A 113,671-nucleotide genomic window follows, 5' to 3' on the forward strand; every position below is an offset into this window, starting at 1 on the left:
AGCGCCGGATAACGCTCAATAACGCCATGTCTATCACTCCAAAGACCCCCGCTGACGCCAGCCGGGAGAAGTTCAAACATGGGTCAAATCTCAGTGGAAATGCCCGCCCAAAGCGGGTCAGTTCTCAGTGGCAATCAACAAACGGACTGTTCCTGCAACGAACCCGCCGATTCTAATGCCAAGACTGCTTGCGTTCGTAATTGCTCTATTCTCGCTCTCGCTGGCGGCCACGCGAGGTTTTGCAGAGGCGCCGCCGCTACCACCCGAGTATCCAGACCAAGGATTCATTGAGTTGCACGGCCAGATGGCCGTGAACTTCATCATCGGCAATTCCATCGGGATTAGATACGACGACTACCTGTCTATGGATGAATTCGACTTTTACATCAGCGCCAAGTTCATCAGTCACCTGCCCGACTTCAGCTGCCCAACCATCCCGCACCGTCTCACGGCCGCCGAAAACTGCTTTCTCCGCGAAGATCGCGGGGCGGCCCCACGTTGCGAAAAATACCGGGTGTTCCGCAAGACGACGGGATCAGTCGACGATACCAGCATTGGCGGGGCCATGGGCTTTTACGTCCCCGACGACCTGTCTGACTTGAAAAATACGTGGAAGCAGCGGCGGGTGATCACCAAGGGTGGGGCCTTTTTTTGCCATCCCGATCCGGAACGGTCGACGCGCCTGAACGATCCGCCGGCCGGCTATGTGGAATTGCGTGGAGCGGACGCCCTGCGGTTCGTCGTCGGCAATACACTGGCGACGATCGGCGAGGCGCCTGTCTATTACCCCAGCGCCCACGCCGCCTGTAAACGCGACGGCGACCATGCCTCGCTCGAGCCGATCGACTTGACGGAAAAGCAAAACTGCGGACTTCATCGCCACTGCGCGCCCTTTCGCGTGTTCAAAAAACAATCCGTCAATGTGCAGCGGGCGGCAAAGGGCGCGACGCCTCTGTAACGAAGCAATATTTCCTCCGCGCCGCACGGCAATCAAATTTCGGTGAGACGGGGCTCTCACACGACGCACGCGCCCTATTGGCCGCGAATCTCGCTATGGTCGTACTGCCGCATTTTTCTTTAGAGGAGCGGTGGGCTGTGAAGAAGATCGTTGCGATCATCAAACCGTTCAAATTCGACGAGGTGCATCAAGCTTTGCAAGAGCTGGGCGCGCGAGGGGTTACCGTGACCGAGGTTCAGGGCATCGGTCGCCAACTGGGTCACACCGAGCTATACCATGGCAACCCTTACGTGGCCGACTTCCTTCCCAAGGTGATGATCGAGGTCGTCGTGCATGACGACCAATTGGACGAAGCGATTCTGGCGATCCAAAAAAGCGCGCAGACCGGCCGTATAGGCGACGGAAAGATTTTTGTCGCAGCCGTCGAACAGGCAGTTCGCATCCGAACCGGTGATATAGGCGTCAACGCGGTCTAACCTCAAAAAAATGCTAAATGGGCGTCGCTGCCGGATTGGAGGGGTATAGGGGCCTCCGTAATGGGAAGGATGTGAAGGCGGCGTCACTGAAATGGTATCCGGCGAGGCACGTGTCGCAATCGGGCACGCAGGAGACTTATGGATCAACAATATGGCGGGCACCACAAGCCGGGCCGTGTGTCCAGATAACAAAAATCCCACGTCGTTCGATAAAACCATTCGCCGGGCCCCGCCCGCTGCGCAGCTAATTCTGCAGGCGTCGCCGGCCGGCACTCCCGGCGGACCCAGGCCGGCACACCCCTGCCAGCAGTCGGCCTGTCGGATTTCGACGGATTACTGCCGGCATTGGCGCTCGTGGACAGCGCGATCGCAAGCAGTATTGCGAGTGTGCTTGAGGGGCGGCGGCACGACACATGCCGCGACTGGGTTACGCGTGTCATCGGCTTTTCCTGCATTTTCAGGAGACGACAGTCTTCGGATGTTTCCGGTCAAGTAGTCCCTCTCAAAATTGGAAATACTGGATACGCGGGGTGAAGGGACCTCCGCTGCGGATTTCACCGCGGATCGCGGGTATGCTGCGGCCCTTGAAAAAGGGCAGGCTGCGAAGCTCGCGCACGACCGGGCGGCAATGGCCGAATGGGGCCAGGAGTTCATAGAAAAAGGGCAGGTCGCCGCAGTTGAACTCGTGGGCTTCGAGGTCGCGCCCGGTGGCGAGCGTATCGCTTAAAACTTGCGGGCTGAGCCACGTCCAATTGCAAAACGCCCGGGGGACGCCGAGCGCGTCGGTGTAATAGTGAAACTGTCCCAGTGGCAGCGATGGCAGGATGCGGCGGTTCAACTTTGCCGGTGGATAGCCTGCGTGGAGGCGGGAGTATCCAGCGAGAAACTGGACTCCGCTCATAATTCGTAGCGCCGCTGCCTGCGAAGGCGGCCCGTCGGAAACGCGCTCCAGGGGCTCTGCGCCCTTTGCGCTCAGCTTATGCCAATTGATTTCCGTCAGATGCATCCCCGCCGCGCTTTCGCACGTCGCAGCCCCTGTCGGAGCGCCCCAAACCGACGCCTATCCATTGGTCGGTTCAGTAATAAAATTCGCTCTTCCCCGGCGTCTGAACGAGGACCCGCAGTCCGTTGATTATGATGCCGCCGTTCTTAAGAACGAGGACTTCCGATGCGCCGGATTTGATCCGCAGCCCTTCCGGGATCACCTGCACGATCTGTTCGAGGCGCTCGGCCTCTTTCCAAAGGATATGGACCAGCTTGGTCAGATGATCGACTTTCGCCGCGAGCGCAGTCTCCAGCGCAATGCCCGTGAGGCCCACAGCCAGAGCCGCGTCACCGGTGTTCGGGCCGATGGCGTTCCCAATGCCTCCCATGACGTTCCTCCTTTGGCTTCAAACGAGCGCCTTAGGCGCGAGCCAGGTGATGTGGGCAGGGTGTCTTGACGATGGCGACAGGGCGATCGAGGGCGACCCTGGATCGCGGCGCTCGATCGATTTGCGATCCATGCCAAATGCCGCGAGAACGACGGGCAGTCTGACACCGGCCGGCTGGATTGGCAAGATTGGGGCCGCCGCGACTGTCGCCCGTGTGACCTGAAATTGCTGGCGCTTGAGCGTTGCAAGACGACTCCCCATGCGCCGCGTCGCGAGCAAAAGCGACCGTGACATTGAGCGCGGTCGCGGACATACTCGCGGCGAGGCAGTAATCGATCAACATTGGTTTCGGTGGAATCCGATGACGACGCTCTACGACAGCGTTCGCTACCCGAACTGGCCCAATACGCGGACGCATCCCGCGACGATTGGAGCGCTGGCGCAATTGCTTGGGCGGCCCGGCGCGCCGTTCGGCCGGTGCCGCGTTCTGGAAGTCGCGTGCAGCGAAGGCGTCAATATTGCGAATATGGCGGTCGGCGCGCCGAACTCGGAATTTTTCGGAATTGATATCGCGGAATCGTCGATCGCGCGCGGCGAGGAAACGATTGGCTGGGCTGGTCTCGGCAATGTGCGATTGCGTCTGGCCGATATCAGGGACGAACAGGCCGTTCAGGGCGAATTCGATTACATCATCGCCCATGGCGTTTATTCCTGGGTCTCGGCCGACGTCCGCGCGGCCTTGATGGCGATGATCGGCAAGAAGCTGTCCGCCGACGGCGTCGCTTTCATCAGCTACAACGCCTTTCCCGGCTGCAGGGTGCGGGAAACCATTCGCGACTATCTCGTCTATGTCCTGCGGGACGCCCACGACCCGCAGCAGCGCATGGAGGCGGCGCGGGCCGCGCTCGAATATCAGATGTCGGGCTGGTCGGCCGAGAAGCCATTCCAGAAGGCCCTGCTCGAAGCCGCGCAGGACAATCTGAATCGGCCGATCGAAGTGCTGTTTCATGATGAAATGGGGGAGGTTTGGGAACCGCAATTCCTGAGCGACGTCGCGGACGCTGCGCGAGCGCAGGGGCTCGATTATCTCGCCGACGCGCATCCCTCCGTTCTCAATGACGGGCTGTTTCCTTCGGTTCGTTTCGACGCCGCGAAGAAGCATACCGGCGGCGATTGGGTGAAGTTCGAACAATTGCTCGATTTCACCGACATGCGCCCCTTTCGCTGGTCCTTGTTCTGTCGCGCGGGGGAGAAAATTGAGCGGATCGCGACGCCGGACCGGGTGGTCGGGCTCTATGCCTCCGCCGACCTCACGCCGGCGTCGGGACCGGGCAAGAAGGCTTTTGCGTTCCGGGCCAGGACGGGCGTGGAATTCGAGACCGACGATCCGGCGCTTGGCGGCCTGCTCGGACGACTGGCGTCGGAGCCGGCGGTTCTTCTGGACGAATATGCGGGCTCCCCAGATGTTGTCGAAGCCATCCTGCGGCTTTTCGTCAACACGGCGGTCACCCTCGCTACGGCTCCGCCAATCTTTACGCGGAGCCCCGGCAAAAGGCCGCTGGCAAGTCCTTTGGCGCGGGCGCAGGCGCGACGCGGCGAAGAGGTGCTGGCGGCGCTGCATCACAAGCCCGTGCGGATGATCGATCCGTTCTGGAATTCATTTTTGCAGCAGCTCGATGGAACGCATGACCATGAGGAACTGGCGCAATTCGTCGCCGCATCGACGGGAAAGACCATCGACGAGTCGCGGCGCTTGATTCCGGCGGCGCTGGAAGAAGTGGCGGGCAACAGGCTCTTGATGGACGCCGTCAAGGCGCAAAATGCGTAGCCGGGACCGAGGCGGACCAGCCGCCGCTCGCCTGAATATTCGGGGAATTCGACAGGCTCATCAGGACAGCGCCGAAGGTCGCGGTCTCAAGAGCGTTATAGGTTTGAGCCGGATCCATCGGCGGGTTGACGATCATTTTCTCCGCCGCGCTGTTGGGCGTTCCCGTCAGATAATCATCTGACGTGAAATAGGATGTGATCAATTCGGCGGGCTGGGCTTCAGGCGCGCCATCTGAGTTGATCCGCCATCGGATCTTGGCCACGAGCCGGCTTTTCCAGTTGATGAAGCCAATCGGCTTGATGACGCCCGTGTTCAGGTCTTTGACGACGAATGTGTTGAAGAAGAACAGCGACCGCTCGACCTGATAGAGATAGTTCTTCTTGTCGTCGCCGCCGCGGGCGGATCGCGTGGCGAAATTGGGAAGAGCCAGCGGGCGATCCGTGAAGGGATGATCGTGGAATTCGAGCGACGCCACCCAGGCGCCGGGTTTTCCGCCGCCGCGAATTGCGACGCCGCCAGCTTCGACGAATGGAAACGGAGGCGCGCCATTCTCGTCGGCGTCGAGCAGAAACGAGCTGCTCCCCGGAAACAGCGGCGGCGCCGCGAAATCAAGTTTCATGCTGCCGTCAGAGGGCGTCATCCCGGCATACAAGGCGTAATCGATCGGCTTCCAGGCCAGCTGAAGAAGGTGGAATTCATATTGTTGCTGAATGTCGGCGATGCTGTCCGCCAGGACGTTCATGCTGGCGGTGAGCTTGATCGCGCTGGCCCGCGCCGCGCTCTGGATTCTGCCGGAAACGATGGGGCCGCTGGAGCGGCCCTGGTGCAGAACGGCCATGGCGACGGAGCCGCGTCTTGCATAGCTTATGGCCGGCCGGGCGCCGGCGTAATGGGCCGTCATGGTCGCCGTGGTTTCCTGAAGGGCAACCGGCATCGTCCTCTCCCAGCTTCCGGCGTCGCGGCGCCTCGCGTGAAAAATTCAGTCGCGATACAGCTCGCCCCACTCCTTCTGCCAAATATTGTCCGGATCGATCACGACGATCGCCAGCTTGAGATCATTGGCGAGTTTGATCGCGCCGCGAAAGGCGTCGCGTGCGGGAATGTCGCCGCTGTCGACGCCGCCGGGCAATTTGCCCTCGATGGCGGAGACGGGAACGCGCACGCGGCCGGTCTGACCCTCATGCGTCTGCGCCAGCGACAGGTTCAGCGCGTCATCCTGCAATTCGTCAACCTGTTCGAAGCGATTGGCGGTCATAGCCACCTCCCTTAATTACGGACTCGCGTCTTCCGTCGCCTCCGGCGCGGCGGGACTCTGTTCGCGCTCGCCGACTCCGCCGCCCCAGTGATAGCGAAAGACGCCGTCCTCGATTCCCACTCGCGCCTCCGTCAGTTCGACCTTCGCCAGCGACCGCTTGAGGAACTCGCGCGAAAGCGCGGGAAGCAGCGTGTTGGTGATGATGTTGTCGATGATGCGGCCGCCGGAATCGGGATCGTTGCAGAGCGAGACGATGTGATCGACGACCGCGTCCTCGTAGGAAAACGCCGCTCCGTGGTTGTCGTGGATGCGCTTGCCGATGCGGTCGAGCTGCAAACGCACGATGCCCGCCAGCATGTCCGGCGACAGCGGAAAATAGGGAATGGCGACAATGCGCCCGAGCAGCGCCGCGGGGAAAACCTTGAGCAGTTCCGGGCGCATGGCGGCGGCGAGCGATTCCGGATTTTCGACGAAGGCCTTGTCGTGGCTCAGCTCCATGATGAGGTCGGTGCCGACATTCGACGTGAGAATGATCAGCGTGTTCTTGAAATCGATGCGCCGACCCGTGCCGTCCTCCATGACGCCCTTGTCGAAGACCTGGAAGAAGATTTCATGGACGTCGGGATGAGCCTTTTCCACCTCGTCGAGCAGGATGACGCTGTAAGGCTTGCGCCGTACCGCTTCGGTGAGGCGGCCGCCCTCGCCATAGCCGACATAGCCGGGAGGCGCGCCCTTCAGTGTCGAGACCGTATGCGCCTCCTGAAACTCGGACATGTTGATGGTGATCATGTTGGTCTCGCCGCCATAGAGCGCCTCGGCCAGGGCGAGGGCGGTTTCGGTCTTGCCGACGCCCGAAGGTCCGCACAGCATGAACACGCCGATCGGCTTGTTCGGATTGTCCAGCTTGGCGCGATTGGTCTCGATCCTCTTGGCGATCATCGCGAGGCCGTGGCTTTGTCCGATCACGCGACGGTTCAGTATTTCCGGAAGGCGCAGGACGTTCTCGATCTCGTCCTTGACCATTCGCCCCACCGGAACGCCGGTCCAGTCGGCGACTACGCTGGCGACCGCCTGCGCATCGACGTGGGCGTAGATCATCCGCTTTTCCGGTTCGATGCCTTCGAGCGCTTGGAAGTTTTCGTCGAGCTTCGAACGGGCGTCGTCGAGATCGGCGCCGTCCTCCGGCGTGGCGAGGATTGCGCGCAGGGAACGGATTTCATCGACGATTTTCTGTTCGCCTTCCCAGGCCGCCTCAAGCGCGGCGAGCTTCTCGCCGATGATCTTGGACTGTTCGTCAATTTCCGCGATGCGCGCGTCATTGGTCGGCCCGAGGTCGCGGTCTGCGACCAGCGCCGTCTTCTCCTGTTCCAGCGCAGCCTGCTCGACGCGGGCGTCGGCGATGGCCGCCGGGGTCGCGCTCTGGCTGATGGCGACGCGGGCGCAGGCGGTGTCGAGCAAGCTGACCGCCTTGTCGGGCAATTGCCGCGCTGGAATGTAGCGGCTGGAAAGCCCGACGGCTGCGACGATGGCGGGGTCGGAGATACGCACCTTGTGGTGCTTTTCCATCGGCCCCAGAATGCCGCGCAACATCCGGCAACAGCGGTCGATGTCTGGCTCGTCGATCTGCACCGGCTGAAACCGGCGGGTCAGGGCAGGGTCCTTTTCGATATATTGCCGATATTCGGACCAAGTCGTCGCGGCGATGGTTCGCAGGGTTCCGCGCGCCAGCGCCGGCTTGAGCAGATTGGCCGCGTCGCCCGTGCCCGCTTGCCCGCCCGCGCCGATCAGCGTGTGCGCCTCGTCGATGAAAAGAATGATGGCCTGCGGCGAGTTCTGGACCTCGTCGATCACGGAACGCAGCCGCTGCTCGAATTCGCCTTTCATCGAGGCTCCGGCTTGCATCAGGCCGACGTCAAGAACGCAAAGGCGGACGCCGCGCAAGGGCGGCGGCACGTCATTGGCGGCGATCCTCTGGGCGAAACCCTCGACCACCGCCGTCTTGCCGACGCCCGCCTCGCCAGTCAGGATAGGATTGTTTTGGCGCCGTCGCATCAGCACGTCGATGAGCTGCCGAATTTCCTCGTCGCGGCCAAGCACCGGGTCCATGTCGCCGGCGGCGGCTTTGGCGGTCAAATCCTGTGAAAAGCGGTCGAGCGCGGTCTGGCCCTTCTGGCCCGCAGCCGCTGCTCCCGGCGTTCCCTCGCCGCGCAGGCCGGATCCATCAAGCGGGCGCAGATTTTCTTCCTCGGACCCGCTCCATATCTTGGGATATTCGGCGGCGAGCTGATCGACGGGGATCTTGGAAAATTCCGGGGAGATCGCGACAAAGGCGCGGCGCAGCTCCAGCGATTTCAACGCGCCGACCAGCACATAGCCGGTGCGGATCTGCGTCTCTCCGAACAACAGGGTCGCATAGTGCCAGCCGCGATCGAGCAGATCCGTGATCGTGTTGGACACGCCCGGCATTTCCGTCTCGTTTTTCCTGAGGCCCTCGATGGCGCGGGACGTATCCGCCGCAAGCCGGGCGCGATCCAGTTTGAAATGATCGCAGGTCAGCGCCAGATCGGTGCGATCATTCTGCAGAATCTGGAAAAGCCAATGCGCCAGTTCGACATGGCGATTGCCGAGACTCTTGGCCTGCCTCAACGCCTTGATGAAGGCGTCGTAGCCGATCCTGTTCAGCTTGCCCGTGACGGCTTCCAGACTGATGTCGGTCATTTTCGTCCCCGCCGGATTCCGGTGAATTCAGGCTGAAGCCGCCTCGCTCCGTTTTCGCCGCAGTCGCTCCGCCGGATGAAACAAGGCGTCGGAGCGGTGGCCCGCGGAGGAAAGATCCGGCGACAGCCACGTGGTCCATCCGAGTTCGCCGGCCTCGCCGAGGCGCATGGGTTGCGCCTTGGGCGCAGGGATCGCCAATTCGACGTCCCAGTCGAACTCGTCGCCCAGATAGAAAAAAATGAAGTCTACCAAGGGCTCGCAACGGTCGCCCTGCGGCAGGAACCTGCGGTATTCGACCATATCCGACGCGTAGATTCGAATGCGGATTTTGTCCTGAACGCTGAAGAACACGCCGCCGAGCATAGTGTCGACGCCAAGCCCGCAAAAGGCCGCGCCGAGCCGGGTGCAGTCGTCTGCCGTCAGCTCCAGACGCGAACCGACGAATTGTTCGATGTCGATTTCGACAGCGAACAAGCCGCGCAGCCCGCCGCGCAGACGCGCCGCCGATTTCGCCTTGGCGCCAAGCAGGCCGGCATAGCCGAGCTTGCCGCAGTCTGGCACGCTGTCCCGTTCGCGGAAGGGCGGCGATCCGATCCCGATCGTCGACCCGATATAGGCGATGAAATGGTCGTCATCGGGGCGGTCGTGTTGAGCGGCAGGCCGGGAATCCGCCCAGGCGCGATAGAATAGCTGCAGGAAGCGGTGGTTGATAAGGTCGAGAAAGCGCGGAAAGGCGTCGTCGCGCGCCAGACTCCAGTGAAAGGCTTCCTCGGTCGTCGCGAGCGGCAAGGCGCCCTGCGGGCCGAGCAGTCCCAGAAATTTGACCAGGATCTGCACACGGCCGTCCGAACGCTTGTGAAATTTGCTCAGATTGGAGGCGGGAAAGTCAAAATAGGGGTCCTGGCCCAGCAAGACATATTCTTCGCGGCGCGAACTGGCGTCGCCGATCCGCGGCAGCGGGCCAGTCCCGGGCAAGGCGCCCCGGCGTTCGATGCGCCGCAAAGTGTCGAAAAAGTCGAACCGCCACGGCTCTTTTTCCATCTCCTTCGGATCGGTCATAGCAGCCTCCTCGCCCCCGCGCGCACGGGCCAGCGCGCGATCTCGCCGCGATCAAGGCTGCGAACGACGGTCTGGGTGAAATGATTGAGACTGGAATATTCGCTGTAGAAACGATCGAGCACGGCGCCCAGCAGGAAGGCGCCGCTGCCTTCGAAGGCTTTCTCGTCGATTGTCACCGCGATCTCGACACCGCGCGCCGCGCCAACGCCGCCTGCTTGCCGCATGCGACGCACGATCGGCCGTGAATCCACGCTGCTGACGCCGCGAATGCGACGCTCGATGGCGTTGTCGGAAATATCGGCGAACATCGACAGGAGTTCGCGCAAGGCATGGGCGTTCTGCTTGGCGCCGCGTTCGACCAGTCCGAGGTGATTGAGCCCGAGCATATTGATGAGGCGCCACGTCACCGCGCCGGCGCCCGCCGTTTCGCTGCGGCTCCGCAATTGCTTGACGACCGGCTCGCGCGGCGGCGTCGGCCCTGAAACGCAGGTCAGGATCAATTCCGACTGATCGAGCAGCCTGAAATCGGCGCCGCCCTGGCCAACCGGCAAATGTTCGGTGAGATGGCGGTTCGAACAGAGCGCCTTGAGGCTCAGTTCAACCACGGTTCGCTCGTCTGCGAGACCGGCGCGCTCCACCAGCGAGATGAACATATCGGTGCCGGTATAATTCGAGGCACCGCCGTGCCGCCGCTCTTCTTGCGAGCGCCGGCGCGGCAGCCGCCTGACCGTATAGGCCAGTTCCGGCTCGGCGAAGCTGTCCACCGCCGCGGAATAGAGCGGGTAAACCTTCACCTTGTCGCGCCCGGCCCGGAAGTGGCCATAGACCTCCAGCACGCGATGCGGCTCGAAATCGAGATAGCGGCCACGGTCCGGCACGACATGATATTCATGCTGGTTGCGGCGCACGGGGATGCGATCGAGCGTCTTTTCGAACAGATTGATCGCAGGCGCGGAATAGAGCGCGAACATGCCCGGCGCCACTGCCGCAGCGAGACGCGCATTGATCTCGTCGAAGGTGATCAAAAGATCGACCGAACGCGAGGGGATATTGGCGAAGACCTTGCGCAGGCCGCTCAGGCGAAAGCCGAGAAACTTGCGCGGAAAGGCGAAATATTCGCGCAGGAATTCGAAGCCTGTGAAGATGCGGTTGTCGTTTGGAAAAAGGGCGTCGTCCGGGTCGAAGCCGATCTGCGAGAGGCAGTCCGGCGGCGCGGCGACGAAGACCGGATCCCCGAACGCGTCGAGATAGCGAAAATGCACGCTGACGCGGTGTGCGAATATTTGTTCGTAAATCGCGACGGCGTCCGCTTCGCCGCCGATCAGATGGAAGGTCAGGTCATCAGTCTTGCAGCCGGCGAACCAGAACTCGGGCTTTTTGGCTGTCTCCGCGTCCCATTTTTCGTCCTCGGACTTGGCCGAACTGCGATGGGCCAAAGTCAGACGCATGCCGGATAGCACTCTTGGACCAGTCGAAAGCCCGAGCGCCTGAAGCGGGCCGGGCGTCGGAAAATATTGCGCTTCCGTCAGTTCGAACGGCCAAAGAATGATTTCGTTGGCGAGGCGAAAGCGGCAGGCGACCTGTCGGTCGAGCTCACGATAATTTGCTTCCAGATAGGAGTTGTGCGCTATTTTGCGGCCTTCGCGAAGGGCGGCGTCGCCGAAGGGCGGCGATACGCGCGCCAGAATGAAGGACGGCGTCGGCGCAAGGTAATTCGGGACAAGCTGCTCGATCAGATTGTTGCAGAACTCGGGAAACTCATGCTTCAGCTTTAATTGTACGCGAGCCGCGAGAAAGGCTGCGCCTTCGAGAAGGCCCGATATCATCGGGTCTGTTCGCTCTGAGACGAGGCCGCCGAGGCGGTCGGCTATGCCGGGATATTCCTCGGCAAATTCCTTGGCCTGCTCGTGTAATAACTGCAGTTCGCGATTGTAATGTTCGAGGAACTCGCGGTCCATGCGCGTTAAAATCGACTGAGCGTGACTTTGCCGCTGTCATATTCGACGTCGGCAATGAATTCGACGGGCACATTGACAGGACGGCAGAACAGGTCCGCCTGTACGACGAACCGAAGTCGAAGTGCGACCTTGTCCGCCTTTTCGTCCCGATAGACCTTGATCGTGCTTCGGACGAGGCGGGGCTCATAGCGCGCCAGAGCGTCTTCGATTTCGTGCGCAACATCCGACAGGTTCGCTTCATCGAGCGAGCGATGGGCCATGTCCGGAAAGCCGTAGTTGAGAATGGATTTCCTGACCTCGGGGCAGGACGTGAGATCCTGCGTGGACTCGAGCGCGATCGAATTCATCAATTGCTCGAGATCATGCGCGACTTCCTTGCGCAGAACGGGTTCTGTTACGGCCAGCCGGAGGGAGCTGCGCCGGGCGGCGATGACGCGCTCGCCGCTCTGGTCGCGCAAATCAAGTACGCGCCTGGCGTCCTTTTGCTCATGCGCGCTTCTGAAGGCGAACATGAACGGCGGACCAAGCCGGTTTTTCTGCGCGACGCTCGCCATTTCGAAGCCTCGGAAAGTTCGGCGGACGGCGCCACGCCTTCCGCCCGAAACTGATCGCGTCAAACGGACTTCGCGTGTTTGATATCATACCCCGACTTGACCGAGCCGCCGAGCGATCCGTCCGGCTTCTGCTCTTTATAATCAAATTCTATCTTCGAAAAATTGAGCGAAACTTGCTCTGTTCCCAGATCATGCCCGCTGCTATCGGACTGCTGGAAAGAGGATACCAGCAAATCGCTAAGAGTGATCTTGTAATATTCCAGCTGCCCTGCTTTTTGTCCCGCTTTGCGGAAGGTCAATTCAGCCTTTTTGATCGTATCGCCTGTAGCGCAGGCCAAAAAGAGCTTGGGTGATGATTTGTCCACGAATTTCGTGAAATGGACATCCCCGATATGCGAATGTTTGCTGCCGCCGCCGCCGCCGGCGGCGTGAGAACCCGTATTGGTCACCCCGAACGAAAAACTCTGTACTTCGATCTCGTTCTTGTGCTTGTCGTCTTGCGACTCGCCCTCAATGCCGTCGAGCTTGATGAAAATGTCAGCCTTTAGTACAGCCATCGCACCCTCCCATGAAACAGAACAGGTACTGGAAACAATTCGGCGGCATCAAATCTTGGCGCCGGGCAAACGCGACACGAGGCTCAATCCGATGTCCATCGCTTCCAGCTGATAATGGGGCCGCAAGTAGAACCGAGCGCTATAATAGCCAGGATTTGTCTCGTCTTCGAATACTTCGACACGCGCGTCGGCCAGCGGCAATTTGGCCTTCGTGCTCTCGCTGGAATGCAATGGATCGCCATCGACATATTGCATGATCCATTCCTGCAGCCAGATCCGTAAACCTTCTTTTTCTTTCGTGGCGCCCACCTTGTCGCGCACCATGCATTTCAGATAATGGGCGAAACGCGATACGGCGAACATATAGGGCAGGCGGGCCGACAGATTGTCGGAAGCGGTCGCCTCCACCCCGTTCTTGCCTTCATAAACCTTGGGCTTGTAGACCGATTGCGCTCCGATGAAGGCCGCTTTGTCGGTGTTCTTGCGATGGATCATCGGGATGAGGCCCGATTTGGCGAGTTCGTGTTCGCGGCGGTCGCTGATGGCGATTTCCGTCGGGCATTTCAGGTCGACGCCGCCATCGTCGGTTGGGAAGGTATGGGTCGGCAAATTCAGCACTTCGCCGCCGGACTGGACGCCGCGGATGCGCGTGCACCAGCCATATTCCTTGAAGGCGCGATTGACGTTCACCGCCATCGCATAGGCCGCGTTCATCCAGGCGTATTTCTCGCCCTTGTGTCCATCGGTGTCTTCCTCGAACGCGAATTCCTCGACCGGCTCGGTCTTGGCCCCATAGGGCACGCGCGCCAACACGCGCGGCATGCAGAGGCCGAGGTAGCGCGAATCCGCCTGATCGCGAACGCCCTTCCAGGCGGCATATTCCGGCGTGTCGAACAGCTTCGACAAATCGCGCGGGTTCATCAGCTCGTTCCAGCTGTCCATGCCCATTAAGACGGGGTCTGCCGCCGCGAAAAGCGGGGCGTGGGCCGCCGCCGCGATCTTCGAGAGGTCGCGCATGAGCTGCACGTCCGGCGCCTGATGGCTGAAGGCGTAGTCGCAAACGATCGCGCCATAAGGCTCGCCGCCCAACTGGCCGAATTCCGCCTCATAGACCCGTTTGAAGAGGGGGCTTTGATCCCATCGGGCGCCGGGATAGAGGCGAAGGTTCTTGTAGATCTCCGTCTTGGAGACGTTCATCACCTTGATCTTGAGCTGTGCGTCCGTCTCGGAATTGAAGACGAGATAGTTCAGCCCGCGCCAGGCGCTTTCGACCTTCTGAAATTCAGGCGCGTGAATGATCTCGTTGACCTGCGCCGTCAGCATGGCGTCCAGCTTGGCGATCATGCTCTCGATCGTATCGAGCACGTCCTCCTTGACGACAGACTCGTCGGCCAGTGCTTCCTTGACGAGCGTCGCCACGGCGTTCTCGACCTCCGTCGCCGCGCGCTCGGTGCGCGGCCGGAAGCTCTGTTTCAGCAGGGCTGAAAATTCATCTATTTCGCGCGTCTCGACTTGCGCGCCTTGAGGGACCGGGTTGACTTCTGTCGACATTTCGCAGTCCTTCCGGTTTACTGTTCCGCGCCGCCTTCAGATGGATTTTTCGCGAGTTTTTCACCAACGGCGGCCATGAGCGCTGGATCTTTCAACAGTTTCTTCAATTGCTCTTCGGCTCCAGCTTTGCCGTCCATGTAACGCATGAGGTTGGCGAGTTGTTCGCGCGCCTCCAGCAATTTTGCGAGCGAGGGAACCTGCCTCGCCACCGCTGCGGGCGAAAAATCTTCCATCTTCTGAAATTTCAGTTTCACCGCGAGCTTTTCGTCGGCTTCGCCCAGTTTGTTGGCGACGCGAAAACTCGTGCCGGGCTCGATCGCCGCCATGCGCTGTTCGAAATTGTCCATGTCGATATCGAGGAACGTTCGATCGCCTACTTCCGGCTTGGCGATATCGGAGGAATCCCCCGAAAGATCCGCTAGGACGGCCATGACGAAAGGCAGCTCGATTTTCCGCTCGGCGTCGTAGGGATCGTCGTAGCTGATATGAACGCGAGGGACGCGATTTCGACGGATGAATTTTTGGCCGCTGTCCGAACTCATGGCGAACGGTCCTTCTAAAAGCTGACCATGGGCGATTATGCTCGGCATCGGTCAGAACCCAAAGCATTACTGCAATTTTGGCTAACGTCAATGCTCAACACGTCGCGCTAATAGCTTGAGCCTGGCTGTTTCAATGCATCGGATGGAAGTATTTCCTTCAATATTGTCAGAAAATCTGCGGATGAAAATTTGCGCGCCCGCTCGCACAGGAATGGAACCGGGCTGGATGGTTCCTTGCGGGCGTAATAGGCCTCGATCTGAAGCAATGCGGCGACGGCGGCGGACTTGTCGGCGATATTCACCGTGCTGGCGACGGGCGAGGGCGGCTCCGTGACTTCTGTTCCAAACAGTTCCGACAGCCGATGGAGCGGGAGGTCCAAAGTCTCGTTCCTGCCCACCCCGATCCGCGCCTGATCGAAATAATCGGGCGCGAGAATGCGGATCACTTCGAGAAAGTTTTTTCCGACCAGGCTTGCCGCCTGCTGGATCAGAAGAAGCGCCGGACTCGAAGGTTCCGATTTCGCAAAATAGGCGGCTATTCCCGCCAGGGTCGCGGAGACGTCGTCAAGCGTCGCAATTGGGCCGGCGAGCGTCGCGGGGCCTTGGGCGGCGTCCCCGTTCGTCGCCTCGGGCTCAGCCTGCGCGGCGAGGGCCGGCTCCCTGCGGCGGACAAAATCGTCGAGGAAGGCGAGGATCTTTTTGCTCAAGCCTTCCAGCAAATCGAGGCGAACGGCCGCTTGATGGCCGAGGCGACCGGCGGTTGTCGCGCCAATCGCCGCGGCCGCCGCCGCCAGACGCGCGAAACGGTCGCGTTGCGCGATCAGATCCTCGGTCGGAATTTCCATGAAGGCGCGGTCGATGACCGTTGCGTCGGGGACCTCCTCGCCTTCGCGCGGGGAGAGGCCATCGGCGACGAGCTTGTGGCGAAAAGTAATGGCGCCCGCGCGCGGATGTCGAATAAGCGGCGTGAATTGCAGGGGAAGGACGATGTGGGTCATGTCGTCGAGCGCCTGCAGCGACGCCAGGCGCAAGGCGAAATCGTCTCCTTCCGCGCCAGGATTGACTTCCTCCCACCGCGCCTCGAGCAGGTTGGCGATTGTCTCCACAAGATCGACGAAATCCGGCAGCTTGCGATCGAGGGCGGCGAACTTGGCAAGGGCCACGAGGAGACGAATGTCGCGGGTGCGGAGCAGCAGTTCTTCCGCCGTCGCGACCTCGCCCTGAAAACTCAGGGAGCCGCGTTCAAACGGCTTTTCATTTCCGCTCTCCTGATCGCGCGTGAAAAATTGGCCGGGCAGGGTTCCCTCGACCCGGGCAAGGAAATTCATGAAATCGGGATCGAATTGCAGATCCAGATCGGGGCCACAAGCGCTGTCGTCCGAAACGGGTTTGATCAACTGATCTAGCGGCAAGATGGCCATGTTGCTCCTCGCGCGCTCCTTCTTCCGTCGCCATCGGACGGAACGAAATGGGCCAAGATTGTGTTTAGCCGGTTGTGACGCTCGAAAAGTCTAAACGATTTCAAATTCGATCTCAGGCGCCAAGGCGCGCCGCCCGACTATGGGGGACATGTTTTATATCGTCAAGTTTTTGCAGAATGGCGCAAGTATAGGTGGACGAATGTCTCAGCTTTTACAGGAAGGCCGCCCGAGCGCGTTTACAAGCCCTTTGGGGAAGGACGTTCTGGCTCTGGCGCGCTTCGACGCTACGGAAGGCGTCAGCGAGCTTTTCGAATTTCGCATCGAGGTTCTAAGTGCTTCGGATCACATCGATTTTGACCAGGCGCTCGGCCACAATTGCTGCGTGACCTTCAGCTCGCCCGACGGTCCCGATCGCCATTTCAACGGCGTGATGGTGGAGGCCGAGGCGGTCGGGGCCTTTCGCGAACTCTTCTTGTATCGGATCGTTCTGCGCCCTTGGCTCTGGCTACTTTCGCGCACATCGGATTGCCGGATCTGGCATGACAAGACAGTTATCCAGATCATCGACGAGGTGTTCCGCGATCGCGGTTTCAGCGACTTCAAGGCCGTGACGACAAAACCTTATTGCAAGATCGAATATTGTGTTCAGTATCGTGAAACAGATCTGAATTTTGTCTGCCGATTGATGGAAAGGTTCGGGATATATTATTTTTTCGAACATACTGCCGGGACGCATATGCTTAAATTGGCCGATTCCAAGTCGTCCCATGATGCCGTTCCCGGCCACGCGACAATTTCGTATTTTGACGATCTCCAGGCGCGACATGACGTCGAATACTTCCGGAGCTGGAGCAGCGAGCGGCAATTCCGATCCGGTAAATATAAATTGAACGATTACGATTTTAAGCAGCCCACAAAAAAGCTGCAAACGGAAAAGGAATCTGCTTCAAAATATAGCAAGGGTCAGATGGAGATATATGACTATCCTGGGCTGTATACGGAAATGAAGGATGGCGAGGAAGGCGCCAAAGTGCGTCTGGACGCCGATCAGGCTCAAGATAAACGCCGCTATGCGATTGGAAACGCCATCAGTCTGTTTCCGGGGGGCTTCACGACACTGGATCGCCATCCGGTTCCGGCGGAAAAGATCGAATATTTGATCCTGCGGGCGAAGCATTCCTTTGTCGCGCAGAGCTATCGTTCGGGCGGCTCCGGCGAGGCCGATTATTCGGGAAATTACGAACTCCATGACGCCTCAATTCCCTATCGGCCGCCGCTGCTGACGCCGAAGGCGCTGATCCATGGGCCGCAGACGGCCCGCGTCGTCGGCGAGGAGGGCCAGGAAATCGACGTCGACAAATATGGCCGCGTCCTCTTGCTGTTCCATTGGGACCGCAAGGAAATGAAATCCTGCCGCGTTCGCGTCGCCCAGGTTTGGGCCGGCAAGCAATGGGGCGGCCAGTTCATTCCGCGCATCGGAATGGAGGCGGTCGTCGAATTTCTCGAAGGCGATCCCGATCGCCCGCTGGTCGTCGGCGCCGTCTATAATGGCGACAATGAATTTCCGTACGCGCTTCCAAAGCAGAAAACCCAGTCGGGGATAAAGTCGGACAGCACGCTCGGGCATGGCGGATATAACGAGCTGATGTTCGACGACGCCAAGGATTCCGAATTGATCCGGATGCACGCACAGAAGGATCATCAAGTCACGGTGCTGAATACGGAGACGAACGAGATCGGCGAAAAATTTCAGGGCGGAACCGACGCCTCGCGCACGACGACGCTCGACAAGGGCAGCGACCATCTGACGATCCAGGCGGGCGACCAGATCATAAAAATTTCGGGCAATCAGGCGGTCACGGCCGACCAGAGCATCAAACTGACCTGCGGCGCGAGCGTCATCGAAATCACGCCGACGGAGATCAAGGTGACGTCCGGCCATATCGCTTTCTCGGCGCCGAAGATCGACTGGAATTGAGTCCATGAACAGGATTCGATTTGCGACATTGAAGGATCTTTTTGCATCCTTTTCGACGGCCGCCATCGAGACGGGGGAGGAGGCGAGCGCCGAGGAATCCGTCGCCTTTATTCGTCGATGTCTGGCCGAGAAGCGTCCTGACGCCGCCATCTCCTATTGCGCTTATCTGTTGCCGCGTCGCGAAGCGGTCTGGTGGGCATGTCACGCCATGCGCGACATGAAGGACCTGACGGCGAGCGAGCGGGCATGCGTGGCGGCGGCCCGGCAATGGGCGCTGCGTCCGGAAGAGGCGGCGCGCCGGAAGGCGCTCGATCTCGGCCTTGAAACGAGCGCCAAACTTTCGGGAGGATGGATCGCGCTGGCGGCGGCGTGGTCAGGCGGCAGTATTGCGCCGGCCGGGGGCGCGCCAATGTCGCCTTCGCCCGCCGCGACCGCGCAAGCGGTCCGCGTGGCCCTGCTTTCCGCTTCAACAAGACTGGCTAACGACAGGAGACCGGCTATTATGACTGCTTGGGTCGAATTTGCTCTGCGATCTCTGGACGAGGGCATGGATTTCGCCTGAGGCGCCGAATTGAGGAACCCCGCAATGGCGCTGACGCTGAAGATCGAGAACCATTCCAGCCTGCCGGACGGCGGGCCGCTTTCCTTCACGCTCAACGGTCAACGAAGCGCCGATATCGGGCGCGACCAGCATCTGGATTGGAGCCTGCCAGACCCGCAGCGTTTCATTTCCGGCAAGCATTGCGAAATCAAATATCAGTCCGGCGAATACATGCTCATCGACGTCTCGACCAACGGGACTTTCGTGAATGGCGCGCTGACGCGGGTTCAATCTCCCTATCGCCTGAAACATGGCGATCGGCTTCAGATTGGCGACTATCTGATTTGCGTTTCGATCACGGGCGAGGCGCGCCGCGCCTCCGACGCCGAGCCCGGCGCCGCGCGGCCGACCATCGACCGTCCTCACTCGAATGAATCGCTCTGGGACGTCGGCGGCGAAGTGGCGCCGCCCATCGATCCGAAGGAATTGCGGCCACAGGGGAGACCTAGTCCCGTCTTCGGCGATTTCCTGTCCCATGCGGTCGACGCCCCGCGCATCGGGGAAACGGCGCAATTCATTCCGGCGGAACAATCGATGGATTGGGCGCCGCTGTCGCCAAGGCCCGTCCCGCGAGAGGAGGCGCCGCGCGCGCCGGAGCCGCGCCGGCGCGCAAGTTTCGACGATGACGCCTGGGGCGCGGCGCCGGACATCGCCACGCCCGCGCAGCCCAAGGCACAAGCCGCAGCCGCATCCGCTGTCCCGCCGCCGGATCGCGCGGACCCGCCATTCGCGGCCGTCCGGGGCGATCAAGGCGCTGTTCGGGGGGCCTCGGACGCCTTCATGCAAGCCTTCGCTTCGGCGGCGGGGATTCCGCAGGATTTGCTTTCCGGCAAAAGCCCTGAGGAACTGGGCGCCCTAATGGGAAAGTTCGCGCTGATTGTCGCGGGTGAATTGCAGCAATTGCTGCAGGCGCGGGTCGAAGCCAAGCGCATCGCGCGCAGCGGCGAATATACGTTGATCCAGCCGCAGGACAACAATCCGCTCAAATTCACGCCGACGCCGCAGGATGCGCTGCGCATCATGTTCGGCCCGCCAACGCGCAGCTATCTCGACGCGCTCGATGCGCTCGAGGCCAGCTTCGCGGACTTGAAGCGGCATCAGCTTCGGACCTATGCGGCCATGCAGCAGGCGGTGAAGAGCCTGTTCGACGCTCTCGATCCGGAGCAGCTCGACAAGAACGCGCCCAAACTGCATGGGGCCGAATCCCTGTTCAAGGCGCGCAAGGCGCAACTCTGGGACGCTTTCCTGGCGGCCTGGAAAGCCCAGACGAAAGGCCAGTCCGACGGCGTCATCAACCAGTTCATGTTGCTTTTCGGGAATTTCTACGATCGGGCAGGCGACGGCTGAGAAAGCGGACCGCCTCCTCGCGGAGGCGCGCTTTCCCGTCGGCACATCGCGTCGCTTTTCGGCGGCGGGCGCTAGGGGGAATGATGTCCTGGTACAGCAAGGTCATCTGGCGGGAAGGGTTGTTCCTTCGTCCGCATCATTTTCAGCAGAGCGATCGCTATCACGAGCGGCGCGTCGATAGCCGCACGCGTCATATCTCTCCCTACCCCTGGGGCTTTTCCGAACTCGAGATCGACAGGGATGTCGCGCAGCAAAGCAAGTTCGCGGTGCGTCGCGCGGCCGGGATCATGCCGGATGGAACGCCTTTTAATTTTCCCGGCGACAGCCCGGCGCCGCTGCCGATCGACATCCCCGACGATGCCGCCAATCAGATCGTCTGGCTCTGCATTCCCGCGCCGGCGCCCAATACCCGAGAGGTCGATCACCGCGTCAGCGACAGCGCGTCGCGCTTTCTCGAAGGCGCGGAAACCTTCATCGATTCCACGTCAGAACTGCGCGTCGAGCAGGAGCTCGATATCGCCTATCCGCGTCTGACCTATGAATTGCGGCGCACGCCCAAGCCCGGCTATTTCAATCTCGGCATCGCGCGCGTTCTCGAAGTCCAGGACAAATCGCTGGTTTTCGATGAAAAATATGCGCCGCCGGTGCTTGTCTGCAGCGCCCATAATGTCGTCTCCGGCTGGATCGACCGGATCTCCGGTTGGGTGGAGCACAAGCTGGAGGAATTGTCGCGCTATGCTGCCGATCCGACCTCGGGCGGCGGTTTGCAGAGCGTCGACTATTTCGTGCTTCAACTGCTCAACCGCACGATCCCGGTGCTGCGGCATTTGCGCTCTTCGGGCTATGTCCATCCCGAGCGCCTGTTCGTGACGCTTGTCGCGCTCGCTGGCGAGCTTGCGACCTTCGGCGCGACGGATCGCCGGGCGCGCCGCTATCCGGCTTATGATCACGACGATCTCGAAGGGACATTCGAGCCCGTTTTGCGCGACCTGCAGGATTTTCTCAGCGCACGCCTCGGGCGGCGCGCCATTCGCCTCGAATTGATCGAGCGCGCTGACAACGCCTTCGTTTCGCCGATCCGCGACCGCGCCTTGTTCCGCAACGCCAGTTTCGTTCTCGAAGTCGCGGCGCGGCGGCCCCTGACGGAAATTCAGATGCAATTTCCGAAGCTGTTCAAGATCGGTCCGAACACCAAGATGAACGAGATCGTACACGCGCATTTGCCGGGCGTGCCGCTGGTGCATCTGCCCACGCCGCCTCCGCAGATTCGCGCGATTACCGATCACGTCTATTTCTTTCTCGATCGGCAATCGCCGCTCTGGCCGGAATTCAGCTCCGCCGCTTCGATCGGCATGCATTTTTCCGGAGACTGGCCTGAACTGGAGCTCGAACTCTGGGCCGTTCTGGAGGACTCCAGATGAGCGACAAGAAGGATCCCGGGCCAGAGGACAATGAGCGCACCGTGTTCCGGCCCAATCCGGGGCGCAGGCTCCCCAAGGGGCCGCCGGCCAATTCCGGGCCGCCGGCCAATTCCGGGCCGCCGGCCGGGTCCGAGCCGCCTGTGGTCCCGCCGCCCGCGACGCCTTTCAGTTACGCCAACGCGCCCGCCTATGGCGATCCGTCCCCGCCCTTGTCCTCGCCCGCGTCGGCGGGCGGGGGCGACGACTGGATCGCGGCGCGGCCGCCCGCCGCTTCAAGCGGCGCCGGGTCGCCCGGTTTGCCGCAGGCGCGGGGCTTGCGCTTCGACGATCTGGCGGCGCCCAATCCGAACCCGATCATGCGCTCGGCCGGGCCTTTGCTGCTGCTGCTCGGACGTCTGCGCGTGGCCGCCCTGCGGGCCTCTTTCGCCAGCCTGATGGAGCAGGTCGCGGAAGCCGTGAAATTCTTCGAAATCGATATACGCGCGGCGGGCGTGGCGCCCGAAACGGTCAATGTCGCGAAATATCTGATCTGCGCGACGGCCGACGACATCGTCCAGAATATTCCGACCGAAGATCGCCATGTCTGGACGCAATATTCGATGCTGAGCCGGTTCTTCGGCGAAAGGATTGGCGGCGTTCGCTTCTTCGACGAACTCGATCGGCTGTCGGCAGACCCGGCCAAGAATTTCGACGTCCTCGAATTGCAGCACGCCTGCCTCGCGCTCGGCTTTCAGGGCATGTATCGCGCCAGCGCGGCGGGTGCGGCGACCGTGCAGAATCGTCAACGCAGCCTCTATGAAACGCTCCGCCGCATTCGTCCGCGCGGCGCCAGCGCCTTGTCTCCGCATTGGCAGGGCCAGAATCTCGCTCTGACGACCAGCAAATTTCGCGCGCCGACCTGGGCGCTTGTCGCGCTGATCCTGATTCTGACGTTCGGCTTCTTCATTTTCCTGCGAACCCAGCTGACGCAGACCGCCGAAGCGACGGCGCTGGAGACCAATGCGCTGCACCCCAACACCAAGATCGCCTTGCAGCGGCGCCTGCCATCGCCGCCGCCCCGGGTCGAGGCTTCGCCGGCGCAACTGGGCCAGCTGGAGCGGATCAAGAACGCAATGGCGACGGAGATTCAATCTGGAGCCGTGACGGTCGAGCCGATTGGCAAATGGATCGCGATACGCGTCGGCAGCCTGATCCTCTTCAAATCGGGCGACGCGAAGATCCTGCCGCAATTTCAGCCCTTGGCCAGCCGCATCGGCCAGGTCGTCGAGAAGGAGGTCGGGCCGGTCCGGGTCGTTGGACATACCGACAATGTCGCGCTGAACGCCGCCAACAGGTTCCAGTCCAATTTTCAATTGTCGATCGAGCGCGCCAAAGCCGTGGCCGCCTTGCTGCAGCCTGCCTTGACGCAGCCTGACCGCCTGATGGTCGAAGGGAAGGGGGCCGACGATCCGATCGCCTCCAATTCGACCGCCGAGGGACGCGCCAGGAATCGAAGGGTCGATATTCTCGTCACGCGCACCGACTAGAGCCTTTTCAACCGCAGGAGCAATGAGGAGAAATGTTCAACAAATCGGCGGTCGGCGGCGATGTCTTCCGGATCCTGCTTTACGGCGCGGGATTGGGCTCGATTTCGGCTTTCGTCTGGCTGGCCGGTCCTTATATTGCCTTTGGCGAATTCAGGCCGCTGGAAAACGCGCTGGCGCGCGAGATCGTCATTGTTCTGCTGGTCGCGGCCTTCGCCGGGATGAGCGGCTTCACCTTCTGGCGCCGCCGCAGGAGCGCCGAGGCGCTGGCCTCCGGCATCGCCGGAGACGAAGCGCCTGACGATTCCGAAGCGCTGCATGAGCGTATGAAGGATGCGCTGGCGACGCTTAGGGCCGCGAGCGGCGGCAAGGTCGATTTTCTCTATGATCTGCCCTGGTATGTGATGATCGGCCCGCCCGGCGCCGGCAAGACGACGGCCCTCGTCAATTCCGGCCTGCGCTTTCCGCTGGCGCAGTGCGCGACGCCTCAGGCGGTGGCGGGAGCGGGCGGCACGCGCTATTGCGATTGGTGGTTTACCGAGGACGCCGTGCTGATCGACACGGCCGGCCGTTACACGACGCAGGATTCAGACGCGCGAGCGGATCGAAAAAGCTGGCTGTCCTTCCTTCAGCTGTTGAAGAAAAGCCGGCCGAAGCAGCCGGTCAACGGCGTCATCATCGCCATTAGCCTGCATGATCTTCTCACCTTGCCGCAGGAGGAAATCGCGGCTCATGCGCGGGCCATACGCACCCGTCTTGTCGAAATTTACGACGAGTTGAAAGTGGCATTTCCGGTCTACGCCCTCTTCACCAAGGCGGATCTGGTCGCGGGCTTTCTCGAATTCTTCGCCAATCTCGACGAGGGCGAACGCCGACAGGTCTGGGGAGCGACCTTCCAGACCAAGGACAAGACTCGGAATTTCGTTGGTCAGGTTCCGGAAGAATTCGATCTCCTGGTCACGCGGTTGAATGAAAAAATGCTCGACCGGCTGCAGGAAGAGCCGGCCCCGGGACCGCGCGTGGCGCTTTATGGACTGCCGGCCCAGATGGCGACGCTGAAGAAGCCGATCCATAATTTTCTGACCGCGATCTTCGAGCCGACCCGCTACCACGCCAATGCGACCCTGCGCGGTTTCTACTTCGCCTCCGGCACGCAGGAAGGCACGCCCATCGACCAGCTCATTGTCGCCCTGAGCCGCAATTTCGGCGCGCAGGAAGTGCGCGGCGCGATGCTCTCGGGCTTCGGGAAAAGCTTTTTTCTTACCGACCTGCTGCAGAAGGTTATTGTCGGCGAAGCCGCCTGGGTCTCGACCGACGCCAGGGCCGTATTCAGGCGCCTGCTGCTGAAAGCGTCGATCATCGGTCTCGCGCTCTGTCTTGGCCTCGGGGCCTGCGCGGCGTGGTGGGTATCCTATTCACGCAACAAGGCGCTGGCGCAATCGCTGGCCGACACGGACAAGGAATATAGCGTCGCGGCCGGGGGGCTGCGCAACGAAGATCAGGTGGCCGATCGCGACTTCCAGAAAATCGAGCCGCTGCTGCGCAAATTGCGATTCATGCCGGCGGGATATGCGCAGAAGGACGCCGCGATTCCAGCCGCCGAGACCTTCGGGTTGAGCCAGCGGGAGCGCCTGTCGTCGAGCGCCGTCGAAGCCTATCGCATGGGTCTGGAGCGCCTGTACCGGCCTCGGCTGTTGTATCGCCTTGAGGAAGCTCTCGACGCCAGGCGCGACGACCCGGATTACGTCTATGAGGCGTTGAAGGTCTACATGATGCTGGGCGGCCTTCACACGCCGGACAAGGAATTCATCGTTTCGTGGATGCGTCAGGATTGGGAGGACAATCTCTATCCGGGCGCGGGTCAGGCTTCGGGCCGCATGGCGCTGGAAGAGCAGCTTCGCGCCATGCTGGATCTCGATGACGGCCGCCCGCCGCTGGTCGATCTCTCAAGCTCGGTGCTGGAAAACAGCCAGCGCCTGCTGGCGCGCATGAGCATCGCCCAGCGCGCCTATCAGCTGCTCAAATCGGACGCGCGCTCGCTCAAGATCCCCGACTGGAACGTCAAGACCGCCGCCGGCTTCGACTCGGAAGCCGTGTTCGAGGCGAAAAATGGCGACGATCTTTCCGCGATCCGCGTGCCCGGCTTTTTCACCTATGTCGGATTTCAGAAAGCGCTCCTTCAGCCGCTGGGAAACATCGCCGATCAGGTTCGGGCGGAAAAATGGGTTCTCGGCAAGGATGGCGAACAATCGGCCGTCGCCGCGCAATATGACACTTTGAGCGTCGACATTTATCAGCTCTATTCCGCGGAATTCATCAAAAGCTGGCAGGGCGCGCTGGCGAAGATTCAGCTTCGGCGCTTGACCGCCGACAAGCCGCGCTATGCGACTCTTTCCACTCTCGCTGGCCCCTCTTCGCCTTTGCGCGCCTTGTTTGAATCGATCCGCGACGAGACCGCGCTGACGCGCGAGCGCCCCGGCCTGAAGAAAAAGGAGGGCGAGCCCGCGCCGGGCGCCGTGCTGTTGAATCAACCGCAAATCGGCGCGCCGGGTTCGCAGATCGAAGCGACATTCCGGCCCTATCATGAATGGCTTGAAGGCGGCGCGACGGCGCGGCCGATCGATCAGCTGATCGGCCGTCTCAACGAGATCAAGGACAATCTGGTCGTTTCGGCGAGCGTGCCGAGCCAGGCCGCTCAGGCCAACGCCAGTCTGCAGGCGCAGGTGCAGGCCTTGCGCGCGCAATCGGCCCGGCTGCCGGCGCCGTTTGACGCGATGATGACGCGCGCGGCGGCCTCCTTCGAGGCGGACGTGAACAATTCCGAGCTTTCGCAACTCAATCGCGCCCTGAGCGATCAGGTGACGGGCGTATGCCAGCAGATCGTGACCGGGCGCTACCCGTTCGACCGGACGGCGCGCAGCGAAATCGCACTGGCGGATTTTGGCCGCATGTTCGGCCCCAATGGCGTCGCGGACCGCTTCTTTCAGCAACGCCTTGCGAAATATGCGGATGTTTCGAAGAAAAACTGGCAATGGCGCGCCGACAGCGCCCTGAGCAACGCGCTTTCGGCGACGACCTTGATCCAGTTTCAGCGGGCGGCGCAAATCAGGGACGCCTTCTTCGCCACGGGCGGCAATATGCCAGCGATCAACATGCAAGTCTTCCCGCCCGTGCTCAGCGGAGCCGGCGTTTCGGCGCGGTTCGAGGTCAATGGCGCGGCCGTCGTGACGCAGGCGGGCGCCTCGGTCCTGCCGGGCGCCATTCAATGGCCCGGCGCGGCTGCCGGCGGACGCGCCGCCGTCACCTTGAGCACGGAGCCGCAAGTCGCCCAAACGCCGACCTTGGGACAGCCGGCGACCCCAACGGCGAGCCTGGCCCCCGCTGTGCTGGAGAAGACCGGCGCCTGGGCGCTGTTCCGGTTGCTGGATGTCGGCGGCGCCGCCCAGCGGGGAGATCGTCTGGTCGCCAGCTTCATCGTCGGCGGCCGGGAGCTGCAATATCAGTTCGCGGTCGGAACGAACCTCAATCCCTTCACCTTGCCCGCTTTGCGGGAGTTCCGCTGCCCGACGGGATTATGACATGCCGCTAAGCCGCGCCCTCTTTGGCAAAGTGCAGACGCGCCGCGACTTCATTGCGGTGGAGACGCCGCGCGCCTTTCTGTCCGTCTGGGAGCAATGGCTGCAAAATGGCGTCGCGGCGAGCCGGGAGGCCCTGTCGCGCGGCTGGAACGAAGCCTTCCTGACCGCACCGATCTGGCGGTTCTGGCTTGGCGAGAATATTTGCGGCGCGACGGCCATGGGCGCAATCATGCCGTCGATGGATGGAGTCGGCAGGTATTTTCCTTTGACCTATGCGGCCTTCGCCGAAGGGGAGGCGAGTTTGGCGCCGCCGGAAGCGGACGCGCAGCCGCTCTGGTTCGACGAGGTCGAGACATTCCTCCTGTCCACGCTGGAAAGCCGCGATCACGACGCGCTGCTTCGGTCGTTCAGAGATGTTGCGCCGCCCAGGATCGTGGCCACGGACGCCCCGCGAGAGCGGCTGGTCCGGCTTGGCCGCGCCGCGAGCATGGTCGCGGTGGACGACGCCCTGGACGACTTGGCCTTCGAGCGCAGTTTCGCCTCATGCCGCGAGGCGGACGCGGCGCGCGCCGCCGCCTCCTCGACATTCTGGTGGACGGCGGGCGGGGAGGGTTACGAGCCCTGCGCGCTCGCCTGCCTGAACATGCCGTCGCCTCATCTTTTCGCTGCGATGCTCACGGGTCGTTTCCAGCAGGGAGCGCCGCGCGTTGAAGCCGGACTCTGACCTTGCGTCCATGTTCGAAACGGGCGGCGCCACCCATCGCGGCCGTGTGCGCGACAGGAACGAGGATGATTTCATTGCGCGTCCCGACGTCGGCCTTTGGGCGGTGGCGGATGGCATGGGCGGTCATATGGCGGGCGCCTTCGCCAGCAGGGCGGTCACGCGCGCCTTGAGCGAGGTCGAGCGACCGGCGAACGCTTCGGCTCTGTTGCAGTCCTGCGACGCAAAGATCAGTCTCGCCAATGGCGAAATCCGAAGCTTCGCACAGCGCAATGGCGGGGCGATCGTCGGAACCACCGTCGCGGTCCTGCTGGCTTTCCCTGAGCATTTCGCCTGCATCTGGTGTGGCGATAGCCGCATCTATCTGGTCCGACGAGGCGTCCTTGAACAGATCTCGCGGGATCACACGGAATTCCAGGAACTGATGGATCGCGGCGCGCTGGCGCCCGGCGAGGCCGAAAACTGGCCCAATCGCAATGTCCTGACGCGCGCCATCGGCGTATTCGAAAAGCCCGAGACCGAAATGAAGGATGGCGCATTGCAATCCGGCGACGTTTTCGTGCTTTGCAGCGACGGCCTCACGGCCCATGTCGAAGACGAGGAAATCCTGAAGATCGCGGGGCGGCGGCCCCCGGAATCGGCCTGCCACGAATTAATCGATCTGGCCCTGTCGCGCGGCGGCAAGGATAATGTGACGGTCATTGTCATGAAATATAATCCGGACGGCACGCGCAGAATGTCCGCGCAATTGGGCGCCGCGCAGGCAAGGGCGGAGTGAGTATGGCATTCGGGTCGTCCTCGGCGCTACCGAGGGGCACGCAGCTCAATGGGATTTATGAGATCGACGAGCCGTTGGCGACCGGCGGCATGGGCGAGATCTATAGCGGCCACGCCATCCAGACCGGCGACAAGGTCGCGATCAAGCTGATCCGCGCCGAGCTCGCCGAGGATGAAGCCGCCCTGGCTCTGTTTCGCCGCGAAGCGTCGGCCTTGCACAGCATCCATCACGAAGCGATCGTGCGCTATTTCGTCTTTTCGATCGATCCAACCTTGCAGCGACCCTATCTGGCGATGGAGTTCGTCGAGGGCGAGCCGCTTTCCGATATTCTGCGCGACGGCCGCCTTGCCTTGGCCGATGTTCTAGCTCTGAAGACGCGGGTCGCGTCCGGGCTTCATGCGGCGCATCTGGCGGGAATTGTTCATCGCGATATCGCGCCCGATAATATTCTCGTGAAAAATCACGATTTTTCATCCGCGCGGATCATTGATTTCGGCATTGCCCGCTCGACCAAGCCGGGCGAGGCCACGGTCATCGGCAGCGGCTTCGCCGGCAAGTTCAATTACGTCTCGCCCGAACAGCTTGGTCTATACAATGGCGAGGTCACCGCCCGTTCCGACATTTATTCTTTTGGCCTCGTCCTGGCTTACGCCTGTCTTGGCAAGCGCATCGACATGGGCGGGTCGCAGGTCGAAGTGATCGAGAAACGTCGCGCCGTTCCCGATCTCCACGGCGTTTATCCAGAGATGCGGCCGCTGCTGGCGCGCATGCTCAGTCCAGATCCAGCCCTTCGTCCGCAGACCATGCTCGAGGTCGCGACTTGGACGCCCCGCGCCAAGGCGCCGGCCGAAGAGCGGACCATGATCAAGCTGCCGCCCACGGCGCAAGCGGCGGGCAAACTCGTATCGTCATCGGCGCCTCAGCTGGCGATCGCCGTCGGCGGCGACAGTCTTTGGCCGAACAGGGGACGCCTCCTCGGTGGCGGCGCTCTGCTGCTCGCGATTGCGGCCGCCGGTCTTGTCTACCATTTCGCCAGCACCGGACCAGCGCCAAAGCCCATTCCTGCGACGGTTCCGGAAACGGAAAGAAAGGACGAGGCCGCTGCGCCGACGTCACCTCCGCCGCCGCCGGGACAGCAATTTGCCGGGGCCGCGTCGGCCGATGAGATCCGGGACTTCATCGCGCATTACCCTTCCGGCGACTGCACCTTTCTTGCGCCGGTGAAGGTGACGGGCGCCGGCGCTCAGGTCGATGGCGTCGGCGTCGACGACAAGGCCTTCGTCGCCTTCGACAAGGCCTTCAAGACCGTCACGCGGGTGGAGGCGGATATAGCTGTCCGGGCGATCGCGCCCGCGCAATGCCCTGCGGTTGATTTCCTGACGCGCAGCGGCGGCAGCGCCATGGATGGGCCGAAGCTCTCGTTGCGCAAGGCGTCGATACGGAGCGGCGACGTGCTGACGGGCGATATCGCGAGCGACCAGCCTCATCTCGAACTTGTCATCGTCGATGATGACGGACGGGTCTATAATGTCACGTCGCGAATGCGCGGGGAGGGGGCCAACCGCGTTTTCGCGATGCGATTGCAAAAGGCGGCGGCGGCGGCGCGTGCCCATCCGATGCTGCTCCTTGCAATCGCGAGTCCGACGCCGCTGACATCGCTCGCCATCAAGGAGCCGATGGAGGCCAAGGCTTTCTTTGCATCGGCGGCCTCAGAACTCGAAGGTTTGACCGGCGTTAAGACGTCGATGGCTTATTTTCAGATCGAATAGCCCGCCCGACCGGCGAGCCGAGAGATGGACGGATCGACCAGGATGAAACCAGGACCGGGCCATGAAGCCGCTCGTTGATCTTGCCCTTAGCGCCGGAGGCCTGGCGACGCGCGCACGCGGATCGGCGATGGTCTGTTGTCTGGCGCTCGCCTGTCTTTTTGCGGACGCCGAAGCCAGGGCCGCGACGCGCGCGCTCCTTATCGGCGTCGACGCTTACCAGCATGTCCAGCCCCTGCGTGGCGCGGTCGCTGACGCGCGCGATGTGAAAAAGGCCTTGCGTGGAATCGGCGTCGAGGATCTTCGCCTCCTGCTGGATGACCAGGCCAGCCGTGCAAACACGCTCGCGGCTTTCGAGGCGCTCGCCACGGCGACCCGTCCGGGCGACACGATCTTCATCACTCTGGCCGGTCATGGCGCGCAGGAGCCTGAGCGCATCAAGGGATCGGAACCCGATGGAATGGACGCGGTCTTCCTGCTGCCATCCTTCGATCCAAAAGATCCCGATGGCGCGTCGGAAAAAATTCTGGCGACGGAATTTAATCATTACATCAGGAAAATCGAAGCGGCTGGCGGCCGGGTTGTTTTTGTCGCCGATAGCTGCTCGGGTGGCGGACTGGCGCGGGAGGTCGATCCGCGCGGGGCCGAGATGGTCTATCGAACGGTCAGATATGAGCCGATCAAGGACCATCTTGTCAGCGTAGCCGACCGCGAGGACGCGTTCGCGTCCATGAATGATTTTCGCCACTCGATCTTTCTTGCCGCCGTCGACAAGAAGTCGCGCGTCGCCGAGTTGAAGATCGCGGGCGCCGGCTATCGCGGCGCGCTTTCCTATGCTTTTTCGCGCGCGCTCGAGGGCGCCGCCGATGTCGATGGCGACGGCAGGATCACCGCAGACGAGATCTTCGCCTATGTGCGTCAGGTCGCGCATCAGCTCAGCAATCAGCGTCAGGTCGTCGTGCTGGAGCGCCCGGCCCAGCAGGACCCCCGTCAATATGTGGTGGCCGAACTGACGCGCGGCATTGCGGTTCGCCCGTTCGCGGCTGCGGTGTCTCCCGGTGAAGGCCTTGTGATTTCGTCTGCGGATCCTGATCAGGACGACATTTCGCCATCGCCCGGCGCCGGCGCGCCGGTCACGGCCGCCGCCCCGGCGTCCGGCCCGCCGGCGGTCGCTCTGGTCGCGACGCGGCCCGGTCCGAACCGCGCGCCGCCCGGCGCCATGGTCCGACTGGCCTCGCTGGACGGCCAGAACGCCGCGCTGGTCGCTGTGGCGCAGCAGGGGCAGGTCGCGCTCGTCGCGCCAAACGCCAATCCGGATCTGGTCTGGGACCCGCGCACGCATGATGTTCTTGCGGGGGCCGATGTTATCGCGCGAAATATTGATATTTCGGACCTTTCAGGCGTTGTCGAGCGCACGATGGTTCTCGAATGGCTGAAACAGCGGGCCGCCAGCGGAGCGCAGACCGTCAGGCTGCTGCCGGGCGATAATCTGCATGCGAAGGGCACGCATGTTGAAATTGAAGTTAGTGATTTAACAGGGCGTTATCTGGTGTTGTTCAACCTTTCTGGCAACGGAAATGTGCAGCTGCTCTATCCGCTCGGATCGGATCCGCCCCAGCGCATAGACCCGAAATATTCCGTCGCGTTACAGGTGCGGGAGCCTTTCGGCGCCGATCTGATCGTGGCCGCCACCGCCAATCAACGGCTAAGCGAGCTCGAGCGCCTGTTGCGCCAGTCATCGCGCAGGATCAGTCCGCAGAAACTCGCCGATGTTCTTTCAAGGGACGAATCGCAAGGCCTTCGACTTGGATTTGTCGGTCTCTTCACCTCACCCTGAAGCCGCGCCATGTGGAAATGCTCATCCTTGCTCGTCTTGTGGTTCGGTCTGGCGCCGGCGCTGTCGGTCGCGGCGGAGCAGTCGGAGGGCCTCACGCGCGCCGTCCGCGTGATCGCGCCGGAGCCCAAGGCGCTCGATGAAGGGACGCCGGAAGGGCCAGTGCCTACGCCGCCGGAACAGCCGCGACTGGCCAATAGCGCCGGCTTGACGCTCGAGATCTTGCCCGGAGCGGCAACGTCCATCGGGACTCGTCTGAGTTTTCGGGTCGGCGCGAGAAAGAAGGGCTATGTGATCCTTGTCGATGTCGCGGCGGATGGGAAATTGACGCAGATCTTTCCCAATGTTCTGTCGCTGGCCAAGACCGACGGGCGCAGTCCCGAAACGAACGAAATACCCGCTGGGCGGCAGATCAACATTCCCGCGCAAGGATCGAAAACCTATGAATTTGTCGCCTCGCCGCCGAGAGGCGTCGGATTGGCGATGGCGATCTTCAGCGAGACGCCGCTCGAACTGGTCGACCTTCCCGACGTGCCTGCCGATCTCGCCGGCAAAACCGGCGAGGCCGAATTTGTCCGCGACGCCGCCAATGGGCTCAAGATCCTCGCCGCCGATCAGACCGCAGGCTTCCAGGATCCGAAATTCTCTTTCGAAGCCCGCTATTATGTCATTCGCTAGTTCTGGCTAATCGACGTCGAACTAATCGACGTCAACCTGGACCTGCCCGGCGAATTGAATCATGATGACGCCGCCGACCGCACAAGGCAGCACGTCGCAATCGCGCAAATTTGGAAAGCCCTGAATGGTGTTGGTGGGCGATCCGGGCGACCATGGCCCTATCGTGGCCGGGACGCATGGGGTCGGGACGCCCAGCGCGGCTGCGGTGAGCGTCGCGCATACGCCGAAGGGCGTGATATTGGCGATCGGCGCGAAATCCATGATGGTCGCGGCGAGCTGGCTGGAGCAGAAAACCGTCTGATTGCTGGTGCCAAGGATCGGCGTCGGCATGGCTCCCATGCTGCAGTAACACATGCCGAGTTGGTTGATGACCTGAAGCGGCATATCAGATCCGATCTGATTGCTTTGCGCGTGGGCCTATCATAGCCTCGAATTCCGGCGATCGGTAGTGCCGCTTGCTTCCCGAATTCGTGAGGCTGCGACATGTTTGGCCGTCGTCGAAAGCGCGGGAGAGACGATGCGGTATTTGACTGCGGCCGGACTGCTCCTGCTTGCCGGGCCGTTTGCCTTGCTGACGGCGCCCGGCGCATCGGGCTCGGAATCGCTGATCGAATTGCCCACGGGAGGCATCGCGTTTTCGAAATTGTCCGACCGGGCGTCATTCGCCCTGGAATCGGAAAATATCGTCATTACGCCGACCAATGTCGCCATCAGCTACGCCGTCGCCAACAAGGGCGCCGCGCCGCTCGAAATGGTGCTGGAGTTTCATTTCCCCGATCTCGACTTTTCCGATCCTGACGCCCAATACGCAATCCCGGGGTCGGATCCGGTCAATTTCCTTGGGGCTTCGCTCCAGATCGACGGCAAGCTTGCGAGTTTCTCCTTTACCCAGAAGGCGCTGCTCGACGGCAAGGATGTGACAGCTGTTTTGCGTCAGTCCAAAATCGCGCTCGCGCCGGTCGGCGCCTTCCAGAACCAACTTGCCGCTACGCCGCAAGCTTTGCGCGAAAAGCTTTCCAGCCAGGGTCTGATCGTGGAGTCCGGAGCGTCCGTCGATGGCCAGCCGTTGTTTTTCCCGTCCTGGACAGTGACGACCAACGCCACGCGAAAGGCGGTTGTGCCGCCGATGGGCGTGGCGAGGATCGATCTGAACTATCTGACCAGCCTTGGCGCGAGTCCCGATACAGCGCTCAGGAAGGCCCTGCGCGAGCAGAAAGGCCTTGAGGCCGAGGTCAAGGCGAAACGCGCGACCTATTGCGTCGACGACGGATTTTTGGGAGGTCTCGACAAATTGGCCGGCGCTGACGAAGCGAATGCAGGCGGCGTGTCGGAAATGCGCATTTGGCTGCAAATGAATCCGGCCGCCGCGCCGGCTGCTCATTTCAAACTTGTTGTCGACAAGGCGAAGGACCGGCGCATCGTCTCCTTCTGTCAGAACAATCTGAAAAAGGCCTCGGCGACGTCCTTTGAAATGCGAAGTGACAATTACACTCCGGCGCCCGAGCTCAGGGTGCTGTTGATCGAAAGACGCGCCAATCGTCCTGTCGAGCCCGGCGTGGCGGGGCCGCCGCCCAAATAGCTCTCCCCCTTACCGGCGCAATCCGCCGCCGGTCGCCTGGAGCTTGACGACCTGTTCGGCCGCGCTCTTGCGCGCGGATGCGCAGGTCGCTTTCAAGGCGAAGTCTTTCAGAGCCGCGAGGTCGTTCTTGTCGATCTTGTTCAGGGTCTGGCCTTCGTCGGCGCAGATCTTCGCCTCTGTGGGCGCCAGCTCCGCCAGGATCTTGTCGATCGATTGGGCGAGACCGGGGCAGGTAACCTGCGCCTTGAGTTTTTCGAGGCCATCCTTCTGCTTCCTGGCCGAAAGGCGATTGAAATCAGCTGTCTCGCGGGCGCAGTTTTCGTCTTGCTTCTCCCGCGCCGCATCCTGTTCGATCTGCTGCCGCTTTTCCTGTTCGAGCGCGGCGAGCCTCGTCCGAACCTTTTCAAGGCTATCCGCTTCGGGTTTTTGACTGGAAAGGCGCTCGGCGGCCAAGGCTTCCGCCGCGCGCTTCTCGGCGGCAAGGCGCTCCTGTTCGCGTTTCTCGGCCGCCAGGCGTTCCACCTCCTGACGAATGCGTTCGCGTTCGGCCGTGGCGAGCCGTTCGGCGTCGATCCGCTTCCGCTCCTGCGCCTCGGCGGCGAGGCGCTCGGCTTCCTTTTTGTCTTCCTCAAGCTTCAGTGCGGCCAGACGCTGCTTGACCAGCTGTTCGGCGGCCAGTCTTTCGACTTCTTTCCGCTCGTTCTCGAGGATTTGCGCGGCCTGACGCGCTTTTTCGAGCTCTTCCTGTTCGCGCTTTTTGGCTTGGAGCGCCTCGGCCTGCCGCCGTTCCGCTTCCAGGCGCTCCTGTCCCTGCCGGGCTATCGCCAGGCGGTCGATTTCGGCCTGTTCCTGATCGCGCTTTTCTGCCGCCTGCCTTTTCGCTTCGACTTCCTGGAAGCGCCGGCGCTCGGCTTCGAGAGCGGCGATCTGCCGGTTCATCTCTTCGCGTTCGCGCCGCACGCCTTCGAGCACATAGATACGGTTCTGAGCGTCGTTCACAAAAGGCGATGACGGAAACTTCGTAATGAAGTCATGGAGCTCGGATTCGCTCGCATTGGCGCCGATGCGACGCCAAAATCGCGCATCGTCGTCGCGCGTGTTGAGGTAAAAATCCTGCAGCAGCGAGATCGACAGTTCCGGCCTTTGCTTGCCGCCGGTCTGTTCATAAACGTCTTGGGCGACCCGGCGGAAGAGCGTCGCGATTTCAAGGTTTGGCTCCTTGAGGCGGCGAATGAGCGCTGACGAGAAGGGACTGTTGCGGCCGGATCCATCCTGCGCGACCTGATCGGCCTGGGTGGCGTAGGCGACGACCATTCCCTCGGTGCGGTCCAGCCGCGCCAGACCCCGGGTCAGCTCGACGGCTCTGGTCAAGCCGGCGGAGCGAACGATCAGTTTGTCGGACAGAGGATTGTTGCGGCAGGCGTCGAGGATCATGATCTTCACGCCGCTTGCCGCGCCGAGCGCGTCACGCACTTTCTCGATCGACAAGGTATTATATCTCAGACTGACTTCGTCTTCGAGATTGGCGTCGATCGGCAGAAGATAGTTCTGTCCCTTGAATTGCAGACCGTGGCCGGCGAAAAAGAACAACGCCACATCCGCGCCCTGGGACTTCCGCTCGAATTCCTCCAGCGCGGAGTCCAGAGCGCGCATGTCGGCGTTGGTCGCGGAAATGACGTCGAAATTCAGCCCGCGCAGCGTCTCCGCGAGATCGTGGGCGTCATTGGCCGGGTTGGAGAGTTTGGTGACGTGGGCATAGGCGGAATTGCCGAGAACGAGCGCGACGCGCTTGTCGGCGAATGCCGAAAGGCTGAAAAGCGACCAAAGCAGGACGCTCCAGGCAGCCAGCGCGATTTTGAATCCCGCGTTCATGTCCCCAAATGTCCCGTTTCAGCCTCGAATTCTGGTGAATTGGAAACGTTTCAGAATACTACCAAAGCCGATCGCGGCATAGTCGCCATGAATTCGCGCGGCGCAAGCTTTGTTGGGAAGGTTACCGGGCCGGATCGCCAGTCGCGGCGATGCTATTTCTCGCGCACCACGCGAAATCCATTGGTGTAATAACGCACGTCAAAATCATATTTGAAACGCGATGCGGATCGCAGATAGCGCGGATCATTGTTGAATGAGCCGCCGCGCAGCACACGCTCCTGGCATTGCGGCCTGGTCCAGGCGGAACCGTCCGTCGGCGCGGATTTATAGGAATCGTTCCAGCAATCCTCGACCCATTCGGCCGCGTTTCCCGACATGTCGTAAAGATTGAAGCCATTCGCGGGGAATGAGCCGGTGGGAATGACGCCATTGTTCTTCGGGTCGTTGCAGCCGGAGCAATTGGCTCGGTTCGGCTCCATTTTGTCGCCCCAGGGATAGGTCGTTCGCGTTCCCGCGCGCGCGGCATATTCCCATTCGCTTTCACTCGGCAAGCGATAGGCCTTGCCCGTTTTCTGTTTCAGCCATGCGACATATTTCTGGGCGTCGCTCCAGTCGAGATTGGTCACCGGAAGCGAACCGGACGTCCCGCCCTGACGCGGCGGCGTATAGGCGCAGCCGCCCTCCGCGACGCACGCGCCCCATTCATCGACGGTGACCTCGCGCTGACCAATATAAAACGCATTGCGAATCGTCACCTGATGGACCGGGCCCTCGAAGGGGAACATCTCCGTCGATCCCATATTGAAGACGCCGGGCGGGACGAGCACGAGCGGCGGGCATTGCGGGCAGTCGCTGACGGTGGCGGAGGGGGAGGACTTGTCGGCTTGCTGCGCGGCGGCTTCCGGCTCCTGTTTGGCGGGGGGAGTCTGAGCCGGCGGGCGACGGCCCTTCTTCTGGAGCTCCTGCAGACGGGCCCGGGCTTGCGCCGCAAAGAGACCGTCGGGATAGGCGTCGAGATAGATCCGGAAATCATCGGGGGATTCGCTGCCCTTGATGTTTTTCCAGAAACGAACCTCCAGAGAATCTTCCGGCTTTGCCTGCGCCAATAAAATGGCGGAGCGCAGGGCCTTGCCAGCCGCGACGGAAAGCGGCGCGGCTGCGCAAGACGGCGACGCAAGAGCGGTGGAAATCACGATGTAAGCAAGGAGCGCCATGATGACGTTCCTGATGAACGCCGACGAACTAACGCACATAGATTGTGATCTTCTTCGACATGACGGGCGGCTTATGCGGGATGTGATTTTGATCCGCCAACAGCAGTTGCAGTGTGTGTGGCCCCGGAGGCAACGTCAACACAACTTCCGTTTGTCCATTGCCAAGGTGAATGTGATTGTAATCCGATGGAATGGGCTTGGTGAGGTCGACCATATCCGTATCGACCAGCAGATGATGATGTCCCGTGTTGGGCTTGTCGACGCCCGCTGGCGCTACGCCCATTTCCTTCAGGCCGATGCGGACGGTGAAACGCTGCGGCACATGAATGCCGTCGAGCGGATAATGGAAATAGGCGATCGCTCCCGGTGGGGACGGCGTTTCCGCGACGGCGTTCAGGGCCGGGCAGGCGTAAAAAGCTGCGACGCCCATCGCGACTGCTGCAATTCTTGGCAAGTTCATGAAATTGGCTCCTGAACCGGGGCGGCGGCCAGAAATTATCTCCGCCGATATTTTTTGTGCTTTGGCCCCATGACAATCACTTCGATCCGTTCCGACACGACCGGCGGGTCATGCGGGACATGCCGATAGTCGCCGAGGACCAGTTGGAGCGCATGTTTGCCTGGCTTCAGTGTGATCTTCTTCTCGGTTTGGCCGGCCCCGAAGTGCAAATGATTGAGGTCGCTGGGGATCGCCTGGTCGAGCGCAGGCGGCGGCGCGTCAATCAAAAGGTGATGATGGCCGGTGTTCGCCTTGTTCACGCCCGCGGGCGCAACGCCCATGTTGCGCAATCCGAAACGGATGGTCGATGACGGGTAAATTGTTTCGCCATTCCTCGGATAGATGAAATAGACGGCGGCGTCCGGGGGCGAGGGCGTCCGCCCTGCGTCCGTTGGCGATGCGCCCGCGGCATGGCCTTCGTCGGCGGCAATGACGTGAATGACCTTGGACATGACCGGCGGGTCATGAGGCACATGCTGGTAGTCGCCCAGCAGCAATTGCAGCGTATGGGGCCCAGGCGCGAGGGTCAGCGTCGTTTCAGTCTGCGCACGGCCAAAATGCATGTAATTAAGATCGCTCGGGATCTCGCGATCGAGCGGCGGCAGCGGCGCATCGATGATGAGATGATGGTGGCCGGTTCCCGGCGCATCCGTTCCCGCCGGCGCCAAGCCGATGCCGGCGATGCCGAATTTCACGACGGATTTGGTCGGAATTTTCGCGCCATCTTCGAGCCCGACGAAAAAGACGCTGGCGTTGGGCGGCGAGGGCGTGCGCGCTTTCTCGACGGAGGCGGCGTCGACATGCACATGCAGAACTTCCGACGCCACGGGCGGATCATGCGGGAAATGGGCCCCATCGCCGAGCAGGAGCTGCAAGGTATGATCGCCGGCTGGAAGGATGATTTCGCCTTCCGATTGCCCCCGGCCGAAATGCAGGTGGTTCGGATCGCTCGGGATCGGCGCGTCCAGCGACGGCAGGGGGCTGTCGATCAGCACATGGTGGTGGCCGGAGTTGGGCTTGTCTGTTCCAGCGGGTGAAATCTCGATGTTTTCCGCGCCAAAATGAACTGTGAAATGCGACGGAACTGTCGCTCCGTCGGCAATGCCGGTGAAGAATACTTTGGCGTTCGGAGGAGCGTGTTCGCGCTTGTGCTGCTGTTCTTGCGCGAGCGCAAGAAAACCCGGAAAAAACAGGCAAATGACGCAAATGAAACTACGCATTAAATGAGGTCTGAGCATATCATTCCCTCATTGAAAAGTAAGTCCGAGTACAAGCAAAATGATAATCAAACCGAGCGAAAACACAATGAAAAACGATGTTGTTAGCGCGGCTTGAAGCCCCTGCGCCACTATTCGCGATCACGAATTCGTCATTTACCGTCCCTTTGTCTTGCCCTGTGGCGTCATGGCGTCGAGTTTCGAGGCGTCGGTCGCAGCGGATGTATCGGCCATCAGCCCGCGATAGCGCACCGGCGCATAGCCGCGGGCGAGAAGCGACCCCAATGGATAGACATTGCGGCAGACCTTGCCATTGCAGCCGCCGGTCGATGATTCCAGCACCTCAGCCTTCTTGTCGGGCGTGAAGCGCACGAACAGCATGACATGCGAGCCCGGCTTGTTCAGCGCATCGCCGGGCAGCATGTCCCAGCCGCTGGGCAATTGCCGGGTGATCGCCGGAATGGCGATGGTGGTGAAATGCGTCGATAGCCCCCAGGCCGCGCTGACGAAGGCCGAACAATCCACGCCCGCGACGTCGGGGCGCGGATCGTTGCGCGTGCAGACGTTTCCGGCCAGCTTCCCTCGCCCGATCGACGACGCGAAACTGGCCAGGCTGCCGTGGCACCCCCAGCAATAGGGCACGCCGACGACCTGCTGATTGACCTTCCCATGCAAATAGCCCGGGCGGCGGATGCGATTGAAGCCGGAACAGGACGTATCGGGGTCGTTCCCATAAGAGGATGGATTGACGCGCCAGCGCACATTGGCGAACTCCATGCCGGTCTGAATAACCTGCTCGCGCGACAGCGGCCTGACGCCCGCATGGGCCGCCTTGAGCTTCGGAACGTCGGTAAGGTCGAAGCCGGCGCTTCCTCCGCCGCCCAGATCGATGATCTTGCCTTTGGAAATCTGCCGAAACCCGACGCCGAGCACGTCGCTCGCGCCTTTTCTGTTGCGGAGAAAATAGACGTCGCCGTCCGGCGAGATCGCCACGAAACGGCGGGACAGGCCGACATTTTGCGTCAGCGGCAATTCATAGACGCCCTCGATCCGGCCGGTGGGCGAAAATCGTGCGACGAAAACATTCGGCGCATCCGATCCAACGGCCGGAATATTTTCCGCAAAGACGAAAAACCGTCCCTGTCGGTCTATGTCGAGCAATTCAACCGCGCCGAGACGGTCGCGCACTTGAAGCTCCAACCGTCCCAGAGACTCGGCCGCCTTGCGCGGAGCGACTTCGATCCTCACGCCGGAATCGCCGCCCAGCGCCGAGAAACTGGCGACGACGGGGCCGCGTCCATGTGAGGCGATGACCTGCTTGTTGCGATCGGTCGATTGCAGGCTGCGCGGCGCGCCCGACGTGGGGTCGGGCGCGTCGGCCAGATCCGTCGAGCCCATTTGCGCGAAGGTGGATGTGATCGCTTCATCCGGCGGTTCGGCGGAGCGGGTGATCGACAGCCCTCGAACAGGCGCATCCTCGCGGCCCGTCGCCTGCAAGGTGACGACCTTCCCGTCCCAGACATGAATATCGCCGTCGGACACGATGAGATCCGTCGGCGCAACGCCTTCGGGAAGCTCCAGAGACTGCGGCTTGTCTTCCGGTCGGGCCGGGTCGAATTTCAGCACCCGGCCGTTCAACTGGTCGAGAAGGTAGATCTCCCCGCTGTCGCCGGCATAAATCGCCTGCGGCCCTTCCAGTTCGGCGTCATCGCCGGCATCGGCGGACAAGCCGACGCTCCCCTGGTCGGCGCCGCTGCCGAAACTCTTGGCGACGCTCACCTGACAATGGCCCGGCGATGCGATCGCCGCCATAGCCAAGGTCGCCATCGGCAAGAGCGAAAGGCAAATGTCTCGCGGAGAAAACGGCATGGCGACCTACCCGGGCTACCGACCGAACGCCGATAAGCTTGATCCTTCAGAAGCGGCGTTGCAAGAGCGCAGGTTCAAGGAGAGCTGGCTCGGCGCGCGTTGATCAGGCTGATCGAAGCTGGCGCGCTGCGCCGCCTGAGCCCGAAGAAGCGCCATAAATGCAATTGTAGCGATTTCGTTCCGCATTTCACGAAATTGCGTTGATTTTCGGGAACAAGACTCGCCATCCTACGGTTATTAAATACGGCAGAGCTTCCCCGGGGGATGGGATGATTGGCAAATCGGGCATGTGGGGACCCGTGACCACATCGGGAGGCGCATTGATTTGCGCCGCGGTCCTGGCCGGGTGGTGGTTTGCCCGGACGCCGCACTCCATTTCGGTCGCGCCCCCGCAACGGACTGAAAGTTTGGCGAGCCAGCCAGTTTCGGATCGGCCGCCAACGCCCCCGTCTGTGCCTGGCGCGGGAACCAGCGCGCCAGCAGAAAAATTGCCGGCGCTTCGTATCGACATCTTCCAGATTGCGCCGAATGGGGATGTTGTGGTGGCTGGTGCAGCTGCGCCTGGCGCGAAGGTCGCTCTGCTTGATGCCGGCGAAATTTTGCTGGAGACGCAGGCCGACCCGGCGACCGGCGAATTCGTCCTCCTGCCGCCGCGTCTCGGCGCCGGCGCGCATCGGTTGTCGCTGCGTGGCTCAACCTCCTCCAATAAAGCCGATATTCAGGAACGCGCCATGCAGGCGTTTTCGGTCGCGCCGCAAGTCAAGGTCTCGAACGCCCCTGGCTTGCCGCCTTCGGGCGCAGCCGCCGTCAAGACTGAACCGCGCGCGGCAGAAGCGGCGGCCGCGCCACGCGGGCAAGCGACAATCACGCGAGGCGATACGCTTTGGCGCCTCAGTCGCGACCGTCTCGGGCGGGGAGCGCTCTATCCGACAATCTATCAGGCCAATTCGGGGAAAATCCGGGATCCGAACCGAATTTATCCCGACCAAATCCTGACGATTCCATAAGCGCCAGATCATATTCGAGGTCTTAGCCTCCCTCGTCGTCGACGCCGTCCTCCAGTGGCTCAACCTTCAGATCGTCATCGCCGCGCCCCAGTGGAAGCGGTCGGCGGCATTGTTGACCCAAAAGGGAGCCTGCCTGCCGCGATCCTTGCGCCAATCCGAATTGATATAAATCAATTACAGGGTCAGAGATCCGTTCAAACTAGAGCGAGTTGATGGACTCAAGAACGTGGATGATCAAATAAAAAAACAATAATATCAATGATTCATGTTTGGCCCGTAGATGTGAAAGAGGATTCATCAGCACGAACCCTAATTGAGCGAGAGATACTCCATGTTGAAGATTGTGCAGTCTGATGATCGTAATAACAAGGTTGGCGATGAAGTTCTGATTCACGTTCGTCATTTGGCAGGCGGGCAAGTCATGACGATCGATAAATGCCCTCCTCAACTGACCGCACAGGAATGGCGCACTCTGCTCCTCAATGAGGCGGGCGCTTATTATCAGACCTTTGCCGGCGCTCGCGGCTTTTTCCGTCTGCCGCGCAATGTCTATGACGCCCTTGTCGCCAATCTGATGCCGGTGGCCGCCGAAGCGGCTGAATAAGACAGCGCAAATTTCGTATCAAGAACGCCCGCCACATTGCTGTGGCGGGCGTTTCCTTTCGGATGAACAGACGAAATTCGCCGCCGCGCCTTTACGAATGGGGCAGGGGCTTGACCGGCATCCCGGGGCCGATCTTCTGCAGATTGCCGACAATGACCTGATCGCCCTCGACGACGCCCTTTTCGATCGACACGAGGCCCTCATGAGCCGCGCCGAGCGAAACGATCCGCTGTTCGACGGTATTGTCCTTGCTGACGACATAGAGAAATTTGCCAAGCTGGCTCGATCCGAGCGCAGCTTGCGGAACCATCAGCGCGTCAGGATCGTCGCGCAAATACAGCCTGATGCGGACATATTGGCCCGGAAGCAGCGAGAAGTCGTGATTGTCGATCATGGCCCTGGCGGTGATCGTGCCCGTTGACTGATCGACGATATTGTTCAGGAAGCTCAGCTTGCCCGGATGGCTCGATTGCGCCTGGCCCGCAACGAAGATCTCCGCCTTGACTGGCCCCGCCTTGCGCGCCTCTTCAATGGCGACGAGATCGGTCTCGCTCGGATTGAATGTCACGTAAATGGGATCGAGCTGCACCAGGGTGTTGAGCACCGTGCCGCCAACGCTGACCATCGTGCCGATGGCCGCCTGATTGCGGCCGATGCGACCCGAAAAGGGCGCGCGGATTTCGGTATATTCCAGATTGAGCTGCGCGGCCCGGACAGCGGCCTTGCTCGCGGAGAGCGCTGCCGTGGCTTGCTGGAGCGAGCTCTGGCGCTGATCGAGCGAATCCTTGGCCAGGAAGCCGGTTTGCGCCAGCTTGCCGCCGCGATCGAGATTGGCGCGCGCGTAATCAAGCGCCGCGCTCTCGCGCTGGGCTTGCGCCTGCGCCTGATCGAGCGCCGCCTGATAGTCGCGCGGGTCGATCTTGTAGAGCAGGTCTCCCGCTTTCACATCGGCGCCGTCGGCGGCGACCTGCTGCATCAGATAGCCCGCGACCCTGGTCTGCAAGGTGACGTTCTGGAGGGACTCCGTGCGCGCCGAATAATCGAGCGTGACTGGAATCGCCTTTCTCACGACCGGCGAAACCGGGACGGGCATAGCCGGCATGGGCGCCGCCGCATGGGCTTCGCCCTCGCCCAGTTTTCCGCCCGGATGAATGACCAGGACCGAAAGACCGGCGCCGGCCGCGATGAGCGCCAATGCGCCCGGAATGAGCTTTTGAGCCTTCACGTTGACCTCCAGATTATTCTGCGGCGCTGGGCCGGGGATGATGTTCGCCCTGGTGTTGTTCGCCTTCTTGGGCGGAGCTTTGGGCGCCGCGCTCGCGCAGGCGCTCGATCATGTAGTAAAAGACCGGCACGAAGAGCAGCGTCAGGATCGTTGCCGCCAGCATGCCGCCGAAGACCGTCGTGCCGATCGACTGCCGGCTCGCCGCGCCCGCGCCCGTCGCGACCATCAGCGGCGTGACGCCGAGGATGAAGGCGAAGGCGGTCATCAGGATCGGACGCAGGCGCAGCCGTCCCGCCTCCATCGCCGCATCGATGATTTCGAGACCCTCCTCGCGGCGCCGCCGCGCGAATTCGACGATCAGAATGGCGTTCTTCGCCGCGAGGCCGATCAGCATGACGAAGCCGATCTGCGAATAGACGTCGATCTGCAATTGTCGCGTCCAGATCGCCAGCACCGCGCCGAGCAGCGCCAGAGGCACCGCCATCAGGACGATGAACGGCATGGTCCAGCTTTCATATTGCGCGGCGAGAATCAGGAACACGAAGACGATCGCCAGCCCGAAAATTAGCGAGGCCATCGAGCCGGCCTTCAGTTCCTGCAGCGTCACGCCCGTCCATTCATAGGAATAGTCGCGCGGCAGAACCGCCGCCGCCACGCGTTGCATCGCCGCGACGGCTTGGCCGGAGCTGTAGCCCGGCGCGGCGCCGCCATTGATGAGCGCCGAGCCGTAATTGTTGTAATGGGTCACGGTCTCCGGGCCGACAATGTTTTGCAGCGAGCCAAGCGTGGACAGCGGGACCATGCCGCCGGCGGCGTTACGCACATAGAAGCGAGAAATGTCAGTCGGATTGGCGCGAGCGTCCTTGTCGGCCTGCATGGTCACGCGGAAAGTGCGGCCAAACAGGTTGATGTCGTTCACATAGAGCGAGCCGAGATAAATTTGCAGGGTGTTGAACACGTCAGGCAGGTTCAGCCCCAGCAGTTTCGCCTTGGTGCGGTCGAGGTCGTAATTATATTGCGGCGTCGACGTGCTGAAGGCCGAGAAAAGCTGCTGCGGATTGAGTTCGGGCTGCTTGCGCGCCTCCGCGAGAAGGGCTTGCGTCACATCGTTCAGCGCCTGCGCGCCGTGGCCCGTCAGATCCTCGACCTGGAATTCGAATCCGCCCGTCGCGCCGAGACCGGGAATCGATGGAGGATCGAAGCTCAGCGCGATGGCGTCCGGAATCGAAAGCAGTTTCGGCCGCAGTTCGGCGACGAGCCGCGATGCGTTCTGTTCGGGCGGGCGCTCATCCCACGGCTTGAGAATGGCGAATTCGACCGCCGAATTGCTTTGCGCCGCATTGGTCAGGAAGTTGAGGCCGCTGATCGCGCCGACGATCTCGACGCCGGGCGTGGCCTGCAATATGTCGCGGACCTGCCGGGCCACGGCGTCGGTGCGCTCCAGCGAGGCGCCGTCGGGCAACTGGACCACGACGAAGAAATAGCCTTGATCCTCCACCGGCAGGAAGGTGGACGGAATGGTCCGCCAGACCACGAAGGTTCCGGCGATCGAGGCCGCGAAAAGCGCGAGCATGGCCCAGCGCCACCGGATCAGCCGGCGCACCAGCTGGGCATAGGCGTTTTGCAGGCGCTCGAAACCGGCGTTGAACCAGCGGAACAGGATGAACTCGCCCGCCGGCCGGTGCTTCAGGAACACAGCGGCCAGCGCCGGGCTCAGCGTCAGCGAGTTAAATGCGGAAATTCCGACCGAAATCGCGACGGTGAGGGCGAACTGGTTATAAAGCCGCCCGGCGACGCCGGGGATGAACGCCACCGGAATGAAGACCGCCATCAGCACGGCGGTGGTGGCGATGATCGGTCCCGTAACCTCAGCCATGGCCTTGCGGACGGCCTGTAGGGGCGGGAGCCCGGCCTCGAGCTGACGCTCGACATTTTCCACCACCACGATGGCGTCGTCCACGACGAGGCCGATGGCCAGAACCATGCCGAGCAGGCTCAGCATGTTCAGCGAGAAGCCCAGCATCTGCATCACCACGAGCGTGGCGATCAACGAGACGGGAATGGCGATGGTCGGGATGAGCGTCGCGCGCCAGCTTTGCAGGAAGACGAAGACGACCGCGACGACAAGGACCAGCGCTTCGCCCAGAGTGATCAGCACGTCATGCATGGCCGCCGCGACAAAGCGCGTCGTATCGTAATGCATGGCGTAGGCGATCCCCTTCGGGAAACGCTTCGACAATTGCTGCATCTCGTCCTGCACGCTTTTTTGCAGGTCGAGGGCGTTGGTGCCCGGCATCTGGTACACGCCGAGCACGACGGTCGGCTCCCCGCCGAAAAAGGCGGTGGAGGAATATTGCAAGGCGCCAAGCTCGATGCGCGCGACGTCGCGCAGCCGCACGACCTTGCCCGCCGAAGGTTCAGCGCGCAGGACGATGTCGCCGAATTGTTCGGTATTGCCAAGGCGGCCGAGGGCGTTGACCTGCATTTCGAAAGCCGTGCCGGCGGGCGCGGGCGACTGGCCGATCTTGCCCGCCGCGACTTGCACGTTCTGTTCGGCCAGGGCGCTCTGGACGTCGACGGCCGTGACGCCGAGATTGGCGAGCCGATCCGGATCGAGCCAAATGCGCATCGAATAGCGGCGTTCGCCGAAGATCTGGACGTCGCCCACGCCGGTCAGGCGCTTCAACGGATCGACGATTTGCAGTGAAGCGTAATTGCTCAAGGCGATCGGATCGACCGAGCCATCGGGCGATGTCAGGTTGACGATGAGAACGAAGTTCGGATTCTGCTTCTTGATCGTCACGCCGGCCTGGTTGACGATCGCCGGCAGCGACGAGGACGCCTGCGAGACGCGGTTCTGCACATCGACCGCGGCGATCGCGAGCGAATAGCCGACCTTGAAGGTGATGGTAATGGTCGAGGAGCCGTCGTTCGAACTGGTCGACGACATATAATCCATGCCCGCGACGCCGTTGATCTGTTGTTCGAGCGGCGTCGTCACCGTGTCGGCCACGACCTGGGCGCTCGCGCCGGGATACATCGCCTGAACGACGACCTGGGGAGGCGTGATGTCGGGAAATTGCGAGACCGGCAGCAGGAAATAGCAAATCGCGCCCGCCATCACCATAATGATGGCGACGGCGGAGGCGAAGACCGGACGGAGGGTGAAGAAGCCGATCACAGGGCGCCGCCCGTGCTAGCTTCGTCACGGACCTGCCGCTCATCAACGGAGCGGCCGAGCCGGCGCATCTGGCAGGCCAGCATGGCGCGATCAACACTATCGGCCCGGATCATCAGGGAAACCAGGGGATCGTTAAGCAATGTGTCAATGCGGTGGTCCAGCGTCTGCGTATCCATGATCGGGTCCTTTCCGCTTGAAGCCGGCTGCGCTTTGGATCAGCGTGTGGCGGTTCAAGGCTCGTTTTCTTGACCGGCTGCCATTTTCGTGACTGGCGACCAATTTCTTGACCGGCGGCTGTTGTAGTGTTACCGGTAAGTACCATTTGAATGTTACAGACCGGTCACAGCCTGTCAAGTGGCTGGTTAACGATTTCGAAGGAAGGCGAAAATGTCCAAAGAAGACGCAATGTCCCGGACTCCGCCGCGGGACCGCATCATCGAGACGGCCCGTGAGCTTTTTCGCAAACATGGTTTGCGCGGCGTGGGCGTCGACGCCATCGCCGAGGCGGCGGGCAGCAACAAGATGACGCTTTATCGCCACTTCGGCTCCAAGGACGACCTGATCGCCGCCTGTTTGACGGAAGCGGGCAAGGAGGCGGCGCAGGAATGGGATGAGTGGGACGCGGAATTTCCCGACGATCCCATGAACCAGCTGCACGAATGGATCGGTTGCGCGGTGTCCTGCGCGATAGAGGATCCGCGCGGCTGCGACATCGCCAACGCCGCCATCGAGATCACCGAACCCGATCATCCGGCGCGCAAGGTTATCGCCCAGGTCAAGTCGGCGCACCGCGACCGTCTGGCCAGGATCTGCCGTGACGCCGGCTTCCCGGATGCGGAACTGCTTGCGGACGCCCTGACCTTGCTGGTCGAAGGCGCGCGCGTCAGCTGGCAAACGGTCGGCCCGCAGGGTTCGGGCAGCCGCTTCGTCAGTGTCGCCGAGGCGGTGGTCGCGGCTTTCGCGGAGCGCGGCAAGCGGGCCGTCTGAACGGGCGCGGCGAAAACCCTAACCATCAGCGCTCGATCAGTCGCGCCAGATGACTTCGCAGGTCCTCGGCGTCCACCGGTTTGTGAAGGACGGGGAACCCGCTGGATTCGATTTCGGCGATGCGGGCGCCGTCGGTATCGCCGGTAAGCACCATTGTGGGAATGGCGCGCGCAGCGCGGACATGGATTTCCTTTGCGGTCTCGATGCCGGTCAGGCCTTCGCCAAGGCGCTGGTCGGTGACGATGGCGTCGAAGCACGATTTTTCCTTCGCGGCCAGTTCGAGCGCCTGTTCGCTCGAATTGGCGAGGAAGGTCTCATATCCAAATTGGTTGAGCAGGATTTCAAGACCATGTCGCACGATGGCGTTGTCTTCGATAACGAGGACGCGGCCGCCGGGATCGTCGACACCCGTCTTGCTTGCGGCGACGGGGGCCGCCTGCTGATACAGTGGGAGGGTCAGCGAGAAGCGAGACCCTCGGCCGACCCTCGACGCCACCTCGACCTCGGCACCCAGCAGGTCCGCAAGGCGACGGACGATGGCCAGGCCCAGGCCAAGCCCCTGCTCGAGATTGCGCCCGGGATTGTGCAATTGATGAAATTCTTCAAATATCTCCGAGAGCTTGTCCTCAGGGATGCCAATGCCGCTGTCGATGACGTCAATCCGGGCAAAAGCGCCCCGACGCCTGACGGTCAAAAGCACGCCGCCCATCAGCGTATAGCGCAGGGCGTTTTCGATCAGATTGCGCAAGGCGCGACCCAATAGCGCGGGATCGGTGCGCGCTTGCAAATTCCTCGGGACGCAACGCAATTCGAGCGCCATGCTCACGGCTTTCGGTGCGTATTCGGCCGTGAGTTTGCTGACCATCTCGCCGAGGTCCACGCATTCGGCGAGCGGCGCCACCACGCCGGCGTCAAGGCGGGAGATGTCGAGAACGCTGTTGAGGAGACCATGCAGGCCATCGACCGCCATCCGCATCATTCGCGCGACCTCGATGATTTTCGGCTGGTCGGCGACTTGCCGCTCGATGACGGCCAGCAGCAGCAACAGCGACTGCACCGGCTGGCGTAGGTCATGGCTGGCGGCCGCGAGAAATTTGGACTTGGACATGTTGGCCCGCTCCGCCTCGGCCTTCGCCGTGGCGAGCGCCCGGTTGCCTTCGACCAGCGCCGTGATGTCGCGGAAGGTGGCGGCGGCATAACGCTCGAAGGGTACGACCAGATTGCGGAAATGACCATTGACGCCGTCAGCGTCATATTCGAGGTCATATTCCTGCGTCCTCCCGCTCTCGATGATGCGCCCGTGCTTTTCGATGAGGCCGCCGGGAAGTTTGGCGCCCGGCAATGTCTCGCTCAGCAGCCGCCCTTCCATCTGTTCCGGCGTGCTGAGACAATATTGCGCCGCCACCGGATTGACATAGACCACCATGAGATCGGCGATCCGCCCTTCGTCGTCCCGGACGGGATCGAAAATCAGGAATCCGTCGAGGGAGGCCTCCTGCGCGGCGCGGAATCGCGTTTCGCTCTCGGTGAGTTTCTGCTCCGCCTGCTTCTGCCCGGTGACGTCCAGATCAATGCCGTACATTTGCAAGGGCGCCCCGTCGGCGGCGTAATCGAACTTGGCCATCGACGCGAGCCAGCGAATTTCGCCCGATGGCAGCACAACACGATATTCGGCCCTGTAGTCCGGCGCGCCTTGCCGAATCAGGTCGCGGATCAGGCGCTCGGTCCGTTCCAGATCATCGGGATGGAGGCAATCGCGCCAGTTTTCATATCGCGCCAGTTCGCGCTGGGGATCGCGCCCGTAAATTTGAGAGCGTTCGGGCGTCCAGACGATTTCGTTGGTCGGAATGTTCCACTGCCACGCCGTCGCTTTCGCTCCGCTGAGCGCGAGCCGCAGGCGCTTGTCGCTTTCCAGGAGCGCCTCTTCGGCGCGCTTGCGATCGGTGACGTCGAGGTTTGTTCCGACAACCCATTCCACCTCTCCCGTACTATCGGCGCGGACCGTCTCGACGGCCTGGATGATCCGGATTTCGTGATTGTCGCGACGCCGAATTCGAAATTCACGACGATTGATCCCGCCTTCGCGCGCATGCCGTTGAAGGAGCTCCGCCTGTTCGGCCAGGTCATCCGGGAAGACCGACGCGGCCCAGATGTCATAGTTCACGAACCCGTCCGAAGTCGTTGGAATTCCGTAAAGGGCGAACATCTGGCGATCCCACCGGATGACATTGGTTTTGACGTTCCACTCCCATATTCCGACGCCGGTCGCTTCGGTCGCCAACCGGCTGCGCTGCTCGCTTTCGCGCAGCGAATCCTCCGTGAGGCGCAGCCTGAGCTTTTGCCCGTCCTTATCGCCGTCCCGGCCCCGCATTATGGGCGCTCCCTGGATATTCGCGGATTGAGCTCCACTTATAACACGCACCATTTGTAAAAAAATCGCGGGTCGCTCGATACGACGCATGGCGGACGCGATCAAAAATTTATGCCGCCTGCCCACGATCCGGGGAACTACGTATAGCTTTCGGAGGTTAGAAAAGCAGATTGATTGCTCGCATCCGTGGACGCGTGGTCGCGGTTTAGGCGAGATGACGATAACATTGCCGCAGCCCCGCGCGGGATAATGAAGACGCGCGGAAAACTTAAGGACAGCTTGCAATTTGCAAGTCAGAATTTAAAGTTCGGACCATGTCTCAAATAGTACATATTATCGACGACGATCCTGTTGTCTGCACTTCGATCCGTCTACTTATTGAGTCCGAGGGAATCGAAGCCAAGACCTATTTTTCGGCGGCTGAATTCCTCAGCGCGATCGGGCCAAACGACTGCGGATGCGTGGTCGCCGATGTACGACTGCCCGGGATGAGCGGCGTCGATCTTTTGACCCATATTGCGGCGCAGGGTCTGAATTTTCCAGTCATCGTCATCACCGGCGAGGCCGACGTTCCGCTTGCCGTTCATGCGATGCGAGAAGGCGCAGTCGATTTTCTGGAGAAGCCCTTCAGGAATGACATGCTGATCGCGGCCGTTCGCAAGGCGTTGCAGCGAAATTCCATTCCCGAAGGCGCCGCTACGCAGGAAATTCGGGCGCGACTGGCCAGCCTGACCTCGCGCGAGCGCGACGTGCTGGAAGGGTTGGTCGATGGAAAGTCGAACAAAGCCATCGCCAATGAACTGGGCATCAGCTTCCGTACGGTCGAGATTTATCGCGCCAATCTCATGAAGAAAAGCCAGGCCCGCAGCCTGCCCGAACTGGTGCGCATGGCGATCTCCGTCCAGGACCGCGTTTCATGACCGGATTTTGGCTGGTCGATGGACCGCCGGGGTGAGCGCCTTTTGAGGATATACTTTAAAGGCGACCCCTGAAATTGGACCAGCGCCAATATTCGCCATGGCAACCGACCGTGTAAATTCGCTCCCCTGTATGAACAAGGATTGGAGCAGCAGGCGAATTTTCAATATATTCGAACGGTGTTTCCACTTCAACACTATCGACCGGGCGCTTGCATTTCTCGCAGGACGGATATCCATCTCCCCATGGCGGGACAAGAGCCTCCGGCAAATGTCCGGGTTTTCCCATTTTCGACCTCCCGAGAGTTCGTCCGCGCGCCACGCTTGGCAAGCGAAAGAAGACGCCCGTCTTGCGAGGGCTATTGGCCCACAAGTTCTCGCCTGTGAGACTTGGCGCTATATGGTTCGACGCTCACGCCCTTGCGCAAACAGGCAACCCCTTGCCAGGCTTGAATTGTCGGGCGTCGGGGAATGGGCGGGCGTCGCCGGGCCTTTCGCGCCTTTCCTTTCGACGGGAAATGAACGGGCGGTAGCGGCGCCGACAAGAATGACGATCTCGCCCGACTGATTTGTAACGACAATTCGCCCGCCATTCATGTCCGGGCGGCGGGCGAAACCCGTAATCTGCGCCCATACGGCGCTCAGTTCGCGATGCGCGGCTGAATGAACGGCTAAAATGGCGCCATCGTCTTTAAGCAATTTGAAAAAGTAATTTTCCAAGCGCTGACCTGTGCTCGTTCGAATTCTCTAGTTTTTCTTGAAGTCGATGCCGGAAGCGGGACCCTGGCTCCGCTTCGGGTATCGGCGCCGGTTGAAGGACCATCCTCCGAATGAGGCGCGCCCCAAACGGACGCTCGCGCGCAAAGCCGCGTCCCAGTTTCAGTACCAGCAGCGCCCGCGTTCGGTAAGATCGCACTCACCCTTAAGGGGTTGCCCATAGTCGAAAAGTCGGATCGATCTCGATCATTGGAGGCCCGACGCGGGAGGCGAGCGGCTCGAAAAAATTCCGCGGGGGCGCAGAACTTTCATCGGCGTGGCGCATTGTCAGATCAGTAGCGCAACGGCGTTCGAAAGAACGCCAGCCGATCCTGAAAAGGACGGGCGCTGCCGGGAGCGGCCTGTTCCGAGTCACATCGGACAGGCCGTACCTGTTTCATCCCCCGCTCGATTTCGCCTTGTCGCCCTTGTGATCGGGCGCTCCGGTCTCGCTTGGCTGTGTCAAGGAGGGCGGATCGCTTGCCGGGAAGGAGTCTTCCAGCTCCCGTTCAAGCTCGTCGTCTTTCTCGTCATGCTTCTGTTTTTCGGCGGTCGTCTTCGATTTGTCTTTCCCGGCCATTTCAGCCTCCTCGCCAGCCCACTTGTCAGGAATAACAAGAGCGGGGGCGACCTGTTCCCTTGGCGAAAAAGGAAACGCGAAGGCGGAAGAGCGCGCCACGCGATGGATTGGCTCCGTTTAACTTTGTCGCCGCCCCGCGCCTTGTCAAAAAAACGTAATCGAGCCGTCGTTTAACGGCGTTTGTCTTTTTCCAATTTTCCGATGGCTTCCATGTCCACCGATCGTCTCAAGGCCGCGTTCGAAAGCGGCGTACCGGGTTGCAACTGGATCCTGCGTTTCGACGCCGACGGCCACGCCGAGGTGGGCTCCGCCGCCGACATCGAGCTCATCGACAATCCGGGGCCCGGCTATGTCTGGCTGCATCTCGATTGCATCGACCGCCGCTTCATCGACGTCCTGCGTCATCTGAAGACGCTGACGGCGGAAGCGCGCGAGGCGCTTGCCGGAGACGCCAATCACCAATTCGTCGAACACGCGGACCACACGATCTGCGGCGCCATCGCCGATCATCAGCACTCTATCGACGGGCCGAAGGAAGAGACGGATTTCCTTCGTTTCGCTTGCGGGCCGGGGTTCCTCATCACCGCACGGCGAATCCCGCTCTATTCGGCCCAGACGACGCGGCGCGCCCTTGCGGATGGCGTGAAGGCCGCCAGTCCGATCGCGCTGTTTGAATTGATCGTCGCGAATCTGTGCAAATGTTCCGCTGGCATGATGCGGGACATCGCCATATCGCTCGACAGGATCGAGGATAATGTCGTGATCGAAGGACGAGGACGCGACCAGCGCGCGGGCCTGGGCCATGCGCGGCGCAGCGCCGTACGGCTGGCGCGGCAGGTCAATGGGCTTCAGTCCACGCTGGAGCGCCTCGAAGAGGCGAGCGAGTCATTCGATCACAAGGATTTCGCCGAGGTCGCGGCCAGTCTCGGCCAGATGGCGGATTCGCTCGCGCGCGACGCCGCCAACCTGCAGGACCGCGCGCGGATGCTCCATGACGAGATCAACGCGATCCTGACGACCGAGACCAATGACCGCCTTTATACGCTGACCGTCATCACCGCCATCATCCTGCCCGCGACTTTCGTCACCGGCTATTTCGGCATGAACACGAAGAATCTGATCTTCGCGGAAAGCGAAAGCGGCACAGTCTATGCGTCGTTCATCTGCCTGGCGGCCTCGCTGGGCGCGCTGGCGATCCTGTGGCGCTTGGGATTGGCGGGGACGGATGCGGAAGGGCGCGCCAAGCCCGCTACGAAAGCGGTGAAAAGATTGGGCTGACGCCTGCCGGATGGGCTCGCGCTAATGGCGCGGGAGGCCCAGACGCAAGGCGACGCCCGCCCCGTCGCCGGGTGCGGGCGTCGCCTTGCCGCTGATCTTTGAGTGTTAGTTCAATGCGTTCGAGACGGCGGTGAATTTCAGATTCATCTTAGCGCCGAGCAAAGTGGGCACCGTCAAGCAAAAAACGGAAATGACAGTCGCGATCACCGCATATTCAATTGCAGTGGTGCCGGACTCATCTCGAATCAGGCGCGCGAAAATCGACTTCATCGCAGACTCCATATGGAAAGTCATTGCTCCAAGCCGGGTTTGCGCCTGGGTGCGTTCGGAACAATCTAGCGCGCGAAGCTGGCTGACTCCTTAAAGTCTTTGCTAAAGAATTTGCGACGCTTCGGCCGGCTGCGGTCGGGGTTAACCCAGGGTAAAGCGCCGTGGAGGGCGTCTTCCGCCGGTCGCGGCCGTTACAAGGCGCAGACTCTCGGCTGCATCAAGGGGCCGGACTTGGTCCAGAGCCGAACGCCCGCCGGGCCGGAACGCGCCCGCAGCGGCTGCCCGGGCGGCAGCCGTAGCCAGGACAGGGGATTGAACGTCTCGCCGCCCTGTTTGAACGAACCGGACAGAACCAGCAGTTCCAATCCCTCTCGATTAGGCGGCGCGATATCGGCATGCGGCGGCCAGCTCTGGATTTGCACCCGTTCGGAAGGGCTTTCGAACAGAATGACCGAGGCGGTCCGGCCCGCCTCAGGCGCAAGGGCCGTTTCGCCGGGCCGGCGGATGATGCTGGCGTCATCATCGGCGTTGAACTGCCACAATTTGACGAAAAGGACGCAGCCCGGTTCGGAGGATGGCGCATGCGCCGTGCCGGGAGGATTGCGCAGATAGGAGCCTGCCCCGTAATCGCCCGTCTCGTCCGAGAAAACGCCTTCCAGAACCAGGATTTCCTCGCCGCCGCCATGGGGGTGAAGCGGGAATCGGCTGTTCGGCGCGAAGCGGACCAGAGAGGTCGCCCGCGCCACTTCATCGCCGACACGGTAGAGCATGCGCCGGTCGACCCCCTTGGCGGGGCTCGGCGTCCATTCCATCCGCGCGGCGTGAATGGCCGTCCGGATGTTCAGATCATCATTGAGACGCATGCTGGAGTTTCCTGTCGAGGGTCTCCCAAGCAGATGGGATTTCGGCCTGTCGCGGGCGAGCGGCGGTTTGGGCAAGCGGCGGCTTTGGACAAGTCGCGGCATGGACACGTCCCGGCTTGGACACGTCCCGGCTTGGGCGCTGGCGCGGCGACGCTTTCTTGCGGCGCAAAATGACGCTAGCATGATGGCCGGGGCAAACGAAGGGCGATCATTCATTGAGCCGCAGCATTTTCACGCGCAAGACCATCGAAGACCTCCGCCTTTCCCAGGTCTCCGCCGACGGTGAACCGACCTTGCGCCGCGCGCTCGGACCCTTCTCTCTCATGGCTCTCGGCGTCGGGGCGATCATCGGCGCCGGCATTTTCGTCCTTACCGGCGCGGCGGCGGCGCGTTACGCCGGTCCCGCGGTGGTGCTGTCCTTCGCGCTGGCGGGCTGCGCCTGCGCCATTGTCGCCTTGTGCTATGCGGAACTGGCGGCGCTGATTCCGGTTTCCGGCAGCACCTATAGCTATGTCTATGCGACGCTGGGCGAGGTTTTCGCCTGGATCATCGGTTGGGACCTTGTGCTCGAATATGCCATGGGCGCGGCGACGGTCGCCGTCGGCTGGTCGGGCTATCTCGTCTCGATGCTGGCGAGCTTCGGCCTGACCCTGCCGCCGCAGTTCACCGCCTCTTACGGCGGGCCAACGGCTGCGCCTGGCGTGGTCGGGTCGTTCAATGTCCCGGCGGCGGCCATTGTTCTCGCCGTCACGGGCTTGCTGGTGATGGGCACGCGGGAATCGGCGCGGGTCAATAATCTCATGGTCGGCTTCAAGCTCGCCGTGGTCGCGGTCGTGATCGTGGTCGGCGGCCTCCATGTCGCGCCAGCGAACTGGACGCCTTTCGTGCCGCCGAACGCCGGCGAATTCGGCCATTACGGCTATAGTGGCGTATTGCGCGCGGCGGCTGTGGTGTTCTTCGCCTATATCGGTTTCGACGCCGTCTCGACCGCCGCGCAGGAAGCGCGCGATCCGCAGCGCGACTTGCCAATCGGGCTCATCGGCTCGTTGACGATCTGCACCATTCTTTACATCGCGGTCGCGGCGGTGCTCACCGGCGTCGTGCCCTTCGCCGCGCTTGACCGCCCCGATCCCATTTCGGCGGTGATCGACGCCGTCGGCATGCCGGCGCTGGCGGTCGCGGTCAAGATCGCCGCTCTGGCGGGGCTGACGACGGTCATTCTCGTCCTGCTGTTCGGTCAGGCGCGCATCCTGTTCGCCATGGCGCGCGACGGCCTGCTGCCAGACGTTTTCGCCCGGCTGCACCCGCGTTTCCACACGCCAGCGGCCAGCCAGGCCGTCATCGGCCTCGCCGTTGCCGCGACCGCCGGCCTGCTGCCCATCAACCTGCTCGGCGAAATGGTCAGCATCGGGACGCTGGCCGCTTTCGCGCTCGTATGCGTGGCGGTGATGCATCTGCGCCGCCGTCATCCCGAATTGCCGAGGCCGTTTCGCGTCCCGCTGGCGCCGGCATTGCCCATTCTCGGCGTATTGGCCTGCCTGATCCTGATGGCGGGGCTGCCATGGCAGACCTGGGTCCGCCTGCTGGTCTGGCTGGCCATAGGCATGGCGATCTATCTGACCACAGGCCGGAATGGAGCCAGGCGCCACGCCAAGGCGGCCGCGAAAGGCGGATTAATTTAAGGGAATTGGACCCGCTCAACCCGGCGCGAGGGGCGTCAGACGTCTTCTGTCGCGGCGTCCGGCGCGGGGAGCGCCGAAAGCGCCTCGACGAGGATCATCCCCGCGGCCATGGCCACGACGAAGAGCAGGGCGCCCGGGCTCAGGAATCCGAGGCCGACGAGGGCGGGGCCGGGGCAAAAGCCGGCCAGCCCCCAGCCGATCCCGAACAGGGCGGCGCCGCCGAGAAGCCGTGCATCGATCGCGCGCGCCTGGGGCAGGGCGAGCGGCGCGCCGTTCAGGCTGCGTTCGCGCCCGGCCAGAACGCGGAACGCGACAAAGGCGATCGAGACCGCGCCGCCCATGACGAAAGCCAGCGAAGGATCCCAGGCGCCGGCAAGATCCAGAAAGCCGAGCACTTTTTGCGGTTGGGACATGCCGCCGAGGCACAGTCCGAGACCGAACAAAAGGCCGACAATAAAGGGCGCCAGGATCTTCATCTTGCGTCTATCCCAGCACGTGGCGGGCGACGAAAACGGTGAGGAAACCAGTCGCCATGAAGGTCGCGGTCGCGGCGGCGGAGCGCGGCGAGAGGCGCGCGAGACCGCAGACGCCATGGCCGCTGGTGCAGCCATTAGCCAAACGCGATCCGGCGCCGACGAGAAGCCCCGCGACGACGAGAAGCGCGGCGGAGGAGTTAATGGCCGGGCCCTGTGCGCCGAACAGCAGGATCGCGAGCGGGGCCGATGCGAACAGGCCGGCGATCAGCGCCAGACGCCAGAGCCATTTTCCCGGCTTGGGATTGACCAGCCCGGCCAGGATGCCGGCCACGCCTAGGATGCGGCCTTCCGAAAGCAAAAGTCCCGCGGCGGCGAGGCCGATCAGCGCGCCGCCGGCGAGGGCGGGCAGGGGGGCGAAATGGAGCCAGTCGATCTGCAAGGGAAACCATTGTGGAAACGGAGGGCGCGGCGCGCCTATTTATACATAGTCTATAAAATAAATTATGTTGCAGCGCCAGATGTTCTCTTCCGGGGGACGCGGTACATCCGGCAAACTCATTCTGGTTCTTCGCCGCGTTGCCGGCGGCGCAGTTGACGCGCGACGACGAAATTGGCCGTGCGGATGGCGCGGCCTTCGTCGGCGGTCTCGGCCAGAACCTTGTTGGCCACTTCCGCCCAGAGCCGGCAAAGCTCGTCGGTTTGCGCCTTGTGGGTGTGGCGCGGCGCGTCCTCGGGCCGCCAGGGCATTTGTGTTTCCAAAGCGACGGGCGCCGTTCGGACCCGCCTCGCGCCACCAGACTAGCGCCGGCGCGCGACCTGCGCCAGGGCTAGCGAAATTACCGAGCAATTCGACCTCCTTTCGCTTGAGCGCGGCATTTGCCCGCAGGTGATTGTCCATGCGAGAAAGCGGGTGACAGCCGCCTGCCGCCTGCTAGTGTCGGGCGGCAAAACGCGACAACAATGACACTTGTCGAGGGGGAACGAAAATGAAGCGTAGCGTCGAAAAAAGCCTTTTCGTGATTTTGGTCGCCGGCTTCGCGCTGGGCGCCGGACTGACCGGCGCCTCGGCGCTCGAATGCCCCAAGCTGCAGTCGCCGGGCGGCGCCGGAGCGGCCAGTCCCGACCTGACGGCGCAGCTGTCGTCGAAAGACGCGCTGGCCCAGATCCCCGGCATTTTCGCGTCGCTGCAGCAGCAATTTCCGGGCGTGTCCAAGCCGATTCTGGTGGACTACCTGATCGCGTCCTATTGCCCGGTCGTGAAAGCCAATACGAGCCTGAGCGACGAGGAGAAAATGGCGCGGGTCAAGGAATTCGCCGACCGGGTGGTTTCGAAGGCCTTTTGACGCCTCGTGGGGCGGCGAGGCTCAACCGCTGGCGACGAGCCTCGCCCGCAGTGCTTCCGGCGCGAGAACGCCGATCTGGCCATAGCGAATTTCGACATGGCCTTCGGCTTCCAGCCTGTGCAGGAATGTCCCGGCGGTGGTGCGGGCGAGATTGGACATGGCGGCGAGTTCGCTCTGGCTGAGGTCCAGTCAGAGCGCCGCCTTTTCGCCGCCATCGCCGTGGCGGAAGCCTCCGGCCCGCAGCAGGACCGCGATCATGCGGCGGAATTCGTCGCGGATCATCAGATCGTCCATCGCGCCGAGGGTGATTTTCAGGTCACTCAAAACGAGGCCCGCGATATAGCGCCACGTCAGCGGATCGCGCGCGGCGATCTCGTTGATCGCATGGAGCGGCAGGAAAAGCGCGTAGCAATTCCTGCCTGCCGACAGGCCCGCGATGCGGCGGCATCCGGTCACGGCGGGTCCATAGCCGCTCCAGGAGCCTGGGGTCATGATGTGCGCGAGGACGGGGACGTCGTCGCCGGGCGCGACGGAGATTTTCACGCTGCCTGAGACAAGCCCATACATGCCGCCCGGCGGATCGTCGATGGAATAGATCGATTGCCCGGACTTGAAGGATTGCAGCGCGACGCGACCAAGGACCGCGCGGCGGAATTCCTCCGGCGTCTGGCTGAGCCAGCCCCGCGTCCCAACGATCTCCTTGGCCTCATCGAGCGTCAGCATAAGATCTCCCAGGAAAAAATTTTGGACATTAAACGTAAATTTCGGGTTTGAATTGCCCGGCGACGGACAATTATCCTCGCCGCGACTCGCTAGCTTCCGGTGCTTCGTATTGGGAGGGGCAAATGTCATTGTTGAGAAAATTTACTTATAGCGTGGCCCTGTCATTGGGCTTCGCTGGCGCGCTGGCGCCGGTCTGCGCTCTGGCGCAGGAGCAAAAAAGCGCGAAAAAGCCGAATATCGTCATCATCTGGGGCGACGACATCGGCCAGTCCAATCTCAGCGCCTATACCAATGGCCTGATGGGCTATCGCACGCCCAATATCGATTCCATCGCCCGCGACGGCGTGATTTTCACTGACTATTACGGCGAACAGAGTTGCACCGCAGGCCGCTCGGCCTTCCTCACCGGGCAAAGCGTGTACCGCACCGGTCTCAGCAAGGTGGGCCTGCCCGGCGCCGATCTCGGCCTCAAGAAGGAAGACCCGACCATCGCCGAAATGCTCAGGACGCAGGGCTATGTCACGGGCCAGTTCGGCAAGAATCATCTCGGCGACAAGGACGAGATGCTGCCGACCAATCACGGCTTCGACGAATTTTATGGCAATCTCTATCACCTCAACGCGGAGGAAGAGCCGGAACTGCCGGATTATCCGAAGCCGAACGATCCCGAATTCCCGAATTTCCGCAAGAATTTCGGCCCGCGCGGCGTGATCCACAGCTGGGCTCTGCCCGACGGCACGCAGAAGATCGAGGACACCGGCCCGCTCACCAAGAAGCGCATGGAGACGATTGACGACGACATCGCGGCGCGCTCGGCGGAGTTCCTGGACAAGCAGGTCAAGACAGGCAAACCGGTGTTCCTGTGGGTCAATTTTACCCACATGCATTTCCGCACCCATGTGAAGCCGGAGAGCCTCGGCCAGGCAGGCCGATTCATGGGGCCCTATCCCGACGCCATGATGGATCATGACAAAAACGTCGGCACGGTGCTCGACAAGATCAAGGCGCTCGGCATCGACGACAACACCATCGTCATGTATTCGACCGACAATGGCCCGCACATGAATTCCTGGCCGGACGCGGCCATGACGCCTTTCCGCAACGAGAAGAACTCGAACTGGGAAGGCGCCTATCGCGTGCCGGCCATGGTCCGCTGGCCAGGCAAGATCAAGCCGGGATCGGTCGCCAATGGCATCGTCTCGCATCTCGACTGGATGCCGACCCTGCTCGCCGCCGCCGGCGCGCCGGACGTCAAGGAAAAGCTGCTGACGGGCTTCAAGGCTGGCGACATGACCTACAAGGTCCATCTCGACGGCTTTAACCAGCTGCCCTATCTCACCGGCGCCGAACCGAACAGCGCGCGCAAGGCCTTCTTCTATTTCTCGGACGACGGCGACCTGACCGGTCTGCGCTATGACAACTGGAAATTCGTCTTCCTGGAGCAGCGCGCGCGCGGCACCTTGCAGGTCTGGGCCGAGCCATTCACGCCGCTGCGCGTGCCGAAAATCTTCAATTTGCGGCTCGACCCCTATGAACGCGCCAGCGACACCTCGAACACCTATTACGACTGGCTGATGGACCACGCCTTCATGCTGGTCCCGGCCCAGAAATATGTCGCGGACTTCGTCGGCACCTTCAAGGAATACCCCCCGCGCCAGAAGGCCGCCAGCTTCACTGTTGGCGAGGCGCTCGAAAAGCTCTCGAAGCCTTCCGGCGACTGAGCCTTTCCTTTTTCAACGCATTGCGCGGCCGCCTCAGGGCGGTCGCGTTTTTTCAGGCGCCGCCTTGCGCCGGCGGCTCGGGTGCGCCAGTTTGCAGGCCCCCGCCCAGAGGTCCCATGCGCTCCGGTTTTCTTCTCTCTTTTTTCGTCCTGCTGGTCTTTTTGGGGCTCGCCCCCGCGCGCGCGGAGACGCAGGCGCAATTCGTCGGATCGGAAAGCTGTTCCGCTTGCCACAAGAGCGAATATAAAGCCTGGGGCAAATCGCATCACGCAGGCGCGATGCAGGTCGCGGATGACAAGACTGTTCTCGGCGATTTCAAGGACGCGCATTTCCGCAAGGGCGAAGTCGAATCCATTTTTTTCCGCCGCGACGGCAAGTTTTTCGTCCACACGGATGGGCCGGATGGCGGCTTGGCCGATTTCGAGATCAAATACACTTTCGGGCTCACGCCGCTGCAGCAATATCTGATCGAACTGCCGGGCGGACGGCTTCAGGCCTTCGGGATCGCCTGGGACTCGCGCCCCGCCGATCAGGGCGGCCAGCGCTGGTTCGATCTTTACCCTGACCGCAAGCTGGCGGCGGGCGATCCGCTGCATTGGACCGGCATTGACCAGAACTGGAATTTCCAGTGCGCCTGGTGCCATTCGACCGATCTGAAAAAGAACTACGACCCGGCCAAGGCGACATTCGCGACCCATTGGTCGGAGATCAGCGTCGGCTGCGAGGCTTGTCACGGCCCGGCCTCGCGCCATCTCGATTGGGCGAAGCAGCGCGGCGGCCTCAGCGACGCGGAGAAGAAAAGTCGCGGCTTCGCCCTGCGCTTCGACCAGCGCGCCGGCGTGACCTGGGCGGCCAATCCCGAGGGGACGGCCGCGCGCTCGCGGCCGCCGGGCGAGCGCAAGGAAGAGCTGGTCTGCGCCGGCTGTCATGCGCGCCGCAGCCAGTTCTCGGACGCGCCGAAGGATGCGCAGCATTTCTACGACGCCTTCCACCCCTCGACGCTCGCGCCGGGCCTCTATTATCCGGACGGCCAGCAGCGCGACGAGGTCTATAATTTCGGCTCCTTCGCGCAGAGCCGCATGCATGGGGCGGGAGTGACCTGCTCGGATTGCCACGATCCGCATTCCGGCAAGTTGCGGCTGGCGGGCAATGAGGTCTGCGGCCAATGCCACGCGGCAAAAGTTTTCGACGCGCCAACCCATCATCATCACCCGCAGGGCTCGCCCGGCGCGCAATGCGCGACCTGCCACATGCCGACAACCACCTATATGGGCGTCCATGCGCGGCAGGATCATTCCATGCGCATTCCGCGCCCGGACCGCACGCTGAGCATGGGAACGCCCAACGCCTGCAACAAATGCCACACGGACAAGGACGCCAGCTGGGCCGTTGCGGCGCTGAAGGGCTGGGGCATGGGCGCCAAGCCCGGCGCGCAGGGTTTTGCAGAGGCGCTGGCCCTCGCGGACGCCGACGGCGCGGGAGCGGGCGCGGCTCTGGCCCGCGTGGCGAAGGACGAAAGCCAGCCCGCCATCGCCCGCGCCAGCGCCTTGCAGCGCCTGACCGGGACGCCGGCGCCCGAAGTGCTCGCCATGGCCGAGCAACTGACCAGGGCGGACGATCCGATGATCCGCGAGGCGGCGGTCGAGGTTCTCGCGAGCGCCGATCCGGCGACGAAAAAGCGCGCGCTGACGCCGCTGCTGCGCGACGAAACGGCTCTGGTGCGGATGCAGGCGGCGCGCGCGCTTGCCGGTCCGGCGGAGGCGAACCTGACCCCGGCGGATCTCGCGCCCTTCGAGAAAGCCCTGGACGAATATGTCGCGGGCCAGATGTTCACGGCCGAGCGGCCGGAATCGCGTTCCAATCTCGGCGGTTTGAACCTCGCGCGTGGCCGGCTCGACGCCGCCCAGGCCGAATTCGCCAAATCGCTGGAGCTGGACAAGACATTCGCGCCCGCCGCTATCCAGCTCGCGGAAATCGCGCGGGCGCGCGGCGACGAAAAGGGCGCTGAGGCGATCCTGACCAAGTCTCTCGCGGATAATCCGCAATCGGGGCCGCTCAATTACGCCCTGGCCATGAGCCTGATCCGCCAGAAGCGCGTTCCCGACGCTCTCGTCCGGCTGGAGGAGGCGACGCGGCGTGCGCCCGACGACACGCACACCGCCTATGTCTATGCCGTGGCGCTGCATGACACGGGCGCGCCGGCCAAGGCCATCGAGGTCTTGCGCGCCGCGCTGACGCGGCGACCGAACGACCGCGAGACGCTTTCCGCGCTCGCCTCCTATGAGGCGCAGTCGGGCGACTACGCCTCCGCGCTAGGCCATGTTCAGGCCTTGATGAAACTGGAGCCGGACAATCCGCAATTGAGCCGGTTTGAACAGGCCCTGCGGGCGAAACTGGTCAGGCCGGACAAATAGTGGGGCTATTGACACTCCGCCGCACAAAAGCCAGAGCGAAGCGGCTAGGGTGGCGACCTGGATTTTCGATTGGCGGCGGAGGAAAGCGCAACATGGCTTCGGCACATCAAGCACAGAACGGCTGGAAAAATCTGGTTCCACCCGTCGCCGCGCTGATCCTGGTCGGGCTGGAGCATGCGCATATCCTGCATGCCGACAATACAGGGCTCTTTCTCGTCGCCTCCATCCTGTTGCTCGGTTCGGTCTTCGCGGCGGTTCATCATGCGGAAATGGTCGCGCTGAAGGTCGGCGAGCCGATGGGCTCGATCCTGCTGGCGTTGGCGGTGACGGCGATCGAAACCTCGCTGATCGTCGCGGCCATGCTGGGATCGGAGACGGGCGACAATTCGCTGGCGCGCGACACGGTGTTCTCGGCGGTGTCGATCGTGCTCAATGGCGTCATCGGCCTGTGCCTGCTGGTCGGCGGCGCGCGCTATCGCGAGCAGGGCTTCCGGGTCCATGGCACCGGCTCGGCGCTCAGCGTGCTTGCGACGCTGGCGATCCTCACGCTGGTCCTGCCGAATTTCACCATCGCCCGTCTTGGGCCGCAATATTCGCCGACGCAGCTGATGTTTGTCGGGGGCCTGTCGATTCTGCTCTATGGCGTTTTCGTCTTCGTGCAGTCGGTGCGCCACCGCGATTATTTCCTGGTGGATCCCGATGGCGACGAAGGCGAGGCTCATGCGCCGCCTTCCACTGGCGCCACCGCCTTCAGCGGCGTGATGCTGGTGGTTTCGCTGGCGAGCGTCGTGCTGTTGGCGGAAACGCTGTCGCCGGCGTTGGAGCGCGCGATCCATTCCGCCGGCCTGCCGGTTTCGTTCCTCGGCGTGATCATCGCATTGCTGGTCCTGCTGCCGGAGAGCCTCGCGGCGCTGGCCGCCGCCCGGGCCAACAAGCTGCAAACCAGCCTGAACCTCTCGCTGGGCTCGGCCATCGCCAGCATCGGCCTGACCATTCCAGCTGTCGGCGCCGTGTCGCTCTATCTCGGCAAGGAGCTGACGCTCGGCCTCAATGAAGAAAACATGGTCATTCTGATGCTGACCCTGTTTGTCGCGACGCTCACTCTGGCGACGGGCCGCGCCACGATCCTGCAGGGCGCTGTCCATCTGGTGATCTTCGGCGTCTTTTTGCTGTTTTCCGCGGTGCCATGAGTCAGGGCGGGGCAGGGCAGAAGGTCTCGGCGAGAACAGCCACGAATTTTCCGATTCTTGCGTCGCTGAGCGAATAGTGCATCGTCTGGCGCGCACGCCGCGCCTTGACGATCCGGTCCTTCCGCAACAAAGCCAGGTGGCGCGAAATGGCTGAGACCGGCACGCCCGCAATTTCAGCCAAATCCGTGACGGAACATTCCCGCCCCGAGAGCGCACAGACGATGCGCAGCCTGGCAGGATGGGCCAGGGCCTTGATGAGGTCGCTGGCCTGAGCCGCCGCCAAATCGAACTGCTTGACATCCATATCTCATTATCTGCATATATCCGAATATATGTAAATAATGATCGCCATGGATATGAGCCGCGTCATGCGCAAGCCGAGCCACTTTTCTCTTTCTGCTCGCGGCCTCGCCGCCGCTCTGGGCGTCTTGCTCGCGGGCGCGGCGCAGGCCGGAGACTTCACCGTTGAAAAGCGCATGACGCCGGACATGAAGGCCATGTTCGGACAGGTCGAGAGCCGCGACGTCACCCCGGCGCGCACGCGCATCGGCGGCACTCTCGTGAGCCGCTCGGTCGACGAAGGCGCGCAGGTCAAGGCTGGCGACGTCATCGCGATCGTGACGGACGAAAAGCTGGCGCTTCAGGCGCAGTCGCTGGATGGCCAGCTCAGCGCGCTCGAGTCTCAGCTCGCCAACGCCAGCGACGCGTTGAAACGCGCTGAGGATCTGCTGCCGCGCGGCTTCGTCACCAAGGCGGCCTATGATCAGGCCCGGACCAATGTGGATGTCCTGAAACATCAGGTCGACGCGATGCGCTCGCAGCGGGCGGTTGTCGCGCAGCAGATGACCGAGGGCAGCGTCCTCGCGCCGAAGGACGGGCGGGTGCTCACGCTTTCCGCCATTCCCGGCGCGGTGGTCATGCCTGGCGAGGCCATCGCCCGCATCGCTGCCGGCGCGCTGTTTCTGCGCCTCAGCCTGCCCGAACGGCATGCCGCCTTGCTGCAAATGGGGGCGCCGGTCCTGCTTGCGCCACGCGGCCAGGATGCGGGCGCCGCGGCGGCCGAGATGCGCAAGGGCCGCATCGTCAAAATCTATCCGGAAATCGACAATGGCCGGGTGATCGCCGACGCCGAGGTCGAAAATCTGGGCGATCTTTTCGTCGGCGAGCGCGTGAAGATCTATGCCCCCGTCGGCGCCCGCGAAGTGATGCTCATTCCGCGCGCGGCGGTGACGACCCGCTCCGGCGTCGATTATGTCCGCGTTTCGCGCGCCGAGGGGCCGCTGGACGTCGCGATCGTTTACGCCGATTCCGCCGAGCCCGGCATGATCGAAGTTCTCACCGGCCTCGCGGCGGGCGACAAGGTGCTGCTCCCATGAACGAGACGCCTGTCGCCGCAAGCCAGGGCCGCAGCCCTGAAAGGCCTCTCGGCCTCGCCGGCTTTCTCACCCGCGCCTTCATCGCCTCGCCGCTGACCCCGCTGCTGCTGATCGCGGCTTTGGCGCTCGGACTGCTGGCGCTCGTCACCTTGCCGCGTGAAGAGGAGCCGCAGATTTCCGTGCCGATGGTGGACATCGTCGTGCAGGCCAATGGCCTGAAGGCGGAGGACGCCGTCAAGCTCGTCACCGATCCACTGGAGACCATCGTCAAGGGCATCAATGGCGTGGAGCACGTCTATTCCAAGACCTATGACGATCAGGTCGTGGTCACGGTGCGCTTTCTCGTCGGTTCCTCGACGGACGCCGCCATCCTGCGCGTGCACGACAAGGTGCGCGCCAATATGGACAAGATCCCCGCCGGGGTTGCGGAGCCTTTGATCGTCGGGCGCGGCATAGACGACGTCGCCATTGTCGTGCTGACCCTGTCGCCCAAGCCTGAAGCCGCGTCGCGCTGGAGCGCCGACGGCCTCACGGCGGTCGCGCGGGAATTGCGTAACGAACTGGCCAAGCTCGAAGACATCGGCCAGAGCTATCTCGTCGGCGAACAGGCCGATGAAATCCGCGTCGAGCCGGACCCGGAGGCGCTGGCCAAATATGGCGTGACCTTGCAACAGCTCGCGGCAAAGGTGCAGGGCGCCAATATCGCGTTCAAGGCAGGGCTGATCCGCGACAAGGGCCTCCAGATCGAGACCATCGCGGGCCGCACTCTGAAGACAATGCCTGAGATCGGCAATCTGCTCGTCACCACGCGCGACAATCGCCCGGTCTATCTGCGCGACGTCGCCAAGGTGAGCGTCGTCGGCGAACCGAACGAGACCCGCGTCGTCCATTTCGTCAAGGGCGAGAATGGCGCGCTTCAAGGCGCCCCGGCGGTTTCGGTCGCCATAGCCAAGCGCGCGGGCGCCAACGCCGTCGTGATTTCCGAGCGGATCGTCGAGCAATTGCAAAGCCTCAAGGGCGTTACCGTGCCTGCCGACATCGATGTGCAGGTGTCGCGCAATTACGGCGAAACGGCCAATGAGAAGGCCAATGAGCTGCTGTTCCACCTTGCGCTGGCGACCATTTCCATCGTTGCGCTGGTGGCCTTCGCCATCGGCTGGCGCGAGGGGCTGGTGGTTGCCATCGTCATTCCCACCACCATCCTGCTGACGCTCTTCGCGGCGCGGCTGATGGGCTACACGCTCAATCGCGTCAGCCTGTTCGCCTTGATTTTCTCCATCGGCATTCTGGTCGATGACGCCATCGTTGTGATCGAGAATATTGCGCGGCATTGGGCGATGCGGGATGGCCGAACACGCGTCCAGGCCGCGATTGACGGCGTGGCGGAGGTGGGCAATCCTACCATCGTGGCGACCCTCACCGTGGTCGCAGCCCTGCTGCCCATGCTGTTCGTCTCGGGTCTCATGGGGCCCTATATGAGCCCGATTCCGGCCAATGCCTCCGCTGCGATGGTGTTCTCCTTCTTTGTCGCGGTGATCCTGACGCCCTGGCTGATGATGAAGATCGCCAGCAATGCTCCGGCCGATCATCACGAAGCCAGCGACGGCGGCAAACTCGGCGCGCTTTACCGCCGTGTGGCGACGCCCGTTTTGCGCACAAAGCGCTCGGCCTGGATATTCCTGCTCGCCGTTGGCGTCACAACCCTCGCTTCGCTCAGCCTGTTCTATTTCAAGGCCGTGACGGTGAAGCTGCTACCCTTCGACAACAAGGCGGAGGTCGCCATCGTCGCGGATTTTCCGCGCGGTACGTCTATCGAGGAGACCAACCGCATCTTGCGCGCGGCGCTCGACAGGGTGAAGGACATTCCCGAAATCCTGTCCTTCGAGACCTATGCGGGGACGGCGGCGCCATTCAATTTCAATGGCCTCGTGCGCCATTATTACATGCGCAACATGCCCGAGATGGGCGACGTACAGATCAACCTCAAATCCAAGAACGAGCGCTCGCGCACCAGCCATGACATCGCGCTGGAAGTCCGCCAGCGTCTGGCCGGGCTGGACATGCCGGCGCGTAGCTCGCTGAAAGTGGTCGAGCCGCCGCCGGGGCCGCCGGTGCTGGCCACCTTGCTCGCGGAAATCTACGGGCCGGACCAGCAGACCCGCCGCGCCGTCGCCGCGCAAGTGCGCAAGGCCTTTGAAAGCGCGTCCTTCATTGTCGATATCGATGATTCCTATGGCGTGCAGGCGCCGCGCAAGCGCATCGAGATCGACCAGGATTCGCTGGAGTTCTTCGGCGTCCAGCAGGGCGACGTGTTCGAGACGCTGCGCCGGCTCTATGGCCAGGAAGTGGTCGGCTATTCGCATCGGGGCGAAGGGCGGCAACCGCTGCCGATCCGGCTGGCGCTGGCCAAGAACGCTCGCCAATTGAACGAGGCGGCGCTGACCACGCCCGTTCCCGCCAACGCCCTGCCGGGCAATCGCGCTATCGTCGAACTCGGCGATGTGGTGCGGGTCTCGGACGAGTTGTCGTCTTTCCCGATCTTCCGCCACAATGGCCGCGCCGCCGAAATGGTGCAGGCCGAGCTGGCGGGCGCCTATGAGGCGCCGCTCTATGGCATGCAGGCGGTGAACGCCGCGCTCGAGAAAATGGATTGGCCCGCGGGCCTTCCCAGGCCGCAGGTTCTGCTACACGGCCAGCCGCTCGACGAGAGCAAGGCCTCGCTGTTGTGGGATGGCGAATGGGAAGTCACCTGGGTGACTTTCCGGGACATGGGCGCGGCCTTCATGGCGGCGCTGGTTGGCATCTATATTCTGGTCGTGGCGCAGTTCCGCTCGTTCAAGCTGCCGCTGGTGATCCTGACGCCAATTCCGCTGACTCTCATCGGCATCATGCTGGGCCATTGGCTGTTCCACGCCGCCTTTACCGCGACCTCAATGATCGGCTTCATCGCGCTTGCCGGCATCATCGTGCGCAATTCGATCTTGCTGGTGGATTTCGTCCGCCACGCCGATCCTTCAAAGGGGCTGCGTGCGGTCCTGATCGAGGCCGGGGCGATCCGCTTCAAGCCGATCCTGCTCACCGCGCTCGCGGCGATGATTGGCGCTGCGGTCATTTTGTCCGACCCGATCTTCCAGGGTCTGGCGCTGTCGCTGCTGTTCGGCCTCGCCTCGTCCACGGCGCTGACCGTGCTGGTGATTCCGGCGATCTATGTCGTTCTGCGCGGCGGCCCGAATTTCGACGCGAGCTGAGAGAGGGCGCTTACGCGTCCTTCGCTCTTTCATGGGCGAGGCCGCCGGCGAAGACGCGGCTCGCCTTGATATCCTCGGCGCGGATGGTGGATAGCGCCTCGACATCCACCAGCGCGCCGGTCTCGAACAGGCGGTTGGCCTGGCGAAGGCGCGCGCGGTCGAGGGCGTTGCGAATCGATCGCGCGTTGGCGAAATGGGGCAGGCCTCGGCGCACGGCGATGTAATCCACCATGGCGGCGCGGCCTTCCGCGTCGAAGCGATAATCCTGCTGTGCCAGCATGCTCTCGGCGATGCGCAGCAATTCCTCGTCGGCATAGTCTGGGAATTCGATGTGATGGGCGATGCGCGAGCGGAAGCCCGGATTGCTGGCGAAGAAGTTTTCCATGCGGTCGGCGTAGCCGGCGAGGATCACGACCAGATCGTCGCGATGGTTCTCCATCACCTGCAACAGGATCTCGATGGCCTCCTGGCCATAGTCGCGCTCGTTGTCAGGCTTGTAGAGATAATAGGCCTCGTCGATGAACAGCACGCCGCCCATGGCTTTCTTGAGCACTTCACGGGTCTTGGGCGCGGTATGGCCAATATATTGGCCGACGAGATCGTCGCGCGTCACCGAGACGAGATGGCCCTTGCGGACATAGCCCAGCCGGTGCAGCAGATTGGCCATTTTGAGCGCGACAGTGGTCTTGCCGACGCCGGGATTGCCGGTGAAGCTCATGTGCAGGGTCGGCGTCTCATGCGCCAGCCCAAGCTTGCGCCGGGCGCGATCGACCAGCAGCAGCGCGGCGGTTTCCCGGATGCGGTTCTTGACGGGCGCGAGGCCGATCAATTCGCGGTCGAGTTCGCCGAGAACGTCGGCGACGCCGGAGGAGCGATAATCCTCGGCGAGATCTATCCGGCCATCGGGCCGCGCTTCGGGCGCCGCCGCGACTTCACCTTCGGACGCGGGAACAAGCTCGTTCATGGTGCGCTCTTTCGGCTCGATTTTTTGGCTCGTTTTTTCCGGGATGGGGGCGGGGCCAAATGGGAGGAAATCCGGCCCCGCCCGCGCGTCAGGCCCGCTCCGACATCGTGATGTTGACGGTGCGGCCGCGCACCTCGGTGCGGGTCATCGTGAAGTGCGGCTCGACTTTCGGTCGCTGCACGATGAAGGACATGCGCACCGTTTCGAAACCGCGCAAGGAATCGAAGGCGATGAGCTTGATATAGACGTCCGGATGGGCCTTGCGGCAGGCGTTCAGCTCCATCATCACGCCTGCGGCGTCCTTCAGGTCGAACATGGGATGGCCCCACATTTCCCAATAGGTGTTACGCGGGTGCGGGTCGTCGGTATATTCGACGCCGATGGCCCAGTCGTTGCGCAGGCAATATTCGACCTGCGCCTTGATCTGATCCTCGTCGAGATCGGGGAGATAAGAGAAGCATCCCTGTGTGATGCGCATGTTTGGTCTCCATAAATGTTTGCCGAAATATTCCCTTCTCCCGCAAGGGGAGAAGGGAGCGCCGGGCCGTTGTTACTGAGCCGCGACCGGCGTCGGCACGAAGTCCGAGGTGTCGGTCGAGGTATAGTTGAAGGAAATATTGCCCCAGGTGTCGAGCGCGGCTTCGAGCGGCTTGCACCATTTGGCGGCGGCGCGCAGGATTTCCGGGCCTTCCGCGTCGATGTCGCGGCCTTCGTTGCGCGCCAGCACCATGGCTTCCAGCGCCACGCGATTGGCGGTTGCGCCGGCCTGGATGCCCATCGGATGGCCGATGGTGCCGCCGCCGAACTGCAACACGACATCGTCGCCGAACAGGCTGAGCAGCTGGTGCATCTGGCCGGCGTGAATGCCGCCCGAGGCGACCGGCATGACCTTGCGGATGTCGCACCAGTCCTGGTCGAAATAGACTCCGCGCTGCAGGTCCAATTTCGTCGTGGCCTCGCGGCAGACGTTGTAATAGCCCTGCACGGTCATCGGATCGCCTTCCAGCTTGCCGACGGCGGTGCCCGCGTGAATGTGGTCCACGCCGGCAAGGCGCATCCATTTGGCGATGACGCGGAACGACACTCCGTGGTTTTTCTGCCGGGTATAGGTGCCGTGGCCGGCGCGGTGCAGATGCAGGATCATGTCATTCTGGCGGCACCATTCGGAAATGGACTGGATCGCGGTATAGCCGATGATCAGGTCGATCATGACGATGACCGAGCCAAGCTCCTTGGCGAATTCGGCGCGGCGGTACATTTCCTCCATCGTGCCGGCGGTGATGTTGAGGTAATGGCCCTTGATCTCGCCTGTGGCCGCTGTAGCCTTGTTCACGGCCTCCATGCAGTAGAGGAAGCGGTCGCGCCAATGCATGAAGGGCTGAGAATTGATGTTCTCATCGTCCTTCATGAAGTCCAGGCCGCCCTTGAGGCCCTCATAGACCACGCGGCCGTAATTCTTGGCCGAGAGGCCGAGCTTCGGCTTGGTCGTCGCGCCGAGCAGCGGGCGGCCGAACTTGTCGAGGCGTTCGCGCTCGACCACGATGCCGGTCGGCGGACCCTTGAAGGTCTTCACATAGGCCGGCGGGAAATACATGTCCTCGAGACGCGCGGCCTTGAGCGGCTTGAACGAGAAGACATTGCCGATGATCGAAGCCGTGAGGTTGGCGATGGAGCCTTCCTCGAACAGGATGTAATCATAGGCGACATAAACGAAATACTGGCCGGGATTGCCGGGCACCGGATCGACGCGATAGGCCTTGGCGCGATAGGAATCGCAGGCGGTCAGGCGGTCGGTCCACACCACCGTCCAGGTCGCGGTGGAGGATTCGCCGGCCACGGCGGCGGCGGCTTCGATCGGGTCCACGCCTTCTTGCGGCGTGATGCGGAAAAGGGCGATGATGTCGGTGGCTTTGGGCTCATATTCGCCGTTCCAATAGCCCATCTGGGCATATTTCAGCACGCCGGACTTGTAGCGCTCCTTGCCCTTGATTTCCTTGACCTTGGTTTCCATCGCGCTCTCCCTTCGAGCTTGGTTTTTGCGCCATTGCGATTGCGATGAAGCGTTTTACGCCGGACCAATATTTGAGTTAAGTTCATTGTTTCAAACGTTATATGTTACTGGAGTATGATGATGCTGCGGAGGGTGACGCTCCATCAATTGCGCCTCATGGCGGCTCTCGCGCGTCATATGAACATGACGAGGGCGGCCGAAGAGATGCACATGACTGCCTCGGCTTTTTCGATCCAGATCAAGCAGTTGTCAGAAAGTCTTGGACTGCCGCTGCATGAACAGGCGGGTAAGAGGATCTTCCTGACCGAGGCGGGCCGAGCCGCGGCGGCGGCGAGCCGGGACATGGTGGACCGGCTGGACCTGCTGGGCATGGAGCTGGCCGAATTGCAGGGCTTTGAGCGCGGCTGTCTGAGGCTGGCGATGATCACCACGGCGCGCTATTTCGCCACCCGTTTGATCGGCGATTTCTGTCGCGACCATCCCAAGATCGAGCTTGTGCTCGAAGTCGTCAATCGTGACCAGATTCTGGAGCGCATCCGCCAGAATCTTGACGATCTTTACATCATGGGCCGGCCGCCCGAAGAGCCGGACGTCGTGGCCATTCCCTTCATCGAAAATCCGCTGGTCGTGCTGGCGCCCGCCGGACACCCACTCTGCGCCGAGAAGCGGATCGAACCGGCGCGCCTTGACAGCGAGGCCTTCATCCTGCGCGAGCCCGGCTCGGGAACGCGCCAGGTGACGGAGCGCTATTTTGTGGAACATGGCATCAGCCCGGCGACGCGCATGACGCTGGGCAGCGACGAGACCATCAAGCAGGCGGTCGCCGCCGGGCTCGGCCTTGCCGTCCTGTCGCGTCACGTCCTCGCGCTCGACGCCCCCTCAGGCGCCTTGCGGGAACTCGATGTGCAGGGCTTTCCCCTCATGCGGCAATGGTATGCGGTGCATCTGGCCGCGAAAAAGCTGTCGCCACTGGCGACAGCTTTTTTGACCTTGCTGAAGGAGTCTCGGGAGCGCGGCTAGTCTAGCAATTAGCAATTAGTGCAGCAACGCCGCCATGATTTAGTTTACTTCGAGCGTACGGTCGCCTTGCGAACTATACACGAGCATCCGCATCTACAAATCGATCAAGCCCAAGTGGAGCGCTTTCGCCACTGCGTGGGTCTTATTGCCAGCCGCGATCTTATTCATGGCGGCTTTCATATGTGTGATCACGGTTTCGTTCGAGATGCCGATAATGTCGGCGGTGTCCTGGGTGGTCTTGCCGCGCGCCGCCCAGGAGAGGACATCCCTTTCACGATCGGTCAACTTAAAATTCAGAGCCGTGCGCCGACGAATCATGATGTCGGATGGCAAAGCCTTATTGGCAGCTTCGACATCGATGACGCGCTGAAGCCAGTAAGTCAAAATAAAATGCAGGGTTTTGCCGTGTTCTTCTCGCATACGGCGGAACTCTTCTTCGCCGCTCATCCAGGTCATGGAGCATAGCGCTGAATGATACCTGCCCAATTCGTCGACGAAGTGCAGAGGAATCACCAAGCCATTATGAAAATGATAATCTCGAGAGGCTTCGAAAACCTTCAGCGCGCCGGATCGCTTCTTGCCTAGTCGCTCCGGCAATGGAACATCCGACCATATGAACGGCCTATTGGTGCGGCGTCCAACCTTGATCACCTCGTCCACTTCAAAAAACGAATGGGTCAGGTACTCGCTTTCCCACCTTTGCCCCGTCGTCCCAAAATAAAGGAAGTCGTTCTTATAGGCGTCGCTGATGTCGAGGAAACAAAATCCTCCAAAGCCGAAATCGCCAATCAGATTATGCAGAACGTCCCGCAAAGCTTCCCGGCTATTGAGCGTCTCAATCGATGCGATGAGGCGATCGCGATTCATTTCCAAAACTCCCCCGTCCTGGGAATGGCGGCAGAGCCGTTCCTTAGTCTTTGATCTCAAAGGCATAAGAACGAGGTGACGCCATGAGGGACGATGTTTCCGCCCAGCGAATGCGCACAATCTATTGCCATGAATGGCAGCGGCCGGAAACCGTGCTGCAGATCATGCGATTTCGCAAGCGAATTTTGGTCGATCGCTACGGTTGGAATCTGCGCGTTGCGGGCGACCTCGAACGCGATGAATTCGACACGGACGAGGCCTTACATTGCGCGATATTCGAAGGTTCGGAAATCAAAGCCTGCTTTCGGCTGTCGCGCACCGATTTTCCTTATTTAGCCCGCGAACAATTCGGTCATCTCGCGACCAACAAGCCCTATCCGCAAAGTTCGGCGGTCTGGGAGATCAGCCGTCTTGCCGTCGCCGAAGACAGGCGCCCGTTCGAAACGGTCCTCTACACATATTCGGCCATTTTTCACTTCGCGCGCAGCCGCGGAGCGGCCTCGCTCGTCGCCTTTGCCGATCTCGCCAAAGAGCGTCTCGTCACCCGTATCGGAATCGTCACTGACCTTCTCGGGCCTCCGACGGAGATCGGCAAAGACCGCTATGGCCGCCCAATTATCGTGGTCGCCGGAGAATTGCCGCTGAGGCTTCAAGGCGGTCCCCGGTTCGAAAAGCTTCTTACTTATATTGACAGAACGGAGATCGACGATGCCGCTGCCATTTTCGGACGTGCCCGCATTCCGGCGTGATCCGCTCGCTTTGCTGCTGCATCGCGCGGCTTCCAGCAATTCCTCTTTTGCGCCGCTTTATCTCGGCCTGCGGCCCTTGTGGCTCGTGACCGATCCGAAAATCGCGCGCGCCGTTTTGAAATGGTCAACGGCCGAGATTGACAAGGGAAGTCTGGTTCAGACCATCCGGCCGCTGGTCGGAAAGAGCCTGCTGACCAATACGGGCGCGGACCACAGCAATGTGAAGGAAGCGGTGCATCGCCATGTGCATCGCAATTCAGCCGTCGCAAATCTCGATCGAATGATTGGCATTATCAATCAATTCGTGGCGAGAAGCCTCGTCGATCGCATTTTGGATACCGACAGGGATCTGCCTCTCTTGGCGTTCCAGCTGGCCTGTGTGGTTGTCTTTGGCCACGAAGCCACGTCAGCGGCCGACAGAACGCTTCTGGTGGAGGCGGTCCGCACCGTCGAAGCCTCAGTTGCCGCCAGCATGTTTCGGCTGCCCTTCGTTCCACGGTGGCCCGGTCAAATGCGGCGCGAAACGCAAAAGCTTGACGCAGCGCGCGAGACGATCGAATTCGTCATTCGCCGCGTGCGTGCAAGCGAGCACAAGTCCGACGTGATCAAAGGCCTTGAGGCGGCGGGTCTCGACGATGAAGCGCTTGCCGCCGAAGTGCTCGGCTTGCTGATCGCCGGCCATCATACGACCGGCGCGACAATGGGATGGCTAATCCATCATTTGGCCGACGACCCCGAACTGGCGGAGATGATCGCCATCGAGGCCGACGAGGTGCTCGAGAGCCTGGAAGAAAATGACGACGCGCGCCTCAAGCAGGCGCAGCTCAGCCATGCTTTCGTCAGCGAGATTCTGCGGCTTTATCCCGCCGGATGGTGGACGTCGCGCGAAGTCTTCAAACCTGTTGAGATTGCGGGCAAAAAATTCGCCGTCGGCGACACGATCATGGTCGCGCCGTGGCAATTGCATCGTGACGCCCGTCTGTGGTTTCAGCCCAACGAGCTGCGGCTGGATCGCAGTTACAATGAAGCCGCCTATCTGCCGTTTGGCGTCGGCGCGCGCGCCTGCATTGGCATGAGCATCGCCTGGTTTGAGCTGCAATTATTTGTTTTGCAGGTCACGAGCGCGCTCCGTTTCAAAAGGCTAACCGTCGGCGCGCCGCAGCCAAAACCTTCGATAACCCTGCTGTTTCCGTCCAGTCGGTACGAGGTCTCGACGCGCGAGCCAGCGGAACACGGCCAAAGCGCCGCCTATCAAAATTGAACGGTAAGGGCGCCGCGCGCGGCCCCGAGCCAGTCCAGCGACTGGATGACAACGCATGAAAAACCAACAAGAAGAACTATCCGCTCATCGGCCAGGCCACGATGGGTCGAACTTAAATAAGAATGGCGACTGGGCGGTCGGCGATCTGATTGCGCAAGCCAGGGAGCTTGTCGCTGAATTGGAAAAGCTGACGCCGCGAAGTGATTCAGGCGACGTGGGCGACAAGACTTTCGAGACGAGCGCCCGCCCCAGCCAAGCGGAGCAGCTTCTGTTGAGCGACTACAATGATGTCGCGATGCGGATCATCAGCCAGACGCCCAAGACGCCCGGCGAAATGCGCGCCATCCTCACGTTTTTCCTCGAGGACGAAGAATTTCGGGCTGTGGCTGATGAGCGCGTTTCAATCTTGATTCGAAGCTTATTGCAAAGTTCTGTGTTGGCCGGCGCAGATCAATCCGAGACTGAATCCGATATAAAGATCAACTCAGACGGTTTGCTTCAAGACAGCGGAGTCCCCCGAGAGGAAGCGATGAACGAAAAGCGCTATGTAGTGTGTTCCGATGGTCGTCCCATTACTGAAGTGCTGAATTTTGTCGAATCCACTCGCGTCGCGCGTGACATTTTGGTCGAACTACCTGAGGCGAACTTGTCTATTTACGACACTGTTACCGCGATCCATTACTTGTAGCGTCGACCGGCTAACCTCGCCGCCTTCCCCTCTCCGCCGTTAGGGGTCATGCAGAGCCGGCGCAATTCACGCCGCGCGTTTCTGCCGCGCCGCTTCAGCCGCTGCGCGGATGGCGGCGATGTTGCGGCCGTAGATCTCGGGCGTTTCAACCGACCCGCCCTTGAACACGGCGGAGCCGGCGACCAGCACGTCAGCGCCCGCCTGAGCCACCAGCGGCGCGGTTTCCGGCGTAATGCCGCCGTCGATTTCGATATGGATCGGACGCTCGCCAATCATAGCGCGCAATTGCCTCACCTTCTCGACCTGGCTGTCGATGAAACTTTGGCCGCCGAAGCCGGGGTTGACCGTCATGACCAGCACAAGATCGATGCGGTCGAGCACGAATTCGAGCGCGCTGGCCGGGGTCGAGGGATTGAGCGAGACGCCGGCCTTGGCGCCGAAGGAGCGCACCAATTGCAGTGAGCGGTCGAGATGCGCCCCGGCCTCGGCATGGACCGTGACGATATCGGCGCCGGATTTGACGAAGGCCTCGATATAGGGATCGACCGGGGCGATCATCAGATGCACGTCCATCACGCCCTTGATATGCTTGCGGATCGCCGCGCAGGTCGAAGGACCGAAAGTGATGTTGGGGACGAAATGGCCGTCCATGACATCGACATGGACCCAATCGGCGCCCTGCGCCTCGATGGCGCGGCATTCGGCGCCGAAATTGGCGAAATCGGCGGACAGGATCGACGGCGCGATCTTGATCGAACGATCGAAGGGTTTCATCTCAGGCGATCCTTTTTGCTTGAACCGCTCGCGGCCGGGAGAGCCGGCCGCGAGCCTTGACGAGTGCGCTCACGCGGCCTTGGTGCCGAGCTTCGCGCGCCAGTGCGGGAAGAGGGCGTCCGCGTCATGCGGAAAGCTCTCGAAGGCGCGGGCGAATTCGTGATGGTCCTTGGCGAATTCCACCGGATCGGCGCCGGATTTCCAGCATTGCTCGGCCTGCCGCAGCGACCTTGCGCCCGCCGCGCCGCCGTCAATATGGCCGAAGGCGCCGCCGCCCGCCGTCATGATCAGGTTGGAATGGCCGAGATTAGTGAAGAAGCCCGGCATGCGCAGGGCGTTCATGCCGCCGGAGATGATCGGCGTGGTCGGGTTCATGCCCAGCCATTCCTGGTGGTAGAACGGGCCGTCGGCGCTGTCCTCGGTGATCATGTAAGCCATGGCCTTGTCGGCGGCTTCGCCCTCCATCTTGCCATAGCCCATCGTGCCGGTGTGGATGCCGGAGGCGCCTTGGAGGCGAGCCATTTTCGACAGCACGAAGGCCGAATAGCCGCGCTTGGAGTTCGGCGAGGTCACGGCGCCATGGCCGGCGCGGTGGTAATGCAGATATTGCTTCGGGAAGCGGCGCCGCGCCGTGGTGATGGCGGCGGGGCCGGCGACATAGCCGTCGACCAGGAAAGCGATGTGGTCGGCGTTTTCGCCAAAGGTTTCGAGGATATATTCGCCGCGCGCGACCATTTCATAATGATCGTCGGCGGTGATGTTGAACGAGAACAGCTTCGCCTCGCCGGTCTTGTCCTGGGCGCGGATCATGGCGTCATTGACGGCGCGCACGGTCTCCTTGAACGGCGCGAAGACCTGATTGCCCTGCGGCTCGTCATTCTTGATGAAATCGCCGCCGAGCCAGAAATCATAGCAGGCGTTGGCGAATGGCTGCGGACGCAGGCCGAGCTTCGGCTTGATGATGGTGCCGACGATGAAGCCGCCATTGACGACAGGGCGGCCCAGCACGCGCCACAGATCCTTGATCGTGGTTGAGGGGCCGTCGAACAGTTTCAGATAGGCAGGTGGCACGTAGAAGTCGTGCATCTTGCCATATTCGACATCGCCCATGCCCTGGTTATTGCCGATGGTCAGGGTCAGGAAGGAAGCGATCATCGCGCGGCCGTCGATCACGTTGCGGTCGAACAATTCGATCGGATAGGCGATCTTCATGATCTGCTTCGCCTCGTCGATCTCATAGACCAGCGCATCCACGCCACGCGTAAAATCGTCGGTGGTCGAGACTTCGACATTGGTGCCGGTGGAGGATTCCGCCGCGAAATGGGCGGCGGTCTGGAGGTAGTTGCCGAAGCCTTCCTTGGGCTTCATGACATAGGCCACGAGAACGTGGCGGCCGCCCTCGATCAGTTGTTGCTCGGTGAGGTTGAGATTGGCGTAGCGATCAGACTGGTCCATTTTGCGTTTCCATTTTCTTGGCCGTCGCTTTGGATGGCGCTTGTCTTTTGGGGCAATTGTTCTTGGGGGTCGATGGCGCGCCGGAGCGCGCCATCGGTCAGGCGGCGGCCTTTTTCTCGATGTGCGGATCGAGCGCGCCGCTGGCGTAAAGCCGGGCCATTTCGCTCATCGGCTTGACCTTGATGAGGGCGGCCTGGCCCGCGCAGCCGAAGGCTTCGAAGCGGTCGCGGCAGACCTTGCCCATCGCGTCCATCGCGGGCTTCAGGAATTTGCGCGGATCGAATTCCGACTTGTTCCTGTTGGCGACGCGGCGGAACTCGGCGGTGGCGGCGAGGCGCAGGTCGGTGTCAATATTGACCTTGCGCACGCCGAACCTGATGCCGCGCACGATTTCTTCCACCGGCACCCCATAGGTCTCGCGCATCTCGCCGCCGTTCTCATTGAACAGGTTGCGATATTCCTCTGGCACCGAGGACGATCCGTGCATGACGATATGGGTGTTCGGCAGCTTGGCGTGGATCTTCTCGATCACATCCATCGCCAGCACGTCGCTGGTCGGCTTGCGCGTGAACTTATAGGCGCCGTGCGAGGTGCCGATGGCCACGGCCAGGGCGTCCACCTTGGTCGCCTGCACGAAACGCAGCGCCTCGTCGGGATCGGTGAGCAGGCTGGAGCGGTCGAGCTTGCCCTCGAATCCATGGCCATCCTCGGCCTCGCCATGGCCAGTTTCGAGCGAGCCGAGGCAACCCAGTTCGCCTTCGACCGAGGCCCCGACCATATGGGCGAGACGCGTCACTTCCGAGGTGATCCCGACATTATAGTCGTAGCTGCCGGGGGTCTTGCCGTCTTCCTTGAGCGAACCATCCATCATCACCGAGGTGAAGCCGTTCTGGATCGCGGAAAGGCAGGTCGAGACGCGCTCGCCATGGTCCTGATGGACGCAGAGCGGAATCTCGGGATACATCGCCTCCAGGGCTTCCATCATCTTGGCGAACATGATGTCGCCGGCATAGGCGCGAGCGCCGCGGCTGGCCTGAATGATGACCGGCGCGTTGACGGAACGCGCGGCCTCCATGATGGCGAGCGCCTGCTCCATATTGTTGACGTTGAAGGCGGGCACGCCATAGCTGCGCTCGGCGGCGCAATCCAGCAATTGTCGAAGCGTAATCCGGGCCATTGCAGTCTCCTCACTTGATCAGTGTCTTGGCGGCGTCGACCACGGCTTCCGCGGTGATGCCGAAGTGCTTGTAAAGTTCGCCTGCGGGCGCCGAGGCGCCGAAGCCATTCATGCCGACGAAGGCGCCGCGCTCGCCGAGCCAGCGGTCCCAACCGAAGCGCAGGGCCGCCTCGACGCCGACGCGCGGCGCGGTTCCGAGCACCGCGCGGCGATAGGCCTCGCCCTGGCGCTCGAACAATTCCCAGCAGGGCATGGAGACCACGGCGGCCTTCACGCCCTGCGCGGCGAGCAGGTCCGCTGCGGCGACGGCGATCTCGACTTCCGAGCCGGTCGCAAGCAGGGTGACGTCGCGTTCGCCTTCGGCCTCGCGCAGGACATAGGCGCCCTTGGCGGTCAGATTTTCCGGCGAGGCCTCGGTGCGAAGCGCGGCCAGCGCCTGACGAGTCAGGGCGAGGGCGGAGGGAGTCGTCTTTTCCGCCAGCGCCGCCGCCCAGGCTTCCGCCGTCTCCACCGCGTCGGCGGGGCGGAAGGTCAGCAGGTTCGGCAGTGCGCGGAGCGTCGCCAGATGCTCGACCGGCTGATGGGTAGGTCCATCCTCGCCAAGGCCGATCGAGTCATGGGTGAAGACATAGATGACGCGCACGCCCATCAGGGCCGAGAGACGCAAGGCGCCGCGCGCGTAATCGGAGAACACCAGGAAGGTGCCGCCATAGGGGATGAAGCCGCCATGCAGGGCGATGCCGTTCATCGCCGCCGCCATGCCATGTTCGCGGATGCCGTAATGCACGTAGCGGCCTGCATAGTCGCCGGGCTTCACCGATTCCATTCCCTTGGTGATGGTCAGGTTGGAATGGGTCAGGTCGGCCGAGCCGCCAATGGTCACGTCGCTCGCGCCATTGATTGCGGCAAGCGCGATTTCCGAGGCCTTGCGGGTGGCGAGTTTCGGCTTGTCGGCGACGTGGCTGGCGATCAGCTCCTTCAGCGCAACATAGATTTCGCGCGGCGTTTCGCCCGAAACCTGCGCCGTGAAACCCGCGCTCTTGCCGCTAGCGGCGAGACGCGCCTTCCACTCCGCATGGGCGGCGGCGCCGCGCGCGGAAACCTTGCGCCATTCCGTCAGGATCGGCGCTGGCACGGTGAAGGGCGGGTAGGGCCAGTTGAGCTTGGCGCGCGCGCCGGCGATTTCTTCCGCGCCGAGCGGTTCGCCATGGGCCTTGGAGGTTCCGGCGCGGGTCGGGGCGCCGAAGCCGATGGTGGTGCGGCAGGCGATCAGCCAGGGCCGGTCGCCTTGCGCACGCGCCGTCGCCAATGCGTCCGTGATCTGTTTTTCGTCATGGCCGTCGATGCGCGCCACGTTCCAGCCCGCCGCCGTGAAGCGGAGAATCTGGTCGGCGGAGGTCGAGAGATTGGTCTCGCCGTCGATGGTGATGTGATTGTCGTCCCACAGCACGATCAGCTTGCCGAGCTTGAGATGCCCCGCGAGGTCGATGGCCTCGTGGGACAGGCCTTCCATCAGGCAGCCGTCGCCGGCGATCACGTAAGTATGGTGATCGACGAGCGCGTCGCCGTAGCGCGCGTTCATCATGCGTTCGGCGAGCGCCATGCCGACGGCGGTCGCGACTCCCTGGCCGAGCGGGCCGGTGGTCGTCTCGATGCCGAGCGCATGGCCATATTCCGGATGGCCGGCGGTATGGGAGCCGAACTGACGGAACTTCTGCAATTGCTCGATGGGCATGTCGGAATAGCCGAGCAGATAGTGCAGGGCGTATTGCAACATCGAGCCGTGGCCGGCCGACAGCACGAAGCGGTCGCGGTCGGGCCAGGTGGGATCGGCCGGGTCGATCTTGAGAAAGCGGGTGAATAGCGCCGTGGCGACGTCGGCCATGCCCATGGGCATGCCGGGGTGGCCGGATTTGGCCTTTTCCACCGCGTCCATGGCGAGGGCGCGAATGGCGTTGGCCATGTCCGGGAAGGAGGGCGCGGTCGCCGGGGCGCGTTCCGCGAGCATTGTCTCGGTCATCATGAACTCCTTGGCGAATTCGTGAGCGAATCCTTGGGCGAATTCTTGGGCGAATCCTCGCCCAGACGGATCATTTCGTGCGGCGGCTGCGCTCGGTCAGCCGCAGGATCATCGGCGTGAGGATGAGCTGCATGGCGATGTCGAGCTTGTCGCCGGGAATGACGATGGAATTGGCCCGGGTCATCCAGCTGTTGTGGATCATCGAAACCAGATAGGGGAAATCGATGCCGCCCGGATTGCGGAAGCGGATCACCACCAGGGATTCGCCCGCGGTCGGGATCCAGCGCGCGATGAAGGGGTTGGAGGTGTCGACCACCGGCACGCGCTGGAAATTGATGTCAGTCTGCGTGAACTGGGGGCAGATGACATGCACATAGGCGTGCATGCGCCGCAGGATCGTGTCGGTGACCGCTTCCGTCGAATAGCCGCGCGAGGCGCGGTCGCGATGGATTTTCTGGATCCATTCGAGATTAATCACGGGCACGACGCCGATCTTGAGATCGCCCTGGCTGGCGATGTCGATCGTGTTGGTCTTCACCGCGCCATGAAGGCCTTCGTAAAACAACAGATCGGAGTTTTCGCCGATCTCGCGCCAGTCCGTGAAATGGCCGGGCGGCACGCCATGGCGTTCGGCCTCACCGGCGTCGTGGACATAGGTGCGCGCCGTGCACTTGCCGGTCTCCGAATAGGCGCGGAAGGATTTTTCCAGTTCGGCGAGCAGGTTCGCGTCCTCGGAAAAATGGCTGAAAGTCATGTCGCCGGCGTCGCGGCGGCGCGCCATTTCCGCCTTCATGTCGGCGCGGTCAAAGCGATGGAAGGCGTCGCCCTCGATCGAGGCGGCGTTGATGCCCTCGCGACGGAAAATCTGGTCGAAGGTGAATTTGACGGTGCTGGTGCCAGCGCCGGAGGAGCCGATGACGGAAATGATCGGATGCTTGATGGACATTCTTGTCGGTCCTTAGTGCTGGAACAGGCCGCGCTCGGCGAACAGCGGCGAATGTGCGCGCTGATAACGAGCGTTGGAAAAATAGCTGGCGATGCGCGCGACCTTCTCGATCGAGCCGAACACGAGCGGGGTGCGCTGGTGCAGCTTCTCCAGCTTCTTGGACAGAATGCGCTCATAGCCGTCGGTGGCGCCGCCGCCGGCCTGCTCGACCAGCATGGCGACCGGAAAGGCCTCATAGAGCAGGCGCAGGCGGCCTTGCTGATAGCCCGCGCGCTCGTCGCCCGGATAAAGGAAAACCCCGCCGCGCGAGAAGATGCGATGGGCCTCGCCGACCATGCAGGCGAGCCAGCGCATATTGAAATCCTTGCCATGCGGGCCGCCGGCGCCTTCGATGCAATCATCGATGAAAGCACGGATCTGGTCCGGCCAATGGCGGTAGTTCGAGGCGTTGATCGCATATTCTCGCGTCGAAGGCGGGATGCGGACATTGCGCGACACCAGCATGAAGCGGCGCGACGCGGGTTCGAGCGTGAATTGCGCCACGCCTTCGCCAAGCGTCAGCAGCAGGCTGGTTTGGGGGCCATAGACGACATAGCCCGCCGCGACCTGTTCCGAGCCCTGCCGGAAGAATGAGGCGGTGGCGTCGCCCGGCGTCGCGCGGAAAATGCCGAAGATCGTCGCGATCGGCATGTTGCAGTCGATGTTCGATGAGCCGTCGAGCGGGTCGCAGGCGACCGCAAGCTCGCCGGCCGGATCAAGGGTCAGAATGGCGTCCTCTTCCTCGGAGGCGTAAAAGGCGGTCGGGGTCTTGCGCAGGGCGTCGATGACCAAGCCGTCGGCGATGACGTCGAGTTGGCGCTGCTTGTCGCCGTCGGCGTTTTGCGCGCCGACCTCGGCGCCCAGCGCGCCGCTCAGCGGCCCGCCGGCGATGATCTCGGACAAGGCGATGCCGGCTTGCGCCAGCCCGGCGACAGTGCGCGCCAGATTGTCCCGGCCTTCGGCTGCGGCGGCCCAACTTGAAAGAAAGGCGTCAAGGCTTTCGCTCCCGGCTTGCGGCGCCGGCGCGTGATTGATGGGCATGGACATTCCTCCTGGCCCGCTCTTGCTGGCTGGCCTGAAGTCACCTTGGGCGCGCCAATGCGAAAAATAAATTTAAAAAAATGCAAGTCTCTCTTAGAATATCTAAATGGTCGATCTCAGGGGACTCACCCGGAAGCAATTGCGCGCGCTTGCCGCCACGGTCGAGCGCGGCTCGGTCACTGGCGCCGCGACGGAATTGCACGTCACGCCGCCCGCCATCAGCGTGCAGCTCAAATTGCTGGAGGAGCTGATCGGCGCGCCCTTGTTCCGGCGCGCGAGCGACACGCCTTTCGCGCCGACGGAAATCGGCGCGGAATTGCTGTCCATGGCGCAGGATGTGGAGCGCCTCGCCGTGCGCACGGGAGAGCGAATCGACGCGCTGAAGGCGGGCGCGTCCGGCTCTCTGGTGTTTGGCGTGGTCAGCACGGCGAAATATTTCGCGCCGTCGATCGTGGCGGCGTTCCAGCGCGAATGCCCGGGCGTAAGGGTCACCCTCGCAGTCGGCAATCGCGAGGAGATCGTGCGCGGGCTGGAGCGCAATGAATATGACCTGACCATCATGGGTCGCCCGCCGGCCCATATCGACGCCGAAGCAACGACCCTGGGCGACCATCCCTATGTCATCATCGCGCCGCCCGAACATCGCCTCGCCGGCGACCCGGACATTCTTGCCGAGGACCTGCTGCGGGAGAGGTTCCTGGCGCGCGAGGCGGGCTCCGGCACAAGGGTGCTGATGCATCGGCTGCTGGAGCGGATTGGCGGCGGCCGCGCGTTCGAAATCGTGGAAATGGGCACCAATGAGACGATCAAGCAATCGGTGATGGCGGGGCTGGGCATCGCCATGATCTCGGCGCACACCTGCCTGACCGAGATCGCCGACGGCCATCTGGTCGTGTTGCAGGTCTCGGGCATGCCCTTGGTGCGGCAATGGTACCTGCTCAATCGCGCCGACCGCGATCTCAGCAAGGCGGCGCAGAAATTCCGAGCTTTCGTCATTGAGGGACGCAGCAAGCTGCTGCCCAAACTTTCCGCCTTCGGGCTTTAGAACAGAACCCGATTAGAGGCGATCTCCGCTGGACTGAGGGCGCGCGCCGAGCCGCCAGGCCGACGGCGGAACGCCGACCATTTTCTTGAAGGCGCGGCTGAAGGCGGCTTCGGATTCGTAGCCAATTTCGTCGGCGATGCGAGCCATGTTTGCGCCCCCGCTGGTCAGGAGTTCCGACGCGATCTGCATGCGCCATTTTGCGAGATAGCGCATCGGTGGAATCCCGACGAGCGCGGTGAAACGTTCTGCGAGAACTGCGCGTGAGGCGCCGGATTGCCTCGCCAGCGCTTCGATCGTCCAGTCATGGGCCGGTTTGTCGTGGATCAGCGACAGCGCCCTGCCGACAATGGGGTCGCGCAATCCCGCAAGCCAGCCTTTATTTTCCGCCGGCAAGGATTCGATATGGCGACGCAGGACATCGACGAACATCAGTTCGCTCAGCTTGGTCAAGACCGTATCGCCGCCGGCGCGTTTGTCGGCGACCTCCGCCACCGCAAAGCGGATGAAATGGCCGAGCCAGTCCGTTTCGCCTCCTTTTTTATCGCCGGCCTTGATCACGGAGGGCAGGGCTTCGAGCAAGGGATTGAACGGTTGCGAGTCGCAGGCGAGATAGCCGCAGACAAGATTGGTCGAGCCCGGGCCGCCGTTCGCGAAGTTGATCTGGAAAGGCATCCGGCCGGCAAAGGCTATGTCGAGCACGTCGGTTGTCGGCGGATCGGCGCGCACGTCCGGACTGCTCGACATGACGTGCGCGTCGCCGCGGGTGAAGACAATAACCTCCCCGGCTTCGAGCGCGATGGGTTCGGCGTCGAGCGGGCAGGCGAAACAATGTCCGGCGGTCACGACGTGATAGGCGATCAGATGATCGGCGCCCGGCAGGATTTTTGGCAGGATCGCGGCCGGGTCCGGCGATCCGACCGCCCAGGCGTCCTGCGCGGCGACGTTGAAGAAGGTCGCGCCGGTCAAACGCACAGTTCTCAGGAGATTAGAAAGCGCGTCGGTCGCCATTGGAATTCGCCCTGGTTGATCGAGGCCGGATCTAAGCATCGGACTCCATTCGAAAGCCGGACGCCAGGTCAAGAAATGCGGACGCCGGATCATTCAATATGCGCCAAGACGAAATAATTTGTCGAAAGAGGGCGCGCCCTCAAGAAGCGAATGTCAGGGGAGAGGGATATGACCATGCACAAAGGCCGCTGTTTTTGCGGCGCCGTCGAAATCGAGGTCGAGGGAGCTCCCGAGGCCATGGGGTACTGCCATTGCAGTTCGTGCAGATCCTGGTCGGCCGCCCCGGTGAACGCCTTCACACTGTGGAAGCCGAAAAGCGTGAAAGTCACGAAAGGCGCCGAATATCTCGGCCAGTTCATGAAGACCGAGCTGAGCAACCGCCAGTTCTGCAAACTGTGCGGCGGCGGGTTGCTGACAAACCATCCGCCGCTCGGATTGGTCGATGTCTATGCCGCGACGATCCCGACGCTCCAGTTTGAACCGGGCGTCCACGTCAATTATGCAGAGACAGTGCTTCGCATGAAGGACGGGCTGCCCAAGCTCAAGGACTTTCCGGCCGAACTGGGCGGCTCTGGCATTGCCGTGCCGGAATAGAGCCGACCGCAGCGGACGACTCGCCGACGCGCTGGCGTCGGCGGGTCGTCAAGCAAAGATCAACGGTCGCGCAGACCCATCCTGCGGAACAGGATTGAGGGCGGGCAAAAGCCGGTAAAGGCCGATTGCAGTAGGTTCAGGCCGATGAAGGCCGTGAACAGCAGGAACCAGGGCGAGACGAAATAAACCAGCGCGACGGAGATCAAAACCATCGTCCCTGCCAGCGCGCGTACGGCGTCGTTGACTGTCATGTGCAATCCTCAAAAACATTCTGTTTCATGAATATGAAAGGGAAGCGATGGCGCGTTTCCAAGTTCGATTCAGCGCCCGATCGGCAATTCGTTCCTGCGCCATTCCAAAATGCCGCCGCCGAGATGTCCTTCCACTGGAAGGCCCAGCTTCTTCGCCTGGTTCAGCGCGTTTTTCGAGCGCATGCCGGACTGACAATAGAAGACGATCTTCTTGTCCCGGGGGAGCGTTGCGACGGAAGCGGCGAAACGCGATAGCGGAACATGGACCGCGTCGGGAATATGTCCTCCGGCCCATTCATTGGCCTCGCGCACGTCAGCCAGCACGTAGCCGCCATCTTTTTCGCCCAGCAGATCACGCAATTCTCCGGGGGTGAACGTCTTGTAATCGTGGCTTCCGCCAAACCAGCCGAACACTATTCCGTCTCCGCGCCGCCAGGTTGCGCCGGCGCGAGCATCGCCTTCGCCGGTCGACTGACATTTATATTCATAAATATGAATATTACAATATAAAGGATGTGAGTCAACGGGGCGACGAGTCGCAAACGGCCCGACCGGTGATGCGGCGGCCCCGAACTTTCGGCCTATTGGAAAAATACAAATAATCGAATATATTAATATAATAATATATTGCGGCGCAAAAAAAATCAGCGCCGAAGGGGAGGGGAAACATGGCGGATATCGTCATCATGGGCGCCGGTCTGGCCGGTGTCATCATGGCTTATGAAATGAAAGACGCGATGCGGCCGGAGGATCGGCTGACAGTCGTCACCAAGGATCCGATCTATCATTTCGTGCCGTCCAATCCATGGGTGGCTGTAGGCTGGCGAACACGCGAAGCGGTCGAGATCGACCTTGCGCCGACCTTAGCACGCCGAGGCATCGAGTTCAGGCCTGTGCCGGTCGCCAAACTTGATCCCGAAGCCAAGCGCCTGGAACTCGAGGACGGCTCGACGCTCGCCTATGATTATCTGGTCATCGCCACCGGCCCCGAACTCGCTTTCGACGAGATCGAGGGCTTCGGCCCCAATGGGCACACCAGCTCGGTTTGCCATATCGATCATGCCGAAAAAATCGCCCTGAGCCTGGAGGACTTCTGCAAGAAGCCCGGCGCCATCATCACCGGCGCTGTTCAGGGCGCGTCCTGCTATGGGCCGGCCTATGAATTCACTTTTATCATTGAAGCGGAACTGCGCCGCCGCAAGATCCGCGATCAGGTTCCGATGACCTTCGTGACCTCCGAGCCCTATATCGGCCATCTCGGTCTCGATGGCGTCGGCGACACCAAGGGGCTGCTGGAGAGCGCCCTGCGCGAAAAGCATATTAAATGGATGACCAGCTCGCGCGTGAAAAAGGTCGAGAGCGGCAAGATGGTGGTCGAGGAAATCGCGGACGATGGCGCCGTCAAGGCGACGCGCGAACTGCCCTTTGGCATGGCGATGATGCTGCCGGCCTTCCGGGGCATCAAGCCCTTGCGCGGCATTGACGGGCTGGTCAATCCACGTGGCTTCGTTCTCGCCGACAGGCATCAGCAGAACGAGCGGTACAAGAATATTTTCGCGGTCGGCGTCTGCGTCGCCATTCCGCCGATGGGTCCGACGCCCGTGCCCTGCGGCGTGCCCAAGACAGGTTTCATGATCGAGTCCATGGTCACTGCGGCGGCGAAAAACATCGGCGAGATTTTGCGCGGCCGCAAGCCGGTCTATCGGGGAAGCTGGAACGCGATCTGTCTCGCCGATTTCGGCGACACCGGCGTCGCTTTCGTCGCCCAGCCGCAGATACCGCCGCGCAATGTCAATTGGTCGGCGTCGGGCCGCTGGGTTCATGCGGCCAAGATCGGCTTCGAGAAATATTTCATCCGCAAGATGCGCAAGGGGACAAGCGAGCCGTTCTATGAAACGGCGGCGCTCAACATGCTTGGCATCGGCAAGTTGAAGGAAGTCAGGAAAGGCGAGGACGCCCCCGCGGACTGACGCGGAGGGCGGGCGCGCGGGTCGTCAATCCCCGCGTCCCTCGGCGCGCGCGGCCCGGCGGCGTTTCGGCGGTTGGCAGTACACCGAATGAAGCGCGGTGAGGATCGTGCGCACGTCCTCATTGGCCAGGCGATAATAGACGCTCTTGCCTTCACGGCGCGTCGTGACCAGCCCGTCGAGGCGCAGCCGCGCCAGTTGCTGCGAAACTGTGGACTGGCGCTGATCCAGGATCGTTTCGAGATCGCCGACTGATTTTTCGCCTTCCGACAGGATGCACAAAATCAGCAGGCGCGATTCATGCGCCAGCGCCTTCAGGAATTCGCTCGCTTCCCGCGCATTCCGCGTCATCTGCGCCAGATCTTCGGACGCGTCATGTTCCTTCAGCTTCGGCAAAGCCATGGCTGACCTTTTTTGCTCTAATGCCTATTTCATTGATAAATATAATTGTTTTTGCCCAGCGTAAATAGTCTGAGCCTAATATAAGAAAGGTGAATATGATGATGTGAGGTCGCTTCATCCGCCAATCCCGCGCAAGCTCCATCGCCCAATCTGTCTCTCCTGTGAACGAAGCGGTGGAGGAAGAGATGGAAGCGCGAGCATTACGGCTCCCGACGGCGGCGCCAGGGGACGCCTTTGCGGTGACGATTCCGGTTTCAGTCGGCGAATTGATCGACAAGATCACGATCCTGTCGCTGAAGACCCAACGCGTGCGCAATGTGCAAAAGCGGCTGATGGCGGCGCAGGAGCTGGCCTTGCTGCACGAGGCGGTTGGACCCATGCGCGCGGCGGACGCGACGGGCGAGATCGCCGCGCTTGCGGCGCGTCTCGAAGTGGTCAACGGCGCCTTGTGGGACGTCGAGGATTCTTTGCGCGCCATGGAGCGCGCCGGGGACTTCGGCGCGGGTTTCGTAGAAGCCGCGCGAAAAGTTTATCGCTTCAATAACGAGCGGGCGCGGCTGAAAAACGCGGTCAATGCGGCGGTCGGCTGTGTTCTGATGGAGGTGAAGGAACACCCCGACTATTAGGATTTCGCCTTCAGCGCCGCCCCAAAGCCTTCGGCGCCCGGCCAGCCGGAAAGCAACTTCACTCCGATGATGAAGGAAGGCGTCGTGGCGACGCCGATATTATCGAGGAAACGCGCCTGGGCGATGATGCGGCCGCGAACGTCCTGGCTATTGGCGGCCTCCGCCAGTTTCGCGAGGTCGAAGCCGAGATCCTCGGCCACGGCGAGGGCGGCGTCGCCGTCGATCATGCCTTTGCGCGCGTAAAGCCGACGGTGGAATTCATAGGCTTTGTCCGGCCCGTAGAGAATGAGCGCGGCCTGCCGCAGCTTTGCGGCCTGCACCGAGCCGGACGAAAGCTGCGGGCTGTCGATCAGGCCGAGCCGCAGCCTTTTCTTCGCCACCATCGCGTCAAGCGTCAGGAACGCCGTCCGGCAATAGGGGCAATTATAATCGAAAATCTCGATCGCCGACGGTCCCGTTCCGAACCATGACAGGCCGGGCACGGTCAGGGGATCGGCGCCCGCCGGCAGCGCGACGAGCGGCAAATCGTCGAGCGAAGCCGCGAGGGCGTGCGCTGAGGGGGCAAGCGCGAGGCCTGCCAGAAAAACCCGGCGATCCATGTAAACTCCTTGGGGCTCAGCCGATGGAAAACACCGGCCCGGGCCGATTTTCCTTGGCCAGTTCCGCGAGCACGGCGCGGGCGAGGTCGAAATAGGGCTTGGCCTGCGGCGAATCCGGCGCCGAGGCGACAATCGGCGCCCCGGAATCCGAGGTTTCGCGAATCTGTATATCGAGCGGCGACGAGCCGAGGAAGGGAACGCCGTGCTTCGCGGCTTCCGCCTTGGCGCCGCCATGGGCGAAGATTTCCGTGCGTCCGCCGCAATGCGGGCAGAGGAAATAGCTCATGTTCTCGAACAGTCCGAGCACAGGCGTCTTGACCTGGTTGAACATGGCGACCGCACGGCGCGCGTCGATCAGCGCCATGTCCTGCGGCGTCGAGACGATCACGGCCCCGGCGAGCGAGACGTTCTGCGCCATGGTAAGTTGCACATCGCCGGTGCCGGGCGGCATGTCCACCACCAGAATGTCGAGATCGCCCCAGTCCACGTCGCGCAGCAATTGCTTGACTGCGGTCATCACCAGCGGCCCCCGCCAGACCACGGCGGAATCCTCGGGCACGAGAAAACCGATCGACATCAGCTTGACGCCGAACCGGACGAAGGGCGCGAGCAGCTTGCCGTCGCCGGTGAAGCTTGGCTTCCCGGAAACGCCAAACAGCAGCGGCAGCGAGGGGCCGAACACGTCGGCGTCGAGCAGGCCAACCTTCACGCCCTGAGCGGCCAGAGCCACGGCGAGATTGGCGGCGGTGGTGGACTTGCCGACGCCGCCCTTGCCGGAGGCGATGGCGATGATCTTCTTCACCTTGTCGAGTCCGGGACCCTGGGCGGGCGCGGGGGCGCTGCCATGGGCCGCCGCGGGCGCAATGGGCTGAGGCGCGCGTTCCGCGGTGAGCGCCACATAGGCGGCAGCGACGCCGGGCAGGGCTTTCAGCGCCTTCTCGGCGGCGAGCCGCATCGGCTCGCTGGCCCTTGCCTGTTCCGGCGCGACCGCGATGGTCAGATAGATTTTGTCGCCCGCGATGACGAGGCCGGACAGGGCGCCAGACTGTGGCAGGGGCGTCCTGGCGTCCGGTCCCGGGATATGGCTCAGCGCGGCAAGCGCCTCTTCATTGGTGGCCATGGTCACTCTCTGGATTCGCTTGTTGCGGTCACTTGGGTGCAGTCACTTGGATGCAGTCGCTTGGGATTCGCCTGTTGCGGCCGCTTCGGATTTTGGAACATACCAATTCAGCTTGTCGCGCAGGCCCACGACCTCGCCGACGATGATGATGGTGGGGCCGCGCAGTCCGGCGGCGAGCGCCTTGCCCGCGATGTTCCCGACATTTCCCGTCACCACGATCTGGCTCGCGCGCGTGCCGTTTTCAACAATCGCCACCGGCAAAGCAGAATCGGCGCCATGGCGCAGGAATTCCTTCATCAGGAAATCGAGATGGGCGAGGCCCATATAGACCGCCACGGTCTGGCGCGGGCGCAGCAGGGTAGACCAATCCAGCTCGATTGGCCCATCCCTGCCGTGGCCGGTCACAAAAACGCAGGATTGCGCGTAATCGCGGTGGGTCAGCGGAATGCCGGCATAGGACGAACAGCCGGCGGCGGCGGTGACGCCGGGGCAGACCTGGAAGGGAATGCGCTTTTCGGCGAGCTTTTCGATCTCTTCGCCGCCGCGCCCGAAGATGAACGGGTCGCCGCCCTTGAGCCGCAGCACGCGCTTGCCCTCCAGCGCCAGCTTGACCATGAGGTCGCCAATCTCCTCCTGCGGCAGGGCGTGGTCGGAGCGCTTCTTGCCGACATAGATGCGTTCGGCGTCGCGGCGCACGCGGTCCATGATCGCGGGGTCGACGAGGCGGTCGTAGAGCACGACATCGGCCTTCTGCATCAAGCGGAAGGCGCGGAAGGTCAACAGGTCCGGGTCGCCAGGCCCGGCGCCGACGAGATAGACCTCGCCGACGGGGTGGTCGTCGGCGGCCGAGCCGTCGGGCCGGCATTCGGCGATTTCGCGGTCGAGCATCGCATGCGCCGCCGCGTCGTCGCCAGCAAGGACCATTTCGGCGATCGGCCCGTCGAAGATGCGCTCCCAGAAGCGCAGCCGGGACTGATGGTTCGCCAGCTTGTCGCCGAGCGCGGCGCGTCCGGCGCCCGCCAACGCCGCCAGCCGGCCATAGCCGGCGGGAATCAGCGTCTCGAGCCGCGCTTTCAGCATGCGGCCGAGCAAGGGCGCGTCGCCGCCGGTGGATATGGCCACCATGAGCGGGCTGCGGTCGAGCACCGAGGGAGTGATGAAATCGCTGATGCGGGGATGGTCCGCGACATTGACCAGCGCGCCTGAGTTGCGCGCCCGGGCGATCAGCGCGGAATCGGGCTCCTCGCCCGCCTCATAGGCGAAATAGGCGAGCGGAAAGCCGAAAAAGGCATTGCGCTCGCCGAGGTCGCCGAGATGATACTGGCCGCGCAGGGCCTCGAATTCATCGCTCCATGCGGTGGCGAACAGCCAGACCTCTGCGCCGGCGCGCGCCAGCGTTTCAATGCGGCGGGCGGCGAGCGAGCCGCCGCCGACGACCGCGATCCGGCGCTTGTGCAGGTCGAGGAAAAGGGGCAGGCGATCCATCGGGGGTCCAGTGTTTTGAGGATCATACGCGCCCTCACGGGTAAAACCTGTGAGGGCCGGTCGGGAGCGAACGCGACCAAGGTCTATCGAAAGACGGGCGTCCTTCGACGCCCTGCGGCTGAAATTATATCAGGCCGCAAGCAGACGGGCGGTGTCGCGGCCGCGCCAGAGCGCCTCCGCGCGGCTTTGCGCCATCTGGATGTCCGGCGCAAGCCTCATGGCGCGCAAGGCGATCGCCAGCGTGCCGATGACGGCGGCGTCGGCATAGGCGTCTTTCGCCTCCCCGCGCCAGATCGCGAGCAGGCGCGCGACGTCCATGGCCTCGTCCGGCAGCTGGCGCGGCTCTTCCATCAGCGGCGGCCAGCGCTCCTCTATCGCGACCCCGTCCAACACGCCCAGCGTTTCGCAGGGCTTGGCGGGTCTGCGCTCGATTTCGCCGCCTTCGCCGCGAAACACCACCATGTTCTTCTCGCCCAGCAGCAGGGCGGCGTCGCGGTGGGTCGCCATGTAATTGGGATGGAAAATGCCTTGGAGGAAGCAAGGCGCTCCAAAGGGATTGATCATCCGCGCCAGCGTATGGATCGGCGAGCGCAGGCCGAGAATGGGTTTGAACCCCATCATCCGGGCGAGAGGCGCGCTGATCGCGGCGAGGTCCATATAGGCGAAATTGTTCTGCCGCAATTGGCGTGCGGCGGTCGCGAAATCCGGCGCTGTCGGCAGGCCGAGCGCCGCGAGGACTTCGCCCGTATAGAGCCGTCCGGCGGTATGGCCGTCGAAGCCGTGCATGAAGACTCGGAGTCCCGCCTGGGCGAGGCAGAGGGCGGCGAGCAGGAACCAGGGCAATTGCCGCTTCTTGCCGGCATAGGAGGACCAGTCGAGTTCGACGAGGTCGGCTTCGGGCGGCGGCATGATCTTGCGCACCGCCTTGACGAATCCCGCCAGCTCGCTCGCGCTTTCCTCCTTCATGCGCAGAAGCATCAGAAAGGCGCCGAGCTGTTCGGGCAGAACCTCGCCGGCGAGGATCATGCTCATGGCCTCTTCGGCCTCTTCCACGGTGAGCGCGCGCGAGAGGTTCCTGCCGCGGCCGAGAATGGCGATGAAACGGGCGAAGGGATGGGGCGTGAAGGTCATGGTTTGAGGCGATCCAACCGAAAGGACGCGAGAGAGTCGCAGCGGCCAGCATAGTCGCGCGCCGCGCCGGGGCAAGCGCGATGGGGCCGCGCAATAGGGCCGCGCGCGCCATGCGTGCTGGAAGGGGAGAAATTGTCGCAGAATTGGGCTAGAACGAGGCGATGATCGACTCGCAACCCACTGTTCCCGCCTTTCGGGCGACGACGCGCGCGCTTCTCCTCGGCGACCGCATCGACGTGGCCGGGCTGGAGCGGGCGGACGCCATTTCGACTTCGCCCCTGGCCTTTCATGTCGGCCAGAACGGCAAAGTCGCCCTTTATCGCTTCGGCGTCGCCGTCATGGTCGGGCTGACGCCGCTGGAGGAGGAGGATGTGCTCGCCGGCCTCAAGGGGCGCGTCGTCGGCGCCCGCCTGCGCAAGGAGGACGAGATCGCGACTCTGCTGATCGGCGAGGCCGAAGACCGCGTCGTGACGGGTGGTCAGATCGCGCTGCGCGACCTGTCGAACGAGCGGTTTCTGGTTTTTTCCGACGCCCTGGCGAAGAGCGTGGCGCTGGGCCGCGACGAGCGCGAGGTCAATTCCGTCTTCGACAAGGTCGAGCCGCTCGCCAATGTGCTCGGCAAGCACGGGCGTCCCATGCGCGACCGGCGGGAAATGCTGCGGCTGATCGGTCAGGCGCTCGGCGTGCAGCATCGCGTTTCCGGCCGCGTCGCTGTCGACGACAAGCCAGACGTGCTGTGGGATCGCCCGGACCTCGAAAGGCTCTACGCCCGGCTGGAAGACGAATATGAGCTGAAGGAGCGGGGCCAGACCCTGCAGCGCAAGCTCGACGTGATCGTCGAGACCGTCCGCGTCCTGACCGACATCATCGACGCCGACCGTTCCTCCTTCATGGAGGCGGCGATTGTCCTGATGATTCTCGCGGAACTCGGGTTGTCGCTGTTCCAGATCGTGTTTTTCCGCGGGCATTGAGCCGCTGGCGCTGGAAGCGCAGGCGATTTCAGCGAAAAGCGCGCGCAAAACCGCCCGGGGCGCGGCCGTGCCTTTTTTGCCATGGCCAAGCTCTCAAGGCCCGCGCCCCGGCCTCGCCGCATTGACATGTGAACCAATCCCTTCCAGAGAAAGCGCTGATCACGCGGGCCGCTGGCCGGGTCGCGTTCATCGCGCATGTTCCTTACGGCGGGAATTACGACAGCCAATCTCAAGCCGATGAGAGACCCAGCCTTTGTTCTCCTTCCTGTTGAAGCCACTCAAGAAGAAGTTCTTCAGCGCCGGGCAGTTGCACCTGATCGAGCGCCTGCTGCGCGAACAGGGCTCCAAGCACGCCAAGGGCTATTTCTTCGCCTTCGCCATGATGGGCATCATTGCTGCGACCACGACAATTTCCGCCTATATCATGGGCGGTATTGTCAATCGCATCTTCGTCGATCGCAATATCGAGGCGATGTGGGCCATTGGCGGCGCGATCACCACGATCTACGTGGCCAAGGGCTTCGCCACCTATGGCCAGCAGGTGATCCTCTCTCGCATCGCGAACAACATCATCGCGGAATGCCAGACTCGCATCTTCGACAAGATGCTGGCGATGGACGTGAGCTTTTATAATGCCCGCCATTCGACCGAATTCCTCGCGCGGCAGGCCTTTATTTCCCAATCCGCAGGCAGCGCGCTAAATACTTTGGTCACGGCGCTGGGCCGCGACATTCTCACCACGCTGGGCCTGACCTTCGCGATGTTCCAGCAGGATCCGGTGCTGGCGTCGATCGCGATTCTGATCTTGCCTCTCGCTATCTTCGGCGTCCGCAAACTCGGCAATCGCGCCCGCAAGGTCATGATGACCGAGTTCCATGGCTTCGCCGCCATCCTGGAATCCCTGCAGGAAACCGCTCAGGGCATTCGCGTCGTGAAGTCCTTCACGCTTGAGCCGTTCATGCGCGAGCGGCAGCTGCGGGCGATCCGTAGCTTCGAAACGGCGGCCAACAAGCTGTCGCGGGTGCAATCCCGCTCCAGTCCCCTGATGGAGACGCTTGCCGGCTGCGCCGTGGCGGCGGTTGTCGTCTATGGCGGCTATCGCGTCATTTACGACGGCGCCCAGCCCGGCAATTTCTTCGCCTTCATCACGGCGCTGCTGCTTGCAACGGAGCCGGCGAAGCGCGTCGCCCGACTGCATGTGGACATGAATTCCTCGCTGATCGGCGTCGGCATGCTTTATGAATTCCTCGACGAGCCGACCCCGGAATCCGAGCCCGCCAACATGCCGGAGCTGAAGATCACCCAAGGCCGGGTAGAATTCTCCGACGTGGAATTTTCCTATCGCGCTGGCGAAATGGTGCTCAACAAGCTCAATCTCGTCGCGGAGCCAGGCCAGACCACGGCGCTGGTCGGCCGCTCCGGCGGCGGCAAGACCACCGCCATGAGCATGATCCTGCGGTTCTACGAGCCGACCGCCGGCAAAATCATCATCGACGGCCAGGACATCGCCGGTTTTTCGCGGCGCTCCCTGCGCAGCCAGATCGGCTATGTCGGTCAGGACACCTTCCTGTTCAAAGGCTCGGTCCGCGACAATATCGGCTTCGGCCGGCCGGGCGCGAGCGACGAGGAGATCGTCGCCGCCGCCAAGGCCGCCTTCGCCCATGACTTCATCATGGGTTTTGAGCGCGGCTACGATTCGCCGGTCGGCGAACAGGGCATGCAACTCTCGGGCGGCCAGCGCCAGCGCATCTCCATCGCCCGAGCCTTCCTCAAGGACGCTCCGCTGATCCTGCTCGACGAGGCGACCTCGGCGCTGGATACGGAATCGGAGCGCGCGGTTCAGGAAGCGCTCAAGACGCTCTGTGCGGGACGCACGACCCTCGTGATCGCCCATCGCCTCACCACAGTCGCCAGCGCTGAGCGCATCTGCGTCATCGAAGGCGGCCGGGTGCTGGAATCCGGACGGCAGGACGAGTTGCTGGCGCGCAACGGCGTTTACGCCATGCTGTACCGGACGCAATTCGAACGCAGCCTCGCCATGGCCTCCGCCGACGCCGCCGCCGAATGAAGTCGAATTCATAAAATAGCGAGTTAATACAAATATTTGCTGGCTATTTGTGATTTAGATTAACAGGCTAGATATCGCCTTGCGGCTGACCGTCTGGAAACGGCCCGCGTTTTGGGCGATGCTTCGCGCCCTTCCGTTTTTTTGACCCTTCCATTTTTCCGAGTCGCGCCCATGCCCAAATCCGCTCTGCCCCAGCCGGTGATGAGCGTCGCCGAAATCGAAACCCTTCTCGATGAGGCTTTCCCACAACTGCACCATGGCGGGCGCACGGTCATGGTGGAAGAGGTTGGCCCCATGACCGCCCGGCTGCGGCTGATCGCGCATGAGCGCCACCTGCGCCCCGGCGGCACGGTCTCCGGCCCGGCCATGTTCACGCTGGCCGATGTCGGCATCTGGGTCGGGATCCTCGCTCACAACGGCCCGGAATCGCTCGCCGCCGTGACCACCAATCTCAACATCAACTTCTTGCGCAAGCCGCCCCATGGCGACGTCATCGTCGAATGCCGCCTGCTCAAGCTCGGCAAGCGGCTGGCGGTCGGCGAGGCGACGCTCTATTCCGAAGGCGCTGCGGAGCCGGTCGCACATGCGGTTGGAACATATGCCATCCCGGCCGCGCGGAAACATGGTACCTAAATACCTTTCTCTGAAAACCACTGCTTTTGCAGGCGGTTTCGCGCGATTGGGCGGTTGACAAACTGGGGGAGGGTCCGTACAAGCCCGCATCTTCCCGCCGGGACCCGCCAGCCTGTCAAACAGGACATTGAGTCCCGCGCCATATTGGAAACGAGAAAATGTACGGCAAGACCTATTCGGCCAAGGCCGCCGAAATCGAGAAGAAGTGGGTTTTGATCGACGCCAAGGGGCTCGTCGTCGGCCGCCTCGCCTCGATCATCGCGCTGCGCCTGCGTGGCAAGCACAAGGCGACCTTCACGCCCCATATGGACGATGGCGACAACATCATCGTCATCAACGCCGACAAGGTGGTCTTCACCGGCCGCAAGCGCGACCAGAAGGTCTATTTCCACCACACCGGCTTCCCCGGCGGCATCAAGGAACGTTCCGCCAAGTTCATCCTGGATGGCCGTTTCCCCGAGCGGGTCGTCGAAAAGGCCGTGCAGCGCATGCTGCCGCGTGGTCCGCTCGGCACCAAGCAGCTCGGCAACCTCCGCGTCTACAAGGGCGCCGAACATCCTCATGCGGCTCAGAACCCGACTGTTCTCGACGTCGCCGCCCTGAACTCCAAGAACTCGCGGAACGACTGATCATGGCCGAGACCCTTTCCTCCCTGCAGGACCTCAAGAGCGCCGGCGCCGCTCCGGCGCCGGAAGCCCCGGTCCATGTGCAAAAGCTCGACAAGTACGGCCGCGCCTACGCCACCGGCAAGCGCAAGAACGCCGTCGCCCGCGTCTGGATCAAGCCCGGCACGGGCAAGGTCACCGTCAATGGCCGCGAACTGGACGTCTATTTCGCCCGTCCGGTGCTGCGCATGATCGTGCAGCAGCCGCTCGGCGTCGCCCAGCGCGATGGCCAGTATGACATCACCGTCACCGTCGCTGGCGGCGGTCTGTCCGGCCAGGCCGGCGCGGTGCGCCACGGCGTCTCTAAGGCGCTGACCTATTACGAGCCCGGCCTGCGCCCGGCTCTGAAGAAGGAAGGCTTCCTGACCCGCGACTCGCGCGTGGTCGAGCGCAAGAAATACGGCAAGCGCAAGGCCCGCCGCAGCTTCCAGTTCTCGAAGCGCTGATCTTCACGATCATTTTGCGGAACGGCGGGCCAAAAGCCCGCCGTTTTGTTTTGTCCGTCATTCTTTCGCGCTAAACCGCCCCATCCGCCACGGAGTTTCCGCCATGACAGACGCGCCCAAAAAGATCTTCATCGACGGCGAGGCCGGCACCACCGGCTTGCAGATCCGCGAAAAGCTCGCCGGGCGCATGGATGTCGAGATCGTCTCCATCGCGCCGGAAAAGCGCAAGGACGTCGCCGCCAAGGCGGATATTCTGCGCCATGTCGATCTGACCATTCTCTGCCTGCCCGACGCCGCGGCGGTGGAGAGCGTGGCGCTGGTCGATTCGCTGGGCGCGGACGCGCCGCGCGTGCTTGACGCTTCGACCGCCCATCGCGTCGCGCCGGGCTGGACTTATGGCTTCGCGGAACTCGCGGCCGACCAGGAAGCGCAGATCGCGGCGGCGCGCCGCGTCGCCAATCCGGGCTGCTACGCCACCGGCGCCATCGCCATTCTGCGTCCGCTGGTGGACGCCGGCCTGATCGACGCGGGCCAGCATCTCGCGATCAACGCCGTCTCCGGCTATTCCGGCGGCGGGCGGCAAATGATCGAGGATTACGAGGCGGGCCGCGCGCCGCCCTATGAGCTTTATGCGCTAGGGCTGGAGCACAAGCATATTCCCGAGATCATGGCCTATGCGCATCTGCGCGCGCGGCCGCTGTTCGTGCCCTCGGTCGGCAATTTTCTGCAAGGCATGCTGGTCAGCCTGCCGGTCAGCCTCGAAGACCTGCCGGGCAAGCCCAACGCCGGCGATCTGGAGGCGGTTCTGGGGGATCATTACGCCAGCAGGCGCCACGTACGCGTCGTCGCCGCCGAGGCGAACGGCAAGCTGGAGCCGCAGGCGCTCAATGGCACCAATGATCTGGAAATCCGGGTCTTCGCCAATGAGGCGCGCCGCCACGCCGTGATCGTCGCGCGGCTGGACAATCTCGGCAAGGGCGCTTCGGGCGCCGCCGTCCAGAACCTGGAGCTAATGCTCGGGCTGTGAACAAAAAAGCCCTCGGGCGTCGCCGAGGGCTTTAATTTCGGGACTATGCTCCGGCGTCAATCGACTGTGGCCGAGCCGCGCACGACGATGACCTGCCGCGACCGGACGAAGCGCTCGCGCACCGCGTGGTTGCCTTTGATATAAATGATCTTTGGCGAGCTCCACATGGGCGGCGGAACATTATAGCTCACGCCATAACCGGTCGGCGTGTAGCTGGCGTCGCCATAGCCCTCCGGATAGGCGGGATAGTCGGAGACGCCATATGGCGCAATCGGCATGGCGTAGGCAAAGTCCCCGTTGCCAAAGACGCCGCCGCCGTGGACCGGGCCGTAAGGACGGCGCGGAAGGGCGTAGCCGTAATCATAGCCGAAGCGGCCATAGGCGCCCAAGAAGCCCGGACGAGGGCCATAGGCGCCGGGGTAACCCGGTCTCCGGTATCCCGCTTGTGGTCCCGGCCTGAAGCCCGGTCCCGGGCCGGGACGAATGATGGTCGCGGCGCCCGGATTGGCGACGATGGCGCGTCCAGGGCCAACCATGCGGGGCCCGCCAAAACCGTGTCCCTGACCGGCGACATGGCCGCCTGCGAGAACCGGCGTCGCAGCCACTAGCAGCGCGCCAGCGCCGGCGAGAGCGCATTTCCTGATGACTTGACCCATAATTGCACTCCTGCCCCGTTATGAGACTGATCCCGGCGCCGCTCCGTCCCAATGCGGATCGTTTTGGGATGGGACCTGGCGTCTTGACCTCAGCGGGCAAGAAGGGCGCCTGAAACGCTTTCGGGATAACGCCGCGCGGGATGCAAAGTTCGCCTACGCCACCGAACCAATGGACGGGATGCAAAAACCCCGGCTGCGTTTGGCGCGGCCGGGGCGGAGAATTTCAGGATTTCACGCGGACATATTCGCCGGGGGCGTCGCCGAGCAGCGGGACCTTGCCGCCGCCGGGCTCACGCGCCGGGACCTTTTCCGGCGCCTGATCGCCGATCCAATGGATCCAGTCCACCCACCAGGAGCCGGGATGCTCTTCGGCGTTGGCGACCCAATCCTCAAACACGCCGGAGGGCTTCGGCCCGGTCCAGTACTGATATTTCAGCTTGGGGCCGGGCGGATTGATGACGCCGGCGATATGGCCCGAGCCGCAGAGCACATAGCGCATTTCGCCGCCGAATAATTTGGCGCCGTTGAACACCGAGCGCGCGGGTGCGATATGGTCTTCGCGGGCCGCGAGATTATAGACGGGAACCTTGATCTTGCCGAGATCGAGCGTGACGCCGCCCAGCGTCATCTTCTTCTTGGCGAACTGATTGTTGAGATAGCAGTTGCGCAGATAGAAGGAATGGTTGGCGCGGGGCATGCGGGTGGAGTCGCTGTTCCAGGCAAGCAGGTCGAAGGCCATCGGCTCGATGCCTTTGAGGTAATTGTTCACGACATAGGACCAGATCATGTCGTTGGGCCGCAGCATGTTGAAGGCGTTGGCCATCGACCGGCTTTCGAGGAAGCCGGCTATTTCCATCTCGGTTTCGATATTCTTGATCCGGTCCTCGTCGGCGAAGATTTTCAGATCGCCAGGGTCCGAGAAATCGACCTGGGTGGTGAAGAAGGTCGCGCTGGAGATGCGGTCATCGTCCTTGGCGGCCATATAGGCGAGCGTAGTGGCGGCAAGCGTGCCGCCGACGCAATAGCCGATGGATGCGACCTGGCGCTCGCCGGTGATCTTCTCAATCTGCCCCAGAGCCGCGAAAATGCCGTCCGTCATATAGGAATAGAAATCCTTGTCGGCATGGCGCGCGTCAGGATTGACCCAGGAGATGCAGAACACCGTGAGTCCCTGGGCGACGGCCCAGCGGATGAAGCTTTTCTCGGCGTTGAGGTCGAGAATGTAGAACTTGTTGATCCATGGCGGGACGATCAGCAAGGGCCGCTTGTAAACTTCCTCGGTCGTCGGCGCATATTGCAGCAGCTCGATCAGGTCGTTGCGGAACACCACCTTGCCGGGCGTGGTGGCCATGTTCTCGCCAAGCACGAATTTCTCGTTATTGGTCTGGCGGATCTTCAGATTGCCGCCGCCGGCCTCGATATCCTCGGCGAGCATTCTCATGCCCCGGGCGAGATTTTCCGCTTCCGCCGACCAGGTGGTGCGCAGCAGCTCCGGATTGGTCAGCAGGAAATTCGACGGCGACACCGCGCCCGAGACCTGGCGCAGATAGAAGGACGCCTTGTCATGGGTGGTCTTGTCGAGATCGGCGCCCTCGACCATGTTATTGGCCCATTCGCTGCCGATCAGATAGGCTTGGCGCAGGAAATCGAAATAGGGATTGTCGCGCCAGTCCGGCGACGTGAATCTCTTGTCGCGCGGGTCGGTCGGAACATAGGGCTCCTTCGACTCGCCCGCGAGGCGGCGGAACGTATTCGACCACAGGCCGAGCAGATTGCTGGAAATGCTGGTCTGCGCCTCGATGGTGCGCTTGGGATCGGCCAGCCAATATTCCGCGACCTTGCTGAAGGTCTTGAGGGCGTCGGTCAGCTCTTCCGAGATATTCGGCTTGACCTTGCCTTCCTCAACCGGCCGGATCATCGCCGCCAGGGCCTTGCCGCCATGTTCAAGGGCGATTGCGAAATTTTCGGCCATGCGCTCGAAATTGGGAACGCCGGCGCCGCCCGCCGGCTTGGCGGTCGGCCGGGGCGCCACAGGCGCTGCGGCGGGCGCCGGGGAGACAGGGGCGGGCGCGGCAGGCGTGGGGGCAGGGGGCGTCGCCGCTTCGACGGTTTCGGCCTTTACCGCAGGTTTTTTCGTAGACGCCGCTTTGGCGGGAGCGGCTTTGGCCGCCTCTCGCTTGCCGGGCGCCTTGGCCGCCGGAGCCGTTGCCGCCGGAGCCGTTGCCGCCGGAGCCTTGGCCGCCGAAACCTTGGCTGCGCGAACCTTTGCCGCTGGCGCTTTTGCCGTTTTGGCCTTGGCCGTGGCGGCCTGAACGACAGGCTCGCCGATCGCCGCTTCCCCGTTCACTGCCGCTTCGGACGGCGCGGGCGCGGCATTCTGGATTGGCGCCGGCGCGGCCTTGCGCCGAGGCGCGGCCTTTTTAGCGGCGCTTTTGCGCTGAGCTTCCTGGCTGGCGGTCATGACGTTTCCTCTTTTTGAACCGGGGCTTGCGTTTCAACGCGCCCTCGTCCCGTTTCCGACATAATAAGACTTTATGCGACAGTTTCAGCAATGATCCGATGGAAGCACTTCCTTAGGATGATGTGCCCGGGACTTGACGAAAGCTAGGGAAAATGAAGGCCAAAATCGCTGACAATCGCCTTCGCGGATGCACAAAACTGGCGTTCGCCGTCGCTGCGGTGGCGCTGGTCGCGGCTGGCGAGGCGCACGCGCAGCAGAACCCCGTTCGCGCCCTGACCAATGTCCTCGGCTGGACCAAGGATACGGACGAGGGGCCCGACTTCGTTCAGCAGACGCGCCCCGATATCAAGGAACTTGGCTTTTCGCATCTCACTGGCGTAGACAAGCCGCGAGTCGCGGTCAAGACTGCGGCCGAACTCGAGGCCGACAAGGCCGCGCTCATCGCCGAGCGCGGCAAGGCGGACGCTGCCCGCAAGAAGCTGCAGGCCGAAAAAGTCGAGGCCGTCGCGCCCAACAGGCCGGCGCCGATCAAAGACGAATAGTTTGGCCATAAAACGACTGACATTGAGCCGGCGCGCGTGCTAATCAGCGCGTTTCCCGGCGCAAAGCCGTTCAGATGATATAACAAGGACGAGACGGATGAGCGATTTTTATCGCGTGCGGCGCCTGCCGCCTTATGTGTTCGAACAGGTCAATCGTCTGAAGGCCAAGGCCCGCGCCGGCGGCGCCGACATCATCGATCTCGGCATGGGCAATCCCGACCTGCCGACGCCGCGCCATATCATCGACAAGCTGGTCGAGACGGCGGGCAAGCCGCGCACCGACCGTTATTCCGCCTCCAAGGGCATCGCCGGCCTGCGCCGCGCCCAGGCCAGCTATTACGAGCGCCGATTCGGCGTGAAGCTCAATCCCGACAGCCAGGTTGTCGCGACGCTCGGCTCGAAGGAAGGCTTCGCGAACATGGCCCAGGCCATCACCGCGCCGGGCGACGTGGTTCTGGTGCCGAATCCGTCCTATCCGATTCACGCCTTCGGCTTCCTCATGGCGGGCGGCGTGATCCGCTCCGTGCCGATCGAGCCGAACGAGGAATTTTTCCGCGCCGCTGAGCGCGCGGTGATGCATTCTATTCCCAAGCCGATCGCCATCGTGGTGTGCTATCCGTCGAACCCGACCGCGATGGTCGCCTCGTTGGATTTCTATCGCGACCTGGTGCTGTTCGCGAAGAAGCACGACATTTATATTCTCTCGGACCTCGCCTATGCCGAGGTTTATTTCGACGACAATCCGCCCCCGTCGGTGCTGCAGGTTCCGGGCGCAGTGGACATTTGCGTCGAGTTCACCTCGATGTCGAAAACCTTCTCGATGGCCGGCTGGCGCATCGGCTTCGCGGTCGGCAACGAGCGCCTCCTGTCGGCGCTCGCGCGGGTGAAGTCCTATCTTGATTACGGCGCCTATACGCCGATCCAGGTTGCGGCGGCGGCGGCCTTGAACGGTCCCGAGGACTGCATCTATGAAATGCGCTCCATCTACCGGAAGCGCCGCGACGTGATGGTGGAGAGCTTCGCCCAGGCCGGCTGGAAGATTCCGGCCCCCACGGCGTCCATGTTCGCCTGGGTTCCAGTGCCGGAGAAATTCCGTCCGCTCGGCAGCCTGGAATTTTCCAAATTGCTGATCGAAAAGGCCGATGTCGCGGTCGCGCCCGGCATCGGCTTCGGCGAGCATGGCGATGATTACGTGCGCCTCGCGCTAGTCGAGAACGAGCAGCGCATACGTCAGGCAGCGCGCGGCATCCGCCGCTTCTTCGACGGCGCCGATGAATCCCTGCATAATTTGATCGAGGCCCGGGCGCGCGCCTGAGGCGATCTGGACTCGGCCGCGCCAAGGCGCGGCCGTTGAGGCGACGCCAGTCTCGCGCAAGGCGATCCGGTCCATTCTGAGCCCGCGCTCCTTCCGCCTCCGGGCGGAAGGATGACGCGCATGATTGGCTTCAGGGACGGTCGCTGTGCCCAAATTCGATTTTCACCTCACTTTGAGCCGCCGCGTCTGGGCGCTTGCCGCAATGGCCCTCGCCACCATGGCATTGGGCACGGGCGTCGCGCTTTATCGGTTTAACAGCTCGGCGATGGAATGGCGCCGCGCGGAATTGCGCAGCGAAGTCGACATCGCCGCCGGCTGGCTGAAAAACGTCGCCGCCGCCGATTCCGCCGACAAGCCGGCGGCGATCCGCGCCGCGCTGGAGCGTTTGAGGCCGCTGCGATTCGGCGAAAACGGCTATTTCTTCGCCATTTCGCTCGATGGACTCTCGCTTCTTTCGCCGACGTCGCCGCAGGTCGAGGGAACCAGCCTGCTGGGCGTGCGCGACAGCGCCGGCGGGCTGCCCTTTGAAACCATGGTCGCCGCCGCCCGCAAGGAGGGCGCCGCCGTCGTGAACTATCCCTGGGCGAAGCCGGGAGGCGGCGATGTCCCGCGCGAAAAAACGTCTTATGTGAAAGCTGTGCCGGAACTTGGCCTGCTGATCGGCTCCGGCGTCTATTTGGACGAGGTTTTCGCGCATCTGGCCGACATATCCGTCGCGTTGGCGCTGGCGGTCGCGCCCTTGCTGCTGCTGTTCGTCGGCGCCGCTTATTATATCGGGCGCACGATATCGAATCGGCTCAAGGGCATGACCTCGGCCCTGAACGCCATGGCGTGCGGCGACATCGACGTGGCGCCGCCGGGGCTCGACCTTCACGACGAATTGGGCGAAATGGCGCGGGCGGTCGAGGCCATCAAGCAGGGCTTGCGCCGGGCGTCCGAGGCGCAAAACATCGAGCGCCGCGAGCAGCGCGAGGCCGCCGACCGCGCGCGCAGCGAGCCCATGCGCGCGCTGGCGCAGAAATTCGAGACTGCGGTCGGCGGCGTTGTCGAGGGCGTCACCGCCTCCACCCACAATTTGGAAAGCTTCGCGCGCTCGCTGGTTCAAGAGGCGCGCTATTCCGGCGAACAGGCCGATATCGGCTCCAGGGCCGCCGAGGTCGCCTCGCAGAACGTGCTGTCGGTGGCCTCGGCCGCCGAGCAGCTGAGCTTTTCCGTCGAGGAAATTGGCGCCAGCGCCGCACGCTCGCGCGAATTATCGGAGCACGCCGCGCGCGAGGCGGAATCGACGCGCGCCCGCATGGGCGAACTGGTCGCGGCGATCGACCATATCGGCGGCGTCGTCGCGATGATCGCCGGCATCGCCCAGAGCACCAACATGCTGGCGCTCAACGCCACCATAGAGGCGGCCCGGGCCGGAGAGCAGGGGCGGGGCTTCGCGGTGGTCGCGCAGGAGGTCAAATCGCTGGCGGAGCAGACCGCGCGCGCGACCTCGGAAGTCTCGGGGCAGATTGCCGAGATCCAGCGCGCCTCGCAGGACGCTAATTCCTGCATCGGCGCCATGGCCGAGGCCACCCATGAAGTCAGCGCCATCGCCTCGTCGATCGCGGCGTCGGTCGGCTCGCAAGGCGAAGCCACGCGCGAGATCGCGCAGAATGTGCAGGACGCTTCCGGGCGCACCGGAGAACTCGCGCAAGTGATTGAGGAAGTGCGCTCAGCCTCGCGGCAGTCGGGCGATTCCGCCGAGCAGGTGCTGCAATCCGCGACCGGCCTGTCGCGGCAGATCGACAGCCTGCGCCGCGAATGCGACAGCTTTCTGTCTCAGGTCAGGGCGGCTTAGCCCTCGTTGAAGGTGAGACGAATTCCCTCCGCCGTCGAGGTCACGCTGCGATAGAAGCAGGATTTGCGCCCCGTATGGCAGGCCTTGCCATCACCGCCCGCATTCACGCGGAGCAGCAGCGCGTCCTGATCGCAATCGACGCGCATCTCCACGACCTTTTGTACCTGGCCGGAGGTGTCGCCCTTGCGCCAGAGTTCATTGCGCGACCGCGACCAGTAATGCGCAACGCCCGTCTCGATGGTCTTTTCCAGCGCCAGCGCGTTCATATAGGCGAGCATCAGGATCTCGCCGGTCGCGGCCTCAACCGTCACGCAAACAATGAGGCCGTGGGCGTCGAATTTCGGCGTGAAGGCCGCACCCTCCTCAAGAATTTTCTTGTCGGCGGCGGGAGGCGAAAAAGGCATGGGAGCGCTCATCTGGAGAATCGCGGCGGATCAAATGTCAGCGCCGGTCCCGAACCAGACTGAGGAAGCGCGCCTGCTCGGCCGGGTCGGATTTGAACGGACCGGAAAACTGCAAGGTCACGGTGAGGGCGCCTGGCTTGCGCACGCCGCGCATGGACATGCACATGTGCTCGGCCTCGATCAACACCGCCGCGCCGCGCGAGTGGAGGCGGGCGTCGAGCGCCGCGAGAATTTGCGCGGTCATGGTCTCCTGCGTCTGGAGACGGCGAGCATAAACGTCCACCAGACGCCCGAGTTTGGAAAGGCCAAAAACACCGCCGTCGGGATAATAGGCGATGTGGGCCTTGCCGAAGAAGGGCGCCATGTGGTGCTCGCAATGCGAGAAGAAGGGAATGTCCCGCACCAGCACCATTTCGCCATAGCCCGAGACGTCCTCGAAGACGGTGTCGAGAATGGACGCCGGATCCTGCCGATAGCCGGCGAAAATTTCCTCATAGGCCCGGGCCACCCGTGCGGGCGTGTCGCGCAGGCCCTCGCGGTTTGGATCGTCGCCGGCCCAGGCGAGCAGGGTCGCCACGGCGGCTTCGGCCTCTTCGCGGCTGGGGCGACGGATCGCGGCCGCCGTCAGGGCGGCGAGTTTCGGCTTGGCCGACGATTTCTTCACGGGGGATTGCTTCGCTGCGGACTTCTTGGCGTCCTCTCCAGACGCGCGCGACCGCACCTTGGCGGCGGCGCGCTTGCGCTGCCGTGTCAAAGCGGAATGCACCAGATCGTCCAACAAAATCTCCCGGGTGAGGGGGCGGGGCGCGCGGGCCTGCCGCGCGGGAAAAACGCGGTGCCGCCTTTTCAGCGCCGCGAGGGTCCGAATGTGCGGCGCACACAACCAATATAGGCTCTAGGCCGCCGCTTTCCAGCGGTCAATTCAAATCCGTCCGGTCGCTTTCTTCAGCCAGGCGCGTTCGGTCTTGTCGAGATGCGGCGACAGAGCCGCGCGCACACGGGAATGATAGGCGTTGAGCCAGGCCTTCTCCTCGGGCGCCAGCAGCTTCGGCTCGATCAGGCGGCGGTCGATCGGGACCAAAGTGAGCGTTTCGAAGCCGAGCATGTCGCGCTCGCCGCCGGGAATTTCGCGCGTTTCGACCGCGACAAGATTTTCGATGCGGATGCCGAAAGCGCCCTCGCGGTAATAGCCGGGCTCGTTGGAGAGGATCATGCCCGGCTCCAGCGCCACGCCGCCGAGCTTGGAAATCCGCTGCGGGCCTTCATGGACCGAGAGATAGGAGCCGACGCCATGACCGACGCCATGGTCGAAATCGAGTCCGGCCTCCCACAAGGGTCGACGGGCGAAGCCGTCGATCTGGGCGCCGCTGGTTCCCTTCGGGAAGACGGCGCGGGCGATGGCGATATGGCCCTTGAGCACCAGCGTGTTGGCGCGCTGCGCCGCCTTGCCGACGGCCCCGACCGCGAGGGTGCGGGTGACGTCCGTGGTGCCGTCGAGATATTGCGCGCCGGAATCGACCAGAAAGACGCCCTTGCCGATGCGGGCGTTGGATTTCTCCGTCACGCGGTAATGCGGAAGGGCGGCGTGGGGACCGGCGGCGGAAATCGTCGGGAAGGAAATGTCGCGCAATTCCCCGCTCTCGCGGCGGAAGGTTTCGAGCGCCTGCGCCGCCGCAATCTCGTTCAGGCGGCCACGGGCGGCGGCCTTGTCGAACCAGCACAGGAAGCGCGCCATGGCCACGCCGTCGCGCAGATGGGCGGCGCGGGCGCCTTCCAGCTCGGCCGCGTTCTTGCGCGCCTTCATCAAGGCGATGGGGTCGCTCCCGATTTCCGCCTGTCCGCCGGCTTCGGTGAAGATCCGGGTCAGGCGGCTCGGCGCGGTGCCGGCGTCGAACAGCACGGACAGCTTTTTCGCGCCCAGCTCCGCCAGCGCCTCGGGCAGGGCGGCGGGCGGGGCAAGCTCCGCCAGCTTTTCAAGCGCGCCCGACGTGCGGGCCGTGAGCTTGTCGGCCTCCAGAAAGAGACGCGGCTTGCCCTCGCGTGGAATGAGCGCATAGCCCAGCGCGATCGGGGTATGGGCGACGTCCGAGCCGCGCAGGTTGAAGGCCCAGGCCAGAGCGTGCGGGTCGCTGACCAGGAGCGCGTCACTGGTCAAAGCGGCGGCGATCCGCTCCAGCTTTTTCGCGGCAGCCTCGCCGGCATATTTGGGCGGGTGCAGGACGATGCGGCCCTGCGGTTGCGCCGGACGGTCGCTCCACAAGGCGTCGAAGGGGTTTTCGTCCACCGCTTCGAGCGTGGCGCCGGCCTTTTTCGCCGCCGTTTCGAAACGGGCAAGCTGTCCATTGGTGTGCAGCCAGGGATCGTAGCCGATCCGCGCGTCCTTTTTGGCGTTTTTCGTCAGCCAGTCCGCCGGCGAAACCTCAGCCAAAGGCACGACGGTAAAGGCCGCGGAATCGACCTGCTCGCGCGCCTGGATGGTGTAGCGTCCATCGACGAAGAGCGCGGCCTTGTCGGCCAGCACGATCACAAAGCCGGCGCTGCCGGTGAAGCCGGCGAGCCAGGCGAGGCGCTCCTCGCAGGGCGCGACATATTCGTTCTGGTGTGCGTCTGCGCGCGGAACGAGGAAGCCATCGAGCTTCATCGCCTTGAGGCGCGCGCGCAACATCTTGAGGCGGGGGGCGCCGAGCGATGGATCGGCGGCGTCGTCGAAAGTCTGGAAATGGGAGTCGAACATGGTTTCAGGCTAACCCATTTTCCGGCGGCGCGAAACCTACCTAAGCCTTTGCGGCGCCGCGCCCCCGCGCCGCAGCAGCAGCGTGGCCCAGCCCTCGATGTCACGGCGCCGCCACAGCGAAAAGCCCTGTGCGCGATATGCCGAAAGCACGCCGGGAACGTCGCGCGCGAGCAGGCCGGACAGCACCAGTTCGGCATGGGGCGCGGCGATGCGCGCCAGCGACGGCGCGAGATGGCGCAAGGGGCGGGCGAGAATGTTGGCGAGGATCAGATCGTAGCGGCCGGGCCGGTCGAGCGCCGGATGGACGACGCCCTTGGCGGTAACAGGACGGACCCACGCGCCGGCGTGGTTGAGCCGGGCGTTGGCGCCCGCCGCCGCGACCGCCTGCGCGTCGATATCGCCCGCCGCGACCGGCGCACGCAGGGCGCGGGCGACCGCCATCGCGAGCACGCCGGTGCCGCTGCCGACGTCGATCACATGGCGCGGGCGCCGGCGCTTGAGAATTTCGTCGATGAACAGGAGACAGCCGCGTGTAGTGCCGTGGTGGCCGGTGCCGAAGGCGAGCGCCGCCTCGATCTCCAGCCCGATGTCATTGGCCTTGACGCCAGCGCGGTCATGCGAGCCATGCACGAGGAAGCGCCCGGCGCGCACGGCGGAGAGGCCTTCGAGCGCTGAGGCGATCCAGTCTTTCTGCTCGACGCGGCCGAATTCGACTTTCTGCGCCAGCTCCTCGCCGACGGCGACGGCGACCAGGGCGCGGACATTGTCCTCGTCTGGCGCGTGGCCGAAATAGACTTCCACGACCCAGGGCGTCGCGGCCCAGCTCGCCGTCGAGCCATTTTCCTCGAAGGCGGCGGCGGCGGTTTCGGCGGGGTCGAAGGTTTCGACCACGAGATCGGCGACGGTGCGGGCCTCGTCCTCGCTGCATTTGAGACGCAGGACGAAAGCGGCGTTGTTGGGGGGCAATCCTTCGAGCATGGCGCGGGAGGTATCATGAGGCGCAATGCGAGTCGATGGACTTGCCGCCGGACTTTGCTCCCAGACTTGCGCATGGCCCGCGCTTCGCTAACGTGGCCGCTCAAGTTGGAGGCGTTCATGCGTTTGGTTGCAGCTGTCGCGATTCTGTTCGCCCTGGCCTTCGCCGCCAACGCCGAGGACGCCAAGCCGGACGAAAAGCCGGTCGAAACGCCCGCGCCTGCGCCGTCCGTGGCCGTGCTCGCCTTTGGCGTGAGCCATCCCGAATGTCAGGAATGGACCGACGGCTGCGTCATCTGCGCACGCGACGCAGATGTCGTGAACTGCTCGACGCCCGGCATCGCCTGCCTGCCGGCCGAGACGGTTTGCAAGCGCCCGGCGAAATAGCAGCGGTTCACATCCCCCATTTGCGGACGAACCAGACCTTAACCAAATGGGTCAGGACCGCGTAGCAAAGCAGGATGAGCGCGACCAGAGGCCAGTACAGGCCGGGCAAAGGCGTGAACCCCAGTTGGGCGCCGAGCCAGCTATAGGGCAGCCAGATTCCCACCACGCAGATGATCAGGGACGTCGCCAGCAGGGCCGGGCTGGCGTGGCTCTCGATGAAGGGAATCTTGCTGGTGCGGATGATGTGGATGATGAGGGTCTGGGTGAGCAGGGACTCGACGAACCAGCCGGTCTGAAACAGCGCCGGATTGGTCCAGGCGCCGAAGACGAACAGCATCATGCCATAGGTGACATAGTCGAAGATCGAACTGATTGGCCCGATGCACAGCATGAATTTGACGATATTGCCGATCTCCCAGCGGCGCGGCGCGACCAGATATTCCTCGTCCACATTGTCGGTCGGGATGGTCGTCTGGGAGAAATCATAGAGCAGGTTGTTGGTGAGAACCTGGATCGGCGCCATCGGCAGGAAGGGCAGGAAAATGCTCGCGCCCAGCACGCTGAACATGTTGCCGAAATTCGAGCTGGCGCCCATTTTGATATATTTGACAATATTGGCGAAGATCTTCCGCCCCTCGATCACTCCCTTCTGCAAAACCAGAAGATTTTTTTCGAGCAGGATGATGTCGGCGGATTCCTTGGCGATGTCCACGGCGGTGTCCACCGAGATGCCGACATCGGCGGCCTTCAGCGCCGGGCTGTCGTTGATGCCGTCGCCCAGAAAGCCGACGACATGGCCCCGGGCGTGGTGCGCCTGGATAACGCGCTCCTTCTGCGCGGGCGTCAGCTTGACGAAGACGCAGGTTTTGCCCGCGACTTCGGTGAGGTCCGGGTCGTTCAGCTTGTCGATGGCCGTGCCGGAGAGAATTTCGCCGGGATCGAGTCCGACCTCCCGGCAGATCTTGCGGGTGATGATCTCATTGTCGCCGGTGAGCACTTTCACCTTCACGCCGCGCGCGGCCAAAGCGGCGATGGCCTCGCGCGCCGATTCCTTGGGAGGGTCGAGGAAGGCGATATAGCCGAGCAGGGTCAGGCCGGATTCGTCGGCGATGGTATAAGTCGTCTTGGACGGCGCCATTTCCTTGTACGCGACCGCGACGACGCGGAAGCCGTCGGCGTTCAGCTCCATCGTTTCCTTTTGCGCGGTCTCCAGATGGCTCGGATCGAGCGGGCCGGTCTCGCCATCCACCTCATATCGGGTTGAGACCGCAAAAATTTCCTCCACCGCGCCCTTGCAGATGAGGATGTGCGTGCCGGCGTCCTTGTCCGCTCCCAGCCGCTCCACCACCACCGACAGCCGCCGCCGGGTGAAATCGAACGGAATTTCGTCGAGTTTCCTGTAGCCGCCGTCGATGCCGAGCTTTTCGCGCATGTCGACATGGTCGAGCACGGCGCGGTCGAGCAGGTTGCGCAGGCCGGACTGAAAATGGCTGTTTAGATAGGCATATTCCAGCACCTTCTCGGAATCATTGCCGCGAATGTCGAGATGGCGCTTCAGTATGATGCGGTCCTGCGTCAGCGTGCCGGTCTTGTCGGTGCAGAGAACGTCCATCGCGCCGAAATTCTGGATGGCGTGGAGGCGCTTGACGATCACCTTCTCGCGCGACATCGCCATCGCGCCCTTGGCCAGATTGACCGTCACGATCATCGGCAGCATTTCCGGCGTCAGGCCGACGGCGACGGCGACGGCGAACAGCAAGGCTTCGAGCCAGTCATGCTTGTTCAGGCCGTTGATCAGGAAGACGGCAGGGGCCATGACGGCGATGAAGCGCACCATCAGCCAGGTGAATTTGTCGATGCCGAGGTCGAAGGCCGTCGGCGCCCGCCGCCCGGCGATCTCGTCGGCCAAGGCGCCGAAAAATGTCGCGCCGCCAGTGCGCAGGACAAGCCCCGTCGCATAGCCGGACACCACATTGGCGCCCATGAAGCAGATGTTCGGCAGATCGAAGGGGTCGCCTCCGGCGCCGGCGCCCGCGAAACGCTCGACCGGCATGGCTTCTCCGGTCAGGGCGGATTGGTTGATGAAGAGATCCTTCGCGGTCAGCAGGCGCAGATCGGCGGGGATCATGTCGCCCGCCGAGAGCCGCACGATGTCGCCCGGAACGAGCTGCTCCATCGGGATTTCCGAGAAAGGGTCTTCAGGAGGAGGCGATTGCGGCGCGCTGGCCTTGCGCAGAACGCTGGCGGTGTTGTGGACCATCGCCCTCAGCCGCGCGGCGGCCTCATTGGAGCGATGTTCCTGGATGAAGGCGGTGAAGATCGCGAGGACGACCATGAAGCCGATGACGATTGCCGCTCGCACGTCGCCCAGAA

At 62.7% G+C, this 113,671-nt stretch carries 101 protein-coding genes (1 of these 101 cut by a window edge); 45 read left to right on the forward strand and 56 right to left on the reverse strand.

Annotated features, from left to right (window positions below; translation table 11 throughout):
• Positions 1 to 292 precede the first annotated feature (292 nt).
• A complete protein-coding gene (locus QZ409_RS06025; RefSeq protein WP_296707873.1) occupies positions 293 to 958 on the forward strand; it encodes a hypothetical protein in 666 nt (221 codons plus the stop codon).
• 137 nt (positions 959 to 1,095) lie between these two features.
• Positions 1,096 to 1,434 (forward strand): P-II family nitrogen regulator, encoded by a 339-nt coding sequence (locus QZ409_RS06030; protein ID WP_296708451.1) that lies wholly within the window; start codon positions 1,096 to 1,098, stop codon positions 1,432 to 1,434.
• Between the two features lie 502 nt (positions 1,435 to 1,936).
• Here QZ409_RS06030 and QZ409_RS06035 read toward each other — a convergent pair.
• The gene (locus QZ409_RS06035; protein ID WP_296707876.1) at positions 1,937 to 2,440 is read right to left on the reverse strand and encodes a toxin-activating lysine-acyltransferase; all 504 of its coding nucleotides are present in this window, start codon (positions 2,438 to 2,440) and stop codon (positions 1,937 to 1,939) included.
• A 70-nt stretch (positions 2,441 to 2,510) separates the two neighbouring features.
• Positions 2,511 to 2,807 carry a hypothetical protein gene (locus QZ409_RS06040; RefSeq protein ID WP_296707879.1) on the reverse strand — a complete coding sequence of 99 codons (297 nt, stop codon included), beginning with the start codon at positions 2,805 to 2,807 and terminating at the stop codon, positions 2,511 to 2,513.
• 361 nt (positions 2,808 to 3,168) lie between these two features.
• Here QZ409_RS06040 and QZ409_RS06045 point away from each other — a divergent pair, with 361 nt between their 5' ends.
• Positions 3,169 to 4,635 carry a methyltransferase regulatory domain-containing protein gene (locus QZ409_RS06045; protein WP_296707882.1) on the forward strand — a complete coding sequence of 489 codons (1,467 nt, stop codon included), beginning with the start codon at positions 3,169 to 3,171 and terminating at the stop codon, positions 4,633 to 4,635.
• Here QZ409_RS06045 and QZ409_RS06050 read toward each other — a convergent pair.
• From QZ409_RS06050 to QZ409_RS06095, 10 genes are all read right to left on the reverse strand, one after another.
• Positions 4,616 to 5,569, reverse strand: a complete 954-nt coding sequence (locus tag QZ409_RS06050) for a hypothetical protein (protein WP_296707884.1) — start codon at positions 5,567 to 5,569, stop codon at positions 4,616 to 4,618. The two genes, QZ409_RS06045 and QZ409_RS06050, sit on opposite strands and share 20 nt — an antisense overlap.
• Before the next feature lie 45 nt (positions 5,570 to 5,614).
• The gene (locus QZ409_RS06055; RefSeq protein ID WP_296707888.1) at positions 5,615 to 5,890 is read right to left on the reverse strand and encodes a hypothetical protein; all 276 of its coding nucleotides are present in this window, start codon (positions 5,888 to 5,890) and stop codon (positions 5,615 to 5,617) included.
• A 15-nt stretch (positions 5,891 to 5,905) separates the two neighbouring features.
• Complete coding sequence (tssH, locus tag QZ409_RS06060) at positions 5,906 to 8,608, reverse strand: type VI secretion system ATPase TssH (RefSeq protein ID WP_296707891.1); 2,703 nt, start codon at positions 8,606 to 8,608, stop codon at positions 5,906 to 5,908.
• A 27-nt stretch (positions 8,609 to 8,635) separates the two neighbouring features.
• Positions 8,636 to 9,667, reverse strand: a complete 1,032-nt coding sequence (gene tssG, locus QZ409_RS06065) for a type VI secretion system baseplate subunit TssG (protein ID WP_296707893.1) — start codon at positions 9,665 to 9,667, stop codon at positions 8,636 to 8,638.
• Positions 9,664 to 11,625 carry a type VI secretion system baseplate subunit TssF gene (gene tssF / locus QZ409_RS06070; protein ID WP_296707896.1) on the reverse strand — a complete coding sequence of 654 codons (1,962 nt, stop codon included), beginning with the start codon at positions 11,623 to 11,625 and terminating at the stop codon, positions 9,664 to 9,666. The genes tssG and tssF overlap by 4 nt, the downstream gene beginning before the upstream one ends.
• Before the next feature lie 5 nt (positions 11,626 to 11,630).
• Complete coding sequence (tssE, locus tag QZ409_RS06075; RefSeq protein WP_296707900.1) at positions 11,631 to 12,179, reverse strand: type VI secretion system baseplate subunit TssE; 549 nt, start codon at positions 12,177 to 12,179, stop codon at positions 11,631 to 11,633.
• Positions 12,180 to 12,238: 59 nt separating this feature from the next.
• Positions 12,239 to 12,736, reverse strand: coding sequence for a type VI secretion system tube protein Hcp (locus tag QZ409_RS06080; RefSeq protein ID WP_296707903.1), 498 nt, complete (start codon positions 12,734 to 12,736; stop codon positions 12,239 to 12,241).
• 48 nt (positions 12,737 to 12,784) lie between these two features.
• Complete coding sequence (gene tssC / locus QZ409_RS06085; RefSeq protein WP_296707907.1) at positions 12,785 to 14,287, reverse strand: type VI secretion system contractile sheath large subunit; 1,503 nt, start codon at positions 14,285 to 14,287, stop codon at positions 12,785 to 12,787.
• A 17-nt stretch (positions 14,288 to 14,304) separates the two neighbouring features.
• Positions 14,305 to 14,829 carry a type VI secretion system contractile sheath small subunit gene (gene tssB / locus QZ409_RS06090; protein WP_296707912.1) on the reverse strand — a complete coding sequence of 175 codons (525 nt, stop codon included), beginning with the start codon at positions 14,827 to 14,829 and terminating at the stop codon, positions 14,305 to 14,307.
• A 107-nt stretch (positions 14,830 to 14,936) separates the two neighbouring features.
• On the reverse strand, positions 14,937 to 16,250 hold the full coding sequence (locus tag QZ409_RS06095) for a type VI secretion system ImpA family N-terminal domain-containing protein (RefSeq protein ID WP_296707916.1): 1,314 nt from the start codon (positions 16,248 to 16,250) through the stop codon (positions 14,937 to 14,939).
• Between the two features lie 199 nt (positions 16,251 to 16,449).
• On the opposite strand from QZ409_RS06095, the gene tssI reads away from it, so the two are divergent.
• The 11 genes from tssI to QZ409_RS06150 all read left to right on the forward strand — a co-directional run bounded on the left by tssI (position 16,450) and on the right by QZ409_RS06150 (position 32,475).
• The gene (tssI, locus tag QZ409_RS06100) at positions 16,450 to 18,228 is read left to right on the forward strand and encodes a type VI secretion system tip protein TssI/VgrG (protein WP_296707919.1); all 1,779 of its coding nucleotides are present in this window, start codon (positions 16,450 to 16,452) and stop codon (positions 18,226 to 18,228) included.
• A gap of 4 nt (positions 18,229 to 18,232) precedes the next feature.
• On the forward strand, positions 18,233 to 18,790 hold the full coding sequence (locus tag QZ409_RS06105; protein WP_296707921.1) for a hypothetical protein: 558 nt from the start codon (positions 18,233 to 18,235) through the stop codon (positions 18,788 to 18,790).
• A gap of 24 nt (positions 18,791 to 18,814) precedes the next feature.
• Positions 18,815 to 20,176, forward strand: a complete 1,362-nt coding sequence (gene tagH, locus QZ409_RS06110; protein ID WP_296707923.1) for a type VI secretion system-associated FHA domain protein TagH — start codon at positions 18,815 to 18,817, stop codon at positions 20,174 to 20,176.
• 83 nt (positions 20,177 to 20,259) lie between these two features.
• Complete coding sequence (gene tssK / locus QZ409_RS06115) at positions 20,260 to 21,597, forward strand: type VI secretion system baseplate subunit TssK (RefSeq protein WP_296707928.1); 1,338 nt, start codon at positions 20,260 to 20,262, stop codon at positions 21,595 to 21,597.
• On the forward strand, positions 21,594 to 23,123 hold the full coding sequence (tssL, locus tag QZ409_RS06120) for a type VI secretion system protein TssL, long form (protein ID WP_296707933.1): 1,530 nt from the start codon (positions 21,594 to 21,596) through the stop codon (positions 23,121 to 23,123). Before tssK ends, tssL begins: the two co-directional genes overlap by 4 nt.
• Before the next feature lie 32 nt (positions 23,124 to 23,155).
• Entirely contained in the window at positions 23,156 to 26,698 is a 3,543-nt protein-coding gene (tssM, locus tag QZ409_RS06125; protein ID WP_296707937.1) for a type VI secretion system membrane subunit TssM, read from the forward strand.
• Between the two features lies 1 nt (position 26,699).
• Positions 26,700 to 27,422, forward strand: coding sequence for a type VI secretion system-associated protein TagF (gene tagF, locus QZ409_RS06130; protein ID WP_296707941.1), 723 nt, complete (start codon positions 26,700 to 26,702; stop codon positions 27,420 to 27,422).
• Positions 27,406 to 28,197, forward strand: a complete 792-nt coding sequence (locus tag QZ409_RS06135; RefSeq protein ID WP_296707946.1) for a protein phosphatase 2C domain-containing protein — start codon at positions 27,406 to 27,408, stop codon at positions 28,195 to 28,197. The genes tagF and QZ409_RS06135 overlap by 17 nt, the downstream gene beginning before the upstream one ends.
• Before the next feature lie 2 nt (positions 28,198 to 28,199).
• Positions 28,200 to 29,966 carry a serine/threonine-protein kinase gene (locus tag QZ409_RS06140; RefSeq protein WP_296708454.1) on the forward strand — a complete coding sequence of 589 codons (1,767 nt, stop codon included), beginning with the start codon at positions 28,200 to 28,202 and terminating at the stop codon, positions 29,964 to 29,966.
• 61 nt (positions 29,967 to 30,027) lie between these two features.
• Complete coding sequence (locus tag QZ409_RS06145) at positions 30,028 to 31,800, forward strand: caspase family protein (protein ID WP_296707949.1); 1,773 nt, start codon at positions 30,028 to 30,030, stop codon at positions 31,798 to 31,800.
• Between the two features lie 9 nt (positions 31,801 to 31,809).
• Positions 31,810 to 32,475 carry a DUF4384 domain-containing protein gene (locus QZ409_RS06150; RefSeq protein WP_296707952.1) on the forward strand — a complete coding sequence of 222 codons (666 nt, stop codon included), beginning with the start codon at positions 31,810 to 31,812 and terminating at the stop codon, positions 32,473 to 32,475.
• 21 nt (positions 32,476 to 32,496) lie between these two features.
• On the opposite strand, the gene QZ409_RS06155 is transcribed toward QZ409_RS06150, so the two are convergent.
• Entirely contained in the window at positions 32,497 to 32,859 is a 363-nt protein-coding gene (locus QZ409_RS06155; protein WP_296707955.1) for a DUF4280 domain-containing protein, read from the reverse strand.
• Positions 32,860 to 32,992: 133 nt separating this feature from the next.
• On the opposite strand from QZ409_RS06155, the gene QZ409_RS06160 reads away from it, so the two are divergent.
• Positions 32,993 to 34,054 (forward strand): DUF4424 family protein, encoded by a 1,062-nt coding sequence (locus tag QZ409_RS06160; protein WP_296707956.1) that lies wholly within the window; start codon positions 32,993 to 32,995, stop codon positions 34,052 to 34,054.
• Between the two features lie 9 nt (positions 34,055 to 34,063).
• Here QZ409_RS06160 and QZ409_RS06165 read toward each other — a convergent pair whose 3' ends face one another.
• From QZ409_RS06165 to QZ409_RS06185, 5 genes are all read right to left on the reverse strand, one after another.
• Positions 34,064 to 35,926, reverse strand: a complete 1,863-nt coding sequence (locus QZ409_RS06165; protein ID WP_296707960.1) for a caspase family protein — start codon at positions 35,924 to 35,926, stop codon at positions 34,064 to 34,066.
• A gap of 152 nt (positions 35,927 to 36,078) precedes the next feature.
• Positions 36,079 to 37,140, reverse strand: a complete 1,062-nt coding sequence (locus tag QZ409_RS06170; protein WP_296707962.1) for a formylglycine-generating enzyme family protein — start codon at positions 37,138 to 37,140, stop codon at positions 36,079 to 36,081.
• Between the two features lie 28 nt (positions 37,141 to 37,168).
• Positions 37,169 to 37,600, reverse strand: coding sequence for a DUF4399 domain-containing protein (locus tag QZ409_RS06175; protein ID WP_296707965.1), 432 nt, complete (start codon positions 37,598 to 37,600; stop codon positions 37,169 to 37,171).
• Between the two features lie 35 nt (positions 37,601 to 37,635).
• Positions 37,636 to 38,859, reverse strand: coding sequence for a DUF4399 domain-containing protein (locus tag QZ409_RS06180; protein WP_296707967.1), 1,224 nt, complete (start codon positions 38,857 to 38,859; stop codon positions 37,636 to 37,638).
• 153 nt (positions 38,860 to 39,012) lie between these two features.
• The gene (locus tag QZ409_RS06185; RefSeq protein WP_296707970.1) at positions 39,013 to 40,668 is read right to left on the reverse strand and encodes a hypothetical protein; all 1,656 of its coding nucleotides are present in this window, start codon (positions 40,666 to 40,668) and stop codon (positions 39,013 to 39,015) included.
• Between the two features lie 599 nt (positions 40,669 to 41,267).
• Here QZ409_RS06185 and QZ409_RS06190 point away from each other — a divergent pair.
• Together QZ409_RS06190 and QZ409_RS06195 are read left to right on the forward strand one after the other, a co-directional pair.
• Positions 41,268 to 41,732, forward strand: a complete 465-nt coding sequence (locus QZ409_RS06190; RefSeq protein WP_296707973.1) for a LysM peptidoglycan-binding domain-containing protein — start codon at positions 41,268 to 41,270, stop codon at positions 41,730 to 41,732.
• A 331-nt stretch (positions 41,733 to 42,063) separates the two neighbouring features.
• On the forward strand, positions 42,064 to 42,336 hold the full coding sequence (locus tag QZ409_RS06195; RefSeq protein ID WP_296707975.1) for a hypothetical protein: 273 nt from the start codon (positions 42,064 to 42,066) through the stop codon (positions 42,334 to 42,336).
• Between the two features lie 91 nt (positions 42,337 to 42,427).
• Here the strand turns inward: QZ409_RS06195 and QZ409_RS06200 are convergent, their stop codons facing one another.
• The 3 genes from QZ409_RS06200 to QZ409_RS06210 all read right to left on the reverse strand — a co-directional run bounded on the left by QZ409_RS06200 (position 42,428) and on the right by QZ409_RS06210 (position 46,918).
• Positions 42,428 to 43,489 carry an efflux RND transporter periplasmic adaptor subunit gene (locus QZ409_RS06200; protein ID WP_296708455.1) on the reverse strand — a complete coding sequence of 354 codons (1,062 nt, stop codon included), beginning with the start codon at positions 43,487 to 43,489 and terminating at the stop codon, positions 42,428 to 42,430.
• Between the two features lie 85 nt (positions 43,490 to 43,574).
• Positions 43,575 to 46,742 (reverse strand): multidrug efflux RND transporter permease subunit, encoded by a 3,168-nt coding sequence (locus QZ409_RS06205; RefSeq protein WP_296707978.1) that lies wholly within the window; start codon positions 46,740 to 46,742, stop codon positions 43,575 to 43,577.
• The gene (locus tag QZ409_RS06210; protein WP_296707984.1) at positions 46,739 to 46,918 is read right to left on the reverse strand and encodes a hypothetical protein; all 180 of its coding nucleotides are present in this window, start codon (positions 46,916 to 46,918) and stop codon (positions 46,739 to 46,741) included. Before QZ409_RS06210 ends, QZ409_RS06205 begins: the two co-directional genes overlap by 4 nt.
• A 211-nt stretch (positions 46,919 to 47,129) precedes the next feature.
• On the opposite strand from QZ409_RS06210, the gene QZ409_RS06215 reads away from it, so the two are divergent.
• Positions 47,130 to 47,729 (forward strand): TetR/AcrR family transcriptional regulator, encoded by a 600-nt coding sequence (locus QZ409_RS06215; RefSeq protein ID WP_296707986.1) that lies wholly within the window; start codon positions 47,130 to 47,132, stop codon positions 47,727 to 47,729.
• Between the two features lie 25 nt (positions 47,730 to 47,754).
• Here the strand turns inward: QZ409_RS06215 and QZ409_RS06220 are convergent, their stop codons facing one another.
• The gene (locus QZ409_RS06220; protein ID WP_296707990.1) at positions 47,755 to 50,100 is read right to left on the reverse strand and encodes a PAS domain-containing protein; all 2,346 of its coding nucleotides are present in this window, start codon (positions 50,098 to 50,100) and stop codon (positions 47,755 to 47,757) included.
• A 314-nt stretch (positions 50,101 to 50,414) separates the two neighbouring features.
• Here QZ409_RS06220 and QZ409_RS06225 point away from each other — a divergent pair, with 314 nt between their 5' ends.
• Positions 50,415 to 51,020 carry a response regulator gene (locus QZ409_RS06225; RefSeq protein WP_296707994.1) on the forward strand — a complete coding sequence of 202 codons (606 nt, stop codon included), beginning with the start codon at positions 50,415 to 50,417 and terminating at the stop codon, positions 51,018 to 51,020.
• Positions 51,021 to 52,170: 1,150 nt separating this feature from the next.
• On the opposite strand, the gene QZ409_RS06230 is transcribed toward QZ409_RS06225, so the two are convergent.
• The gene (locus QZ409_RS06230; RefSeq protein ID WP_296707999.1) at positions 52,171 to 52,353 is read right to left on the reverse strand and encodes a hypothetical protein; all 183 of its coding nucleotides are present in this window, start codon (positions 52,351 to 52,353) and stop codon (positions 52,171 to 52,173) included.
• A gap of 210 nt (positions 52,354 to 52,563) precedes the next feature.
• Here QZ409_RS06230 and QZ409_RS06235 point away from each other — a divergent pair, with 210 nt between their 5' ends.
• A complete protein-coding gene (locus QZ409_RS06235; protein WP_296708002.1) occupies positions 52,564 to 53,631 on the forward strand; it encodes a CorA family divalent cation transporter in 1,068 nt (355 codons plus the stop codon).
• 105 nt (positions 53,632 to 53,736) lie between these two features.
• Here QZ409_RS06235 and QZ409_RS06240 read toward each other — a convergent pair whose 3' ends face one another.
• Together QZ409_RS06240 and QZ409_RS06245 are read right to left on the reverse strand one after the other, a co-directional pair.
• On the reverse strand, positions 53,737 to 53,901 hold the full coding sequence (locus tag QZ409_RS06240) for a Flp family type IVb pilin (protein ID WP_296708006.1): 165 nt from the start codon (positions 53,899 to 53,901) through the stop codon (positions 53,737 to 53,739).
• A 191-nt stretch (positions 53,902 to 54,092) separates the two neighbouring features.
• Entirely contained in the window at positions 54,093 to 54,764 is a 672-nt protein-coding gene (locus QZ409_RS06245; RefSeq protein WP_296708010.1) for a cupin domain-containing protein, read from the reverse strand.
• Positions 54,765 to 54,979: 215 nt separating this feature from the next.
• On the opposite strand from QZ409_RS06245, the gene QZ409_RS06250 reads away from it, so the two are divergent.
• The gene (locus tag QZ409_RS06250; protein WP_296708014.1) at positions 54,980 to 56,446 is read left to right on the forward strand and encodes an amino acid permease; all 1,467 of its coding nucleotides are present in this window, start codon (positions 54,980 to 54,982) and stop codon (positions 56,444 to 56,446) included.
• Between the two features lie 35 nt (positions 56,447 to 56,481).
• Here the strand turns inward: QZ409_RS06250 and QZ409_RS06255 are convergent, their stop codons facing one another.
• The 3 genes from QZ409_RS06255 to QZ409_RS06265 form a co-directional block, all read right to left on the reverse strand.
• The gene (locus QZ409_RS06255) at positions 56,482 to 56,922 is read right to left on the reverse strand and encodes a DUF6691 family protein (protein WP_296708017.1); all 441 of its coding nucleotides are present in this window, start codon (positions 56,920 to 56,922) and stop codon (positions 56,482 to 56,484) included.
• Positions 56,923 to 56,929: 7 nt separating this feature from the next.
• Positions 56,930 to 57,361, reverse strand: coding sequence for a YeeE/YedE thiosulfate transporter family protein (locus QZ409_RS06260; RefSeq protein WP_296708020.1), 432 nt, complete (start codon positions 57,359 to 57,361; stop codon positions 56,930 to 56,932).
• Between the two features lie 116 nt (positions 57,362 to 57,477).
• Positions 57,478 to 57,669, reverse strand: a complete 192-nt coding sequence (locus QZ409_RS06265; protein ID WP_296708022.1) for a hypothetical protein — start codon at positions 57,667 to 57,669, stop codon at positions 57,478 to 57,480.
• 239 nt (positions 57,670 to 57,908) lie between these two features.
• Here QZ409_RS06265 and QZ409_RS06270 point away from each other — a divergent pair, with 239 nt between their 5' ends.
• The gene (locus tag QZ409_RS06270) at positions 57,909 to 58,265 is read left to right on the forward strand and encodes a hypothetical protein (RefSeq protein WP_296708024.1); all 357 of its coding nucleotides are present in this window, start codon (positions 57,909 to 57,911) and stop codon (positions 58,263 to 58,265) included.
• Between the two features lie 21 nt (positions 58,266 to 58,286).
• Here the strand turns inward: QZ409_RS06270 and QZ409_RS06275 are convergent, their stop codons facing one another.
• Both QZ409_RS06275 and QZ409_RS06280 read right to left on the reverse strand, forming a co-directional pair.
• Positions 58,287 to 58,454, reverse strand: coding sequence for a helix-turn-helix domain-containing protein (locus QZ409_RS06275; RefSeq protein ID WP_296708458.1), 168 nt, complete (start codon positions 58,452 to 58,454; stop codon positions 58,287 to 58,289).
• Positions 58,455 to 58,988 carry a cyclic nucleotide-binding domain-containing protein gene (locus tag QZ409_RS06280; RefSeq protein ID WP_296708027.1) on the reverse strand — a complete coding sequence of 178 codons (534 nt, stop codon included), beginning with the start codon at positions 58,986 to 58,988 and terminating at the stop codon, positions 58,455 to 58,457.
• Between the two features lie 122 nt (positions 58,989 to 59,110).
• Here QZ409_RS06280 and QZ409_RS06285 point away from each other — a divergent pair, with 122 nt between their 5' ends.
• The 3 genes from QZ409_RS06285 to QZ409_RS06295 all read left to right on the forward strand — a co-directional run bounded on the left by QZ409_RS06285 (position 59,111) and on the right by QZ409_RS06295 (position 64,313).
• Positions 59,111 to 60,709 carry an arylsulfatase gene (locus QZ409_RS06285; RefSeq protein ID WP_296708030.1) on the forward strand — a complete coding sequence of 533 codons (1,599 nt, stop codon included), beginning with the start codon at positions 59,111 to 59,113 and terminating at the stop codon, positions 60,707 to 60,709.
• Between the two features lie 116 nt (positions 60,710 to 60,825).
• Positions 60,826 to 63,123, forward strand: a complete 2,298-nt coding sequence (locus QZ409_RS06290) for a tetratricopeptide repeat protein (RefSeq protein ID WP_296708033.1) — start codon at positions 60,826 to 60,828, stop codon at positions 63,121 to 63,123.
• 92 nt (positions 63,124 to 63,215) lie between these two features.
• Positions 63,216 to 64,313, forward strand: a complete 1,098-nt coding sequence (locus tag QZ409_RS06295) for an ionic transporter y4hA (protein WP_296708036.1) — start codon at positions 63,216 to 63,218, stop codon at positions 64,311 to 64,313.
• A 1-nt stretch (position 64,314) separates the two neighbouring features.
• Here QZ409_RS06295 and QZ409_RS06300 read toward each other — a convergent pair whose 3' ends face one another.
• On the reverse strand, positions 64,315 to 64,617 hold the full coding sequence (locus QZ409_RS06300; RefSeq protein ID WP_296708038.1) for a metalloregulator ArsR/SmtB family transcription factor: 303 nt from the start codon (positions 64,615 to 64,617) through the stop codon (positions 64,315 to 64,317).
• A gap of 64 nt (positions 64,618 to 64,681) precedes the next feature.
• Between QZ409_RS06300 and QZ409_RS06305 the strand changes: the two genes are divergently transcribed.
• Positions 64,682 to 65,689 carry an efflux RND transporter periplasmic adaptor subunit gene (locus QZ409_RS06305; RefSeq protein ID WP_296708040.1) on the forward strand — a complete coding sequence of 336 codons (1,008 nt, stop codon included), beginning with the start codon at positions 64,682 to 64,684 and terminating at the stop codon, positions 65,687 to 65,689.
• Positions 65,686 to 68,937, forward strand: a complete 3,252-nt coding sequence (locus QZ409_RS06310; RefSeq protein WP_296708043.1) for an efflux RND transporter permease subunit — start codon at positions 65,686 to 65,688, stop codon at positions 68,935 to 68,937. The genes QZ409_RS06305 and QZ409_RS06310 overlap by 4 nt, the downstream gene beginning before the upstream one ends.
• A gap of 10 nt (positions 68,938 to 68,947) precedes the next feature.
• Here the strand turns inward: QZ409_RS06310 and cbbX are convergent, their stop codons facing one another.
• The 3 genes from cbbX to QZ409_RS06325 all read right to left on the reverse strand — a co-directional run bounded on the left by cbbX (position 68,948) and on the right by QZ409_RS06325 (position 71,912).
• A complete protein-coding gene (cbbX, locus tag QZ409_RS06315; RefSeq protein WP_296708046.1) occupies positions 68,948 to 69,901 on the reverse strand; it encodes a CbbX protein in 954 nt (317 codons plus the stop codon).
• An 88-nt stretch (positions 69,902 to 69,989) separates the two neighbouring features.
• Positions 69,990 to 70,379: a ribulose bisphosphate carboxylase small subunit gene (locus tag QZ409_RS06320; RefSeq protein WP_296708049.1), complete on the reverse strand. Its 390-nt coding sequence runs from the start codon at positions 70,377 to 70,379 to the stop codon at positions 69,990 to 69,992.
• Between the two features lie 72 nt (positions 70,380 to 70,451).
• Positions 70,452 to 71,912, reverse strand: a complete 1,461-nt coding sequence (locus tag QZ409_RS06325; protein WP_296708085.1) for a form I ribulose bisphosphate carboxylase large subunit — start codon at positions 71,910 to 71,912, stop codon at positions 70,452 to 70,454.
• 120 nt (positions 71,913 to 72,032) lie between these two features.
• Here QZ409_RS06325 and QZ409_RS06330 point away from each other — a divergent pair, with 120 nt between their 5' ends.
• The gene (locus QZ409_RS06330) at positions 72,033 to 72,932 is read left to right on the forward strand and encodes a LysR family transcriptional regulator (protein ID WP_296708088.1); all 900 of its coding nucleotides are present in this window, start codon (positions 72,033 to 72,035) and stop codon (positions 72,930 to 72,932) included.
• Positions 72,933 to 73,025: 93 nt separating this feature from the next.
• Here the strand turns inward: QZ409_RS06330 and QZ409_RS06335 are convergent, their stop codons facing one another.
• Positions 73,026 to 73,799, reverse strand: a complete 774-nt coding sequence (locus tag QZ409_RS06335) for a LuxR family transcriptional regulator (protein ID WP_296708092.1) — start codon at positions 73,797 to 73,799, stop codon at positions 73,026 to 73,028.
• A gap of 83 nt (positions 73,800 to 73,882) precedes the next feature.
• Here QZ409_RS06335 and QZ409_RS06340 point away from each other — a divergent pair, with 83 nt between their 5' ends.
• The 3 genes from QZ409_RS06340 to QZ409_RS06350 are packed head-to-tail and all read left to right on the forward strand — an operon-like array spanning position 73,883 to position 76,497.
• A complete protein-coding gene (locus QZ409_RS06340) occupies positions 73,883 to 74,548 on the forward strand; it encodes an acyl-homoserine-lactone synthase (RefSeq protein ID WP_296708097.1) in 666 nt (221 codons plus the stop codon).
• Positions 74,508 to 75,809 carry a cytochrome P450 gene (locus QZ409_RS06345; RefSeq protein WP_296708100.1) on the forward strand — a complete coding sequence of 434 codons (1,302 nt, stop codon included), beginning with the start codon at positions 74,508 to 74,510 and terminating at the stop codon, positions 75,807 to 75,809. The genes QZ409_RS06340 and QZ409_RS06345 overlap by 41 nt, the downstream gene beginning before the upstream one ends.
• 55 nt (positions 75,810 to 75,864) lie before the next feature.
• Positions 75,865 to 76,497 (forward strand): hypothetical protein, encoded by a 633-nt coding sequence (locus tag QZ409_RS06350; protein WP_296708103.1) that lies wholly within the window; start codon positions 75,865 to 75,867, stop codon positions 76,495 to 76,497.
• 66 nt (positions 76,498 to 76,563) lie between these two features.
• Here the strand turns inward: QZ409_RS06350 and rpe are convergent, their stop codons facing one another.
• The 6 genes from rpe to QZ409_RS06380 all read right to left on the reverse strand — a co-directional run bounded on the left by rpe (position 76,564) and on the right by QZ409_RS06380 (position 83,949).
• A complete protein-coding gene (gene rpe / locus QZ409_RS06355) occupies positions 76,564 to 77,271 on the reverse strand; it encodes a ribulose-phosphate 3-epimerase (RefSeq protein ID WP_296708108.1) in 708 nt (235 codons plus the stop codon).
• 69 nt (positions 77,272 to 77,340) lie between these two features.
• The gene (locus QZ409_RS06360) at positions 77,341 to 78,726 is read right to left on the reverse strand and encodes a ribulose-bisphosphate carboxylase (protein WP_296708111.1); all 1,386 of its coding nucleotides are present in this window, start codon (positions 78,724 to 78,726) and stop codon (positions 77,341 to 77,343) included.
• A 97-nt stretch (positions 78,727 to 78,823) separates the two neighbouring features.
• Positions 78,824 to 79,903 (reverse strand): class II fructose-bisphosphate aldolase, encoded by a 1,080-nt coding sequence (gene fba / locus QZ409_RS06365; protein ID WP_296708114.1) that lies wholly within the window; start codon positions 79,901 to 79,903, stop codon positions 78,824 to 78,826.
• A gap of 10 nt (positions 79,904 to 79,913) precedes the next feature.
• A complete protein-coding gene (gene tkt, locus QZ409_RS06370) occupies positions 79,914 to 81,923 on the reverse strand; it encodes a transketolase (protein WP_296708117.1) in 2,010 nt (669 codons plus the stop codon).
• Between the two features lie 70 nt (positions 81,924 to 81,993).
• Positions 81,994 to 82,869, reverse strand: a complete 876-nt coding sequence (locus tag QZ409_RS06375; RefSeq protein ID WP_296708120.1) for a phosphoribulokinase — start codon at positions 82,867 to 82,869, stop codon at positions 81,994 to 81,996.
• A gap of 12 nt (positions 82,870 to 82,881) precedes the next feature.
• The gene (locus QZ409_RS06380) at positions 82,882 to 83,949 is read right to left on the reverse strand and encodes a class 1 fructose-bisphosphatase (RefSeq protein ID WP_296708123.1); all 1,068 of its coding nucleotides are present in this window, start codon (positions 83,947 to 83,949) and stop codon (positions 82,882 to 82,884) included.
• Positions 83,950 to 84,055: 106 nt separating this feature from the next.
• On the opposite strand from QZ409_RS06380, the gene QZ409_RS06385 reads away from it, so the two are divergent.
• Positions 84,056 to 84,994, forward strand: coding sequence for a LysR substrate-binding domain-containing protein (locus QZ409_RS06385; RefSeq protein ID WP_296708126.1), 939 nt, complete (start codon positions 84,056 to 84,058; stop codon positions 84,992 to 84,994).
• A 12-nt stretch (positions 84,995 to 85,006) separates the two neighbouring features.
• Here the strand turns inward: QZ409_RS06385 and QZ409_RS06390 are convergent, their stop codons facing one another.
• Positions 85,007 to 86,002, reverse strand: coding sequence for an AraC family transcriptional regulator (locus QZ409_RS06390; protein ID WP_296708128.1), 996 nt, complete (start codon positions 86,000 to 86,002; stop codon positions 85,007 to 85,009).
• A 168-nt stretch (positions 86,003 to 86,170) separates the two neighbouring features.
• Here QZ409_RS06390 and QZ409_RS06395 point away from each other — a divergent pair, with 168 nt between their 5' ends.
• Positions 86,171 to 86,596, forward strand: a complete 426-nt coding sequence (locus QZ409_RS06395; protein WP_296708131.1) for a GFA family protein — start codon at positions 86,171 to 86,173, stop codon at positions 86,594 to 86,596.
• A 59-nt stretch (positions 86,597 to 86,655) separates the two neighbouring features.
• On the opposite strand, the gene QZ409_RS06400 is transcribed toward QZ409_RS06395, so the two are convergent.
• Positions 86,656 to 86,847 (reverse strand): DUF2892 domain-containing protein, encoded by a 192-nt coding sequence (locus QZ409_RS06400; RefSeq protein WP_296708132.1) that lies wholly within the window; start codon positions 86,845 to 86,847, stop codon positions 86,656 to 86,658.
• Positions 86,848 to 86,916: 69 nt separating this feature from the next.
• The gene (locus QZ409_RS06405; RefSeq protein ID WP_296708134.1) at positions 86,917 to 87,261 is read right to left on the reverse strand and encodes a rhodanese-like domain-containing protein; all 345 of its coding nucleotides are present in this window, start codon (positions 87,259 to 87,261) and stop codon (positions 86,917 to 86,919) included.
• A 254-nt stretch (positions 87,262 to 87,515) separates the two neighbouring features.
• Between QZ409_RS06405 and QZ409_RS06410 the strand changes: the two genes are divergently transcribed.
• The gene (locus tag QZ409_RS06410) at positions 87,516 to 88,817 is read left to right on the forward strand and encodes an FAD/NAD(P)-binding oxidoreductase (protein WP_296708137.1); all 1,302 of its coding nucleotides are present in this window, start codon (positions 87,516 to 87,518) and stop codon (positions 88,815 to 88,817) included.
• Positions 88,818 to 88,841: 24 nt separating this feature from the next.
• Here QZ409_RS06410 and QZ409_RS06415 read toward each other — a convergent pair whose 3' ends face one another.
• Positions 88,842 to 89,216, reverse strand: a complete 375-nt coding sequence (locus tag QZ409_RS06415) for a metalloregulator ArsR/SmtB family transcription factor (RefSeq protein WP_296708139.1) — start codon at positions 89,214 to 89,216, stop codon at positions 88,842 to 88,844.
• A gap of 185 nt (positions 89,217 to 89,401) precedes the next feature.
• Here QZ409_RS06415 and QZ409_RS06420 point away from each other — a divergent pair, with 185 nt between their 5' ends.
• Positions 89,402 to 89,842, forward strand: coding sequence for a DUF6165 family protein (locus QZ409_RS06420; RefSeq protein ID WP_296708140.1), 441 nt, complete (start codon positions 89,402 to 89,404; stop codon positions 89,840 to 89,842).
• On the opposite strand, the gene QZ409_RS06425 is transcribed toward QZ409_RS06420, so the two are convergent.
• The 4 genes from QZ409_RS06425 to QZ409_RS06440 all read right to left on the reverse strand — a co-directional run bounded on the left by QZ409_RS06425 (position 89,839) and on the right by QZ409_RS06440 (position 94,177).
• Positions 89,839 to 90,441: a DsbA family protein gene (locus tag QZ409_RS06425; protein ID WP_296708144.1), complete on the reverse strand. Its 603-nt coding sequence runs from the start codon at positions 90,439 to 90,441 to the stop codon at positions 89,839 to 89,841. The genes QZ409_RS06420 and QZ409_RS06425 overlap by 4 nt on opposite strands.
• A gap of 16 nt (positions 90,442 to 90,457) precedes the next feature.
• Positions 90,458 to 91,561 carry an Mrp/NBP35 family ATP-binding protein gene (locus QZ409_RS06430; protein WP_296708147.1) on the reverse strand — a complete coding sequence of 368 codons (1,104 nt, stop codon included), beginning with the start codon at positions 91,559 to 91,561 and terminating at the stop codon, positions 90,458 to 90,460.
• A gap of 42 nt (positions 91,562 to 91,603) precedes the next feature.
• Positions 91,604 to 93,046, reverse strand: a complete 1,443-nt coding sequence (cysG, locus tag QZ409_RS06435) for a siroheme synthase CysG (RefSeq protein WP_296708150.1) — start codon at positions 93,044 to 93,046, stop codon at positions 91,604 to 91,606.
• Positions 93,047 to 93,175: 129 nt separating this feature from the next.
• Positions 93,176 to 94,177, reverse strand: a complete 1,002-nt coding sequence (locus tag QZ409_RS06440; RefSeq protein ID WP_296708153.1) for a glycosyl transferase family protein — start codon at positions 94,175 to 94,177, stop codon at positions 93,176 to 93,178.
• Positions 94,178 to 94,338: 161 nt separating this feature from the next.
• Here QZ409_RS06440 and QZ409_RS06445 point away from each other — a divergent pair, with 161 nt between their 5' ends.
• The 6 genes from QZ409_RS06445 to argC all read left to right on the forward strand — a co-directional run bounded on the left by QZ409_RS06445 (position 94,339) and on the right by argC (position 99,987).
• Positions 94,339 to 95,148: an RMD1 family protein gene (locus tag QZ409_RS06445; RefSeq protein ID WP_296708158.1), complete on the forward strand. Its 810-nt coding sequence runs from the start codon at positions 94,339 to 94,341 to the stop codon at positions 95,146 to 95,148.
• A gap of 253 nt (positions 95,149 to 95,401) precedes the next feature.
• On the forward strand, positions 95,402 to 97,216 hold the full coding sequence (locus QZ409_RS06450) for an ABC transporter ATP-binding protein (protein WP_296708161.1): 1,815 nt from the start codon (positions 95,402 to 95,404) through the stop codon (positions 97,214 to 97,216).
• A 171-nt stretch (positions 97,217 to 97,387) separates the two neighbouring features.
• On the forward strand, positions 97,388 to 97,849 hold the full coding sequence (locus tag QZ409_RS06455) for a PaaI family thioesterase (RefSeq protein WP_296708164.1): 462 nt from the start codon (positions 97,388 to 97,390) through the stop codon (positions 97,847 to 97,849).
• Between the two features lie 158 nt (positions 97,850 to 98,007).
• A complete protein-coding gene (gene rplM, locus QZ409_RS06460) occupies positions 98,008 to 98,478 on the forward strand; it encodes a 50S ribosomal protein L13 (protein ID WP_296708167.1) in 471 nt (156 codons plus the stop codon).
• A 2-nt stretch (positions 98,479 to 98,480) separates the two neighbouring features.
• Positions 98,481 to 98,960 carry a 30S ribosomal protein S9 gene (gene rpsI / locus QZ409_RS06465; RefSeq protein ID WP_283367203.1) on the forward strand — a complete coding sequence of 160 codons (480 nt, stop codon included), beginning with the start codon at positions 98,481 to 98,483 and terminating at the stop codon, positions 98,958 to 98,960.
• Positions 98,961 to 99,063: 103 nt separating this feature from the next.
• Positions 99,064 to 99,987: an N-acetyl-gamma-glutamyl-phosphate reductase gene (argC, locus tag QZ409_RS06470; protein ID WP_296708174.1), complete on the forward strand. Its 924-nt coding sequence runs from the start codon at positions 99,064 to 99,066 to the stop codon at positions 99,985 to 99,987.
• Positions 99,988 to 100,043: 56 nt separating this feature from the next.
• Here argC and QZ409_RS06475 read toward each other — a convergent pair whose 3' ends face one another.
• Positions 100,044 to 100,643 (reverse strand): hypothetical protein, encoded by a 600-nt coding sequence (locus QZ409_RS06475; RefSeq protein WP_296708177.1) that lies wholly within the window; start codon positions 100,641 to 100,643, stop codon positions 100,044 to 100,046.
• A 223-nt stretch (positions 100,644 to 100,866) separates the two neighbouring features.
• Positions 100,867 to 103,104: a class I poly(R)-hydroxyalkanoic acid synthase gene (gene phaC / locus QZ409_RS06480; protein ID WP_296708181.1), complete on the reverse strand. Its 2,238-nt coding sequence runs from the start codon at positions 103,102 to 103,104 to the stop codon at positions 100,867 to 100,869.
• A 152-nt stretch (positions 103,105 to 103,256) separates the two neighbouring features.
• Here phaC and QZ409_RS06485 point away from each other — a divergent pair, with 152 nt between their 5' ends.
• The 3 genes from QZ409_RS06485 (at position 103,257) to QZ409_RS06495 (ending at position 106,798) form a co-directional block, all read left to right on the forward strand.
• Positions 103,257 to 103,646 carry a hypothetical protein gene (locus QZ409_RS06485; RefSeq protein WP_296708184.1) on the forward strand — a complete coding sequence of 130 codons (390 nt, stop codon included), beginning with the start codon at positions 103,257 to 103,259 and terminating at the stop codon, positions 103,644 to 103,646.
• A gap of 97 nt (positions 103,647 to 103,743) precedes the next feature.
• Positions 103,744 to 104,961, forward strand: a complete 1,218-nt coding sequence (locus QZ409_RS06490) for an LL-diaminopimelate aminotransferase (RefSeq protein ID WP_296708186.1) — start codon at positions 103,744 to 103,746, stop codon at positions 104,959 to 104,961.
• A gap of 145 nt (positions 104,962 to 105,106) precedes the next feature.
• Positions 105,107 to 106,798: a methyl-accepting chemotaxis protein gene (locus tag QZ409_RS06495; RefSeq protein ID WP_296708188.1), complete on the forward strand. Its 1,692-nt coding sequence runs from the start codon at positions 105,107 to 105,109 to the stop codon at positions 106,796 to 106,798.
• Here the strand turns inward: QZ409_RS06495 and hisI are convergent.
• The 4 genes from hisI to QZ409_RS06515 form a co-directional block, all read right to left on the reverse strand.
• Complete coding sequence (gene hisI / locus QZ409_RS06500; RefSeq protein ID WP_296708190.1) at positions 106,795 to 107,214, reverse strand: phosphoribosyl-AMP cyclohydrolase; 420 nt, start codon at positions 107,212 to 107,214, stop codon at positions 106,795 to 106,797. The genes QZ409_RS06495 and hisI overlap by 4 nt on opposite strands.
• A 25-nt stretch (positions 107,215 to 107,239) precedes the next feature.
• Complete coding sequence (folE, locus tag QZ409_RS06505) at positions 107,240 to 107,866, reverse strand: GTP cyclohydrolase I FolE (protein ID WP_296708461.1); 627 nt, start codon at positions 107,864 to 107,866, stop codon at positions 107,240 to 107,242.
• 258 nt (positions 107,867 to 108,124) lie between these two features.
• On the reverse strand, positions 108,125 to 109,936 hold the full coding sequence (locus tag QZ409_RS06510; protein ID WP_296708191.1) for an aminopeptidase P family protein: 1,812 nt from the start codon (positions 109,934 to 109,936) through the stop codon (positions 108,125 to 108,127).
• A gap of 36 nt (positions 109,937 to 109,972) precedes the next feature.
• Positions 109,973 to 110,914, reverse strand: coding sequence for a 50S ribosomal protein L11 methyltransferase (locus QZ409_RS06515; protein ID WP_296708194.1), 942 nt, complete (start codon positions 110,912 to 110,914; stop codon positions 109,973 to 109,975).
• A 117-nt stretch (positions 110,915 to 111,031) separates the two neighbouring features.
• Between QZ409_RS06515 and QZ409_RS06520 the strand changes: the two genes are divergently transcribed.
• Positions 111,032 to 111,298, forward strand: coding sequence for a hypothetical protein (locus tag QZ409_RS06520; protein WP_296708198.1), 267 nt, complete (start codon positions 111,032 to 111,034; stop codon positions 111,296 to 111,298).
• Positions 111,299 to 111,305: 7 nt separating this feature from the next.
• On the opposite strand, the gene mgtA is transcribed toward QZ409_RS06520, so the two are convergent.
• Positions 111,306 to 113,671 carry the 3' portion of a magnesium-translocating P-type ATPase gene (gene mgtA, locus QZ409_RS06525; protein WP_296708201.1) on the reverse strand. The gene runs 289 nt beyond the window's last position, so the window shows 2,366 of its 2,655 coding nt (coding positions 290–2,655); the start codon falls outside the window, past its right edge — the gene reads right to left on this strand; its stop codon occupies positions 111,306 to 111,308.

The organism is Rhodoblastus sp., from assembly GCF_019449565.1.
Lineage (GTDB): Bacteria > Pseudomonadota > Alphaproteobacteria > Rhizobiales > Beijerinckiaceae > Rhodoblastus.

Bases quoted from the DNA above. Each gene is read 5' to 3' on its own strand.
- QZ409_RS06420 (WP_296708140.1), top strand. From the start codon at position 89,402: ATGGAAGCGCGAGCATTACGGCTCCCGACGGCGGCGCCAGGGGACGCC.
- QZ409_RS06485 (WP_296708184.1), top strand. From the start codon at position 103,257: ATGAAGGCCAAAATCGCTGACAATCGCCTTCGCGGATGCACAAAACTG.
- fba (WP_296708114.1), bottom strand. From the start codon at position 79,903: ATGGCCCGGATTACGCTTCGACAATTGCTGGATTGCGCCGCCGAGCGC.
- QZ409_RS06360 (WP_296708111.1), bottom strand. From the start codon at position 78,726: ATGGACCAGTCTGATCGCTACGCCAATCTCAACCTCACCGAGCAACAA.
- QZ409_RS06160 (WP_296707956.1), top strand. From the start codon at position 32,993: ATGCGGTATTTGACTGCGGCCGGACTGCTCCTGCTTGCCGGGCCGTTT.
- tssK (WP_296707928.1), top strand. From the start codon at position 20,260: ATGTCCTGGTACAGCAAGGTCATCTGGCGGGAAGGGTTGTTCCTTCGT.
- QZ409_RS06045 (WP_296707882.1), top strand. From the start codon at position 3,169: ATGACGACGCTCTACGACAGCGTTCGCTACCCGAACTGGCCCAATACG.
- QZ409_RS06410 (WP_296708137.1), top strand. From the start codon at position 87,516: ATGGCGGATATCGTCATCATGGGCGCCGGTCTGGCCGGTGTCATCATG.
- QZ409_RS06035 (WP_296707876.1), bottom strand. From the start codon at position 2,440: ATGCATCTGACGGAAATCAATTGGCATAAGCTGAGCGCAAAGGGCGCA.
- tkt (WP_296708117.1), bottom strand. From the start codon at position 81,923: ATGACCGAGACAATGCTCGCGGAACGCGCCCCGGCGACCGCGCCCTCC.
- QZ409_RS06325 (WP_296708085.1), bottom strand. From the start codon at position 71,912: ATGGAAACCAAGGTCAAGGAAATCAAGGGCAAGGAGCGCTACAAGTCC.
- tssG (WP_296707893.1), bottom strand. From the start codon at position 9,667: ATGACCGATCCGAAGGAGATGGAAAAAGAGCCGTGGCGGTTCGACTTT.
- QZ409_RS06095 (WP_296707916.1), bottom strand. From the start codon at position 16,250: ATGGCCATCTTGCCGCTAGATCAGTTGATCAAACCCGTTTCGGACGAC.
- QZ409_RS06255 (WP_296708017.1), bottom strand. From the start codon at position 56,922: ATGAAGATCCTGGCGCCCTTTATTGTCGGCCTTTTGTTCGGTCTCGGA.
- QZ409_RS06375 (WP_296708120.1), bottom strand. From the start codon at position 82,869: ATGTCCATCAAGCATCCGATCATTTCCGTCATCGGCTCCTCCGGCGCT.
- QZ409_RS06185 (WP_296707970.1), bottom strand. From the start codon at position 40,668: ATGGCGGCGATCGCATCGCCGGGCCATTGTCAGGTGAGCGTCGCCAAG.
- QZ409_RS06295 (WP_296708036.1), top strand. From the start codon at position 63,216: ATGGCTTCGGCACATCAAGCACAGAACGGCTGGAAAAATCTGGTTCCA.
- QZ409_RS06515 (WP_296708194.1), bottom strand. From the start codon at position 110,914: ATGCTCGAAGGATTGCCCCCCAACAACGCCGCTTTCGTCCTGCGTCTC.
- QZ409_RS06300 (WP_296708038.1), bottom strand. From the start codon at position 64,617: ATGGATGTCAAGCAGTTCGATTTGGCGGCGGCTCAGGCCAGCGACCTC.
- QZ409_RS06475 (WP_296708177.1), bottom strand. From the start codon at position 100,643: ATGGGTCAAGTCATCAGGAAATGCGCTCTCGCCGGCGCTGGCGCGCTG.
- rpsI (WP_283367203.1), top strand. From the start codon at position 98,481: ATGGCCGAGACCCTTTCCTCCCTGCAGGACCTCAAGAGCGCCGGCGCC.
- QZ409_RS06225 (WP_296707994.1), top strand. From the start codon at position 50,415: ATGTCTCAAATAGTACATATTATCGACGACGATCCTGTTGTCTGCACT.
- QZ409_RS06310 (WP_296708043.1), top strand. From the start codon at position 65,686: ATGAACGAGACGCCTGTCGCCGCAAGCCAGGGCCGCAGCCCTGAAAGG.
- QZ409_RS06170 (WP_296707962.1), bottom strand. From the start codon at position 37,140: ATGGCGCTCCTTGCTTACATCGTGATTTCCACCGCTCTTGCGTCGCCG.
- QZ409_RS06235 (WP_296708002.1), top strand. From the start codon at position 52,564: ATGTCCACCGATCGTCTCAAGGCCGCGTTCGAAAGCGGCGTACCGGGT.
- QZ409_RS06265 (WP_296708022.1), bottom strand. From the start codon at position 57,669: ATGCCCTGGCGGCCCGAGGACGCGCCGCGCCACACCCACAAGGCGCAA.
- QZ409_RS06340 (WP_296708097.1), top strand. From the start codon at position 73,883: ATGAGGGACGATGTTTCCGCCCAGCGAATGCGCACAATCTATTGCCAT.
- QZ409_RS06195 (WP_296707975.1), top strand. From the start codon at position 42,064: ATGTTGAAGATTGTGCAGTCTGATGATCGTAATAACAAGGTTGGCGAT.
- QZ409_RS06305 (WP_296708040.1), top strand. From the start codon at position 64,682: ATGCGCAAGCCGAGCCACTTTTCTCTTTCTGCTCGCGGCCTCGCCGCC.
- QZ409_RS06395 (WP_296708131.1), top strand. From the start codon at position 86,171: ATGACCATGCACAAAGGCCGCTGTTTTTGCGGCGCCGTCGAAATCGAG.
- QZ409_RS06040 (WP_296707879.1), bottom strand. From the start codon at position 2,807: ATGGGAGGCATTGGGAACGCCATCGGCCCGAACACCGGTGACGCGGCT.
- phaC (WP_296708181.1), bottom strand. From the start codon at position 103,104: ATGACCGCCAGCCAGGAAGCTCAGCGCAAAAGCGCCGCTAAAAAGGCC.
- QZ409_RS06440 (WP_296708153.1), bottom strand. From the start codon at position 94,177: ATGACCTTCACGCCCCATCCCTTCGCCCGTTTCATCGCCATTCTCGGC.
- QZ409_RS06245 (WP_296708010.1), bottom strand. From the start codon at position 54,764: ATGCGTCTCAATGATGATCTGAACATCCGGACGGCCATTCACGCCGCG.
- QZ409_RS06270 (WP_296708024.1), top strand. From the start codon at position 57,909: ATGAAGCGTAGCGTCGAAAAAAGCCTTTTCGTGATTTTGGTCGCCGGC.
- QZ409_RS06320 (WP_296708049.1), bottom strand. From the start codon at position 70,379: ATGCGCATCACACAGGGATGCTTCTCTTATCTCCCCGATCTCGACGAG.
- QZ409_RS06230 (WP_296707999.1), bottom strand. From the start codon at position 52,353: ATGGCCGGGAAAGACAAATCGAAGACGACCGCCGAAAAACAGAAGCAT.
- QZ409_RS06140 (WP_296708454.1), top strand. From the start codon at position 28,200: ATGGCATTCGGGTCGTCCTCGGCGCTACCGAGGGGCACGCAGCTCAAT.
- tagH (WP_296707923.1), top strand. From the start codon at position 18,815: ATGGCGCTGACGCTGAAGATCGAGAACCATTCCAGCCTGCCGGACGGC.
- QZ409_RS06350 (WP_296708103.1), top strand. From the start codon at position 75,865: ATGAAAAACCAACAAGAAGAACTATCCGCTCATCGGCCAGGCCACGAT.
- QZ409_RS06215 (WP_296707986.1), top strand. From the start codon at position 47,130: ATGTCCAAAGAAGACGCAATGTCCCGGACTCCGCCGCGGGACCGCATC.
- QZ409_RS06050 (WP_296707884.1), bottom strand. From the start codon at position 5,569: ATGCCGGTTGCCCTTCAGGAAACCACGGCGACCATGACGGCCCATTAC.
- QZ409_RS06445 (WP_296708158.1), top strand. From the start codon at position 94,339: ATGATCGACTCGCAACCCACTGTTCCCGCCTTTCGGGCGACGACGCGC.
- QZ409_RS06415 (WP_296708139.1), bottom strand. From the start codon at position 89,216: ATGGCTTTGCCGAAGCTGAAGGAACATGACGCGTCCGAAGATCTGGCG.
- QZ409_RS06490 (WP_296708186.1), top strand. From the start codon at position 103,744: ATGAGCGATTTTTATCGCGTGCGGCGCCTGCCGCCTTATGTGTTCGAA.
- QZ409_RS06285 (WP_296708030.1), top strand. From the start codon at position 59,111: ATGTCATTGTTGAGAAAATTTACTTATAGCGTGGCCCTGTCATTGGGC.
- tssH (WP_296707891.1), bottom strand. From the start codon at position 8,608: ATGACCGACATCAGTCTGGAAGCCGTCACGGGCAAGCTGAACAGGATC.
- tssL (WP_296707933.1), top strand. From the start codon at position 21,594: ATGAGCGACAAGAAGGATCCCGGGCCAGAGGACAATGAGCGCACCGTG.
- QZ409_RS06345 (WP_296708100.1), top strand. From the start codon at position 74,508: ATGCCGCTGCCATTTTCGGACGTGCCCGCATTCCGGCGTGATCCGCTC.
- rpe (WP_296708108.1), bottom strand. From the start codon at position 77,271: ATGAAACCCTTCGATCGTTCGATCAAGATCGCGCCGTCGATCCTGTCC.
- QZ409_RS06210 (WP_296707984.1), bottom strand. From the start codon at position 46,918: ATGGATACGCAGACGCTGGACCACCGCATTGACACATTGCTTAACGAT.
- tssF (WP_296707896.1), bottom strand. From the start codon at position 11,625: ATGGACCGCGAGTTCCTCGAACATTACAATCGCGAACTGCAGTTATTA.
- QZ409_RS06145 (WP_296707949.1), top strand. From the start codon at position 30,028: ATGAAGCCGCTCGTTGATCTTGCCCTTAGCGCCGGAGGCCTGGCGACG.
- QZ409_RS06155 (WP_296707955.1), bottom strand. From the start codon at position 32,859: ATGCCGCTTCAGGTCATCAACCAACTCGGCATGTGTTACTGCAGCATG.
- QZ409_RS06385 (WP_296708126.1), top strand. From the start codon at position 84,056: ATGGTCGATCTCAGGGGACTCACCCGGAAGCAATTGCGCGCGCTTGCC.
- QZ409_RS06055 (WP_296707888.1), bottom strand. From the start codon at position 5,890: ATGACCGCCAATCGCTTCGAACAGGTTGACGAATTGCAGGATGACGCG.
- QZ409_RS06430 (WP_296708147.1), bottom strand. From the start codon at position 91,561: ATGGCCACCAATGAAGAGGCGCTTGCCGCGCTGAGCCATATCCCGGGA.
- QZ409_RS06330 (WP_296708088.1), top strand. From the start codon at position 72,033: ATGCTGCGGAGGGTGACGCTCCATCAATTGCGCCTCATGGCGGCTCTC.
- tssM (WP_296707937.1), top strand. From the start codon at position 23,156: ATGTTCAACAAATCGGCGGTCGGCGGCGATGTCTTCCGGATCCTGCTT.
- QZ409_RS06455 (WP_296708164.1), top strand. From the start codon at position 97,388: ATGCCCAAATCCGCTCTGCCCCAGCCGGTGATGAGCGTCGCCGAAATC.
- QZ409_RS06335 (WP_296708092.1), bottom strand. From the start codon at position 73,799: ATGAATCGCGATCGCCTCATCGCATCGATTGAGACGCTCAATAGCCGG.
- QZ409_RS06280 (WP_296708027.1), bottom strand. From the start codon at position 58,988: ATGCTGACGCTCGATGAGGCCAAGGAGATCGTTGGGACGCGGGGCTGG.
- QZ409_RS06080 (WP_296707903.1), bottom strand. From the start codon at position 12,736: ATGGCTGTACTAAAGGCTGACATTTTCATCAAGCTCGACGGCATTGAG.
- tssB (WP_296707912.1), bottom strand. From the start codon at position 14,829: ATGAGTTCGGACAGCGGCCAAAAATTCATCCGTCGAAATCGCGTCCCT.
- QZ409_RS06425 (WP_296708144.1), bottom strand. From the start codon at position 90,441: ATGGATCGCCGGGTTTTTCTGGCAGGCCTCGCGCTTGCCCCCTCAGCG.
- argC (WP_296708174.1), top strand. From the start codon at position 99,064: ATGACAGACGCGCCCAAAAAGATCTTCATCGACGGCGAGGCCGGCACC.
- QZ409_RS06175 (WP_296707965.1), bottom strand. From the start codon at position 37,600: ATGAACTTGCCAAGAATTGCAGCAGTCGCGATGGGCGTCGCAGCTTTT.
- tssE (WP_296707900.1), bottom strand. From the start codon at position 12,179: ATGGCGAGCGTCGCGCAGAAAAACCGGCTTGGTCCGCCGTTCATGTTC.
- tagF (WP_296707941.1), top strand. From the start codon at position 26,700: ATGCCGCTAAGCCGCGCCCTCTTTGGCAAAGTGCAGACGCGCCGCGAC.
- QZ409_RS06165 (WP_296707960.1), bottom strand. From the start codon at position 35,926: ATGAACGCGGGATTCAAAATCGCGCTGGCTGCCTGGAGCGTCCTGCTT.
- hisI (WP_296708190.1), bottom strand. From the start codon at position 107,214: ATGAGCGCTCCCATGCCTTTTTCGCCTCCCGCCGCCGACAAGAAAATT.
- QZ409_RS06150 (WP_296707952.1), top strand. From the start codon at position 31,810: ATGTGGAAATGCTCATCCTTGCTCGTCTTGTGGTTCGGTCTGGCGCCG.
- QZ409_RS06220 (WP_296707990.1), bottom strand. From the start codon at position 50,100: ATGCGGGGCCGGGACGGCGATAAGGACGGGCAAAAGCTCAGGCTGCGC.
- cysG (WP_296708150.1), bottom strand. From the start codon at position 93,046: ATGGATCGCCTGCCCCTTTTCCTCGACCTGCACAAGCGCCGGATCGCG.
- QZ409_RS06180 (WP_296707967.1), bottom strand. From the start codon at position 38,859: ATGCGTAGTTTCATTTGCGTCATTTGCCTGTTTTTTCCGGGTTTTCTT.
- QZ409_RS06520 (WP_296708198.1), top strand. From the start codon at position 111,032: ATGCGTTTGGTTGCAGCTGTCGCGATTCTGTTCGCCCTGGCCTTCGCC.
- QZ409_RS06510 (WP_296708191.1), bottom strand. From the start codon at position 109,936: ATGTTCGACTCCCATTTCCAGACTTTCGACGACGCCGCCGATCCATCG.
- QZ409_RS06240 (WP_296708006.1), bottom strand. From the start codon at position 53,901: ATGAAGTCGATTTTCGCGCGCCTGATTCGAGATGAGTCCGGCACCACT.
- tssC (WP_296707907.1), bottom strand. From the start codon at position 14,287: ATGTCGACAGAAGTCAACCCGGTCCCTCAAGGCGCGCAAGTCGAGACG.
- QZ409_RS06390 (WP_296708128.1), bottom strand. From the start codon at position 86,002: ATGGCGACCGACGCGCTTTCTAATCTCCTGAGAACTGTGCGTTTGACC.
- cbbX (WP_296708046.1), bottom strand. From the start codon at position 69,901: ATGAACGAGCTTGTTCCCGCGTCCGAAGGTGAAGTCGCGGCGGCGCCC.
- QZ409_RS06400 (WP_296708132.1), bottom strand. From the start codon at position 86,847: ATGACAGTCAACGACGCCGTACGCGCGCTGGCAGGGACGATGGTTTTG.
- QZ409_RS06105 (WP_296707921.1), top strand. From the start codon at position 18,233: ATGAACAGGATTCGATTTGCGACATTGAAGGATCTTTTTGCATCCTTT.
- QZ409_RS06290 (WP_296708033.1), top strand. From the start codon at position 60,826: ATGCGCTCCGGTTTTCTTCTCTCTTTTTTCGTCCTGCTGGTCTTTTTG.
- tssI (WP_296707919.1), top strand. From the start codon at position 16,450: ATGTCTCAGCTTTTACAGGAAGGCCGCCCGAGCGCGTTTACAAGCCCT.
- QZ409_RS06380 (WP_296708123.1), bottom strand. From the start codon at position 83,949: ATGCCCATCAATCACGCGCCGGCGCCGCAAGCCGGGAGCGAAAGCCTT.
- rplM (WP_296708167.1), top strand. From the start codon at position 98,008: ATGTACGGCAAGACCTATTCGGCCAAGGCCGCCGAAATCGAGAAGAAG.